General features: G+C 72.3%; 100 protein-coding genes (1 of these 100 only partly in view). 48 read left to right on the forward strand and 52 right to left on the reverse strand.

The features are described 5' to 3' along the window. The 3 genes from MFF61_RS08050 to MFF61_RS08060 form a co-directional block, all read right to left on the reverse strand. Positions 1–982: caspase family protein (locus tag MFF61_RS08050; RefSeq protein ID WP_238234571.1), on the reverse strand; the 982-nt coding region annotated here is incomplete at its 3' end. A gap of 105 nt (positions 983–1,087) precedes the next feature. After that, positions 1,088–1,231, reverse strand: a complete 144-nt coding sequence (locus MFF61_RS08055; protein WP_238234572.1) for a hypothetical protein — start codon at positions 1,229–1,231, stop codon at positions 1,088–1,090. A gap of 111 nt (positions 1,232–1,342) precedes the next feature. Further along, positions 1,343–2,275 carry a DUF4399 domain-containing protein gene (locus tag MFF61_RS08060; RefSeq protein ID WP_238234573.1) on the reverse strand — a complete coding sequence of 311 codons (933 nt, stop codon included), beginning with the start codon at positions 2,273–2,275 and terminating at the stop codon, positions 1,343–1,345. Between the two features lie 239 nt (positions 2,276–2,514). Between MFF61_RS08060 and MFF61_RS08065 the strand changes: the two genes are divergently transcribed. Together MFF61_RS08065 and MFF61_RS08070 are read left to right on the forward strand one after the other, a co-directional pair. Continuing rightward, the gene (locus tag MFF61_RS08065; RefSeq protein WP_238234574.1) at positions 2,515–4,095 is read left to right on the forward strand and encodes an SUMF1/EgtB/PvdO family nonheme iron enzyme; all 1,581 of its coding nucleotides are present in this window, start codon (positions 2,515–2,517) and stop codon (positions 4,093–4,095) included. A 92-nt stretch (positions 4,096–4,187) separates the two neighbouring features. Further along, positions 4,188–5,312, forward strand: coding sequence for a M20 family metallopeptidase (locus MFF61_RS08070; protein WP_238234575.1), 1,125 nt, complete (start codon positions 4,188–4,190; stop codon positions 5,310–5,312). A gap of 81 nt (positions 5,313–5,393) precedes the next feature. Here the strand turns inward: MFF61_RS08070 and secA are convergent, their stop codons facing one another. Continuing rightward, complete coding sequence (gene secA / locus MFF61_RS08075; RefSeq protein WP_238234576.1) at positions 5,394–8,270, reverse strand: preprotein translocase subunit SecA; 2,877 nt, start codon at positions 8,268–8,270, stop codon at positions 5,394–5,396. 248 nt (positions 8,271–8,518) lie between these two features. On the opposite strand from secA, the gene MFF61_RS08080 reads away from it, so the two are divergent. From MFF61_RS08080 to MFF61_RS08100, 5 genes are all read left to right on the forward strand, one after another. After that, positions 8,519–9,745 carry an ABC transporter substrate-binding protein gene (locus MFF61_RS08080; protein WP_238234577.1) on the forward strand — a complete coding sequence of 409 codons (1,227 nt, stop codon included), beginning with the start codon at positions 8,519–8,521 and terminating at the stop codon, positions 9,743–9,745. A gap of 360 nt (positions 9,746–10,105) precedes the next feature. Next, the gene (locus MFF61_RS08085) at positions 10,106–10,657 is read left to right on the forward strand and encodes a SiaB family protein kinase (protein WP_238234578.1); all 552 of its coding nucleotides are present in this window, start codon (positions 10,106–10,108) and stop codon (positions 10,655–10,657) included. Positions 10,658–10,671: 14 nt separating this feature from the next. Then, on the forward strand, positions 10,672–11,061 hold the full coding sequence (locus MFF61_RS08090) for a DUF1987 domain-containing protein (protein WP_238234579.1): 390 nt from the start codon (positions 10,672–10,674) through the stop codon (positions 11,059–11,061). Then, a complete protein-coding gene (locus MFF61_RS08095; RefSeq protein ID WP_238234580.1) occupies positions 11,058–11,888 on the forward strand; it encodes a GGDEF domain-containing protein in 831 nt (276 codons plus the stop codon). Before MFF61_RS08090 ends, MFF61_RS08095 begins: the two co-directional genes overlap by 4 nt. After that, positions 11,885–13,549: a PP2C family protein-serine/threonine phosphatase gene (locus tag MFF61_RS08100; protein WP_238234581.1), complete on the forward strand. Its 1,665-nt coding sequence runs from the start codon at positions 11,885–11,887 to the stop codon at positions 13,547–13,549. Before MFF61_RS08095 ends, MFF61_RS08100 begins: the two co-directional genes overlap by 4 nt. 18 nt (positions 13,550–13,567) lie before the next feature. Here MFF61_RS08100 and MFF61_RS08105 read toward each other — a convergent pair whose 3' ends face one another. Next, entirely contained in the window at positions 13,568–15,232 is a 1,665-nt protein-coding gene (locus MFF61_RS08105) for an alpha-amylase family protein (RefSeq protein ID WP_238234582.1), read from the reverse strand. Between the two features lie 259 nt (positions 15,233–15,491). Between MFF61_RS08105 and urtA the strand changes: the two genes are divergently transcribed. The 5 genes from urtA (at position 15,492) to MFF61_RS08130 (ending at position 21,579) form a co-directional block, all read left to right on the forward strand. Beyond that, positions 15,492–16,778: an urea ABC transporter substrate-binding protein gene (gene urtA, locus MFF61_RS08110; protein WP_238234776.1), complete on the forward strand. Its 1,287-nt coding sequence runs from the start codon at positions 15,492–15,494 to the stop codon at positions 16,776–16,778. A gap of 119 nt (positions 16,779–16,897) precedes the next feature. After that, positions 16,898–18,496 carry an urea ABC transporter permease subunit UrtB gene (gene urtB / locus MFF61_RS08115; protein ID WP_238234583.1) on the forward strand — a complete coding sequence of 533 codons (1,599 nt, stop codon included), beginning with the start codon at positions 16,898–16,900 and terminating at the stop codon, positions 18,494–18,496. A gap of 4 nt (positions 18,497–18,500) precedes the next feature. Then, positions 18,501–19,658, forward strand: a complete 1,158-nt coding sequence (gene urtC / locus MFF61_RS08120; RefSeq protein WP_238234584.1) for an urea ABC transporter permease subunit UrtC — start codon at positions 18,501–18,503, stop codon at positions 19,656–19,658. Next, a complete protein-coding gene (gene urtD / locus MFF61_RS08125; RefSeq protein ID WP_238234585.1) occupies positions 19,655–20,446 on the forward strand; it encodes an urea ABC transporter ATP-binding protein UrtD in 792 nt (263 codons plus the stop codon). The genes urtC and urtD overlap by 4 nt, the downstream gene beginning before the upstream one ends. A gap of 611 nt (positions 20,447–21,057) precedes the next feature. Continuing rightward, a complete protein-coding gene (locus tag MFF61_RS08130; RefSeq protein ID WP_238234586.1) occupies positions 21,058–21,579 on the forward strand; it encodes a Ros/MucR family transcriptional regulator in 522 nt (173 codons plus the stop codon). A gap of 372 nt (positions 21,580–21,951) precedes the next feature. On the opposite strand, the gene MFF61_RS08135 is transcribed toward MFF61_RS08130, so the two are convergent. The 3 genes from MFF61_RS08135 to MFF61_RS08140 all read right to left on the reverse strand — a co-directional run bounded on the left by MFF61_RS08135 (position 21,952) and on the right by MFF61_RS08140 (position 24,280). Then, positions 21,952–22,863 (reverse strand): alpha/beta hydrolase, encoded by a 912-nt coding sequence (locus MFF61_RS08135; RefSeq protein ID WP_238234587.1) that lies wholly within the window; start codon positions 22,861–22,863, stop codon positions 21,952–21,954. Beyond that, positions 22,856–23,326, reverse strand: coding sequence for a DUF6966 domain-containing protein (locus tag MFF61_RS34035; RefSeq protein ID WP_373324654.1), 471 nt, complete (start codon positions 23,324–23,326; stop codon positions 22,856–22,858). Before MFF61_RS34035 ends, MFF61_RS08135 begins: the two co-directional genes overlap by 8 nt. 123 nt (positions 23,327–23,449) lie before the next feature. Further along, complete coding sequence (locus MFF61_RS08140; protein WP_238234588.1) at positions 23,450–24,280, reverse strand: FkbM family methyltransferase; 831 nt, start codon at positions 24,278–24,280, stop codon at positions 23,450–23,452. Positions 24,281–24,554: 274 nt separating this feature from the next. Here MFF61_RS08140 and MFF61_RS08145 point away from each other — a divergent pair, with 274 nt between their 5' ends. Then, entirely contained in the window at positions 24,555–25,211 is a 657-nt protein-coding gene (locus MFF61_RS08145; RefSeq protein WP_238234589.1) for an invasion associated locus B family protein, read from the forward strand. Positions 25,212–25,538: 327 nt separating this feature from the next. Then, positions 25,539–26,801 (forward strand): MFS transporter, encoded by a 1,263-nt coding sequence (locus tag MFF61_RS08150; protein ID WP_238234590.1) that lies wholly within the window; start codon positions 25,539–25,541, stop codon positions 26,799–26,801. A 6-nt stretch (positions 26,802–26,807) separates the two neighbouring features. Here MFF61_RS08150 and eutC read toward each other — a convergent pair whose 3' ends face one another. From eutC to MFF61_RS34040, 4 genes are read right to left on the reverse strand one after another with little or no spacing between them, the layout of a single operon-like run. After that, a complete protein-coding gene (eutC, locus tag MFF61_RS08155) occupies positions 26,808–27,599 on the reverse strand; it encodes an ethanolamine ammonia-lyase subunit EutC (protein WP_238234591.1) in 792 nt (263 codons plus the stop codon). Further along, entirely contained in the window at positions 27,596–28,975 is a 1,380-nt protein-coding gene (locus MFF61_RS08160) for an ethanolamine ammonia-lyase subunit EutB (protein WP_238234592.1), read from the reverse strand. The genes eutC and MFF61_RS08160 overlap by 4 nt, the downstream gene beginning before the upstream one ends. 31 nt (positions 28,976–29,006) lie before the next feature. Beyond that, positions 29,007–29,375 (reverse strand): HigA family addiction module antitoxin, encoded by a 369-nt coding sequence (locus MFF61_RS08165; RefSeq protein WP_373324655.1) that lies wholly within the window; start codon positions 29,373–29,375, stop codon positions 29,007–29,009. Between the two features lie 16 nt (positions 29,376–29,391). Continuing rightward, positions 29,392–29,916, reverse strand: a complete 525-nt coding sequence (locus tag MFF61_RS34040; RefSeq protein ID WP_373324656.1) for a type II toxin-antitoxin system RelE/ParE family toxin — start codon at positions 29,914–29,916, stop codon at positions 29,392–29,394. Between the two features lie 175 nt (positions 29,917–30,091). Between MFF61_RS34040 and MFF61_RS08170 the strand changes: the two genes are divergently transcribed. Continuing rightward, positions 30,092–30,352: a DUF6894 family protein gene (locus tag MFF61_RS08170; RefSeq protein ID WP_238234593.1), complete on the forward strand. Its 261-nt coding sequence runs from the start codon at positions 30,092–30,094 to the stop codon at positions 30,350–30,352. An 80-nt stretch (positions 30,353–30,432) separates the two neighbouring features. Here MFF61_RS08170 and MFF61_RS08175 read toward each other — a convergent pair whose 3' ends face one another. The 3 genes from MFF61_RS08175 to MFF61_RS08185 all read right to left on the reverse strand — a co-directional run bounded on the left by MFF61_RS08175 (position 30,433) and on the right by MFF61_RS08185 (position 32,503). Continuing rightward, positions 30,433–31,293 carry an SDR family oxidoreductase gene (locus MFF61_RS08175; protein WP_238234594.1) on the reverse strand — a complete coding sequence of 287 codons (861 nt, stop codon included), beginning with the start codon at positions 31,291–31,293 and terminating at the stop codon, positions 30,433–30,435. 86 nt (positions 31,294–31,379) lie between these two features. Beyond that, on the reverse strand, positions 31,380–31,637 hold the full coding sequence (locus tag MFF61_RS08180; protein WP_238234595.1) for a hypothetical protein: 258 nt from the start codon (positions 31,635–31,637) through the stop codon (positions 31,380–31,382). A gap of 116 nt (positions 31,638–31,753) precedes the next feature. Further along, positions 31,754–32,503, reverse strand: a complete 750-nt coding sequence (locus tag MFF61_RS08185; protein ID WP_238234596.1) for a restriction endonuclease — start codon at positions 32,501–32,503, stop codon at positions 31,754–31,756. Positions 32,504–32,782: 279 nt separating this feature from the next. On the opposite strand from MFF61_RS08185, the gene MFF61_RS08190 reads away from it, so the two are divergent. Next, positions 32,783–33,565 carry a DUF1194 domain-containing protein gene (locus MFF61_RS08190; RefSeq protein WP_238234597.1) on the forward strand — a complete coding sequence of 261 codons (783 nt, stop codon included), beginning with the start codon at positions 32,783–32,785 and terminating at the stop codon, positions 33,563–33,565. Positions 33,566–33,676: 111 nt separating this feature from the next. On the opposite strand, the gene MFF61_RS08195 is transcribed toward MFF61_RS08190, so the two are convergent. The 3 genes from MFF61_RS08195 to MFF61_RS08205 all read right to left on the reverse strand — a co-directional run bounded on the left by MFF61_RS08195 (position 33,677) and on the right by MFF61_RS08205 (position 35,948). Beyond that, positions 33,677–34,132, reverse strand: coding sequence for a Ros/MucR family transcriptional regulator (locus tag MFF61_RS08195; RefSeq protein ID WP_238234598.1), 456 nt, complete (start codon positions 34,130–34,132; stop codon positions 33,677–33,679). A 469-nt stretch (positions 34,133–34,601) separates the two neighbouring features. Continuing rightward, the gene (locus tag MFF61_RS08200) at positions 34,602–34,742 is read right to left on the reverse strand and encodes a hypothetical protein (RefSeq protein WP_238234599.1); all 141 of its coding nucleotides are present in this window, start codon (positions 34,740–34,742) and stop codon (positions 34,602–34,604) included. Positions 34,743–34,904: 162 nt separating this feature from the next. After that, complete coding sequence (locus tag MFF61_RS08205) at positions 34,905–35,948, reverse strand: adenylate/guanylate cyclase domain-containing protein (RefSeq protein ID WP_238234778.1); 1,044 nt, start codon at positions 35,946–35,948, stop codon at positions 34,905–34,907. 310 nt (positions 35,949–36,258) lie between these two features. Here MFF61_RS08205 and MFF61_RS08210 point away from each other — a divergent pair, with 310 nt between their 5' ends. Further along, the gene (locus MFF61_RS08210; protein WP_238234600.1) at positions 36,259–36,792 is read left to right on the forward strand and encodes a M15 family metallopeptidase; all 534 of its coding nucleotides are present in this window, start codon (positions 36,259–36,261) and stop codon (positions 36,790–36,792) included. A gap of 182 nt (positions 36,793–36,974) precedes the next feature. Further along, on the forward strand, positions 36,975–37,211 hold the full coding sequence (locus tag MFF61_RS08215) for a hypothetical protein (RefSeq protein ID WP_238234601.1): 237 nt from the start codon (positions 36,975–36,977) through the stop codon (positions 37,209–37,211). A 252-nt stretch (positions 37,212–37,463) separates the two neighbouring features. Here MFF61_RS08215 and MFF61_RS08220 read toward each other — a convergent pair whose 3' ends face one another. Together MFF61_RS08220 and MFF61_RS08225 are read right to left on the reverse strand one after the other, a co-directional pair. Next, positions 37,464–38,786, reverse strand: a complete 1,323-nt coding sequence (locus MFF61_RS08220; protein ID WP_238234602.1) for a hemolysin family protein — start codon at positions 38,784–38,786, stop codon at positions 37,464–37,466. Between the two features lie 157 nt (positions 38,787–38,943). Further along, entirely contained in the window at positions 38,944–39,543 is a 600-nt protein-coding gene (locus tag MFF61_RS08225) for a PilZ domain-containing protein (RefSeq protein ID WP_238234603.1), read from the reverse strand. 365 nt (positions 39,544–39,908) lie between these two features. Here MFF61_RS08225 and MFF61_RS08230 point away from each other — a divergent pair, with 365 nt between their 5' ends. Continuing rightward, positions 39,909–41,054 (forward strand): GGDEF domain-containing protein, encoded by a 1,146-nt coding sequence (locus MFF61_RS08230; RefSeq protein ID WP_238234604.1) that lies wholly within the window; start codon positions 39,909–39,911, stop codon positions 41,052–41,054. 4 nt (positions 41,055–41,058) lie between these two features. On the opposite strand, the gene MFF61_RS08235 is transcribed toward MFF61_RS08230, so the two are convergent. The 4 genes from MFF61_RS08235 to ccmI form a co-directional block, all read right to left on the reverse strand. Further along, positions 41,059–41,535 carry a cytochrome c-type biogenesis protein gene (locus MFF61_RS08235; protein WP_238234605.1) on the reverse strand — a complete coding sequence of 159 codons (477 nt, stop codon included), beginning with the start codon at positions 41,533–41,535 and terminating at the stop codon, positions 41,059–41,061. Positions 41,536–41,539: 4 nt separating this feature from the next. Beyond that, entirely contained in the window at positions 41,540–43,528 is a 1,989-nt protein-coding gene (locus tag MFF61_RS08240; protein ID WP_238234606.1) for a heme lyase CcmF/NrfE family subunit, read from the reverse strand. A 106-nt stretch (positions 43,529–43,634) separates the two neighbouring features. Further along, positions 43,635–44,150: a cytochrome c maturation protein CcmE gene (ccmE, locus tag MFF61_RS08245; RefSeq protein WP_238234607.1), complete on the reverse strand. Its 516-nt coding sequence runs from the start codon at positions 44,148–44,150 to the stop codon at positions 43,635–43,637. 154 nt (positions 44,151–44,304) lie between these two features. Then, entirely contained in the window at positions 44,305–45,438 is a 1,134-nt protein-coding gene (ccmI, locus tag MFF61_RS08250) for a c-type cytochrome biogenesis protein CcmI (protein WP_238234608.1), read from the reverse strand. A 318-nt stretch (positions 45,439–45,756) separates the two neighbouring features. Here ccmI and MFF61_RS08255 point away from each other — a divergent pair, with 318 nt between their 5' ends. After that, the gene (locus MFF61_RS08255; RefSeq protein WP_238234609.1) at positions 45,757–47,010 is read left to right on the forward strand and encodes an MFS transporter; all 1,254 of its coding nucleotides are present in this window, start codon (positions 45,757–45,759) and stop codon (positions 47,008–47,010) included. Between the two features lie 243 nt (positions 47,011–47,253). Here the strand turns inward: MFF61_RS08255 and MFF61_RS08260 are convergent, their stop codons facing one another. The 6 genes from MFF61_RS08260 to MFF61_RS08285 form a co-directional block, all read right to left on the reverse strand. Then, a complete protein-coding gene (locus MFF61_RS08260; protein WP_238234610.1) occupies positions 47,254–47,472 on the reverse strand; it encodes a hypothetical protein in 219 nt (72 codons plus the stop codon). A gap of 63 nt (positions 47,473–47,535) precedes the next feature. Next, on the reverse strand, positions 47,536–49,014 hold the full coding sequence (locus MFF61_RS08265) for a sensor histidine kinase (RefSeq protein WP_238234611.1): 1,479 nt from the start codon (positions 49,012–49,014) through the stop codon (positions 47,536–47,538). Beyond that, positions 49,011–49,688 (reverse strand): response regulator transcription factor, encoded by a 678-nt coding sequence (locus tag MFF61_RS08270; RefSeq protein WP_238234612.1) that lies wholly within the window; start codon positions 49,686–49,688, stop codon positions 49,011–49,013. Before MFF61_RS08270 ends, MFF61_RS08265 begins: the two co-directional genes overlap by 4 nt. A 77-nt stretch (positions 49,689–49,765) precedes the next feature. Further along, positions 49,766–50,137, reverse strand: a complete 372-nt coding sequence (locus MFF61_RS08275) for a PepSY domain-containing protein (RefSeq protein ID WP_238234613.1) — start codon at positions 50,135–50,137, stop codon at positions 49,766–49,768. A 203-nt stretch (positions 50,138–50,340) separates the two neighbouring features. Next, positions 50,341–51,528 carry an extracellular catalytic domain type 1 short-chain-length polyhydroxyalkanoate depolymerase gene (locus MFF61_RS08280; protein WP_238234614.1) on the reverse strand — a complete coding sequence of 396 codons (1,188 nt, stop codon included), beginning with the start codon at positions 51,526–51,528 and terminating at the stop codon, positions 50,341–50,343. Positions 51,529–51,623: 95 nt separating this feature from the next. Beyond that, entirely contained in the window at positions 51,624–52,043 is a 420-nt protein-coding gene (locus MFF61_RS08285; protein WP_238234615.1) for a ribbon-helix-helix domain-containing protein, read from the reverse strand. 194 nt (positions 52,044–52,237) lie between these two features. Between MFF61_RS08285 and MFF61_RS08290 the strand changes: the two genes are divergently transcribed. The 5 genes from MFF61_RS08290 to MFF61_RS08310 all read left to right on the forward strand — a co-directional run bounded on the left by MFF61_RS08290 (position 52,238) and on the right by MFF61_RS08310 (position 57,087). Beyond that, positions 52,238–53,911, forward strand: a complete 1,674-nt coding sequence (locus MFF61_RS08290; RefSeq protein WP_238234616.1) for an L-lactate permease — start codon at positions 52,238–52,240, stop codon at positions 53,909–53,911. Between the two features lie 70 nt (positions 53,912–53,981). Then, complete coding sequence (locus MFF61_RS08295) at positions 53,982–54,671, forward strand: glutathione S-transferase family protein (RefSeq protein ID WP_238234617.1); 690 nt, start codon at positions 53,982–53,984, stop codon at positions 54,669–54,671. A 100-nt stretch (positions 54,672–54,771) separates the two neighbouring features. Further along, on the forward strand, positions 54,772–56,268 hold the full coding sequence (locus MFF61_RS08300) for an ATP-binding protein (protein WP_238234618.1): 1,497 nt from the start codon (positions 54,772–54,774) through the stop codon (positions 56,266–56,268). A gap of 221 nt (positions 56,269–56,489) precedes the next feature. Next, the gene (locus MFF61_RS08305; RefSeq protein ID WP_238234619.1) at positions 56,490–56,732 is read left to right on the forward strand and encodes a hypothetical protein; all 243 of its coding nucleotides are present in this window, start codon (positions 56,490–56,492) and stop codon (positions 56,730–56,732) included. Positions 56,733–56,835: 103 nt separating this feature from the next. Beyond that, the gene (locus tag MFF61_RS08310; protein WP_238234620.1) at positions 56,836–57,087 is read left to right on the forward strand and encodes a hypothetical protein; all 252 of its coding nucleotides are present in this window, start codon (positions 56,836–56,838) and stop codon (positions 57,085–57,087) included. Between the two features lie 7 nt (positions 57,088–57,094). Here MFF61_RS08310 and MFF61_RS08315 read toward each other — a convergent pair whose 3' ends face one another. The 7 genes from MFF61_RS08315 to MFF61_RS08345 form a co-directional block, all read right to left on the reverse strand. Beyond that, complete coding sequence (locus MFF61_RS08315) at positions 57,095–58,378, reverse strand: arsenic transporter (RefSeq protein ID WP_238234621.1); 1,284 nt, start codon at positions 58,376–58,378, stop codon at positions 57,095–57,097. A 147-nt stretch (positions 58,379–58,525) separates the two neighbouring features. After that, positions 58,526–59,827 (reverse strand): MFS transporter, encoded by a 1,302-nt coding sequence (locus MFF61_RS08320; protein ID WP_238234622.1) that lies wholly within the window; start codon positions 59,825–59,827, stop codon positions 58,526–58,528. A gap of 127 nt (positions 59,828–59,954) precedes the next feature. After that, positions 59,955–61,010, reverse strand: coding sequence for an ABC transporter ATP-binding protein (locus MFF61_RS08325; RefSeq protein WP_238234623.1), 1,056 nt, complete (start codon positions 61,008–61,010; stop codon positions 59,955–59,957). Positions 61,011–61,038: 28 nt separating this feature from the next. After that, positions 61,039–61,881, reverse strand: coding sequence for a sn-glycerol-3-phosphate ABC transporter permease UgpE (gene ugpE / locus MFF61_RS08330; protein ID WP_238234624.1), 843 nt, complete (start codon positions 61,879–61,881; stop codon positions 61,039–61,041). Between the two features lie 11 nt (positions 61,882–61,892). Continuing rightward, positions 61,893–62,888: an adenosine kinase gene (locus MFF61_RS08335; RefSeq protein WP_238234625.1), complete on the reverse strand. Its 996-nt coding sequence runs from the start codon at positions 62,886–62,888 to the stop codon at positions 61,893–61,895. 82 nt (positions 62,889–62,970) lie between these two features. Continuing rightward, complete coding sequence (locus tag MFF61_RS08340; RefSeq protein WP_238234626.1) at positions 62,971–63,522, reverse strand: Uma2 family endonuclease; 552 nt, start codon at positions 63,520–63,522, stop codon at positions 62,971–62,973. Positions 63,523–63,547: 25 nt separating this feature from the next. Continuing rightward, the gene (locus MFF61_RS08345; protein WP_238234627.1) at positions 63,548–63,874 is read right to left on the reverse strand and encodes a hypothetical protein; all 327 of its coding nucleotides are present in this window, start codon (positions 63,872–63,874) and stop codon (positions 63,548–63,550) included. Between the two features lie 208 nt (positions 63,875–64,082). On the opposite strand from MFF61_RS08345, the gene msrQ reads away from it, so the two are divergent. From msrQ to MFF61_RS08370, 5 genes are all read left to right on the forward strand, one after another. Next, positions 64,083–64,997: a protein-methionine-sulfoxide reductase heme-binding subunit MsrQ gene (gene msrQ / locus MFF61_RS08350; RefSeq protein ID WP_238234628.1), complete on the forward strand. Its 915-nt coding sequence runs from the start codon at positions 64,083–64,085 to the stop codon at positions 64,995–64,997. Between the two features lie 156 nt (positions 64,998–65,153). Further along, a complete protein-coding gene (locus tag MFF61_RS08355) occupies positions 65,154–66,404 on the forward strand; it encodes an acyl-CoA dehydrogenase (RefSeq protein ID WP_238234629.1) in 1,251 nt (416 codons plus the stop codon). Between the two features lie 383 nt (positions 66,405–66,787). Then, positions 66,788–67,798: an efflux RND transporter periplasmic adaptor subunit gene (locus tag MFF61_RS08360; protein ID WP_373324661.1), complete on the forward strand. Its 1,011-nt coding sequence runs from the start codon at positions 66,788–66,790 to the stop codon at positions 67,796–67,798. Position 67,799: 1 nt separating this feature from the next. Further along, positions 67,800–70,973 carry an efflux RND transporter permease subunit gene (locus tag MFF61_RS08365; RefSeq protein ID WP_238234631.1) on the forward strand — a complete coding sequence of 1,058 codons (3,174 nt, stop codon included), beginning with the start codon at positions 67,800–67,802 and terminating at the stop codon, positions 70,971–70,973. A gap of 166 nt (positions 70,974–71,139) precedes the next feature. Further along, positions 71,140–71,322, forward strand: coding sequence for a DUF3606 domain-containing protein (locus tag MFF61_RS08370; RefSeq protein ID WP_238234632.1), 183 nt, complete (start codon positions 71,140–71,142; stop codon positions 71,320–71,322). 109 nt (positions 71,323–71,431) lie between these two features. Here MFF61_RS08370 and MFF61_RS08375 read toward each other — a convergent pair whose 3' ends face one another. After that, the gene (locus MFF61_RS08375; RefSeq protein WP_238234633.1) at positions 71,432–73,555 is read right to left on the reverse strand and encodes a mechanosensitive ion channel family protein; all 2,124 of its coding nucleotides are present in this window, start codon (positions 73,553–73,555) and stop codon (positions 71,432–71,434) included. A 261-nt stretch (positions 73,556–73,816) separates the two neighbouring features. On the opposite strand from MFF61_RS08375, the gene MFF61_RS08380 reads away from it, so the two are divergent. Genes MFF61_RS08380 through MFF61_RS08390 form a run of 3 tightly spaced genes read left to right on the forward strand, consistent with a single transcriptional unit; the run spans position 73,817 to position 75,939 of the window. Beyond that, a complete protein-coding gene (locus MFF61_RS08380) occupies positions 73,817–74,740 on the forward strand; it encodes a sulfite exporter TauE/SafE family protein (RefSeq protein WP_238234779.1) in 924 nt (307 codons plus the stop codon). Continuing rightward, entirely contained in the window at positions 74,740–75,501 is a 762-nt protein-coding gene (locus MFF61_RS08385) for a TIGR02186 family protein (protein WP_238234634.1), read from the forward strand. Before MFF61_RS08380 ends, MFF61_RS08385 begins: the two co-directional genes overlap by 1 nt. Then, positions 75,502–75,939 carry a DUF3429 domain-containing protein gene (locus tag MFF61_RS08390; RefSeq protein WP_238234635.1) on the forward strand — a complete coding sequence of 146 codons (438 nt, stop codon included), beginning with the start codon at positions 75,502–75,504 and terminating at the stop codon, positions 75,937–75,939. Here MFF61_RS08390 and MFF61_RS08395 read toward each other — a convergent pair. Further along, a complete protein-coding gene (locus tag MFF61_RS08395; RefSeq protein ID WP_238234636.1) occupies positions 75,924–76,847 on the reverse strand; it encodes a LysR family transcriptional regulator in 924 nt (307 codons plus the stop codon). The two genes, MFF61_RS08390 and MFF61_RS08395, sit on opposite strands and share 16 nt — an antisense overlap. Positions 76,848–76,964: 117 nt before the next feature. On the opposite strand from MFF61_RS08395, the gene MFF61_RS08400 reads away from it, so the two are divergent. Continuing rightward, positions 76,965–77,894 carry a VOC family protein gene (locus tag MFF61_RS08400; RefSeq protein WP_238234637.1) on the forward strand — a complete coding sequence of 310 codons (930 nt, stop codon included), beginning with the start codon at positions 76,965–76,967 and terminating at the stop codon, positions 77,892–77,894. A 66-nt stretch (positions 77,895–77,960) separates the two neighbouring features. Here the strand turns inward: MFF61_RS08400 and MFF61_RS08405 are convergent, their stop codons facing one another. Then, positions 77,961–80,687 carry an ATP-binding protein gene (locus tag MFF61_RS08405; protein WP_238234638.1) on the reverse strand — a complete coding sequence of 909 codons (2,727 nt, stop codon included), beginning with the start codon at positions 80,685–80,687 and terminating at the stop codon, positions 77,961–77,963. Between the two features lie 162 nt (positions 80,688–80,849). On the opposite strand from MFF61_RS08405, the gene MFF61_RS08410 reads away from it, so the two are divergent. Further along, entirely contained in the window at positions 80,850–81,782 is a 933-nt protein-coding gene (locus MFF61_RS08410; protein ID WP_373324662.1) for a class I SAM-dependent methyltransferase, read from the forward strand. Beyond that, a complete protein-coding gene (locus tag MFF61_RS08415) occupies positions 81,779–82,531 on the forward strand; it encodes a pseudouridine synthase (protein WP_238234639.1) in 753 nt (250 codons plus the stop codon). Before MFF61_RS08410 ends, MFF61_RS08415 begins: the two co-directional genes overlap by 4 nt. Before the next feature lie 105 nt (positions 82,532–82,636). Here MFF61_RS08415 and MFF61_RS08420 read toward each other — a convergent pair whose 3' ends face one another. From MFF61_RS08420 to MFF61_RS08435, 4 genes are all read right to left on the reverse strand, one after another. Next, a complete protein-coding gene (locus MFF61_RS08420; RefSeq protein WP_238234640.1) occupies positions 82,637–84,259 on the reverse strand; it encodes an ABC transporter substrate-binding protein in 1,623 nt (540 codons plus the stop codon). Positions 84,260–84,424: 165 nt separating this feature from the next. Then, positions 84,425–84,682: a hypothetical protein gene (locus tag MFF61_RS08425; protein WP_238234641.1), complete on the reverse strand. Its 258-nt coding sequence runs from the start codon at positions 84,680–84,682 to the stop codon at positions 84,425–84,427. Positions 84,683–84,870: 188 nt separating this feature from the next. Next, positions 84,871–85,116: a hypothetical protein gene (locus MFF61_RS08430; RefSeq protein WP_238234642.1), complete on the reverse strand. Its 246-nt coding sequence runs from the start codon at positions 85,114–85,116 to the stop codon at positions 84,871–84,873. Positions 85,117–85,131: 15 nt separating this feature from the next. Continuing rightward, complete coding sequence (locus tag MFF61_RS08435; RefSeq protein WP_238234643.1) at positions 85,132–86,910, reverse strand: S8 family peptidase; 1,779 nt, start codon at positions 86,908–86,910, stop codon at positions 85,132–85,134. A gap of 551 nt (positions 86,911–87,461) precedes the next feature. Here MFF61_RS08435 and ahcY point away from each other — a divergent pair. The 6 genes from ahcY (at position 87,462) to addB (ending at position 98,084) form a co-directional block, all read left to right on the forward strand. Then, the gene (gene ahcY / locus MFF61_RS08440; protein ID WP_238234644.1) at positions 87,462–88,868 is read left to right on the forward strand and encodes an adenosylhomocysteinase; all 1,407 of its coding nucleotides are present in this window, start codon (positions 87,462–87,464) and stop codon (positions 88,866–88,868) included. Positions 88,869–89,169: 301 nt separating this feature from the next. Further along, positions 89,170–91,827, forward strand: a complete 2,658-nt coding sequence (locus tag MFF61_RS08445) for a sensor histidine kinase (RefSeq protein ID WP_238234645.1) — start codon at positions 89,170–89,172, stop codon at positions 91,825–91,827. Positions 91,828–92,065: 238 nt separating this feature from the next. Then, a complete protein-coding gene (gene tsaE, locus MFF61_RS08450) occupies positions 92,066–93,598 on the forward strand; it encodes a tRNA (adenosine(37)-N6)-threonylcarbamoyltransferase complex ATPase subunit type 1 TsaE (RefSeq protein WP_238234646.1) in 1,533 nt (510 codons plus the stop codon). A 15-nt stretch (positions 93,599–93,613) separates the two neighbouring features. Further along, the gene (locus tag MFF61_RS08455; RefSeq protein ID WP_238234647.1) at positions 93,614–94,360 is read left to right on the forward strand and encodes a nucleotidyltransferase family protein; all 747 of its coding nucleotides are present in this window, start codon (positions 93,614–93,616) and stop codon (positions 94,358–94,360) included. Beyond that, positions 94,357–94,920, forward strand: coding sequence for a GNAT family N-acetyltransferase (locus MFF61_RS08460; RefSeq protein ID WP_238234648.1), 564 nt, complete (start codon positions 94,357–94,359; stop codon positions 94,918–94,920). The genes MFF61_RS08455 and MFF61_RS08460 overlap by 4 nt, the downstream gene beginning before the upstream one ends. Further along, positions 94,917–98,084, forward strand: a complete 3,168-nt coding sequence (gene addB / locus MFF61_RS08465; RefSeq protein ID WP_238234649.1) for a double-strand break repair protein AddB — start codon at positions 94,917–94,919, stop codon at positions 98,082–98,084. The genes MFF61_RS08460 and addB overlap by 4 nt, the downstream gene beginning before the upstream one ends. Before the next feature lie 168 nt (positions 98,085–98,252). On the opposite strand, the gene MFF61_RS08470 is transcribed toward addB, so the two are convergent. Genes MFF61_RS08470 through MFF61_RS08480 form a run of 3 tightly spaced genes read right to left on the reverse strand, consistent with a single transcriptional unit; the run spans position 98,253 to position 101,378 of the window. Beyond that, positions 98,253–99,479, reverse strand: a complete 1,227-nt coding sequence (locus tag MFF61_RS08470; RefSeq protein ID WP_238234650.1) for a putative hexosyltransferase — start codon at positions 99,477–99,479, stop codon at positions 98,253–98,255. 2 nt (positions 99,480–99,481) lie between these two features. Then, entirely contained in the window at positions 99,482–99,922 is a 441-nt protein-coding gene (locus MFF61_RS08475) for a GtrA family protein (RefSeq protein ID WP_238234651.1), read from the reverse strand. 1 nt (position 99,923) lies between these two features. Then, positions 99,924–101,378 (reverse strand): UbiA family prenyltransferase, encoded by a 1,455-nt coding sequence (locus MFF61_RS08480; RefSeq protein ID WP_238234652.1) that lies wholly within the window; start codon positions 101,376–101,378, stop codon positions 99,924–99,926. Positions 101,379–102,142: 764 nt separating this feature from the next. On the opposite strand from MFF61_RS08480, the gene MFF61_RS08485 reads away from it, so the two are divergent. The 3 genes from MFF61_RS08485 (at position 102,143) to trxA (ending at position 107,602) form a co-directional block, all read left to right on the forward strand. After that, positions 102,143–103,522, forward strand: a complete 1,380-nt coding sequence (locus MFF61_RS08485; protein ID WP_238234653.1) for an O-antigen ligase family protein — start codon at positions 102,143–102,145, stop codon at positions 103,520–103,522. 167 nt (positions 103,523–103,689) lie between these two features. Then, a complete protein-coding gene (addA, locus tag MFF61_RS08490) occupies positions 103,690–107,139 on the forward strand; it encodes a double-strand break repair helicase AddA (protein ID WP_238234654.1) in 3,450 nt (1,149 codons plus the stop codon). Between the two features lie 139 nt (positions 107,140–107,278). After that, positions 107,279–107,602: a thioredoxin gene (gene trxA / locus MFF61_RS08495; RefSeq protein WP_238234655.1), complete on the forward strand. Its 324-nt coding sequence runs from the start codon at positions 107,279–107,281 to the stop codon at positions 107,600–107,602. 132 nt (positions 107,603–107,734) lie between these two features. On the opposite strand, the gene MFF61_RS08500 is transcribed toward trxA, so the two are convergent. The 3 genes from MFF61_RS08500 to MFF61_RS08510 all read right to left on the reverse strand — a co-directional run bounded on the left by MFF61_RS08500 (position 107,735) and on the right by MFF61_RS08510 (position 109,699). Then, the gene (locus MFF61_RS08500; protein ID WP_238234656.1) at positions 107,735–108,616 is read right to left on the reverse strand and encodes an outer membrane protein; all 882 of its coding nucleotides are present in this window, start codon (positions 108,614–108,616) and stop codon (positions 107,735–107,737) included. 215 nt (positions 108,617–108,831) lie between these two features. After that, positions 108,832–109,197: a YybH family protein gene (locus MFF61_RS08505; protein ID WP_238234657.1), complete on the reverse strand. Its 366-nt coding sequence runs from the start codon at positions 109,195–109,197 to the stop codon at positions 108,832–108,834. Next, positions 109,190–109,699 carry an OsmC family protein gene (locus MFF61_RS08510; protein WP_238234658.1) on the reverse strand — a complete coding sequence of 170 codons (510 nt, stop codon included), beginning with the start codon at positions 109,697–109,699 and terminating at the stop codon, positions 109,190–109,192. The genes MFF61_RS08505 and MFF61_RS08510 overlap by 8 nt, the downstream gene beginning before the upstream one ends. Positions 109,700–110,088: 389 nt before the next feature. Here MFF61_RS08510 and MFF61_RS08515 point away from each other — a divergent pair, with 389 nt between their 5' ends. The 3 genes from MFF61_RS08515 (at position 110,089) to MFF61_RS08525 (ending at position 111,597) form a co-directional block, all read left to right on the forward strand. Continuing rightward, positions 110,089–110,385, forward strand: coding sequence for a hypothetical protein (locus MFF61_RS08515; protein ID WP_238234659.1), 297 nt, complete (start codon positions 110,089–110,091; stop codon positions 110,383–110,385). Between the two features lie 216 nt (positions 110,386–110,601). Further along, positions 110,602–110,802, forward strand: a complete 201-nt coding sequence (locus MFF61_RS08520) for a hypothetical protein (protein ID WP_238234660.1) — start codon at positions 110,602–110,604, stop codon at positions 110,800–110,802. A gap of 531 nt (positions 110,803–111,333) precedes the next feature. Then, positions 111,334–111,597: a hypothetical protein gene (locus MFF61_RS08525; protein WP_238234661.1), complete on the forward strand. Its 264-nt coding sequence runs from the start codon at positions 111,334–111,336 to the stop codon at positions 111,595–111,597. Positions 111,598–111,717: 120 nt separating this feature from the next. Here MFF61_RS08525 and MFF61_RS08530 read toward each other — a convergent pair whose 3' ends face one another. Continuing rightward, positions 111,718–112,077 (reverse strand): hypothetical protein, encoded by a 360-nt coding sequence (locus tag MFF61_RS08530; RefSeq protein WP_373324663.1) that lies wholly within the window; start codon positions 112,075–112,077, stop codon positions 111,718–111,720. 38 nt (positions 112,078–112,115) lie between these two features. Next, positions 112,116–112,176, reverse strand: partial view of an SDR family oxidoreductase gene (locus tag MFF61_RS08535; protein ID WP_238234663.1) — the 3' portion only. The gene runs 932 nt beyond the window's last position; the window shows 61 of its 993 coding nt (coding positions 933–993); its start codon lies beyond the right edge, outside the window; its stop codon occupies positions 112,116–112,118.

Genomic DNA, 112,176 nt, shown 5'->3' on the forward strand with positions numbered 1-112,176 from the left:
CGGGCGCCTCGCCCCCGGCGCCGACGGTGAGCTTGCTAAGCTGCGCCCGGGCGAGGTCGGCGTAGAACCCGGCCGGATGCGCCGCCAGGAACGAGCCCCAGGCTTCCTTGGTCCCGACCCGCTCGGCGAACTCGTAGTCGCGCCGGGTCTCACGCACGAGCCGGCCCGCCGGGTCGGCCGCATCCTGGCCGCCGGGATCGGGCACCAGGGCTGCGGTCGCGCCGCCGAGCGACCCGTAGACGAACGGCTCCTGCTTGCCGTTCGTCGCGCGCATCACCTCGTCGCGCACCCGCCCGAAGGCCACCCGGATGTCGAGGCCGGGCACGGTCAGGTGCTTCAGGAGGGCCGCCGTGAAGGGGCTGTGCTCGCCGCTGCCGTCCTCCGCCACAGAGCCCGCCCGGGCCGCATAGGCCACCAGGGTGTCGCTCACGGCCGGCTCGACCTTGGCGAGGCCCGCGCCCGCGGCGCGCACGCTCACCGTGCGCTGCATCCGGTTCTGGAACGGGTTGTTGCGGCAGGCATCCAGGATGACGACGCGCAGGCGCCGGGCGGGCTCGATGGCGCGCACCACCCGGTCGAGCGACAGGCCCTCGTCCTCGGCGTCGAAGTCGCTCTTCAGCCGCGCGTCGACCGGGAGGAGGTAGTTGACCCCCGAGACCTCGATGCCGTGGCCGGCGAAATACACGAGCGCGATGTCGGCGTCGCGCGCGGTCTGCATGAAGTCGCGCAGCGCGCGCTTGAGGTCGAGGTTGCCGAGATCCTGGCGCAGCTCGACCGCGTCGAAGCCGGCGCCCCGCAGCATCGCGGCCACCGCCGCGGCATCCCGGCCCGGATTGGCCAGGGTTGGGACCGTCCGGTAGTCGCCGTTGCCGATGACGAGGGCGACGCGCCGCTCGGCTGCGAGCGCCCCCGCGGCGAGCGGGAGGCAGCCCGCCAGCACCAGCAGCCATCCGATTGCCCACCTGGCCAGCCTCACGGCCATCACCCGCCTCCGCCTCGCGCGGCCTCTCCGCACCCGCGGAGGGCACCCGGTCGCACGCCGCGGCCGGAGCAGCCTACACCCGGTGGTCGCGGCGGTCGCTGATCGTCAGCCGAACGCGGCCTTGCGCCGGCCCGCCGCCCCGGGATGCGGGATCACCCGCGCGGGGGTCGGCTGGGGCTCCCTGGGCGTATCCGGAAACCACACCTTCACCTGCGTGCCGGTGCGGGGATCGAAGATCGTGAGGGTCATCGACGCCTCCTCAGGTTCGACCGGGACGATCTCATCTCCGTCGGCGGGGGGATGTGCTCCAAAGCACGCAGGGAATCGGCACGCAGGAGACGAACGCGCATGGGCCGGCCCTCAGCGCCGGGGCGCGCGGGCCGCGCGCGGCGGGCGGCCCGAGGCCGTGACGAACACCCGGATGGGCTTCGAGTAGACCGGCGGGTCGTGCACGACGTGGTGCTCGTCGGCGAACAGGAGCTGCAGCGTGTGCGGCCCGGGCGAGAGCGTGATCCGCGCCTCCGTCTGCCCGGCGCCGAAATGCAGGTGGTTGAAGTCGTTCGGGATCGGCCGGTCGAAGGAGGGCAGGGGGGTGTCGACCAGGATGTGGTGGTGACCCGTATTGGCCTTGGCGATGCCTGCCGGCGCCACGCCCATGTTGATCAGGCCGAAGCGGATGAGCGGGTTGCGCGTGACGGTGGTGCCGTTCGCCGGACTGACGATGTAGACCTTGGCGCCCTTCGGCGAGGGCTGGCGCCGCACCGGCCCGCCCCGCGCGGCCACCGGCGCCTCGCTGTCCCGCACCGTGACCCGGATGCGCTCGGAGGCGATCGGCGGCGCGTGCGGGATGTGCTTGTGGTCCGCGAGCAGCAGTTGCAGCGTGTGCTCGCCCGGCGGCAGGGTCAGCTCCGTCTCGGTCTGCCCGGCGCCGAAATGCAGGTGGTTGAAGTCGTTCGGGATCGGCTCGGAGAGCGGCGGAAGCGGCGTGTCGATCAGGAGATGATGGTGACCGGCATTGTCGCGCTGCACGCCCGCGGGCGCCACGCCCATGCCGCGCAGGCCGAAGCGGATCGTCGACTTGGACGGGATGACGGCGCCGTCCTTCAGGTCCACGAAGTAGACCGCCGCGCCCTGAGGCGCCGAGGACGGTCCGCTGCGGGCCGCGTCCTGAGCCGGCGCGGTCTGGGCTTGGGCGGTCTGGGCTTGGGCGGTCTGGGCTTGGGCGGGTCGGACGTGCAGGGAGAGGGCCACGCAGCAGAGCAGCAGGGCGGATGCGTGCCTGATCGAAGTCATAGGCCTCTCCCCTCGCGACGAGCTCCGGATCCCACCAGATCTTCGATCGTCTCTGAAGCAGAGATCGAAAGTTTTTGTGGTATATAATAGTCTACCACTAATGAATGGTGCGACAGGATGCCGCACTCCGCGTTTTCGCCTGGGAACTTCGCCTGTTCCGTAGTTCGCTGTGTTGCGGGTAGAAGTCGACATCGCGACGTGCCGGGTGCGAACCGAGAATGAGGCAGCACGGACCCGGAATGGCTTGTCGGCTCGCCGCCTGGGCGCTCGCCGTCCTGATCTGCCTCGGCCCGGCCCTGGCGCAGCAGACACGGGCGGTGGTGGTCGATCAGGGGCCGCGCCTCGCGCTGCTCCTCAGCAACTCGGCCTACGCCCCCGGCGGCGCCGATCCGCTCGGCACCAACCGCACCGCCCGTCTGCTCGCGGATGAGCTGGCCCGGCTCGGCTTCGAGACCGACCTCGCGACGAATCTCGGCCGGGCGCAGATGCGCCAGCGCATCGACGCCTTCACGGACCGGATCGGCCGCGGCGCCGCGGTGGTGCTGTTCTTCAACGGCTACGCGATCCGGGCCGGCCAGCAGACCTTCCTCGTGCCGGTGGGAAGCACGATCACCTCGGAGGCGCAGGTGCGCCAGGAGGGCGTGGATCTCGACGGCGTCCTGGGGGAGATCGCGCGCCGCGGTGCCTCCGCCACCATCGCGATCATCGAGGCGGCGCGCCGCAACCCGTTCGAGGAGCGGTTCCGCGCCTTGCCGGAGGGGCTCGCCGCGCCGGAGCTGCGCGACGGGATGCTGGTGATGTTCAGCACGGCCCTCGACCGGCCGCCGGAGGAGGGCGACGACGGCAGCCTGTTCGTGCGCGAGCTGATCCGCCAGATCGCGACGCCGGACCTCAGCGCCGAGCAGGCCTTCGCGCGCACCCGCATGGCAGTGGCCCGGGCCACCGGCGCCAAGCGGGTGCCCTTCGTCTCCTCGTCCCTCCTCGAAGACTTCGTCTTCGCGGCGCCCGGCATCCGCCCGCGGCCCGCGCCCGCGCCCGCGGCACCGCCGCCACCCGCGCCCGCTCCGGCGCCGGTCGCCGAGGCGCCCGCCGGCGGAACGCCGCGGCCCGGCGAGACCTTCCAGGATTGCGGCACCTGCCCCGAACTTGTCGTGGTGCCGCCGGGCGACTTCACGATGGTGGGCGAGGCGGAGTTCGAGAAGCCCGCCCATCGGGTGGCGATCCGGCGGCCCTTCGCCATCGGCCGGCACGAGGTCACCTTCGCGCAGTGGGACGCCTGCGCGGCCGCCGGCGCCTGCAAGGCCGACATCGACGATCACGGCTTCGGCCGCGGCGACCGCCCGGTGATCGACGTGAGCTACGACGAGGTGCAGGCCTTCCTGCGCTGGCTGTCCGCCCAGACGCGCCAGACCTACCGGCTGCCGAGCGAGGCCGAGTGGGAATACGCCGCCCGCGCCGGCTCCACCACGCCGTTCTGGTGGGGGGCCGCGGCCGGGAACGGCCGGGCGAATTGCGAGGATTGCTCGCCCGCCCCGCCGCGCCGCACGCTGCCCGTCGGCTCCTTCCGGCCGAACGGCTTCGGGCTCTACGACACCGCCGGCAACGCCGCGGAATGGGTCGAGGATTGCTGGAACCCGACCTATCGCGGCGCGCCCGCGGACGGCGCGCCCTGGCGCGCGGGCCAGTGCCAGCTGCGGGTCCTGCGCGGCGGCTCCTTCACGGGCCGGGCCGCCGCCGTCCGCTCGGGCGCCCGCTTCCGCTACGACCGCGACATCCGCTACTACGCCAACGGGTTCCGGGTGGTGCGGGACCTGCCCTGAGCGCAGGCGGCCCCTGCGCGGCGCCCCGTTGCGGTGCCGGCGCAAGACGTGGATGGGCGAAGGCGCCTGTCGTCCCTGCCCTGGAGCCCCTTATGCCAAGCCCTTCCGATACCGAGGCCGTCGCCGCCCTCTCGCGCTGGCTTGCGGTGGAGAGCCCGACCACCGATGCGGCGGGCGTGAACCGGATGATGGACCTCGTCGCCGCGGAGGCCGAGGGCGCCGGGATCGCGCAGGAGCGGATCGCCGGCCGGGACGGGCTCGGCGACAGCCTGATCCTGCGGGCGGGGCCGCGGACGGACGCGCCCGCGCTCCTCGTCCTGTCGCATCTCGACACGGTGCATCCCCTCGGCACGCTTGAGCGCGACCTGCCCGTGCGCGTCGAGGACGACCGCCTCTACGGCCCGGGCGTGTACGACATGAAGGGGGGCGCGTGGCTCGCCCTGCAGGCGTTCCTGGCCGCCGCACGGGGCGGGGCGGCGCGCCGGCCGCTCACCTTCCTGTTCACGAGCGACGAGGAGATCGGGTCGCCGACCACCCGCGGGCTGATCGAGGATCTCGGGCGCGGGGCCGCCGCCGTGCTGGTGACCGAGCCCGCGCGCGAGGGCGGCAAGGTCGTGACCGGCCGCAAGGGCGTCGGGCGCTTCGACGTGCACGTGGAGGGACGCCCGGCCCATGCCGGCAGCCGCCACGCGGACGGCCGCAACGCCATCCGGGAGGCGGCCCGCCTGATCCTCGAGGTCGAGGGCATGACGGACTACCCGCGGGGCATCACCACGACGGTGGGGCTGATCGCGGGCGGCACCGCCGAGAACGTGGTGCCGCAGCATTGCCGTTTCAGCGTCGACCTGCGCGTCGTGACCGAGGCGGAGGGGAGCGCCTGTGCGGACCGGATCCTCGGCCTTAAGGGCGCTGCGGACTTCGCCGTCACCGTCACGGGCGGCATGAACCGCCCGCCCTACGGCCGCACGGAGGCGATCGGCCGCCTCTACGCCCGGGCCCGCGCGCTCGCCGCGGCGGAACTCGGCCTCGATCTCGGCGAGGTGCCGCTCACCGGGGGCGGCTCGGACGGCAATTTCACGGCCGCGCTCGGCATCCCGACGCTCGACGGCCTCGGCATCGACGGGGACGGGGCGCATACCCTGCACGAATACGCCCTGATCTCCTCCATCGCGCCCCGCCGCCGGCTGATGCAGCGGCTGCTGGAGACGCTGCCGTAGGACGCTGCCGGCTTCGCCGCACACGACGCGGGGAGCCCTTCTCCCGCACGGGATCCCCGATCCCGCACGGGATCGGGGATGCTACGCCTCCCCGGCGTAGCGGCCGTGGCAGTGCTTGTACTTCTTGCCCGAGCCGCAGGGGCAGGGCTCGTTGCGGCCGACCCGGCCCCAGGTGGCGGCATTGCTCGGGTCGCGCTCCAGCACGGCGCCGTCGGCGCTGAGCCCCTCGGCCGCGAAGCCCAGAGCCCCGCCGCCCCCGCCGAAGCTGCCGCTGCCGTCCGGCAGCGCGAACTCGTTCTCGCCCGTGACCGGGTCGAGGTGCTGGGCGAACATCGGCGGCAGAGTCGGCGCCTCGGGCTCCTGCATCATGATCTCGATGCGCAGCAGCTGGCCCGTCACCTGCTCGCGCAGCGCGCCGATCAGGCCGTTGAACAGCTCGAACGCCTCGGACTTGTACTCGTTGAGCGGGTCGCGCTGGGCGATGCCGCGCCAGCCGATCACCTGCCGCAGGTGGTCGAGGGTGACGAGGTGCTCGCGCCAGAGATGGTCGAGGCTCTGGAGCAGCACCTGCTTCTCCACATAGGCCATCAGCTCGGGCCCGTTGCGCGCGACGCGCTCCGCGTAGGACTCGTCGGCGGCCTTGCGCAGGCGCTCGCGGATCTCCTCGTCGGCGATCCCCTCCTCCTTGGCCCACTCCTCGACGGGCACGTCGAGATTGAGCTGGGTCGTCACGCTCTCGCGCAGGCCGGCGATGTCCCACTGCTCGGGATAGGCGTCCTCGGGAATATGCCGCGCCACGACGTCGTCCACCACCCCGTGGCGCATCTCGTCGACGGTCTCGCGCACGCTCTCCTGGGCCATGAAGTCCCGGCGCTGCTCGAACACCACCTTGCGCTGGTCGTTCATGACGTTGTCGTACTTCAGCACGTTCTTGCGCATGTCGAAGTTGCGCGCTTCGACCTTCTGCTGCGCCTTGGCGATGGCCTTGTTGATCCAGGGATGGATGATCGCCTCGCCCTGCTCCAGCCCGAGCTTCTGCAGCATGCCGTCCATGCGGTCGGAGCCGAAGATCCGCATCAGGTCGTCCTGAAGCGAGAGGTAGAACTTCGAGCGGCCGGGATCGCCCTGGCGGCCCGAGCGGCCGCGCAGCTGGTTGTCGATGCGCCGGCTCTCGTTGCGCTCGGTGCCGACGATGTAGAGGCCGCCCGGGAGCGCGGTCTTGCGGCCCGCCTCGGGGTCCGCCGCCTCGCCGGACGACAGCACCTTGGCGCGGTTCACCTCGATCTCGGCCTTGATCGCCGCGACGCGGGCCTCGCGCTCGGCCCCTTCGGGCATCCCGGCGAGCTCCTGCTCGACGCGCATCTCGACGTTGCCGCCGAGCTTGATGTCGGTGCCGCGGCCGGCCATGTTCGTCGCGATGGTGATGGCGCCGGGCACGCCGGCCTGGGCCACGATGTAGGCTTCCTGCTCGTGGAAGCGGGCGTTCAGCACCGCGAACTTCCGGGTCACCCGGCCTTCGCGCGCCGCCGCGTAGACCTCCTCCATCGCCGAGGCGTTGCTGTAGTCCAGCGGCTTGTAGCCGTGCTTGACGAGCAGCGCCGCGAGGTGCTCGGAGCGCTCGATCGAGCCGGTGCCGACCAGCACCGGCTGGTGGCGGGCATGCGCCTTGTCGATCTCGGTGATGATCGCCGCGTACTTCTCCTCGACGGTGCGGTAGACCTCGTCGTCCTCGTCCACGCGCTCGACCGGCTTGTTGGTCGGGATCTCGACCACGCCGAGGTTGTAGATCTCCTGGAACTCGTCGGCCTCGGTCGAGGCGGTGCCGGTCATGCCGGCGAGCTTCTTGTAGAGGCGGAAGTAGTTCTGGAAGGTGATGGAGGCGAGCGTCTGGTTCTCGGGCTGGATCGTGACCCGCTCCTTGGCCTCCAGCGCCTGGTGCAGCCCCTCCGAGTAGCGCCGGCCCGGCATCATGCGGCCGGTGAACTCGTCGATGATCACCACCTCGTCGTTGCGGACGATGTAGTCCTTGTCGCGCGTGAACAGGGTGTGGGCGCGCAGCGCCTGGTTCACGTGGTGGACGAGGGTGATGTTGTGGGCGTCGTAGAGGTCGCCCTCCTTCAGCACGCCCGCCTCGCGCAGCAGGTCCTCGATGTGCTCGTTGCCGCTCTCGGTGAGCGAGACCGTGCGCTGCTTCTCGTCGAGGTCGTAATCCTCGCGCGCGAGCCGCGGCATCAGGGCGTCGATGGCGACGTAGAGGTCGGAGCGGTCATCGATCGGCCCCGAGATGATCAGGGGCGTGCGCGCCTCGTCGACCAGGATCGAGTCGACCTCGTCCACGATCGCGAAGGCGTGGCCGCGCTGAACCATCTGGTTCAGCTCGTACTTCATGTTGTCGCGCAGGTAGTCGAAGCCGTATTCGTTGTTCGTGCCGTACGTGATGTCGCAGGCATACGCCTCCTTGCGCTCGCCGTCGTCGAGCCCGTGGACGATGACGCCGACCGAGAGGCCGAGGAAGCGGTAGACCCGGCCCATCCACTCCGCGTCGCGCCGCGCGAGATAGTCGTTGACCGTGACGACGTGCACGCCGTTGCCGGCGAGCGCATTGAGGTAGGTGGCGAGCGTGGCGACCAGCGTCTTGCCCTCGCCGGTCTTCATCTCGGCAATGCCGCCCTCGTGCAGCACCATGCCGCCGATGAGCTGCACGTCGAAGTGGCGCTGCCCGAGCACGCGCTTGGCCGCCTCGCGCACGGTGGCGAAGGCCGGGATCAGGATGTCGTCGAGCGACTTGCCGGCGGCGAGGTCCGCCTTGAGCGCGTCGGTGCGGGCGCGCAGGGCCTCGTCGCTGAGCGCCTCCATCTCGGGCTCAAGCGCGTTGATGGCTTGGACCCGGGGCCGGTAGCCCTTCACCCGGCGGTCGTTCGACGACCCGAAAATCTTTTTGGCGATGGCACCGAGCATCGTGAACCTGCGATCGATCGTACAGTCTGGAGTGCGCGCGACGGCGCGCGTTATAGAGCCATATAGGCCCGCGCGCACCAGAATGGCACTGCGGTCCAGCCGGGCGGTCCGTTGACCCAGTGGCATGCTGCGAAAGGCGTACGGAGCACGCCCGGCCGGGCGCTTGATTCGCCTCGCTCCTGCGACATAAGTGCGGACCGATCAAGAGCAGCGGCGGCAGGCGACCGCCCACCGGGGAGTGACACGCGATGAGGAATCTGGCCCGGGCGCTTGCCCGCACGACCGCGCTCGCCGCCGGCCTGCTCGCGGCCCTGCCCGCCGCCCAGGCCCAGTCCGGCGCCTCCGACGGCGTCGTCAAGATCGGCATCCTCAACGACCAGTCGGGCGTCTACGCCGATTTCGGCGGCCGCGGCTCGGTCGAGGCGGCCCGGATGGCGGTGGAGGATTTCGGCGGCAAGGTCCTGGGCGTGCCCGTCCAGGTCGTCGATGCCGACCACCAGAACAAGCCGGACATCGCCTCCAACATCGCCCGGCAATGGTACGACACCGACAAGGTCGACTCGATCATGGAGCTGACCACCTCCTCGGTGGCGCTCGCCGTGCAGGGGCTGTCGCGCGAGAAGAAGAAGATCACCATCGTCGACGGGGCGGCCACCACCGACCTCACCGGCAAGCAATGCACCCCCTACGGCTTCCACTGGGCCTACGACACCCACGCGCTCGCGGTCGGCACCGGCGGCTCGCTCGTCGAGAACGGCGGCGACACGTGGTTCTTCCTCACCGCCGACTACGCCTTCGGCACCGCGCTGCAGAACGACACCAGCAAGTTCGTGCAGGCCAAGGGCGGCAAGGTGCTGGGGGGCGTGCGCCACCCCTTGAGCGCGCAGGACTTCTCGTCGTTCCTGCTCCAGGCGCAGGGCTCGGGCGCCAAGATCATCGGGCTCGCCAATGCGGGCCTCGATACCTCGAACTCGATCAAGCAGGCGGCCGAGTTCGGCATCGTCCAGGGCGGCCAGCGCCTCGCGGCCCTGCTCTTCACCCTGGCCGAGGTGCATGGCATCGGCCTCAAGGCCGCGCAGGGCATCGTGCTGACCGAGGGCTTCTACTGGGACCTCGACGACCAGAACCGCGCCTTCGCCAAGCGCTACATGGCCCGCTTCGGCCGCATGCCGAGCATGATCCAGGCCGGCACCTACTCCTCGGTGACGCACTACCTCAAGGCCGTGCAGGCGGCCGGCACCGACGAGACCGAGGCGGTGGCCAGGAAGATGCGCGAACTGCCGGTGGACGACTTCTTCGGCCGCGGCGGCAAGGTGCAGGCCAACGGCCGCATGGTCCACGAGATGTACCTGTTCCAGGTGAAGTCGCCGGCCGAATCGAAGGGGCCGTGGGACTACTACAAGCACCTCGCCACGATCCCGGGCGACAAGGCGTTCCTGTCGGCCAAGGACAGCGGCTGCCCGCTGACGCAGTGAGGCGGCCGGAAGCCGAGGAGGCTCAGGCCTTCACCTGATCGGCAGCCCCGCCGGACCGCGGATACGCGCGGCCCGGGCCGCGGACACGCGCGCGGCTCGGGCCGCGCATTCGTGTCCGGGGCGGGGGTCGCCGGCCCTGCCCCTCCGGTCCGTGCTTCAGTACTCCGCAAGTGTATTTACTGTGCAGTCTGCCTGAAAATTGGCCCGATGCGACCGCATCGTTGCAGCCGACGGATGTCCTCTCCTGCCTCTGCGGTGGTCCCGTAAGGTTTCGTTGAGATTCGCGGTGGTAGGAGAGACATCGTCTTTCGGCGATGCGGGCCGGCTGCCGGCAAAGGGCTGCCCGGTGAGGAGGCGTCCTTGCTCGCGCACGACTTCCGCTCCTTCCACGAGGCCTCGAAGCGCAACGGCGTGATCCTCTCGTTCGGTGGCGACCTGTCCGACAACGTGATGGTGTCGCTCGGCGAGGTGCTGAAGCTGCGCATGCAGCAGGCGGAGACCGACGCCACCGTGGCCAAGCGGGTGTTCTCGATCTTCGTCGAGCAGGCCCAGAACATCATCCGCTACTCGGCCCGCAAGCTGACCGCCGCGGACATGCCCCCGCCCCGCGTGAGCGCCGGAATGATCGCGGTCGGAGCCGACGGCGGACGCTTCTTCGTCGTCTGCGGCAATGAGGTCAGCCACGCCGAGGTGCCGGCCCTGCGTGCCCGGCTCGACCATCTCGCCGGGCTCTCCGCCGAGGAACTGCGGCGCACCTACCGCGAAAAGCTGCGCCAGCCGCCGGACGAAGGCAGCCTCGGGGGCAGCATCGGCCTGATCGAGATCGCCCGGCGCTCCAGCGCCCCGGTCGAGTACGATTTTCAGGAGATCGGCGACGATCTCAGCCTGTTCTGCCTCAAGGCCTACATCTGAGACGGGGCGCCACGATGGATCGCATCCAACTCCCGCCCACCGACCGCTCGCCCCGGGTCGATTTCGACTTCGCGTCCGGCAGCCTCTCGATGCGCGGCGAATCCTACCCGGAGGACGCCGCCGCCTTCTACGGACCGCTGCTGCAGTCGCTGCGCAGCTTCCTCAGCGCCTCTGACCCGAGGCCGATCGTGTTCGAGGTCGGCCTCGCCTACTTCAACTCGTCGAGCGCCAAGGCGCTGATGAACCTGTTCATGCCGCTGGAGGACGCTGCGGCGGAGGGCCGTCCGGTGACGATCCGCTGGGTCTACGCGGACGGCGACGACACGATCGAGGAGGCCGGCGAGGACTTCGCGGCCGATTTCGATCACGCCCGCTTCGAGATGGTCAGGGAGGCGAGGGCGTGACCGCGCGCAAGGCCAGCGTCACCGAACTGTCGCAGGCCGCCGGAGACGGCTTCAGCCTGTTCGACACCGAGGAGGCGATCCTCGGGCGGACGGAGGTGATGCTGTCGCGCCTCGCCGAGGTCGCCGAGGGGGTGCGGGAACTCGCGGGCGCCTACCGCCGCGGCTATCGCGAGCAGCGGCGGCTCGTGCGCCTGAGCGACCGCATGCAGGGCGACCTGCAGCGCGCCAACACGCGGCTGGGCGAGCAGCAGCGGGAGTTGCAGGCGCTCAACGACGCGCTGTCCGGCGAGATCGAGCAGCGCATCCGGCTGGAGGCCGAGCTGCGCCGCCTCGCCGACACCGACCACCTCACCGGGGCGCTGACGCGCCGCCGCTTCATGGAGATCGGCGAGCGCGAGACCCTGCGCAGCCAGCGCGGCCGCATCCCGGCCTGCTTGCTGATGCTCGACCTCGACCGCTTCAAGATGATCAACGACGGCTTCGGCCACGAGGCCGGCGATGCGGCGCTCGTGGCCTTCGTCGGCATCTGCCGCGGCCACCTGCGCTCGCTCGACGCGATCGGCCGCATGGGGGGCGAGGAATTCGCCATCCTGCTCGCCGACACCGATCGCGCAGGGGGGCTGGCGCTCGCCGAGCGGCTGCGACAGTCGGTCGCCGCCGTGCCGGTCTCCACCGGGCCTGGGCCTCTCTCGATCACGGTCAGCATCGGACTTGCCGCCCTGCGGCCCGAGGACGCCCTCGCCGACCTCCTGCGCCGCGCCGATGCGGCGCTCTACGCGGCCAAGGCCGCGGGCCGCAACTGCGTGCGCGGCGAGGAGGCGGCGTGACCCCCGCCGAGGCGCAGCCCCGCCGCGGCGGCTCCCTGCGCGGCGCCGGGCCGCTGCGCGGCGGCGAGATCCTGGGCAAGCTCGGCTTCACCGAGCCGGCAGGTGCCGAGGCAGTCGAGGGCATCATGCGCCCGGGGGCGCTGCGGGGGGCGGCGCGCGGGCGCAACCTCGACGGCCTCGCCCACACGCTGTTCCTGCGCATCTACCCGGTCATCGCCGCGGTGGTCCTCGCCACGCAGATCGGCATCGCCTGCGTGAACTACGCCGACGAGTTCCGCCTCTACGGCGAGCGCGGCGCGCTCCTCGCCGGGATCACCGCCGCGAACCTCGCCCAGCCGGGCTGGAGTGCGGCGCCGGAGCGGGCCCGCACGGCGCTGCAGGCGCTCGCCCTCGACCCGGCCTTCCGCTACGCCGCCCTGCGCGACGCCGAGGGCCGGCTCGTCGCGAGCGCCGGGGAGGCACCGGGCAAGCGCGCCTTCGACCTGCTGCAGGTCGCCGCCGACCTGGCAGTACCGGGCGAGGAGCGCGCGGGCAGCCTCTCGCTCGTCCTCTCGGCGGAGGCGCTGCGCGGCAACGCCGAGAAGCAGGCGCTGCTCGCGCTCGGCACCAGCCTCGTCCTGATGCTCGCCTTCGTGCTGACCCTGCGCACCACCGTGCGCCGCCACGTGCTCGGGCCCCTCAACCGCCTGCTCGGCGCCATGCGCGAGGTCGAGCACAAGCGCTGGGTGACGGTGGACCTCGGCGGCGACGCCCGGCCGAGCAACGAGATCGACGCGATCTCCTCCGCCTTCAACCGCATGGTGGAGGGCCTGCGCAGCGGCGACGAGGCCAAGCAGCTGCTGCTGGAGCTGGAGGCCGCCCACGCCAAGCTGGAACACGCCAACCGGCAGGTGATCGAGAGCATCGCCTATGCGCGCCGCATCCAGGCCTCGGTGCTGCCGGACCGGGCCGCACTCGCCGGCAGCGGGCTCGACGTCGCGATCCTGTGGGAGCCGCTCCACCTCGTCGGCGGCGATTATTTCTGGCTGGAGGCGATCGACGGGCAGGGCGTGATCGTGGTGGCGGATTGCACCGGGCACGGGGTGCCGGGCGCGTTCCTCACCCTGATCGTGGCCACCGCCCTCGACAGGCTGCTGCACGAGCGCGGCCTGCGCTCGCCCGCCGCGATCCTGGCCGGGCTCGACGCGATGGTGCGCGCGCAGCTGCGCCAGGACGGGCGCGGGGCGGAATCCGACGACGGGCTCGATTGCGGCATCTGCGTCGTCGATCCGGCGAGCCGCACCCTGCGCTTCGCCGGGGCGGGCCTGTCGCTGACGCGGGTCGGCGCGGACGGCATCGAGCGGCTGCGCGGCGGGCGCCGCGGCCTCGGCTACCCGCGCACCGGCCGCGAGGCGCTCCCCGAGACCGACACCGTCGTGACGCTCGCGCCGGGCACGACCTTCTACCTGATGACCGACGGCATCACCGACCAGATGGGCGCCGCCGCGCCCGGCGAGCCCCCGCGCCTGCTCGGCCATCGCGCCGTCGCGGACCGCCTCGCCGCCACGGCGGACCGGCCGCTGCCCGAGCAGGTCGCGGCCCTGGAGGCCGGTCTCGCCGCCTATCGCGGGGCCGAGCCGCGGCGGGACGACATGACCCTCGTCGCCTTCCGGCTTCCCTGACCGGCAGGGGAGGGGGCCTCACAGCTCGCTGCGCCGGAGCAGGTAGTCGAGCCCGCCCACCCGGTACCAGCGGTAGCCGTAGCCCTCCAGCAGCACCCGGTACCGCCCGGCCTCGTCGGCCCGGCTGCGCTCGCCGGTGAGCAGGTCGATGAGCAGCCCGCCATCCTCCCCGATCCCGGTGGCGAAGCCGATCTCCAGCGGCTCGGCGGCGAAGTTGTGCAGGCACAGAACCGCGTTGTTGCGCCAGTCGTAGCGCAGGCCGAGCACGCTCTCGGCGCCGGTCTCGATCACCGCGAAGTCGCCCCAGCCGATCTCCGGCACCTCCTTGCGCATCCGCACGATGCGCTCCAGCCAGTTGAGGAACGAGTTCGGGTCCTGGCGCTGGACCGCGGCGTTGACGTGCGCGTAGCCGTAGGCGCCGGTGCCGATCGGCGGCGCGGTCGGGCGCGCGCTCTTGGTGAACCCGCCCTGCGGCTCGTCCGACCATTGCATCGGCGTGCGGCAGCTCTCGCGCTCGGGCAGCGAGAGGTCGTCGCCCATGCCGATCTCGTCGCCGTAGCGCAGCACCGGGGTGCCCGGCAGGGTGAACATCAGGCTGTAGGCGAGTTCGAGCCGGCGGCGGTCGCCGCCCAGCATCGTCGGCAGGCGGCGGCGGATGCCGCGCCCGTAGATCTGCATCTCGGGAGCCGGCGCGAAGGCGGCGAAGACCGCCTTGCGGTCCTTGGGCGAGAGGCGCCCGAGATCGAGTTCGTCGTGGTTGCGCAGGAACTGCGCCCATTGCGCGGAGGCCGGACGCTCGCGCGTGCGGGCCAGCGCCGCCGCGACCGCCTCCGCCCGCCCGGTGGCGAGCGCCAGGAACACCGCTTGGTTGACCTGGAAGTTGAACATCATGTGCATGCGGTCGGCATCGTCGCCGAAATAGTCGAGATCCTGCTCGGGCAGCACGTTGGCCTCGGCCAGGATGATCGCGTCGCCGCAGCGCCACTGCAGGAACTCGCGGAACCGGCGCAGCATGTCGAACTGCTCCACCGGCTTGCCCGCGGCCTCCGGCCCCTTCCGGGCGATCACGAACGGCACCGCATCCATGCGGAAGCCCGAGACCCCGAGCTGGATCCAGAACCCCATGATCTTCAGGATCTCCGCCATCACCCGCGGGTTGGCGGTGTTGAGATCGGGCTGGAACTCGTAGAAGCGGTGGAAGTAGTAGGCCCGCGCGGTCTTGTCGTAGGTCCAGGTGGTGGTCTGCACGCCGGGAAAGACCATGCCCTCGTCGGCACCGGGCGGCTTCGTCTTCGACCAGACGTACCAGTCGCGGTAGGGCGAGTCCGGGTCGGCGCGCGCGGAGCGGAACCACGGATGCTGGTCGGAGGTGTGATTGACCACGAGGTCGATCAGCACCTTGAGGCCCCGCTGCTTGGCCGCGTGCGTGAAGGCCACGAAATCTCCGAGCGTGCCGTAGCGCGGGTCGACCCCGTAATGGTCCGTGATGTCGTAGCCGTGGTCGCGCTGGGGCGAGGGCTGGAACGGCATCAGCCAGATCGCCGTGACCCCGAGCCCCTGCAGGTAGTCGAGACGCCGCTCCAGCCCCTCGAAGTCCCCGATCCCGTCGCCGTTGGCATCCATGAAGGTGCCCACCGACAGGCAGTAGATCACCGCGTTCTTGTACCAGAGATCGTCGATCATGCGCCCTCGCGCCGCGCCCGCCCGGCCTGGAAGCTAGGGCCGGAGAGCCGGCAGCGTAGCCGCGTGGCCGCTGCCGCCCTTGAATGAGGCTGATTGCCTGCGAAAGAGGCAGGTTTCGGCGGCGGGCGCGCGGGGATGCCCTGGTTTCCATCGCCTGCGCGCGATTTCGGCAAAGCTTCCCTCCGGCGCGCCAACTGGCACATCGCTTGCCGGTGCGTCCGCGACCGCAAGAACAGGTCGGGGAATGGAAATCATGACGATGTCCTGGAAGGCTTGGCTGGCGCGCGCGACGGTCGCGGGCGGCGTGGCGATGGGCGCCCTCGCGGCGACCGCTGTGTCCGCGCAGGAGACGATCAAGGTCGGCATCCTGCACTCCCTGTCGGGCACGATGGCGATCTCCGAGACCACGCTCAAGGACGTCATGCTCATGCTCATCGATGAGCAGAACAAGAAGGGCGGCGTGCTCGGCAAGAAGCTCGAGGCGGTGGTGGTCGATCCGGCCTCCAACTGGCCGCTCTTCGCCGAGAAGGCGCGCGAGCTGATCGCAAAGGACAAGGTCTCGGCGGTGTTCGGCTGCTGGACCAGCGTGTCGCGCAAGTCCGTGCTGCCGGTGTTCAAGGAGCTGAACTCGATCCTGTTCTACCCTGTCCAGTACGAGGGCGAGGAGAGCGAGCGCAACGTGTTCTACACCGGCGCGGCGCCGAACCAGCAGGCGATTCCGGCCGTCGACTACCTGATGAAGGAGGAGAAGGTCGAGCGCTGGGTGCTGGAGGGCACCGACTACGTCTACCCGCGCACGACCAACAAGATCCTCGAAGCCTACCTCAAGGCGAAGGGCGTGAAGCCCGAGGACATCTCGATCAACTACACGCCCTTCGGCCAGTCCGACTGGCAGACCCGGGTCGCGGCGATCAAGAGCTTCGGCTCGGCCGGCAAGAAGACCGCGGTGGTCTCGACCATCAACGGCGACGCCAACGTGCCGTTCTACAAGGAGCTGGCGAACCAGGGCATCAAGGCGACCGACATCCCGGTGGTGGCGTTCTCGGTCGGCGAGGAGGAACTGGCCGGCATCGACACCAAGCCGCTGCTCGGCCACCTCGCGGCCTGGAACTACTTCCAGTCGGTCGACACGCCCGACAACAAGGCGTTCATCGCCAAGTGGAGGGAGTTCACCAAGAACCCGAAGCGGGTGACGAACGACCCGATGGAGGCCCACTACATCGGCTTCAACATGTGGGTGAAGGCGGTCGAGAAGGCCGGCACGGTCGATCCCGACAAGGTCATCGCGGCCCTGCCCGGCACCAAGCAGGCCAACCTGACCGGCGGCACCTCCGAGATGCTGCCCAACCACCACATCACCAAGCCGGTCTTCATCGGCGAGATCAAGGGCGACGGCCAGTTCGACGTGGTGTGGAAGACCGACGGGCTCGTGCCCGGCGACGCGTGGTCGAAGGAACTCGACGGCTCCAAGGACCTCGAGGCCGACTGGGTCAAGCTCAACTGCGGCAACTACAATACCAAGACGAAGAAGTGCGGCGGGGCGTGAGGCGCACCGCTCCCGCATGAGCGGAGGAACCCCCTCTCCCGCACGGGAGAGGGGATCCCGCGCTGCCCGCGCCTCCTCCCGGAGGCGCGGACCTTCACCCCGAACCGGATACCCCCCGGATGCGCCGCTGGCTCACCCTTCTCCTCGCCCTCGCGGCCCTCTGCGCGGCCGGCCTTCAGCCGGCACGGGCCCAGTCTCCGGCCGATGCCGCCTACGCGAAGCTGGCGAGCGACAGCTATTCGGACATCGAGGGGGGCATCGCGGCGCTCGCCCTGAGCGGCGACCCGAAGGCCGGCGCGGTGCTCAAGGCGCTGGCGGACGGCAAGCTGCTCTACCGCCCCGACGACAAGACCCTGGCGATCCAGGGCGCCGCCGGCCTGACGGAGGCCCGCACCGGCGCGGCCCTGCCGGGCGCGGACGGCTTCAAGCCGGTCCGGGTCAACAACCGCGTGCGCCGGGCGATCGATGCCGCGCAGGGCAGCCTCAACCTCGTGGCGCCGAGCCCGGGCCTGCGCCGGGCCGCGGCCGACGCGGTGTTCAAGGCCCGCGACGCCGCCGCGCTTCCGGCCCTCGACGCGGCGCTCGCCCGCGAGACCGATCCGGGCGTGAAGCGCGCGATGGAGGAGGCCCGCGCCGCCGCCCTCCTGGCCAAGTCCGACGCCCCCGAGGCCGCCCGCATCGGCGCGGTCGCGGTGCTGCAGGGGCGCGGCGACGGGGATGCGCTGGCGATCCTGCGCGGCCTCTCCGGCGACGCCTCCCCGGGCGTGCGCGAGGGCGCGGCGCGGGCGATCGCCAGCGTCGAGACCCGGCTCGCCATCGTGGCGAACCTCCAGAACGCCTGGTACGGGATCTCGCTCGGCTCGGTGCTGCTGCTTGCCGCCATCGGGCTCGCCATCACCTTCGGGGTCATGGGCGTCATCAACATGGCGCATGGCGAGATGGTGATGCTCGGCGCCTACACCACCTTCCTGGTGCAGGAGGTGATCCGCCAGCGGATGCCGGGCCTGTTCGACTGGTCGCTGCCGATCGCCATCCCGCTCGCCTTCGTGGTCGCGGGCGGCGTCGGCATCCTGATCGAGCGCGGCATCATCCGCCACCTCTACGGCCGGCCCCTGGAGACGCTGCTCGCCACCTGGGGCGTCAGCCTCATCCTGCAGCAGGCCGTGCGCTCGCTGTTCGGCCCCACCAACCGCGAGGTCGGCGCGCCCTCCTACATGGCGGGCGCCGTGGACGTGTTCGGTCTCTCGATCACCTGGGGCCGGCTCTGGATCGTGCTGTTCGCGCTGGCGGTCTTCGTCGGCCTCAACCTGATCCTCAAGGCCACCTCCTTCGGCCTCAAGACCCGGGCGGTGACGCAGAACCGGCGCATGGCCGCCGCGATGGGCATCCGCACCCCGTGGGTCGACGCCTTCACGTTCGGGCTCGGCTCCGGCATCGCCGGCATCGCCGGGGTGGCGCTCTCCCAGATCGACAACGTCTCGCCGAATCTCGGCCAGAGCTACATCATCGACTCGTTCCTCGTTGTGGTGTTCGGCGGTGTCGGCAATCTCTGGGGCACGCTGGTCGCGGCCCTGACCCTCGGCGTCGCCAACAAGTTCCTCGAACCCTTCGCGGGCGCGGTCCTGGGCAAGATCCTGCTCCTCGTCTTCATCGTGCTGTTCATCCAGAAGCGCCCGCGCGGCCTGTTCGCGCTCAAGGGCCGCGCGGTGGAGGCCTGATCCCATGACGTATGACGGCCTCATCGACCGCAAGGGCTGGATCTTCCTGGGCGTCCTCGCCGCCTTCGCGGTGGCGGTCCCGATCCTGAACCTCCTCACCCCGCCGGATTCCGCCCTGCACGTGCCGACCTATGCGGTCTCGCTGATGGGCAAGTACCTCGCCTACGCCATGCTGGCGCTCAGCCTCGACCTCGTCTGGGGCTATTGCGGCATCCTCTCGCTCGGCCACGGCGCCTTCTTCGCCCTCGGCGGCTATGCCATGGGCATGTACCTGATGCGCCAGATCGGCCCGCGCGGCGTCTACGGCCACCCGGTGCTCCCCGACTTCATGGTCTTCCTGAACTACAAGGAACTGCCCTGGTACTGGCACGGCTTCGACTGGTTTCCCTTCGCGGCCCTGATGGTGCTGCTCGTGCCGGGGCTGCTCGCCTTCGTGTTCGGCTGGCTCGCCTTCCGCTCGCGGGTGACGGGGGTCTACCTCTCGATCATCACCCAGGCGATGACCTTCGCGCTGATGCTCGCCTTCTTCCGCAACGACATGGGGCTGGGCGGCAACAACGGGCTCACCGACTTCAAGGACATCCTGGGCTTCCCGGTGCAGGCGCAGGGCACGCGCGTGACGCTGTTCGTGCTCACCGCCCTGGCGCTGGCGCTGGCCTACCTCGTCGCCCGCGCCATGACGACCTCGGCCTACGGCAAGGTCCTGATCGCCATCCGCGACGCGGAATCGCGCACCCGCTTCCTCGGCTACCGCACCGACCACTTCAAGGTCCTGGCCTTCACGGTCTCGGCGATGATGGCGGGGGTGGCCGGCGCCCTCTACGTGCCGCAGGTCGGCATCATCAACCCCTCCGAGTTCACCCCGGCCAACTCCATCGAGGCGGTGATCTGGGTGGCGGTCGGCGGGCGCGGCACGCTGGTGGGCGCGGCGCTGGGCGGCGTGCTCGTCAACTACGCCAAGACCCTGCTCACCGGGGCGATGCCGGACGCGTGGCTGTTCATGCTCGGGGCGCTCTTCGTCGTGGTCACGCTGTTCCTGCCCCGCGGCATCGTCGGCACGCTGGTCGAGGCGGTCGGCGGCCGGCGCGCCAGGGCGGCCCTGCCGGGGCCGGCCCCCGGCGAGATCGCCCCCAAGCTCGCCGAGGAGGGGCGCGGATCGTGAGCGCCGCCGCCACCGCCGCGCAGGCCCCGGTTCCTCAGGACCGCCGCCTCACCAACGCGCTCCTCTACGTCGACGACATCCGGGTCACGTTCGACGGCTACCGCGCCCTGCGCGGCCTGTCGCTCACCCTGATGCCCGGCGAGATGCGGGCGATCATCGGGCCGAACGGGGCCGGCAAGACCACGATGATGGACTGCATCACCGGCAAGACCCGGCCCGATTCGGGCGAGGTGGTCTTCGACGGCCTGCACGACCTCACCCGGATGGACGAGGCGGCGATCGCGCAGCTCGGCATCGGCCGCAAGTTCCAGAAGCCGACCGTGTTCGAGAGCCATACCGTGGCCGACAACATCCTGCTCGCCCTGAAGGGGCCGCGGGAGGCCGCCGCTTCGCTGTTCGGCTGGCGCAACCGGCGGCATGCCGAGCGCATCGACGCGATCCTGAGCACGACCGGGCTCCTCGCCCACCGGGCGCGCCCCGCCGCCGACCTGTCGCACGGCCAGAAGCAATGGCTGGAGATCGGCATGCTGCTGGCGCAGGATCCCAAGCTCCTCCTTGTGGACGAGCCCGTCGCCGGCATGACCGACGCCGAGACCGAGGCGACGGCGACGCTGCTGCGCGGCATCGCCCGCGATCACGCGGTGATCGTGGTCGAGCACGACATGCATTTCGTGCGCGCGCTCGGCTGCCGCGTCACCTGCCTGCACGAGGGCGCGGTGCTGGCGGAGGGATCGATCGACGCCGTCTCCGCCGATCCGCGGGTGGTCGAGGTCTATCTCGGCCGCTGAGTCGGCGCGCCCCACCGCGACGACCGTGGCGGGGACCCTCGGTCCCGGGACAGACGAGCGCGATCAACGCGAATCCGCGTCGCGGTCGCGGGCGGAGGGAGCCGGACCGGTCATGCCCCCTCCGGCGATCGGTGCCGGGCGCATCGCGTCGACGTCGCAACCAAAACCAACATCCCCCAGAGTGAACCCGGCGCGCCGCGAGGCAGCCCCAGGCGGACAGGCAGGCTGCCCCGCAGGAATCTCCGCCGGCGCGCTCCCTCATCCTTTCGCGTTGCTGGACAACCCGCCCGCAGGCCGGTCAGTATGGTCGCGAGACCGTCGCCTGACCGCTGCCTTTGCTCGTATTCCAGCGTTCCGCCTCGCATGCGGGAGCAAGGATGGTGGAGAGATGTTGGTATGCGCCGGACTGGCGTGACGGAGAGGTGCAAACGTCTGTGGCAAAGTCCAGCGAGGCCGGTTCCGGACGCTGCTGATCGAATCGGGCGGCATGCTGACGCAGCCTCAAGTTGTGAGCATAATCTGCTCGGGCCTGGCTGAACCGCGCAATTGCGGTGATTTACTGACGAATTGCGGGCCCGCCTGCCGTTGACAGTCGCAACCTGTCCTCCATATTGGACTTCGCCGCGCCGAACGAACAGAAACGAAGCGCCATGACGACAGAGTTGACGCAAAAAACAATAGATCTCGTCTCTGTCTATCTTTCACGAAACAGTATATCCGTGGCTGAAGTGCCGGAGCTGATCCGCCTCGTTCATTCCGCGCTGAAGGATGTTGATGCGTCTGAGGCCCCTGCACCGGCGTGGCCGGCGGCGCGGGTGTCGGTCGAGAACACCGTCACGCCCGACTACATCATCAGCCTGGAGGACGGGAAACCCTACAAGACCCTGGGCCGTCACCTGACCAGCCGCGGGCTCACCCCCGATCAGTATCGGGCGAAGTGGGGTCTCGACCCGTCCTATCCGATGATCGCCCCGAACTATGCCGCCAAGCGCGCGAAGATCGCCCGCGGGGCGCTGGTGCGCAGCCGGCTGCGCAAGGAATCCGGCGACGAGGGCGGCGCGGACCCCGACCTGGGGCCGCTCGCGCAGCTCATGAACTGGAAGAAGCCGTCCTCGGGGCCGGGCGACGCGTGAGCCGCGAACAGCCGCCCGCATGACACCAGCCCATGCTCAAGTCTCGTCGCGAGACCAGCGAGACATCTCTGCTCGCCCTTCAGCTTCTGCGATCTCGGCTGCGGCGTAGATACCGGTTGGCGGCAGCGTTGCCCAACCCTCCGCAAGGATGTCTCCCCCGTGCCGGCTGACGTAATGGTACTGCTCGGCGAATGCAAAATTCCCATCATCGCGTTGCAGCAAGACTATGCGGCGGCGTGGGTGGAGCGCCGACGCGTGTCTCACCTCGTCCAGCTGTTTGAAGACGTGCAAGCCTGTGTCTCCGCGGCGATCCACGATGCGGCTCAATCGTATAGGCGGCAAGCTGCCACGGGAGAATGTCGGCTCACCACCTCAGCGGTCCTTCCTCGGCTGTTGCACGAACGCCGCGAGCGTGTCCGTCACACCCGCAGCGAGCGGTCTATCCGGATCCTGGTAGGTTGCGATGTTGGCAGCCCGGTCGTCGGATGCGACCGTCTTCAGGACATGGTTCGCGTCCGGAAGGAGCACCAGCTCGGCGTCGGGGCGCGCATCGCGTAAACGTTCAGCGTCTGCTGGCCCAACTTGGATATCGCGCAGTCCCTGCAGGATCAGCACCGGGCCCGCATAGGCCGCGATCAGCTGGGCGGGATCGAGCGCGACGGCGCTGATCAGGAAGCCTTGGACCTCGGGTCGAAACAGCGGCTGCAAGGCCGGATGGATGTCTTCCGGCGCGACCTGCTGCCCCGCCTCAAGCCGCGCGATGATCGCCTCGGCCCGTTCGCGGATCGGTGCGTTGGCGGGGTTGCTCCCGATCTGCTCGCGGAGCACATCGCCAAGGCTGCGCCCCGGTGCCGAAACCAGCAGCAGCCCGCCGATGTCGGCAGAGCGCTGGGCCGCGACCAGCGCCACCAAGGCACCTTCGCTGTGACCCAGGACCCACACGCACGGAACCCCCATCCGCTGACGGATGGCCGCCGCCCACGTTCGGACGTCGGCGGCATAATCCTCGATGGTGACGGCGTTGGCGTCCGGAATGGCGCGAGCGCTGCCGAACAGGCCTCTCTTGTCGATACGGACGCTCCTGATGCCCCGCGCGGCCAGTCCCTCCGCGATCAGGCGGTAGGAGGATGATCGGACACCGAGCGGGTTGTTGCCGTCGCGGTCGGTCGGTCCTGAGCCGGGGACGATGAGAACGACCGGGCCATCGGAGTTGGCAGGTCCCGCCACCGTGCCTGAGAGCGGCCCGGCCGGACCGGCTGCCTCGATCAGGCCGGGGTCACTCATCGCTGCTGCGTCCGGTCGAGGAACGCTGAGGGACATGAGGCACGCCGGACTTCGGCCTCGGCCTTCGCTGCATCCCGGGGCCCGGTGTCATTTGCCGGGATCGACAGACTGCGTGCCCGCTGTCCACCCGTTCGCGAAGCGCACGGGCCAAGCTGCTCGTTCGCGAGAGCAAGGTTTGAAGCCGATTATTCTCTGTCGTGAGCCAATCACCGTCGCGGTGAAGGATGAGATCGTTGAGCGACCCCATCCCACCCGCGAGCCCGCGGTATCGCTCTACCCCGCGATCGTCGGACATCTCTCCCAATTCCGCACATCGGCCCACTTGCCCCGCCCAATCGGGTGCGCCGTACTTGCGCAACTGCGCTTCGAGTTCGCGCAGTGCATCTGCCAACTCGGCGACCATCGGATGAGGAGACATCATGCCTGCATAACGGTGCTGGGTCGGCTTGCAACCCTCAGCCATCCGTCCTGCGGTCAAGCTGATGGCGTGCAGATCTAAGCATCATTCGCCGAAGTGATCACCGGTTCGGCGACAGAGATTGATGCAAAGACAAGAGCCGAGCAGAGTTGCCCCGCGCAACTCTGGTTAGGCCGTGGCCACGGGCGTCGCCAGCAGGATCTGCCCGGGGCAGGGCTCCTGCGGCGCCAGGGGCTGTGCCCGCCCGTCCGGCTCCACCCGGTGCAGCCGGTAGCCGGTGAGCGCGCGGACGAGGGCGCGGGGATCCGGGGCCGGCGTCCCGGGGCCGCGCGCGGTCTCGATCAGCAGCCAGGGGCGGAACCGCCGCAGGGTTTCGGCCGCCCCGCGCAAGGCCGCGGGTTCTGCCCCCTCCAGGTCGAGCCGCAGGCCGTCGAGGCGCTCCAGCCGGTAATGGGCCGCCACGGCATCGATGGTGGTCAGGTCGACCCGTGCCATCAGCGCCGGAGCGGCCGCGACGAGGGTCCGGTCGAGGTAGCGGCCCGCCGCCGCGTGCACCGCCCGGGTGCCCGGATGGTCGTCCGCCGCGAAGGGGATGCGGCGCACGTGGTCGAGGCCGTTCGCCGCCACGTTGGCGGCGAGCTTGCGCTGGGTGGTCTCCAGCGCCTCGAAGGCGAACACCGCCCCGGCCGGCCCGACGCGTTTGGCCGCCACGAGGGTGATCTCGCCGAAGCGGGCGCCGACGTCGAACACGACGTCGCCGGGCTGGAGCAGCCGGTCGAGGCAGCGCACCACCTCGTGCCGCCGGTAGCCGAACCAGAAGATCTCGTTCGCCGCGTGCTCGGACAGATCGAGGGCGATGCGCAGGTCGCCGTCGAAATCCTCCACCTCCTGCACGCCGTGACCGCGGCCGCGGCGGCGGATGGCCTCGACGATCGGCCGGGCGGCGCGCAGGTGCTGCAGCCGGCGCGTCACCTTCCGGGCCAGATGGATCGCGCGCACGCCCGCCTCTCCCTGTGGCCTAAGTCTCTCGGCCGATCTCCCTTGACGTGACGCGTTCGCGTCCGGTTGGCAGTCCGGTGCGAGTACGTACCGGGCGGCGCGGCGGCCGCGCGGCGGCGGCTGCGGGACGAAGGCGGTCCTCTTTCATTGGTCGAACTCAAAACAGTTTCAAGGACATGATCGGTGCGGGCGTGGCTTTTCATCGGGGCCGGCCAGCTCTAGAGGGACCGGGCACGGACCGGCCGCCGCGGCCGGCGGTCCTCAGGGAGCCCGCATGACGTCTCGCCGATCGCCCGTTCCAGCCGGTCTCGCCCTCGCGCTGGTCCTCGGCCTCGCCGCCCCGCCCGCCCGTGCCCAGGAGGACGCCGCCCCGGCCGAGCCGGCAGCGCCCGCGGCCAAGCCCGCGCCGCGCCGCCCGCCGCCCGCCCGCAAGCCCGCCCCGGCGCCGGCCCCCGAGCCCGCCAAAGCGGCCGCCCCGGCCGGCTGGCCGCCGGGCGCCAGCGCCGTGACCGAGGTCTACGGCGACTGGACGGTCAGCTGCACCCGCGAGGGCGAGGCGCGCCAGTGCCAGCTCTCGCAGGCGCAGGGCGAGGCGCAGACCGGGCGGCGGCGCTTCAGCATCGAACTGCGCCAGCCCCGCGACGGCCGCAGCGAGGGCGTGGTGCTGATGCCGCTCGGCCTGCAGATCGAGCCCGGCATCACCTTCAAGCTCGACGACGCCACCCTCGGCAAGGGGGCGTTCTACACGACCTGCGTGGCGGCGGGCTGCATCGTGCCGATCAGCTTCCCGACGGTCGCCACGGACGCGATGAGGACCGCGGTGGCGCTGCGCGTCACCGGCACGCGCCCGAACGGCGAGGCGGAGACCATCACGGTGCCGCTGGCGGGCTTCGCCGCCGCCCTGGCGCGGATGGGCGTGCTGGCGGGCTGATCCCTGCCGGCCTGCACCGCAGGCATGCGCCGCCTGCCCGATTGGGCGTCAGCACGCGCCGCCGCGGACCGGCCCGCGACGGGCGCCCCGCCCCGCCCGCACAGGGCGAGGCCGGGCCGCCTCCGCCCGGCCTCCCTGGCACGATTGCTGCTAACGGCTACCCGGGCAGGCCGTCACGCGGCCTCCGGGCAAAGACGCCCGTGCCTTGGACAGGGTTGTCCGTTCGATCGGGGATGAGGCAGGCGGCTGCGGCCGGTCCGTGCACCATCCCTCATCCAGCGACGTGACGAAGTCCCCCCGCGGGGGTTCCAGTTCGAGGCTCGATGCATGGCCAGCTTCAAGACCGTGATGCGATCGGGGCATCCCCCGACCCTTTTTGCCGCGTTCCTGTACTTCGATTTCTGCTTCGCGATCTGGGTCCTGAACGGCGCGATGGGCCCGTTCATCACCGAGACCTACGGGCTCACCCCGGCCCAGACCGGCTTCATGATCTCCCTGCCGATCCTGGCCGGCGCCGTCATGCGCTTTCCGCTCGGCGTGCTCGCCCAGTACATCGGCCGCAAGAACGCTGCCATCACCGAGATGGTGCTGATCATGGTGGCGATGGCCTTCGGGTTCTTCTTCATCGACAGCTACGGCGACGTGCTGGCGATGGGCGTGCTGCTCGGCATCGCGGGCGCCTCCTTCGGGGTCGCGCTCTCGCTCGGCTCGGGCTGGTTCCCGCCCCAGCACAAGGGCCTGGCGATGGGCATCGCCGGGGCGGGCAATTCCGGCACGGTGCTCGCCGTGCTGTTCGCGCCGCCGCTCGCCCAGGCCTATGGCTGGCAGACGGTCTACGGCTTCGCCGGCACCGTCATGGCGCTGCCGCTCCTCGTCATGATCGTCTTCGCCAAGGAGCCGCCGGACCGCGAGCACCAGAGCTTCCGCGAGCACATCTCCTGCCTGTTCGAGAAGGACGGCTGGGCCTTCAACCTGATCTACGTCATCACCTTCGGCGGCTTCATCGGCCTGTCGAACTTCCTGCCGACCTTCTTCTACGAGCAGTTCGCCGTGACCAAGGTCGAGGCGGGGCGCCTGACCATGCTGGCGGCGCTGATGGGCTCGGGCATCCGGGTGGTGGGCGGCTACTGCGCCGACCGCATCGGCGGCATCCTGGTGCTCACCGTGGTGCTGCTCGCCGCGGTCGGCTCCTTCCTGCTGCTCACCACCTCGCCGCCGCTTCTCCTCACCACGATCCTGTTCATGGTCTGCTTCGCGGCGCTCGGCGCCGGCAACGGGGCACTGTTCCAGCTGGTGCCCCTTCGCTGGCCGGCCAACACGGCGGTGGCCGGCTCGATGATCGGCGAGGTCGGCGCGCTCGGCGGCGCGATCCTGCCGAACGCCATGGGCCTCTCGAAGCAGTTCACCGGCGGCTTCGCGGCGGGCTTCGTGGGCTACGCGATCTTCACCGCCGTGGTGCTCGGCTGCCTCGCCCTGTGGTCGCGCCGCTGGGTCGGCACCTGGGTCGGCCCGCGCGGCAAGGTGCTCGCCACCGCCGACGACGCGGCGCAGGCCGAATCCGGCCTGATCCCGGGCACGCAGCGCGCCTGAGCCCGGTCACCGCGGCGCGGCGAGCGCCGCGGCCCCCGGCTCGCCCGCGAGCAGCCGGTCGCTCTCGTCCTTCAGCGCCACGCCGGTGAGGCCGCGCGCGAAGGCCTGGGTGAGGAGCCAGTGCAGCTTGAAGGCCGCGAGGTCGGGCGGGAGCCCGGCCTGGCGCACGTTCGAGAGGCAGTTGCGCTCGGCATCGGTGCGGCCCGGGCGGGGATCGAAGGTGAGGTAGATCCCCAGGCTGTCGGGGGAGGAGAGGCCGGGCCGCTCGCCGATCAGCACCGCCACCGCCCTGGCCCGCAGGGCCGCCCCGATCTCGTCGCCGAGCGCCACCCGGGCCTGCTCGGCGATCGCCACCGGCGCCAGCGACCAGCCCGATGCCGCGATCGCGGGCGCAAGCGCCGCGAGCACCGGCACCGCGCCCTCGTGCACGGCCCGGGCCGAGAGGCCGTCCGCGACCACCAGCGCGAGGTCCACGGGCGCGCCGGCCGCATCGCGCAGGCGCTCCCGGCTCGCCTCGTCCAGCCGCCGGCCGAGATCGGGCCGGCGCAGGTAGGTCGCCCGGTCCGGGGCGGCCGAGGCCACCGGGACCGCCGCCCAACCGAGACCGGTCAGGCCGGCCCGCACGCCCTCCCCATCGAGCGCGGCATGGACCGCGTCGCGGGCCTGCGCGTGGGCCAGCGCGAAGCGCAGCACCTCCCGGGTCGGCAGGCCGGAGCCGGCGCGGCCGAGGCCGATGCGGGCCGGGGTGAGGGCAGCCAGGCGCCGCCAGACCTCGTCGGGGTTCCCGTGCGGGCTCATGCGGCAAGCCCCGGCGCGGCCGCGAGCAGCGGCGCCGCCCCGCCGGGCCGGAGCCGGCCCTCGGCATCGGCGAGGCCCATGCGGTCGAGCCACGCGGCGAATTCCGGCGCCCGCTTCAGGCCCAGCACCTCGCGCAGGTAGAGCTGGTCGTGGAAGGACGTCGACTGGTAGTTCAGCATCACGTCGTCGGCCCCCGGCACGCCCATCACGTAGGTCACGCCGGCCGCGCCCAGCAGCGTGAGCAGGGTGTCCATGTCGTCCTGGTCGGCCTCGGCGTGGTTGGTGTAGCAGACGTCGACCCCGAGCGGCACGCCCATCAGCTTGCCGCAGAAATGGTCCTCCAGGCCGGCCCGGATGATCTCCTTGCCGTCGTAGAGGTATTCGGGGCCGATGAAGCCCACCACGCTGTTGACGAGGAGCGGCCGGAAGGCGCGGGCGACCGCGTAGGCGCGCGCCTCCAGCGTCTGCTGGTCGATGCCGTGATGCGCGTTCGCCGATAGGGCCGAGCCCTGGCCGGTCTCGAAATACATCACGTTGTCGCCCAGGCTGCCGCGCCGCAGCGCCAGCGCCGCCTCGTGCGCCTCCTTGAGCAGCGCCAGCGTCACCCCGAAGGAGGCGTTCGCTGCTTGCGTGCCCGCGATCGACTGGAAGACGAGGTCGACCGGCACGCCCCGCTCCATCGCCTCCATGGTGGTGGTGACGTGGGTGAGCACGCAGCCCTGGGTGGGAATCGCGAAGCGGTCGATCATCTCGGCGAGCAGGTGGAGCAGGCCCGTCAGCCCCTGCACCGAATCCGAGACCGGGTTGATGCCGATCACCGCGTCGCCGCAGCCATACGCGAGACCGTCGAGGATCGCCGCCGTGATGCCGGCGGGGTCGTCGCCGGGGTGGTTCGGCTGCAGGCGCACCGCCATCGTGCCGGGCAGCCCGATCGTGTTGCGGAAGCGCGTCACCACCCGGGCCTTGCGGGCGACCAGGATCAGGTCCTGGTTGCGCATGATCTTCGACACGGCGGCGGCGATCTCGGGCGTCACGCCGGGCGCGATCGCCGACAGCGTCGCGCTCTCCGCCGTGAGCAGGAACTCGCGGAAATCCCCCACCGTCAGGTGGGCGATCGCCGCGAAGGCCGCGGTGTCGTGGGTGTCGAGGATCAGCCGGGTGACGTCGTCGTCCTCGTAGGGGATCAGCGGCCGGTTGATGAGGTCGGTGAGCGGCCGGTCGGCGAGGCACCAGCGCGCCGCCACCGATTCCTCGGCCGAGCCCGCCGCGATGCCCGCGAGCCGGTCGCCGGAGCGGATCGGGCTCGCCTTGGCCATCAGCTCCGCCAGATCCGAGAACACCCACGTGCGGGGGCCGACGACGTGCCGGTAGGCCATTCGGGATCTCTCCTGCCTCGACCGCACGACACTACCGCATTCGGCGCGGGACGCGATCCGGTCCGGTGATCCGCACCCCCGAAGGCGGGGCGGCAGGGATGCGGCGGATCTCCTCAAGCTCCCGACGGATCTCGGGCAGCAGCGTCTCGGTCTCGAACCGCGTCTGAAGGTTGAGCCAGAACTGAGACGACACGTTGAACCGGCGTCCGAGCCGCAGGGCCGTGTCGGTGCTGATGCCGATCTCCTCTCGAACGATCCGCTCGATGCGGGTCCGAGGCAGCTCGAGAGCCTTGGCAACAGCCCCGGCGGACAGCCCGAGGGGCTTCATGAACTCCTCACGCAACACCTCGCCAGGATGCAGCGGGGAGAGCGTGTCCACGATCTCCGGCTCGTCGATCACCGCGTTCGTCCTCCGGTCAGTGATGATCGACGATCTCGACACGAGCGGGCCCGTGATCGGTCCACGCAAAGCAGATGCGGACACGGTCGTCGACCCTGATCGCGTGGTGTCCGGCCCGATCGTTCGTCGGCGCACGGAGGGTGTTCCCGGGCGGCCTCTTCACCTCGTCAAGCGGCGTAGCCGCATCGATCACCCCGAGCTTCCGGCGCGCCGCCTTGAAGACGTGCCTGAATCGAGCCAGCCCGCCAAAGCGACCGTGGCCGTTGCAACGCGCTGCCGCAGCCCTAGATCGCAGGGTGCAGGCTCGATCGGATGGCGCCCGGGATGGATGCCCACATCGCAGGGGACGCGGCGCGTGCGACCGGATCGGGCCGGCATCGCCGCATGCAGGATGCCTCGCCGACCGGCGGATCGAACCGGGCCTTGGCCGGGGGCGATGATCGTCCCGGAGACAGCCACGTCTCCGGATCCGGTCGGGTGACGAGGGGTGATCCGCCCCCTTCGCGCGTCTCTCCCCGTGACGGTCCGCGGGATCTCCCATCGACGGGACGCTGGCGCGGCCCGCCTCGTGGCAAAATCCGGGTCTCGACCGCTCCCGGTTCGGAGAGCGCCGCGCCGCTGGAACGCCTCTTGCGTCGTGACCAGTGCACTATCCCATGTGAAGGCGGTCCGCTTCCACTTGGGCTTTCACACCGTGATCAGTGAGGAGGACGCCCGTGCATCGCTACTTCTTCGACCTCGAAGCGGAGGGCTTCGACGCCCGGGACGATGTCGGTGTGGTCCTGGCCGATGACGGTGCCGCCCGCGCCGAGGCCGTGCTGGCGCTGCGCTCCTGCGCCGCCGCGCCGCTGCCCTGCGGCCGGCGCGCCGACCTCGCGCTGCGGGTGCGCGACGAGACCGGCCAGACCGTGATGCGGGTGGTGCTCGGCGCCACGGTGACGCGCGGCGCGGCACCGGCCGGCAGCATGGCGGCCTGAGGGGACGGCCGCCGGCGGGGCGCTCGCCGAGCGCGCCGGCGGCTCAATGGATCCCGCCCGCAGTGCCGGCGGGCAGGCCGTCAGATCAGCGGCTTGCCGCCCGTCACCGCCACGGTGGCGCCCGAGACGTAGCTCGCTTCCTCGGCGGCCAGCATGACGTAGACCGGCGCCAGCTCGCAGGGTTGGGCCGGCCGCTGCATCGGCACCTGCTTGCCGAAATTCTCGACCTTCTCCGGGGGCATCGTCGACGGGATCAGCGGCGTCCAGACCGGACCCGGCGCGACGCAGTTCACGCGGATGCCCTTCTCGGCCAGGAGCTGCGCCAAGCCGCCGGTGAAGTTCTGGATCGCCCCCTTGGTGGTGGCGTAGGCGAGGAGCTGCGGGCTCGGCGTGTCGGCGTTGATCGAGGTCGTGTTGACGATCGCGCTGCCCGGCCGCAGGTGCGGCAGCGCCGCCTTCGTCAGGTAGAACATCGCGTGGATGTTGGTGCGGAAGGTGACGTCCCACTCCTCGTCGCTGATCTCCTCGGGCGACTGGAAGGTGGCCTGATGGGCGGCGTTGTTGACGAGGATGTCGACGCCCCCGAACGCCGCCACCGCCTTCTCGACGATGGCGCGGCAATGGGCCGGGTCCTTGATGTCGCCGGGCACCAGCACGGCCTTGCGCCCGGCCTCCTCGACGAGGCGGCCGGCCTCGCGCGCATCGTCATGCTCGTCGTAGTAGCTGATGAGCACGTCCGCGCCCTCGCGCGCGAAGGCGAGCGCCACCGCCTTGCCGATGCCGCTGTCACCCCCGGTGATGATGGCCTTGCGGCCGGCAAGCCGGCCCGACCCGCGGTAGCTCGTCTCGCCGTAATCGGGCCGCGGATCCATCTCGGCATCCCGGCCCGGCATCGGGATCTGCTTCTGGCGGCTGAAGGGCGGTGTGGGGAAGTCCGGCATGGCGGTGACTCCTGGACGCGCAACAGGGACCGGCCGCGAGCCGCGCCGCGACCGGGAGGATGACTCGATGGGCCGGGCGAGCCGTGTCAGAAGCGGCCGTTGTTCGGCCGGCAGCGCCCGTCCGCGATCTTGAAGTTCGGCGGATCGCACGGGACCATGTCGGCCGGGCACCATTTCTGGCAGACGCGGGGACCGAACCCGTCGGGCCGTTCCGCGTAGACGCCGGGCGGCGCGGCGCGCACGCTGCCGGTCACCTCCGGACCGTCGTCGAAAAACGGATAGGGTTGCGCCAGGGCCGGCGCGGCGAGGAACAGCGGGGCCAGCACGAGGCCGAGCGCGCGCATCGAACGATCTCCCAGGACGTGGCATCCGTGGCGCCGCTCCGGCCCCCGCGGGGCCGGGCGCGACGCCGGACCAACGGTCCCGTGCGGCGCCTGTTCCGCCCCGCGAGGCGCGCGCGTCAGCGCCGCGGCCGCAGGCTGCCGAGGTCGTCGTGGTGGAGCAGCAGCACGCCGGTCGCGCCGGCGAGCTTGCGGGCCGCCGGGGTGAACCCCGCATTCGAGACCACGGCGGCCCGGTCGGCGTTCCAGTAGCTGCGGGCGGCGACCACTTCCTGCACCGCAGCGTTGCCCACCGGCTTCGCGTAGCGCTTGCATTGCACGACGAGGCGCAGGCCGTCCCATTCGGCGATCACATCGGCCCCCTGGTCCCCCGCCGCCCGGGTGGCGCGAGCCTGCCAGCCGGCGCGCTCCAAGAGGGCGGCGCAGAAGCGCTCGTAAGCGATCCCGTCCTCCGGCAGGGCGTCCGCCTCCTCGTGCGCCTCCGCAAGCGAGGCCGCCTCGACCAGCGCCAGGATCTCCTCGCGGCGGGCCTCGGCGAGGTCGCCGTAGCCCTCGGCCTCGAGCCGCGGCCGCAGGGTGCGGGCCACGAAGTAATCGCGCTCGCGCAGCCAGCCGTCGAGGATCAGGTTGTCGTAGGGATCGACGTAGGTCTCCTGCCGCCGCCGCAGAGCGAGCGTCCCGCGGTGCGGTTCCACCAGACGCCGCACCCGCCGCCGGAAGCGGCGCCCGCGCCCGAGCCGGTGCGTCAGCACGGCGGTCACCACCAGGACGGTGACCGCGAGGGCCGGGCGCCCGAGCCACAGGCTCGCCGCCCCGCCCGCCACCACGGGCCAGAACAGCAGATCGGCGATGCTGCGCGGCGCGGCCATGCACTCCTCCTCACGCCGGCACCCTGGCAGCGGGTGCTTGCCCCCGGGCTAACCGGGGGCGGGCCGCACGCGGCGTCCACAGGCGTCTTGCACCGGAGGCCGGCCGGGACGGAGCCTCGGGCGGGGCCGATCAGCGCAAGGGCGGCGCGGTGCTTGCACCCGTGCTGTCACTCGGCCGATGCTCGGCCGGCCGGCCCATGCGCATCCTTCGCCAAAGCGGTCCTCGTTTCGGTGGGACGACGATGCGACACGAAGGAGAGCCGGGCGCGGGAGATCGCGATGAGGCACTGGGTCGCCGCCGTTCTCGCCTGTCTGCTCTGCGTCACGGGCAGCCGTGCCGCCGAGTCGCCGACAGAGGTGGACGTCGCCCTGGTGCTCGCCGTGGACGTCTCGCTGTCGATGACCGCCGACGAGCAGTTCGTCCAGCGCAGCGGCTACGTCGAGGCCTTCCGCTCGGCCGTCGTGCATCAGGCCGTGCGCCAGGGGCTCCTCGGCCGGATCGCCGTCACCTACGTCGAGTGGGCCGGGGTCGGCAACCAGCGCGTGGTGGTGCCCTGGACCCTGATCGCCGGGCGGGAGGACGCCCTCGCCTTCGCGGATCTCCTGTCGCAGAGTCCGCCGCGGCGCTCGACCTGGACCTCGATCGCCAGCGCCATCGACTTCTCGGTCGGCCTGTTCGCCAATAACGGGCTGGAGCCCCTGCGGCGGGTCATCGACGTCTCGGGCGACGGCCCGAACAACCAGGGGCGCCCGGTGACGCGCGCGCGCGACGACGCGGTGGCGCAGGGCATCGTAATCAACGGCCTGCCGCTGATGATCCGCGAGCCGAGCGGTCCCTGGGACATCAAGGACCTCGACCTCTACTACCGGGATTGCGTGATCGGCGGGAGCGGCAGCTTCATGGTGCCGGTGCGCGAGCGCGCGCAATTCGCGGACGCCATCCGCACCAAGATCGTGCGCGAGGTCGCGGGCCACGCCGAGCCGCCGCGGGTGCAGCGCATCCAGACCGGGCCGAGAGCGAACTGCCTCGTCGGGGACCGGCCGAATCCCGAATGGGATTGAAGTCCTGACGGCGAGTCGCGCGTCGCCGAGGTGACGGGCGGGCGAGACGCTTCGCCGGGCCCGAGCATCATCGCGCCCCCGGTGCGGACCGCGAGCGAGGACCGATGCGGGCTATTCGGCTGCCTTGGCGGTCTGTGTCTTGCGCTTCGTCGGGTAGGATTTCCGCCTCTGCTGCCCAAGACCCATGGTCTTGGCCAGCTCGGAGCGGGCCGCCGCATAGTTCGGCGCCACCATCGGGTAGTCCGCCGGCAGGTTCCACCGTGCCCGGTACTGCTCGGGGCTGAGGCCGTAACGCGACCGGAGATGCCGCTTGAGCGATTTGAATTTCTTGCCGTCCTCAAGGCAGATGAGAAATTCCGGGGTGATCGAGCGCTTGATCGGAACGGCAGGCGTGAGTGCGGCCGGCTTCTCCGCGGCCGCGTCCTTCCCCAGGCTGCCCAGGGCCGCATGCACCGAAGCAATCAGTCCGGGCAGTTCCGCCGGCGGGACCGAGTTCCTGCTCACGAAAGCCGACACGATGTCGGCCGCCAACTCGATATAGCCCGTCGAGGCCGTACTCTCACTCATCCTGCCTGCCCTCATTGCGCCGGGAAACCCGAAGACGTCCAGACATTCCAGCCGCAGGTTCCATCCGAATCGAGGCGGATATGTCTTCTGTCAGCACTGATTAATATTGCTTCCGCTCAGTTCGTGCAAGAGGCAAACAAGACTCGCGCGGTTTTCGGATGCAACCGTTAGGTTCGCGCCGTTTTGGTGGCTCTGGGTTGAAATCAATGCCACCGTCGGTCACGCAGGATGCCTTCAGGTTGGGCGCTGTGCGGCTCGAATCGGCGGCCTGGGGGCTTTTGAGGTAAAAAATTACTGGTACTCTGCTCGTTCGCAGAAGGACCGCCAAGCATGCGGGCCACACGTGGCTGCACTATGCGGCAGGGTCAATTGTTTAGGAATATACGCTCATGCGCGGCGCGTGGCCGCGGACCGGGTGTGTGCAACTTGAACGGGCACCACGAAATCGCCGGCGAATCGCGCCGGCGGATCATGCCGCGGCGGTGATGCGACTGTAGGCTGCGATGATCGCATCCGCATCGGCCTCGCTCAGATCCGTCAGGAAGACCGAATCGCCGATGATGAGCGTGCACAGCCCGTCATCGCTCGTCTGCTTGCGGATAGGAGGCATCGCCGGCCCTCGTGCTGGGCATCCTCCACCAAGATGGCCTTCGGTCCGGCGGCGGCAATGGGGAGAGGCCGCGCGGCCGGACGGAATCGTCCCGGTCGGCTCCTCAGGCGAGGAACGGTGGTCGCTCGCGGCCGGTTCCCGGACGCCCGTTCCGGCTGGTTCTCACCCGGCGGCCGGATGTCGGCCGGTCTCGCGCTCCAGCGCGACCACCGACAGCGCCTGATCACGCCCGCGCACGGCGTGCTGGCCGAGGGCGCGGGCCCGGATGCCGTCGGGCAGCCGGGGCAACCGGTCCAGAAGGTCGGCGGAGATCAGCACCGGCGTGTCGAGGGTCCGGCACAGCGTCTCGATCCTGGCGGTCACGTTCACGGCGTCGCCGAAATACGCGATCTTGTGGCGGTCGACGCCGACCTCGGCGGTGACCACCGAACCGCCGTGGAGGGCCGCGCGGATCTCCGGCACCGTGCCGAACTGCTCCCGCCAGGACGCGGCCTCGCGCGCGAGCGCGTCGCGGATGGCGAACACGCAGGCGACGCAGCGCGCGTCCTGCAGCCCGCGGCTCATCGGCCACGTGATCATCGCCATGTCGCCCACGAAATCGTCCGTCGAGCCCTGGCAGCGCCGCACCGGTTCGGCGAGGGCGGCGAACACGGCACCGAGATAGGCCTGGGCCCTGAGGGCGCCGTGGGTCTCGGCGTAGGCGGTTGAACCGACCACGTCGACGAACAGGAAGATGCGCTGTTCCTCGACCGGCTTGTGGTAGCGCCCGATCATCAGGTTGACGAAGACCTCCGCGCCGACGAGGTCGCGCATCCGCACCACGAAGACGAGCAGCGCCGAGACGGCGAGGGCGTAGACGAGAACCCGCAGCGACGGCACGACCGCGACGGCGAAGGGCTCCTGGCTCAGCCCCAGGCTCCAGACCACGAGGCCGCCGAGGCCGTGGCCGAGCGCGATCATCGCCACATAGGCGAGTTCGGCCACCGGCACGTACAGGAAGGTCGGCAGGCGCCGGAAGCGCGACTGGAGGTGCGGCATCAGCACCCCGCGCTCGAGCGTGAGGGCACAGGCCCCGATGCAGAAGCCGTAGATCGCCGCGACGAGCGGAATCCGGTTGTCGAACAGGATGTCGTAGAGCACGCCCGCGCCCGCGCTGAGCGCCAGGATGGCGATCCAGAACCACGCATGCTGCGGGATGACCGTCAGCGGGGCGCTCCAGAACGGCGCCCGCGCGAGCCGGCCCGGATGCGGGTCGGCCGGGGTGCGGTGGAGCGGGGCGGCGCCGGGCAAATGCTGAGCCTCCTGGGCGCGAAGCGCCCGCGATGCCTTGCCGCCGATTGAGGCGCTTTTCGGGGCGAACCGGTGCGGCACCCGCGGGCCGCCCACAGGCATGCGCCAACCGGGTGCGGCGATACCCGAGCGGAAAGGACGGACCGAGGAAAATCTATCTGGAAGTTTCCCCTTGGTCAGTCCAGTATGATCCCTGCCGGACGCCGCCGGTCTCAGGGAGAGCGCAATGTCGACATGGCCGAAGCAGACGCCGTCGCAGATGAATGCCTTCTACGGGAATCCCGACGCGAACGGTGACTTCAAGGCGGATCCGCAATGGGAGAGCGCGAACATCGTCAAGATCGTTCCGCCCTACCAGCTGTATTACCCGCAGCAGAGCGGAAACGTCGTCAAGAAGCGGGCCATGAAATTTTCCAGCTTGCGAGTGCATAAAAAATGTGCGAGCAGCTTGCTGAATATCCTCACTCAGATCGGTAACAACTTCACGCCGGCGCAGATCCACGATTACGAACTTGACCTGTGCGCCGGCGTGCATGTCTTCAAGCTGAAGGCGGGCGGAACAACGCTGTCGACCCATGCCTGGGGCGCGGCGATCGACCTGAGCCACCTCATCAACGGCTGGAAGGTCAAATACGACCCGGATCCGGCGAAGAAGATGATGCCGCCGGGCGTCGTGGCGATCTTCGCGAGCGAAGGCTGGACCTGGGGCGGCAAATGGAAGACGGCCGACGGCATGCACTTCCAGGCGGCCGATCTCTGAGACGGGTTCCGGCTGGTCGCGGCCGGTCATGGGCGCGCGTTCGTCCCGAGTGCAGGCCGCGTCAGCGGAAGGCGGCCCGGGACCCCGGGGGAGATGCGCCGCGCAGCGGATCCTTCTCTCAGGAACCGTTCTCGCTGCGGCCGCGTTTGAGGCGAAACTCACGCTCAAGCCAGGAGCCTTTCATGCGCACCCGCATCCTCACCCTCGCCGCCCTCGCGACTCTCGCCTGCGCGCCCGCGGCCCTCGCCGAGGAGGTGATCATCCGCCGCGACGCGCCGGTCGAGCGTGAGCGCTCCACGGTGATCGAGAAGCGCTCGGTCGACACCACCGGCACGGTGGGCGGCTGCGAGACGAAGACCGTGCGCAAGACCAACGAGTTCGGCGACACCAAGACGGTTCGCAGCGAGCGCTGCGACTGACGCGCAGAGGGGGAGGCGGGCCGCGAGGCCCGCCCGCCGCTCATCCGAGGAGGCGCCCCAGGGCCGTGCCGGCCGACCTCCGCATCTCCTTCGCGGCACGCGTGCCGTCCGCATCCGTCTCCAGCCGGTCGAGCACCGTCGCCGTCGACCGCCGCGATGATGACGTCGCGCAACCGGGCTGCCGGTCGTTCGGCCCGGCATACAGCCGGTCGCCTGCCTGACGGAGGGATCCGCGCGCGGCCGGATCCGGGCTCAGACGTCCATGCGTGCCGCCAGCACCTTGTCGACCCTGCGCCCATCCATGTCGACGACCTCGAAGCGCCAGCCGTGCCGCTGGAAGTGGTCGCCCGACGTCGGGATGCGGCCGAGTTCCGAGATCACGAAGCCCGCCAGGGTGGAGAAGTCGTCGGTATCCGGCCGCTCACCGAGGCCGAGGCGCTCGAAGGCCTCGACCACCGGCATCATCCCGTCGATGAGCAGCGAGCCATCGCTGCGCTCGACCACCAGCGGCTCCTCGTCCTCAGCGTCCGGGATGTCGCCCGCGATCGCCTCCAGGAGGTCGGTCTGGGTGACGATGCCTTCGAGGTCGCCGTACTCGTCCACCACGATGGCCATGCGCACCGGCTTGGCCTTGAAGGTCTCCAGCACGCGCAGGATCGGCATGCCCTCATGGACCACGATCGGTTCGCGGATCAGGGCATTCACGTCGATCGGCATGCCGTCGAGGAGCCGGTTGAGGATGTCCTGCTTGCGCAGCACGCCGACGATCTCGTGAATCTCGCCCCGGCTCGCCACGAGGCCCTCGTGACGGCAGGCCCGGACGGTCTCCAGGATCGCCTCGCGGGAATCCTCGATGTCGATCCAGTCGACCTCGTGGCGCGGGGTCATGATGTCCCGGATCCGGCGCTTGCCGATGTCGAAGATGCGCGACACGGCCTCCTGCTGCGATTCCCGGATCAGGCCCGCCTCCTGGCTCGCCGCGACGAGGAGCGTGAGTTCGGCCGGCGAGTGGAGGCTGCCCTCGCCCGAGCCGGGCTGGAGCCCGCAGGCGCGCAGGATCGCGTTGCCGAGCCCGTTGAGAAACAGGATGGCCGGCCGGAAGACCAGGAGACACACGCGCAGCGGACGCACCACCGCCAGCGCCGTGCGCTCGCTGCGCTGGAGCGCGAGGCTCTTGGGCGCGAGTTCGCCCAGAACGATGTGCAGGGCGGTGATGACCACGAAGGCGACGACCACCGCGATGGCATGCGCGCCGGCTTGCCCCAGCGGCTCGGGCAGCCACGCGAGCAGGGGTTCGATCAGGTGAGCCAGCGCCGGCTCGCCGACCCAGCCGAGGGCGAGGGACGAGATGGTGATGCCGAGCTGCGTCGCCGCCAGATGCGCGTCGAGATGGTCGGTGGCCTGCTGCAGCGTGGCGGCGTTCGCGCGCCGCTCGGCCACCAGTTCCTGAACCCGGCTGCGCCGCACCGCCACGAGGGCGAATTCGGCCGCGACGAAGAACCCGTTCGCGAAGACCAGGAACACGACGGCGAACAAGCCGAGGCCCGTTCCCCAAGGACTGTCGGAGAAAATCACCGCCTCCCGTGGCGCGTCGCGGCGGCAGGCTCGACTGCACCGCGGCTCCTGTCATAGCCCGTCCGGGGCCGGCAGGGCTATCCGCCCCGCGGCATTTCCGCGGCGTCCGCGGCCGGATCGGGCTCGCGTGCGCGGCTCGCCCGCCAGGGGGGGCGGCTCAGAGGACCACCGACTCGTTGAAGGTCTCGGGCCGGAACGGGAGCTTGAAGGCGACCGCGATGCCGCCGTCGAGGTGGCGCACCACCGTGGCGAAGCGCTTGCCGACCGTCACGGTCGCGCCCAGATCGGGCCGTGCGTCGACCGCCAGCGCCGCGCCGGTCATCGACAGGTCGATGAGCCGGCCGGGGAGTTCGTCGCCGTCCGGCAGCCGGACGCGCACCGCGGTCGCGGCCGGAACGATGCGGACGTCGCTGCGCTGCTCGGCCATGCCGCGCGCGCGCGCCACGTACCAGTCGAGGCGCGCGGCGATGCGCGCCCGCCGCTCGGGGCTGACCGTGATGGCGACGCAGAAGCCGGACGGCGTCACGCCGGTGATCACCCCCGAGAGGACGCCGATGTTGTCGAGGTAGATCGTCACGCCATCGCCCGGCAGCCCCTGCACCGCCGTGACGAGTTCGGCGTGATCGGGCGAGAGGGTGCGCGTCTCGCAGGCGTGCTCCTCACCGCCCGGGAGGAGAAAGCGTCCGACGACGCGCAGCGCGGTGGTGCGCGCATCGGGCTGCCGGGTCGATGCGGAACCCTCTCTCAACGCTGGCATCAGGCTCACCCTGCACTCACCCCGAAAGTGCTCGCGGATGCGGGCTCACGCGAGTCCGAGCGGGGCAACTCTGACTCCGCCACGGTTGCCCGGCCCTTAATGCGGTGCGCCGATCCGTCGAATTCGAGACCTTCTGCGTGTGTCCATCCCCCATTCCGCTGCGGAACGGCCGGTGCGCCGGGCGGGTCGCGCCGGCCCGAGCGTGTGATCGGCCTTCCGGCCGATGCGGCCGGGGCCGCGAGAGGTGCTCATCGCTGGCTGACGAGAATTTGTTCACCATCGCGTGGTGTGGTGAGCCGAATCGGCTCGGCACGTTCGGGCTTCCGCGGCATCGCACCCACACGGCCAGATCCAGACCCGCGCCGATGACGCTCGATGCCTCGACCCTGATGGCCGTGACGGTCTTCGTCGCCCTGATCGTCGGGGTCCTGTTCCTGCTGTCGTGGAGCCAGGCGCGGCGCATGCGCGCCCTCGCGATCCTGGGGGCGGCCCACATCCTCGGGGCCGTGGCCTCCGCGCTGCTGTGCGGGCGCGGGATGATCCCCGACCTCCTGTCGATCGCCGCCGCCAACGCGATGATGCTCGGGGCCTACGGGCTGATCTGGTGCGGCGCCCGCAGCTTCGCGGGCCGGGCCACGCCCGCGTCCTGGCTGCTCGCCGGCCCCCTCGTCTGGATCGGCGCCTGCGCGGTGCCGGCCTTCTACGCCTCGATCGACGCTCGGGTGATCCTCGCGTCGAGCCTCGGCGCCTTCTACTGCGGCGCTGCCGCCGCCGAGATCTGGCGCGGGCGCAAGGCCGAGCCCCTGGTCTCCCGCTACCCGGCCGCGCTGCTCCTCGCCAGCGAGGCGCTGCTCTACGCGGTGCGGGTGCCCGCCGCGCTCGCCTTTCCCCTGCCGCGCGGCGTGCCGCCCGCCGCCACGCCGTGGGTGGCGATCCTGTGCTTCGCCGCGCTGCTCTACACGGTGGCGATCGCCTTCCTGTTCATGGCGCTCGCCAAGGAGCGGCTGGAGCGCGAGCAGCGCCTCGCGGCCCAGACCGACCCGCTCACCGGCATCGCCAACCGCCGCGCCTTCGAGGCGCAGGCCGGGATGCTGCTGGCACGGGGAGCAGCCACGCTCCTGCTGTTCGACATCGACCATTTCAAGCGCGTCAACGACACCTACGGCCACGGGATCGGGGACGCGGTGCTGGTCGGCTTCTGCACGGCCACGCGGGCGCTGCTGCCGGCGGATGCGCCGTTCGGCCGCCTCGGCGGCGAGGAATTCGCCTGCCTGCTGCCGGAGCCGGTCGAGGCGGGGCCGCTCGCCCGCACCATCCTGCGGGCGGTGGCCGGGATGCGGGCCGAGAGCGTGGCAGGGCTCGCCGTGACGGTCAGCATCGGCGCCAGCACCGGCACGGCGCTCGACGACCTCCTGGTGCGGGCCGACCGGGCGCTCTACCGCGCCAAGGCTCTCGGGCGCGACCGCGTCGTCTTCGACGGGGCCGCCCCGGTGCGGGAGCGGGCGGCCTGAGCCGTCAGGGCCGGCGGATCAGGTCGGCCACGGCCGCTTCCTCGGCGGGCGACAGGGGGGCGGGCGCGGGCGGGCGGCGGCGGCGCGCCGCGCGCCAGAGGGCGAACCCGCCCAGCAGGAGCGCGAGCGGCGGCGTCAGCCACAACAGCGCCGTGTGCCACGCCAGCACCGGGCGCAGCAGCACGAACTCGCCGTAGCGGCGCACCACGTACTCCACCACCGCCTTGTCGTCGTCGCCCTGGCGCAGGCGCTCGCGCACGATCAGCCGCAGGTCGCGCGCGAGCGGGGCATCGGAATCGTCGATCGACTGGTTCTGGCAGACGAGGCAGCGCAGGCCCGCCGAGATGTCGCGCGCGCGGGCTTCGAGCTTGGGATCGGCCAGCACCTCGCCGGGCTGCACCGCGCGGGCGGCCGGCGGGGCCAGAAGGGCGAGGGTCACGAGGGCGAGGCGGGCGCCCCGCCGGGATGCGGCGCGAGGCATGCCGCTACTCCGCCGGGACGGCTTTGGGCAGGGCGGCGCCCCGCGCGCGGCGGGCGATCGGGGCGCCGACGCGGAAGCGCCGGTCGGTGAGCGAGAGCCCGCCGCCCAGGGCCATCACCACGGCGCCGATCCAGATCAGCAGCACCAGCGGCTTGTAGTAGAGCCGCAGGCCGAGCGACCCGTCCGGCAGGCTCTCGCCCACGCTGGCATAGACCTGGCTCACGCCGACGGTCAGCAGGCTCGCCTCGCTCACCGCCATGTTGCGGGTGCTGTAGAAGCGCCGGCCGGGTTCGAGGCTGCCGATCGCGTGCCGGTCGCGGTCGCGGATCGTCAGCTGCGCCACGGTCTCGGTGTAGTTCGGGCCGGTCCGGGGCACGACGCCGTCGAGCGTCGCCGTGTAGGGGCCGGCGGTCAGGCTGCCGCCCCGCGGCACGGTGGCGAGGGACTCGACGCTCCAGGCCTGGGCGGCGATGCCGATCACCGTGAGACCGACGCCCGCATGCGCCAGCGCCGTGCCCCAGGCCGAGCGCGGCAGGCCGGCGGCCCGGCGCAGCGACAGGCCGAACGAGCGGCCCTTCGCCCGCGCGGCGATCTCCATCGCCGCCCCGAGCACCAGATAGGCTCCGAGCCCGATGCCGAGCGGAGCCGCCACCGGCCCGCCCCAGGTGAAGGCGGCGAGCCCGAGCGCGACCGCGATCGCGACCGCGAAGGCGGCGAGCAGGCGCTGCACGGCCGCGCCGAGGTCGCCCCGCTTCCAGGCGAGCGACTGCCCGAAAGGCACCAGCAGCAGGAGCGGGACGACGAGGGGCACGAAGGTGAGGTTGAAGAACGGCGCGCCGACCGAGATCTTCTCTCCGGTGAGCGATTCCAGCACCAGCGGATACAGGGTGCCGACCAGCACCGTCGCGCAGGCCGCCGAGAGGAAGAGGTTGTTGAGCACCAGCGCGCCCTCGCGCGAGATCGGCGCGAACAGGCCGCCCTGGCGCAGGGTGGGCGCCCGCCACGCGTAGAGCGCCAGCGACCCGCCGATGAACAGGATCAGGATGCCCAGGATGAAGGTGCCCCGGGTGGGATCGGTGGCGAAGGTGTGCACCGAGGTCAGCACCCCCGAGCGCACCAGGAAGGTGCCGAGCAGCGAGAGCGAGAAGGTCAGGATGGCGAGCAGCACGGTCCAGACCTTCAGGGCGTCGCGCTTCTCCATCACCACCGTGGAGTGGACGAGCGCCGTCCCGGCGAGCCAGGGCAGCAGCGAGGCGTTCTCGACCGGATCCCAGAACCACCAGCCGCCCCAGCCGAGTTCGTAATAGGCCCAGTACGAGCCCATCGCGATGCCGACCGTGAGGAAGCACCACGCGCCCAGCGTCCAGGGCCGCACCGCCCGCGCCCAGACGGCGTCGATGCGCCCCTCGATCAGCGCCGCGATGGCGAAGGCGAAGCTGATCGAGAAGCCGACATAGCCGAGGTAGAGGAGCGGCGGGTGGATGGCGAGGCCGGGATCCTGCAGGATCGGGTTGAGGTCGCGCCCCTCGAACGGCGCCGGGTTGAGGCGCGCGAAGGGGTTCGAGGTGATCAGGATGAAGAGCAGGAACACGAAGGTGATGGCGGCCTGCACGCCGAGCGTGTTGGCGCGCAGCGTCGCCGGCACCGCGTCGCGCGCGAGCGCCACGATCGCCCCGAACAGCGCCAGGATCAGGACCCAGAGCAGCATCGAGCCCTCGTGGTTCCCCCAGACGCCCGAGATCTTGTAGATCAGCGGCTTCAGCGCGTGGGAGTTCTCGAACACGTTCTGGACCGAGAAATCCGAGGTGACGTGCGCATAGGTGAGCGCGCCGAACGCGAAGGCGATGCAGACGAAGCTGGCGAGCGCCGCCGGCACGGCGACGCCGCGCAGCACCGGATCGCCGATCCGGGCCGCCCAGAACGGCATCACGGCCTGCGCCAGCGACAGGGCGAGCGCCAGCGCGAGCGCGTAGTGACCAGCCTCGATCAGCAAGAAAGCCGCCTCTCCGGTGTGCCGGGCCGCGAGAGGCCCGCCGCGATCCTAGTCCCCTTCGCGGGCCGCGCCGCGAAGACCTTCCGCCGCACGCCCGTGCGGCGGTTCAGCGCGTCGCCGGGCCTGTGCCGGACGCCGTCCTGGGGGCCGCCTCGCCGGTCTTGCCGGCCTCCTGTCCGCCCTTCCGGCCGCCTTCCTGCCAGTGCCCCTGCGCCTTGAGGGCGTCGGCGACCTCGCGCGGCATGTAGGTTTCGTCGTGCTTGGCCAGCACGGTGTCGGCCCGGAAGACGCCGCCCGGCTCCAGCACGCCCTCGGTGACGACGCCCTGGCCCTCGCGGAAGAGGTCGGGCAGCAGGCCGCGGTAGCGCACCGGCACGGCGGCGGCGGTGTCGGTGATCGTGAAGCTCACCGTCTCGTTCGGCCCGCGCGAGACCGAGCCCTCCTGCACGAGGCCACCGAGACGGAAGCGCACCCCCGGGGCGACCGCGGCCTGGGCGACCTCGCTGGGGGAGCGGAAGAACACGATGGTGCCCCGCATCGCCCACAGCACGAGGCCGAGGGCGACGGCCAGCACGGCACCGCAGACGCCGATCGTGACGAGGCGCCGCCGCTTGCGCGTCATGGCCGTGCCTCCCGGGCGGGCGCGGCCCGTCGCCGGGGCCGCTGCGGCGTCGCGGACATCGGATGCGTCTCCCGGCTCAGGTGCAGATCCGTCCGTTGTGTAGAGCAGAACGGGCCTGCGCGTAAGCGCTGCCGGCCCCGAAGGCCCTGCGACATCAGGGGGATGCCGGCGCGGCAGTCAGTCCCAGGTCGCGGGCCGCCGCGTCCACGGGGGCGGCCTTGTCGGCCAGCGCCGCCCGGGCGCGGCGCAGGGCATCCTCGGCCTTGTCGCGTTCGCCCATCACGCCGTAGGAGCGCACGAGCCGGGCCCATTCGTCGGGCGTGCCGCCCGTCTCGGACAGGCGCTGGTCGAGGCTCGCGATCATGCCGCGGATCGCCGTGCGCTGCTCCTCGCTCAGGGCAGGGGCCGGGACCTGGGCCGGGGCCGGGGCGTTGCCGCCGAGGCGCTGGATGCTGTCGCGCAGGACCGGCATCCAGGGCGCGTCGGGCGGGGAGGCGGCGGCGAGCGCCGTGTAGCGCTCCAGCGCGAGGTCGCGCTTGCCGTCCTGCTCGGCGGCGCGCGCGAGGTAGAAGCGCGGCTTGACCGCCGCGGCGTCGAGGGCGAGCGCCCGCTCGAAGGCGCCGCGGGCCTTGTCCGAGACCACCCCGTCGCCCGCCGCCACCAGCGCCTCGCCGTAATCGGACAGGCGCGGCGCGGTCTCGCCGAGGAGCCGCAGCGCCGTCTCGTAGGCCTTGACCGCGTCGTCGAGGCGCCCGGCGCGCAGGTAGACCGGGGCCAGCACCTCCCAGCCGCGGCCGTCGTTCGGCTCGCGGGCGAGGTGGGTCTCGATCCGCGTCACGGCGGCCGAGAGATCGCCCGCGTCCTTGCGCGCGGCGGCGAGGCGCTGCGCCTGCGGCTGGGCCGGCAGGTCGGGCGAGCCGTAGAGGCCGTAGATCAGCAGCGCCAGCAGCGGCACGGTCGAGAGCGCGAAGGCGGAGGCCGCGCGGCGGTGGCGCAGGGCCGGCTCGCCGACCCGGGGCGTCGCCGCCCCCGCGGTGAGGCGGCTCGCGCGCAGCAGGCGGCGCGCGGCCTCCGCCTTGGCGGCCTCCGCCTCCTGCGGCGCGAGGAGGCCCCGGGCGGCATCCCGCTCGATGTCACGCAGCTGGTCCTCGTAGAACCCGGTCTCGGTGGCGAGCACGGCCTCCGCGCTCCCGTCCGGAGCCGCCGGATGCGGCCGGCGCGACAGCGGCCACAGCAGCGCGAACACCGCCGCCCCGGTCATCAGCGCGAACACAACCCAGATCGCCATCCGCTTCCTCGAAGCATCCTGCGCCGAAGCGCTGACCGGGTCGGCGGCGACGGCGATGCGGAGCCGGAAGGCCAAGCAGCACCGCCCGGAGGCAATGGGGCCCAGGGCTCCCGCATCGTGTCGGCCGCCGGACCCGTGACCCCTTCGGCGAGTGATGCTTAGCGCCCGGGTCCCGGCGACACGATCGCGCGACGTGGCGACACGGTGTCACGCGAGCCGCCGATTCCCGCAGGCCCGGGTTGCGGTTGCTGCATTGCGCAACGATTGCTGCGGTGCAACGTTGGTCCGGCTCCGTGCTCCCGCCTCCCTGGGCCGCCCATGTCCGACACGATCACCGTCTCACCGCCTCCCGGGCGGGAGGAGCCTCCCGGGCGGAAGGACGCCCGCCGCGCCGCTCATCCGGCCCTCGTCCTGTTCGCGCTGGCGATGGGCGGCTTCGCCATCGGCACGACCGAGTTCGCGACGATGAGCCTGCTGCCGGATTTCGCGCCCGATCTCGGCATCGACGCGCCGACCGCCAGCCACGTCATCAGCGCCTACGCGCTCGGCGTCGTCGTGGGGGCGCCGGTGATCGCCGTGCTCGCCGCACGGCTCGCGCGGCGCACGCTGCTCGTCGGCCTGATGCTGCTCTTCGCGCTGGGCAACGGCCTCTCGGCGCTGGCGCCGAACTATCCCGTCATGCTCGCCTTCCGGGTTCTGGCGGGCCTGCCGCACGGGGCGTATTTCGGCGTCGCGGCCCTCGTCGCCGCCTCGCTGGTGCCGCAGGAGCGGCGGGCGCAGGCGGTGGCCCGGGTGCTGGCCGGCCTCACGGTGGCGACCGTGGTGGGCGTGCCCCTCGCCAACGGCATCGGCCAAGCCCTCGGCTGGCGCTGGAGCTTCGGCCTCGTGGCGCTGCTCGCGCTCGCGACGGCGGCCTTGGTCTGGCGCCTCGCGCCAGCCGGTCGCCCGGCCCCGGGCGCGAGCGCGCTCACGGAACTCGGCGCCCTGAAGCGCGGCCAGGTCTGGCTGACGCTCGCGACCGGGGCGGTCGGCTTCGGCGGCCTGTTCGCGGTCTACACCTATCTCGCCTCGACGCTGCTCACCGTCACGCAGGCCGCCCCCGCGACAGTACCGGTGGTCCTCGGCGTGTTCGGCGTCGGGCTCACGATCGGCAACCTCGTCTGCGCCTGGGCGGCCGACCGGGCGCAGATGCCGGCGGCCGGCCTCACCCTGGCCTGGAGCGCGGGCGCGCTCGCGCTCTATCCCTTCGCCGCGGGCAATCTGTGGGCGCTCGGCGGGGTGGTGTTCCTGATCGGCTGCGGCGGCGGGCTCGGCACCATCCTGCAGACCCGGCTGATGGACGTCGCCCAGGACGCCCAGACCCTGGCGGCGGCGCTCAACCACTCGGCCTTCAACACCGCCAACGCGCTCGGCCCCTGGCTCGCCGGCCTCGCCCTGGCGCACGGCCTCGCCCTGCCGGACACGGGCTTCGTCGGCGCCGGCTTGGCGCTCGCGGGCCTCGCCGTCTGGGCGGTCTCGCTCGCCGCCGAGGCCGCGATGCGCCGCGAGGCACGGCCCGCGGCGGCGGAGTAGCCGCGTTCGTCAGGGCAGGGGCCGGCCTGCCGTGTGACGCACGCTGCGGATGATGATCTCCCCGTCGCCGATGCGATCGGTGATCGCGTACGGGTAGGGCAGAGCCACGATGCGCCGGATGCGCTGCTGCCCGTGGCAGGCGCCTCGCGGATGGTGTTGCGCGAGTGAACGCGAGCGCCTCGTCGAGCTGGCGTGCGGCGGGCCGCGTCAGGCGGAGCCTCACAGGCCGTACACCTACAGGCCTCACTTGGCCCAGATGGCCCGCAACTCGTCCTCGGTCGCGCAGTCGCCTCGCGCCTCAGCGGCGTCGGCCTCGTCCTGCTCCGCGTCTTCATCCGGCGTGACGCGATAGATCGGCTGCACCTCGCCGGCATAGGCCAGCACCTGCCGCGCGATCTCGTCCTGCATGTCCGGAGACAGGCTCCGCGCGGTCGCCACCGCCTGATCGAGGAGGTCGGTCAAGGCGCAATCATGCCTTGAACGCGATTGCGGGAAACGGGAGTCCGGACAGGGCGGCCCCGCGCCTCACCGCTGCGCCGCCGGGCTCGCGTCGCCGGGGATCTCCACCACCGCCCGCAGGCCGCCGAGGCTCGCCTCCTCCAGCCGCAGGCGGCCGCGGTAGAGGGTGGCGAGGTCCGAGACGATGGAGAGGCCGAGGCCGGAGCCGGGCTTGGTCTCGTCGAGGCGCTTGCCGCGCTTGAGCACCGCCGTCCGGTCCTCCGGCGGCAGGCCCGGGCCGTCATCCTCCACGGTGACGATCAGGTGGGGATAGTCGCCCTGGCCGATCACCTCGGCGCGGATCGCCACCGTCGCGCTCGCCCATTTGGAGGCGTTGTCGACGAGGTTGCCGATCATCTCCTCGAAATCCTGCCGCTCGCCGCGGAAGCGCAGGCCCGGGGTGATGGCGGTCTCGAAGGTCAGCGCCTTGTCGCGGTAGATCTTGCCGAAGGTGCGGGTCAGCGCCGCGACCACCGGCTCCACGTCCGTGAAGGTGCCGAGCGCGCCCGCGAGCGCCGCCGCCCGGGCGCGGTCGAGGTGGTAGTTCACCTGGTCGCGCATGATCGCGGCCTGCTCGCGCACCTTGAGCGCGAGATCGCTCGACGCGTCGCTCGCCCCCACCTCGTTGACGATGATGCTGAGCGGCGTCTTGAGCGCGTGCGCGAGGTTGCCGACCTGGGTGCGGGCGCGCTCCAGGATCTCGCGGTTGGTCTCGATCAGGAGGTTCACCTCGCCGGCGAGCGGCGCGATGTCCCGCGGGTACTCGCCCGAGATGTGGTCCGCCTCCCCGCGCCGGATGGCGCCGAGCGCCGCCCGCAGCTTGATCAGCGGCGCGAGGCCGAAGCGGATCTGCAGGAAGGCCGCGAGCCCGAGCGAGAGGCCGAGGAGCGCGAAGGTGGTGGTGAGCGCCACGGTGAAGCGGCGCATGTCGGACTCGATCTCGTCCGAGGGGCCGGCCACCCGCACGAGGTAGCGGCCCTCCTCGCCGAGATCCACCGCTCGCTCGATGATGCGCAAGGGGCGCTCGTCCTGGGCGCGGCCGTAGCCCTTGCGCAGCTGCCCGGCCCCGGCCTCGCCGACCGCGCGGTCGGGCGGCGGGAGCGGCACGCCGACGAGGGAGCGCGAGGTGCGCAGGTCGCGCGGCTTGGCGTTCGGGCGGCCGACCTGCCAGTACCAGCCCGAGAGCGGCAGGTCGAAGCGCGGGTCGCCGAGGCTGCCGAAGGCGCGGGCGTCCGGCTCGCCCGGCGTGACGAGGTTGGTGGCCAGGTCGTTGGCGTAGACGATCAGGCGGCTGTCGAAGGCGCGCTCGGTGGTCTCGCGGTAGAGCGTCGAGAGGATCAGCCCGGCCGCGAGCAGGATCAGGGCGCTCGACAGGAGCGAGGAAACCGCGAGGCGGACCGCGATCGAGCGCCGCCGCCAGGGGCGCCACAGGGGAGGAGCGGCGGGCGCGGCCGCCTCCGTCTCCGGGCCGACGCTGCCGGCCACGCCCCGGGCCGGCGCGTTCATGGCGGGGCGGCGCCCGCGCCGGGATCGATCAGGTAGCCGAGGCCGCGCACGGTCTGGATCAGGTCGACGGCGAGCTTCTTGCGCAGGCGCCCGACGAAAACCTCGATGGTGTTCGAGTCGCGGTCGAAGTCCTGGTCGTAGAGGTGCTCGGTGAGTTCCGCCCGCGACACCACCCGGCCGGTATGGTGCATCAGGTACGAGAGCAGGCGGTACTCGTGCGAGGTGAGCTTGACCGGGCTGCCGTCCACGAACACCCGCCCCGAGCGGGTGTCGAGGGTGACCGGGCCGGCGCTGATCTGGCTCGACGCGTGCCCGGCCGCCCGGCGCAGGATGGCGCGCACCCGCGCGAGCAGCTCCTCCATGTGGAAGGGCTTGGTCACGTAGTCGTCGGCGCCCGCATCGAAGCCGTTGACCTTGTCGCTCCAGCGGTCGCGGGCGGTGAGGATCAGGACCGGCGTCTTCACCTGGGCGCGCCGCCACCCCGAGAGCACCGACACCCCGTCCGCCTTCGGCAGGCCCATGTCGAGGATGATGCAGTCGTAGGGCTCGGTCTCGCCCAGGAACGCCCCCTCCTCGCCGTCGAAGGCCTTGTCGACCGCGTAGCCGGCCTGCTCCAGGGCGGTCACCACCTGCCGGTTGAGATCCCGGTCATCCTCGACGACGAGCAGACGCACGGCGAGCCTCGTTCCTCACAAGCCGGCCCGCCGCGGGCGGCGGGCGTTCCGGTCCGGCCCCGGCCCCGGCCGGCGCCTCACCACTGGCCGGCCACCTGGCCGGAGCGGGCATCCACCATCACGTGCACGAACTGCCCGTCCCGGCGCAAGGCCGTCAGCATGTAGACGAGCGTCTCGTCGCGGCGGCAGAGATTGGCCCGCACGATCTCGGCCCGCGGCACGGCCGTGCGCGCCGCCCGGATCGCCGCCACCGGCTCCACCACCCGCTTCTCGGCGACCGCCTCGCGCAGGTCGCCCGGCGACAGGCAGGTCTGGGCCGCCTGCGAGATCCGCACCGACTGGGTCTGGACCGCCGCGGCGGGCTCGGCCGCCTCCTGCGCGAGCGCGTACCAGCCCATCGCGGCGAGGGCGGCGGCTCCGACAGGCAGGATGAGGGCGGCGTGGCGCATGACTCGACCATCGGGCCGGGGCACTGAATGCGGCCTGAATGGCAGGATGACCGGTTTCGCCGCCGCTGCCGCGTCACATCCTCGTGTCCGCGCCGGGGCTTGACGAGCCCGGATGAGCCGGATGGGCCGATCTGAGCCGCCCGCCATCGCCGGCCCTCCCGGCGTGGTGAGGCGGGCGGCCCGTGGCCGCCCCGGAGGCCGCGTCAGCGCCGCGGCTTCGGATGCTCGCGGAAGAACCGCCACATCTCGCGCGCGGCGTCGGGGCCCTGCGGATCGGTGTAGCTCCCCGCCGCCGTGCCGCCCGACCACGCGTGGCCGCTGCCTTCCACCACCCAATGCTCGTGGGCCGGGCGGCCGCGCCCGTCCGCCAGGATGCTGCGCCGCCACGCCCGGCCGCCCGGCGACACGCCGGCCTCCTCGCGCAGGGGCGTGGCCCCGGTCGCCGCGATGATCGCCTCGCCGTTGCGCGGGTGCACGGTGCCGTCCTGGTCGCCGTGGAAGACGATGGTCGGCAGCGGGTCGCGCAGGGGAGCGCCGGCCTCGCCGCCCTGGCGCATGGCGCGCAGGGCCGAGGGCAGGTCGTGCGCGGCCCCGGCGCAGAGCCCTGAATGGATGCCGACCGCGGCGAAGAGGTCCGGATAGGCCGCCGCGAGGTTCGCGGCCGCGGCCCCGCCGGCCGACAGGCCCGCCACGTAGACACGGGAGGCATCCACCGCGTACTCCGCCATCACCGCGCGGGCGATGCCGGCGATGAGGGCGGCCTCGCCCTGGTCGCGGCGCTGGTCGGCGGTGACGAACCAGTTCCAGCAGCGGGCGTGGTTGGCCGCCGCCGTCTGCGCCGGATAGGCGACCAGGAAGGTCTCGGCCTCGCCGACGCCGTTCATGCCGGTGCCGGCGGCGAAATCGTCCGGGTTCTGGGTGCAGCCGTGCAGCATCACCACCAGCGGCACCGGCCGGCCGTCGTAGCCGCTCGGCACGTAGAGCTTGTAGGCGCGCTGCCCCTCGCCATTGGCGAAGCTGAGGTCGAGGAAGCGGCCGGGCTCGCTGTCGGGCCGCGGCCGCGGGGCCGGTTCGGTCACGCCCTCGAACAGGGGGCCGACCTTGCGCCCCACCTCCCGCAAGGCCTCGCGCAGGGTCTCCTGCAGGTCGGCAGGCTTGAAGTCGGCAGGTTTGAACCAGGGCGGTGCGGGGTCGGCCGGCGGCGCGGCCTCGGGCGGGGGAAGGCGCACGGGTCCGGGGCGGGTGCCGGACTCGGCGCGAGTCTCGGCGTGAGTCTCGGGCGCGGATCCGCCCCGCACCGCCCGCTGGATCAGGGCCATCGCCTCGCCGAGGCGGCCCTCGCGAGTGAGGCGGGTGGCTTCGGCCATGCCGGGAAGACGCAGATTGCGCATGAGGGATCTCTCTCCGAAGCGGCCGCCGGGCGGTCGCGGAGGTCACGGGGGCCGGGTGCGGGACCCGGCCGGCATTGTCGGCGGCGGCCGGACCCTCAGCGGATCCGGTCGGCGAGCGCGGCCTTCACGGCCGGGCTCGCGTGGAGCGCGCCCAGCACCTCGACGGAGGCGATGGCGTCGCGCGCGAGGTCGGGCGGGACGTCGGAGGCGATCGTGGCGAGGCCGAGCACCCGGATGTGGAGCGGCTGGCCGGCGTCGCGCGCCGCTTCGAGATCGGCCCGGTCGAAGTGGCGCAGCCCGAGTTCGACCGCCTTGCGGGCGACCGAGCGCCGGGTGGCCTCGTCGTGCCGGTCGATCTGGTTGCGGATCGCCGTGCGGATGAAGTCGGTGCGGTTGGCGTAGAAGCCGTCCCGCACCAGGAGGTCGACATGGCCGAGGTCGACGTAGCCGAGATTGATCGTGATCTTCTCGCTGTCGCCCGGCCGCGGCCGCAACTCGTGAACGCTCCCGCTCATCGCACCATCCCGTCACCATCCGGTCGGATGGAACATGGGGCCTTCTCGCAGGTGCAGCAAGTGCGGTGCAGCAAAAAATCTGCCGCAGGTCGGCTCGCGTTCCGAGTGAGCGGCGCGTTGCCAGCAAGGCTGCGTTGAGTGCGCCGGATCCCTCTGTTAAGCGCCCCGCCTGAGGCAGAACGCAGGAGGCGCCGATGTGGAATCAGGTCTACGACCCGTTCGGGAACGCGTGGCTGTCGACGCTGGCCGCCGCCGTCCCGGTCGTGGCGCTCCTCGGGCTGATCGCCAGCGGCAAGGTCAAGGCGCATATCGCGGCCGTGATCTCGCTCGGGATCGCGCTCCTCGTGGCGACCGTGCTGTTCGGGATGCCCACCGGCCTTGCCCTGCGGGCGACCGCGCTCGGCGTCGCCACCGGGCTGTTTCCGATCGGCTGGATCATCCTCAACGTGATCTTCCTCTACCGGCTGACCGTCGAGAAGGGCTGGTTCGCGACCCTGCAGCAATCGGTGGCCGGCATCACCACGGACCGGCGGCTGCAGCTCCTCCTCGTCGCCTTCGCGTTCGGCGCCTTCTTCGAGGGAGCCGGGGGCTTCGGCACCCCGGTCGCCGTGACGGGGGCGATCCTGATCGGCCTCGGCTTCTCGCCGCTCGCGGCCTCGGGCCTGTCGCTGATCGCCAATACGGCGCCGGTGGCCTACGGGGCGCTCGGCGCGCCGATCCAGGGCCTCGCCTCCGTCACGGGCTACGATCCCTACGTGCTCGGCGCGATGATCGGGCGCCAGCTGCCGTTCTTCTCGATCCTGGTGCCGTTCTGGCTCATCGCCGTCTTCGCGGGCTTCCGCGGCATGATGCAGGTCTGGCCGGCGATCCTGGTCTGCGGCGCCTCCTTCGCGGGCGCCCAGTTCCTGATCTCGAACTACGTCAACCCGTGGATCGTCGACATCGGCGCCTCGCTCATCTCGATGGGCGCGCTCGTGGCCTTCCTGAAGGTCTGGCACCCCGCCCAGGCCTGGACCTCGACCGCCCTGCGCACCCACGACGATTCGATGGCCTACGCCCCCCCGCGCCCGGCCGCTTCCGCGGCGGTCGAGCGCCACGCCTCCCAGCGCGAGATCGTGATGGCCTGGGTGCCGTGGATCATCCTGTCGGTGATCGTGGCGATCTGGGGCACCGGCTGGTTCAAGGCCCTGGTCAACCCGCTCTTCACGTGGCGATACGAAGTGGAGGGGCTGCACAACCTCATCATGAAGGTGCCGCCGGTGGTGGCCCAGCCCCACCCCGAGCCGGCCGTGTTCCTGTTCACCTACATGTCGTTCACCGGCACGGGCGTGCTGTTCGCGGCGATCATCTCAGGTCTCATCATGGGCTTCGGGCCGGTGCGGATGGCGAAGGCCTACATCGAGACGATCTGGGTCCTGCGCACCTCGCTCATCACCATCGCGGCGATGCTGGCGCTCGGCGTGCTCACCCGCTACGCGGGCGTCGACGCGACGCTCGGCCTCGCCTTCGCGGGCACCGGGATCCTCTACCCGTTCTTCGGCACGCTGCTCGGCTGGCTCGGCGTCGCGCTCACAGGCTCGGACACGGCCTCGAACGTGCTGTTCGGCGGGCTGCAGCGGATCACCTCGGAGCAGCTCGGCCTGTCGGGCGTGCTCATGGCCTCGGCGAACTCCTCGGGCGGCGTGATGGGCAAGATGATCGACGCGCAGTCGATCGTGGTCGCCTCCACGGCCACCGGCTATTTCGGCCAGGAGAGCCGGATCCTGCGCTTCGTGTTCTGGCACTCGATCGTGCTGGCCTGCCTCGTCGGCGGGCTCGTGATGCTGCAGGCCTACGTGTATCCGTTCACCGCCATGGTGCTGCACTGACGTCCCGCGCCGCACCGGAGCGCACGGCCCGGGGCCGGCGCGCCCCCGGCCCCCACCTGCGGAACCCGCGATGACCCGACTCCTCTACGAACTCGCCGGCGCCGAGCCGGACCGGCGCTTCTCCCCCTTCTGCTGGCGCATCCGCCTCGCCCTGGAGCACAAGGGCCTGCCCTTCGAGGGGCGGCCATGGCGCTTCACCGAGAGGGAGGCGATCGCCTTCTCGGGGAGCGACAAGGTGCCGGTGCTGGTGGACGGCGCGCGGACCATCGCCGATTCCGCCGTCATCGCCGCCTATCTGGAGGAGACCTATCCGGACGCCCCGAGCCTGTTCGGCGGGCCGCAGGCGCAGGCGCTCGCCCGCTTCATCGGGCATTGGGCCGACGGCGTGCTGCACCCGGCGCTGGTGCCGCTCCTCCTCACCGACATCCACGGCGTCGTCGCCCCGCAGGACCGCGACTATTTCCGGCAATCCCGCGAGGCGCGCTTCGGCAAGGCGCTGGAGGCGGTCTGCCCGGACCCGGAGGCGCAGCTCGTCGCCTTCCGGCGCACCCTCTCGCCCCTGCGCGCGACCCTGCGCGCGCAGCCCTTCCTCGGCGGCGACGGCCCGCTCTACGCCGACCACATCGTGATGGGCGCCTTCCTGTGGGCGCGGAGCGTGAGCGCGCGGCCGCTCCTCGAACCCGACGACCCCGTGGCGGCGTGGCGCGAGCGCATGCTGGCGCGGCTCGGCGAGGGCTCGCGGGGGCTCGTCGCGGCCTGAAGCCCCGCCCCCCGCGACTCCTGTGGACCCGGCCGCCGCCCGCGGATCGCCCCGCCGCCTCCCGTGTTAGACGGACCGACCGGGTGAGCGCGGAGCCGAGATGACGATCAGCGTCGAGATGGGCGTGGCGGCCGGGCAGGGGCCCGCATCGCTGGACCTGGAGGAGCTGCTGGCCACCCGCCTCCTCGTCCAGGGCAATTCGGGATCGGGCAAGTCGCACCTGCTGCGGCGCCTGCTGGAGCAGAGCGCCGCCCACGTGCAGCAGGTGGTGATCGACCCCGAGGGCGATTTCGTCACCCTGGCGGACCGCTACGGCCACGTGGTGGTGGACGGCGCGCACGGCGAAGCCGATCTCCAGCGCATCGCCGCGCGGGTGCGTGCCCACCGGGTCTCGGTGGTGCTGACGCTGGAGAGCCTCGACGTCGAGGCGCAGATGCGCGCCGCCGCGGCGTTCCTGGGCGGCCTGTTCGAGGCCGAGCGCGACCACTGGTACCCGGTGCTGGTGGTGGTGGACGAGGCGCAGCTCTTCGCCCCCGCCGCCGCCGGCGAGGTCTCGGACGAGGCCCGCAAGGCCTCGCTCGGCGCCATGACCAACCTGATGTGCCGCGGCCGCAAGCGGGGGCTCGCGGGCGTCATCGCCACCCAGCGCCTCGCCAAGCTCGCCAAGAACGTCGCCGCCGAGGCGTCGAACTTCCTGATGGGGCGCACCTTCCTCGACATCGACATGGCGCGCGCCGCCGACCTGCTCGGCCTCGACCGGCGCCAGGCCGAGAGTTTTCGCGATCTGGAGCGCGGCCAGTTCGTGGCGCTGGGGCCCGCCCTGTCGAAGCGCCCGCTGCCCCTGCGCATCGGCGCGGTCGAGACCTCGCCGCGCTCCACCAGCCCCAGGCTCGTGCCGCTGCCGGCGCCCGCCGCCGAGGACCTGCGCGACCTGATCCTGACGCCGGCCGCCGACGAGCCGCTGCGGCTGCCCAGCCCCCGCCCGGCGGCGCCGCGGCCCTCTCCCACCGATCTCCTGCAGCAGCTCGCGCAGGCGCGCCCGGCGCCCGAGCCCGCCGAGGAGGCGAGCCCCTTGAGCGAGACCGAGCGGGAGGCCGCCCTCGACACGATCCTGCGCGAGATCGCCGCCGACCCGGATGCCGGCCACCATACCGTGGCGGTGCTCTACCAGGACTTCCTCGTGCGCTGCCGGATGCGCCGGCTCGGCCCGGATCCCCTCGACCTGCCCGCCTTCCGGCGGCGGCTCGCCGCGGCCCGTGCCGGCCTCGACGGGGCCGACGCGCAGGCCGACACGGTCCTCACCGCCTGCGCCGGGCTGCCCGAGGAGGTGCAGGGCCTGTTCCTGCTGCTCGCCCGGGCGGCCCGGGAGGGCGCGCCCTGTCCCTCCGACGACGCGCTCGCCCGCGCCATCGGCTCGCGCTCCCCCGGCCGGGCGCGCCGGCTCCTCGCCTTCGTCGAGAGCCGGGGCGCCGTGGTCTGCCGCACCGATTTCCGCGGCAACCGCATCGTCGCGCTGCCGGCGCTCGGCTGCGAGACCGGACCCGGCGATCCGAAGGCGCAGGGCGCGCCCCTGCCGGGCCTGTTCGCCGCCGAGTGAGCGCCCGGCCGCACTTGGGGAAATAATCGACGGATCAACGCGTTGGCGTTGATCCGGCACGGCTCGTCCGGCGCATCCCCGCAATCCACACAGCCCCGCGCGAGCTTGACCGATCCATCCGTCCGTGGTTTGTTCTTGTTATGTTCTAAACGTGAGTCGGACGGCGATGGCGCAGGGTTCTGGCACCATGCGCCGGCACGGCCACCGGTCCGGCGGCGATCATGATCCCGAACCATGATTCCGAGGCGGATGGCCCGAGGCCGTCCGGCCCGGAGGCGGCGCCCTCGACCGTGGAGGCGATCGCCGCCCTCTACCTGGGGGCCTCGGGCGGCGATGCGGCCGCAGCGCTGCATCGCGTGATCGCCGATGCGCTCGCCGACCTGCGCGAGGCCGAGCGGCAGGAGCGCCGCTGCGAGCGGCTGATCTCCCGCGGCTACGTCCGCGGGGCGCTGCCGCCCCGGTGAGCAGGGCCGCGCGCCGGCGGAGCTGTGTGCGCGGCAGCACGCGAGCAGGTCATCCCGGGGGGTATGTCCCCCTTCCAGACAGCCGAACGACAGGATGGCGACGATGAACGCGAAGGCAGACCTGATCCGGTACGACATCCGCCGCGATCGTCGGGGCTGGACCGTCTACGACGTGCGCACCGGCCTGACGGCCATCATCGACGGCGTGCTGCAGGTCGGTCTGGAGATGGACGAGGCCGACGCGATCGCGGACGCGCTGAGCGCCGACGGGGCCTTGCCCGCTCCGCTGGTCGACCCGGCCTTCCTGCGCCTCGACGGGGCGGAGACCGGCGCGGGCCGATTTCGCCGCCCCTGAGGGAGCCTCAGCCGAGGGCGACGAGGGCGCCGATCGCCAGGACGAGGGCGGGCGGCGTCACCGCCAGCCCGACCTTCAGGAAGCGCCACGCCCCCACCTCCTCGCCCTCGCGCCGCAGCGCCGCGAGCCACAGGATCGTGGCGAGCGAGCCGGTGAGCGAGAGGTTCGGGCCGAGATCGACCCCGATCAGCACCGCCCCGGTCACGGCATCGGGCACCCCGGCGGCCTGGACGGTGCTGCCGGCGATCAGCCCAGCCGGCAGGTTGTTGAGGAGGTTGCAGGCCAGCGCCGTGACGAGTCCTGCGCCCCAGGCCGTGGCGGTGGCGTGGCCGGAGGCGGCGTCGCGCAGCGTCCCGGCCAGGAGCCGGATCAGGCCGGTGCGCTCCAGCGCTTCTACCAGCACGAACAGGCCGGCGACGAGGGGCAGCACGCTCCACGAGACGTGGCGCACCAGATCGCCCGGCCCCTTGCGGGTGGCGAGGAGGATCAGCGCCGCGGTCCCGAGCCCGGCCGCGAGGGTCGGCAGGCCGAGGTCGTGCCCGAGGGCCGAGGCCCCCGCGAGGATCACGGCCGCGACCGCGATGCCGAGGCCGGCCAAGCGCCCGCCCAGCGACAGCCGCGGGCGCTCGACCGCGGCGGCGACGGTCTCGGCCGCCAGCTCGCGGCGGAAGACGAGGCGCAGGCCCAGATAGGTGGCCAGGATGGCCAGGGCCGAGGGCAGGGCGAAGCGGGCGAGCCACGCGCCGAGCGGCGGCAGCTGCGGGCCGAACACGACGAGGTTGGCCGGATTCGAGATCGGCAGCACGAAGGAGGCCGCGTTGGCGATGAACGCGCACACGAACAGGTAGGGCAGCGGATCGCGCACCCGCGCCGCCCGGCAGGCGGCGTAGACCGCGGGCGTCAGGACCACCGCCGTCGCGTCGTTTGACAGGAAGACCGTGACGAGGATGCCGACCGCGTAGACGAGGAGGAACAGGCGGTTCGCCGAGCCGGCGGCGGCGCGCGTGGCGAGCGCGGCGAGCCAGTCGAACAGCCCTTCCTGCCGGGCGAGTTCGGCCAGCACCATCATGCCGATCAGGAACAGGTAGACGTCGGTGCCGCGGGCGATGCCGGCGAGTGCCGCGTCGGGCGTCAGCAGCCCGAGCAGCACCAGGAGGGCCGCGCCCGTCACCGCCCAGACGGCCTCCGGCCAGCGGAACGGCCGGGCGATCACCCCGGCCGTCGCGAGTCCGGCGATGCCCCAGGTGGCGGCGTCGATGGCGGCCGGCGTGGAGGGCAGGAAGGCGGGCATGGCGGCGTCGGGGGTCCTGTCGCTGGGTGGTGGCGCGAGCGGTGAGGGGAGCGCGGGGCGCGAGGCCCGTGCCAGGGTTCCGGCGCTCTATACGGCATCTCCGCGGCGCGCGACCGGCCCGGGATCGGGCGGCACCCCGGCCGGCGCCTATTCCGCCGGCACCCCGACCGGCGCCGCCCCGCCCCGGACGGGTGCGGCGCCGGCGCGGTCCCGCGTCTCCGGCATGGCGACGAGGTAGAGGACGAAGCCGGCCGCCGCGATGGCGGCGAGGGCCAGGAAGGCCGTGGCGTAGCCGGCCCCGACGATCAGCATGCCGGCGAAGGAGGCGGAGAGCGCCGCGCCGAGCCCCTGCGCCGTGGCGATCGCGCCCTGGCTGACGTTGAAGCGCCCGGTGCCGCGGGTGAGGTCGGCGACCACGATCGGAAACAGCGCCCCGTAGATGCCCGCGCCGACGCCGTCGAGGAGCTGCACGCCGACGAGCCAGAACGGGTTGTCGGAGAATGTGTAGAGCACCCCGCGCACGGCCAGGACCCCGAAGGCGGCGAGGAAGATCGGCTTGCGGCCCCAGGCATCCGCCCTGGCGCCGACCACCAGCGCCACCGGCACCATCACGCATTGCGCCGCCACGATGCAGATCGCGATCAGCGAGGTCGCGTAGTCCTTGCCGATCAGGTGGGCGAGCTGCTGCCCGACGGAGGGGAGCATCGCCGCGTTGGCGAAGTGGAACACGGCCGCGAGCAGCGCGAACAGCATCAGGGTGCGGTTCTGGAGCAGCACCGCGAGGCCGGAGGGCTGGGTGTGGTCCTCGGCCCGCTGTCCGTCGAGGCCGCGGGCGAGGTCGTCGTCGATCTCGCGGGCCGGCACCAGCAGCATCGCGCCGATCGACAGCGCCGCCATCAGGCCCATCAGCCAGAACACCACGACCGGGCCGAACAGCGCGGCGAGGCCCGCCGCCAGCCCTGCCGACACCGCATTGCCCGCGTGGTTGAAGCCCTCGTTGCGGCCGATGCGCTTCGAGAACAGGGTCGGCCCGACCACCCCGAGGGTGATGGCCGCGAGGGCGGGCGGGAAGATCGCGCCCGCGATGCCGGCGAGCGACTGGCTCGCCGCCACCGCGGCGAAGCCCGACAGGAATGGCAGCGACAGGCAGGAGAGGGTTACGGCCAGCGCCGCCGCGATGACGATCGCCCGCTTGTTGCGGCTGCGGTCGATCAGGGCGCCCGCGGGGGTCTGGGCCACGAGGCCGGCGAGGCCCGCGATGGTCATCACGAGCCCGGCCGTCGCCTCGTTCCAGCCCTGGTCGGGGCCGCGCACGGCGACCAGATAGATCGCGAGGTACGGACCGAGCCCGTCGCGGACATCCGCGAGGGTGAAGTTCAGGGCGTCGAGGCCCCGCAGGGCGCGGGCGGAGGGCTGGCGCGGGGCGGCGACCGGAACCGGCTGCGGCATCTTCGCTCTCTCTGCGGAAGCGACGGGCCCATCCCGTCCGGTCTGCTGAACGACCGCTACGGCGATCGGTGCCACGATCATCCGGGATTGCGACGCGGTGACGCAGAGTGAGGCGTCGGCCGCAGCGTCAGCCTCCGCCGATGCGCCGGCCGCTGTCGGGATCGAACAGGTGCAGGTCGGCCGGGTCGAGCGCCAGCGACACGCTCGCGCCCTCGGCGGGCTCGGGTCCGGCCGGCACCTGCACCACGAGCGGCGCCCCGGCCAGTTCCCCGTGCAGCAGCCGCGTCGCGCCCAGCTCCTCCGCGAAGGCCGCCCGGAAGGGCAGGCCGTCGGCCGCGAGCCGCAGCGCCTCCGGCCGCAGGCCGATCTCCACCGGGCGTCCGGGGGGAAGGCCGTGACGCGCCGGAAACAGCGCACCGGCGAGCCGGACGCCCTCGGCCGCCGCCTCGCCCGGCAGGATGTTCATGGGCGGCGCGCCCATGAAGGTCGCGACGTAGCGCGTCTCCGGCCGGCGGTAGATCTCCAGCGGCGTGCCGACCTGCTCGATGCGGCCGGCATTCATCACCACGAGCCGGTCGGCCATCGTCATCGCCTCCACCTGGTCGTGGGTGACGTAGACGGTGGTGACGCCGAGCTGCCGCTGCAGGCGGCGGATCTCCACCCGCATCTGCACCCGCAGCTTGGCGTCGAGGTTGGAGAGCGGCTCGTCGAACAGGAACACCTGGGGCTTGCGCACGATCGCCCGCCCCATGGCGACGCGCTGGCGCTGCCCGCCCGAGAGCTGGCGCGGGTAGCGGGTCAGGAGGTCGCCGAGGCCGAGCATCCGCGCCGCCTCGCGCACCCGGGTCTCGATCTCCGCCTTCGGCGTGCCGCGGTTGCGCAGGCCGTAGGCGAGATTGTCGTAGACGCGCATGTGCGGGTAGAGCGCGTAGTTCTGAAACACCATCGCGATGTCGCGCTCGGCCGGCTCGACGTCGTTCACCACCCGCTCGCCGATGCTGATGGCGCCCGCCGTCACCGTCTCCAGGCCGGCGATCATCCGCAGCACCGTGGACTTGCCGCAGCCGGAGGGGCCGACGAGGACGCAGAAGGCGCCGTCCGGCACGTCGAGGCTGACCCCGCGCACGGCCTCGACGCCGCCCGCATAGGTCTTGCCCAACCGGTCGAGGACGAGGCGCGCCATCAGGACATCCGATCGTACGGGAGAGCGGTCACTTCTCGGTCTCGACGAGGCCGCGCACGAAGAGCTTCTGCATCGCCACCACCACGAGGACGGGCGGCAGCATGGCGAGCATGGCGGTCGCCATGACGAGCTGCCACTCGGTGAGCTGGTCGGTGATGGTGGTCATCTTGCGCAGGCCGATCACCACGGTCTGCATGTCGCCCCGCGTGGTGACCAGGATGGGCCAGAGGTACTGGTTCCAGCCGTAGATGAACAGGATGACGAACAGCGCCGCCGTCGTGGTGCGCGAGAGGGGCAGCAGCGTGTCGAAGAAGAACCGCACCGGCCCGGCCCCGTCGATGCGGGAGGCTTCCACGAGTTCGTTCGGCACGGTGAGGAAGAACTGCCGGTAGAGCAGGGTCGCGGTGGCCGAGGCGATCAGCGGCAGGGTCAGGCCCGCATAGGTGTCGAGCAGGCGCAGGTCCGCCGCGACCTTGTAGGTCGGGTAGATGCGCACCTCGACCGGCAGCATCAGGGTGACGAAGATCGCCCAGAAGGCCGCCTGCCGCAGAGGGAAGCGGAAGTAGATCAGCGCGTAGGCCGACAGGAGCGAGATCGCGATCTTGCCCGCCGCGATGGCGAGCGCGGTGACGAGGCTGTTGAGGAGCATCTGCGCGACCGGGGCGCCCGCCATCCCGGATTCCGTGAGGGCCCGGCGGTAGTTCTCCAGCGCGTGGACGCCCGGCCAGAGCGGCATCCGGCCGTTGGCGATGGTCGCGGCGTCGTGCGTCGAGGCGATCAGCGCGAGATAGACCGGGAAGGCCACGATCCCGACCCCGGCCCAGAGGACGAGGTGCGGGATTAGGTTGCCGAAGCGGCGGTTCTCGACCACCGGGCGGCCCGTCAGAGGCCCTGCTGCGCGGCGAGGTCCTTGAGGTCCTGTTGCGGCCGGGCGCCGATGTGCTGGATCACCTCGGCGGCCGCGACCGCGCCGAGGCGCGCGCAATCCGCATGGTCGAGGCCGCGGGCGAGCCCCGCCAGGAAGCCCGCGGCGAACAGGTCGCCCGCGCCGGTGGTGTCCACCACCTCGCGCACCGGCGAGGCCGGCACCGCCCGGGTCTCCCCGCGCGTGACCACGAGGGCGCCCTCCTCGGATCGCGTCACCACGCCGAGAAGCCCCGTCTCCGCCCGCAGGGCCGAGAGCGCCGTCTCGGCATCCGCGGTCTGGTAGAGGCTCTTCAGCTCGTGGATGTTGGCGAACAGGATGTCGAGGCTGCCGTCGCGGATCAGCCCGAGGAACTCGTCGCGGTAGCGGTCGACGCAGAAGGCGTCCGAGAGGGTCAGCGCCACCTGATTGCCGGCGGCATGCGCGACCTGCGCCGCCTTGCGGAAGGCGTCCTTGGCGGCCGGCGGGTCCCACAGGTACCCTTCGAGGTAGACGAAGCGGGCGGCTCCGGCGGTGGCCTCGTCCACGTCCGCCGCGCTCAGGCCCTGGCAGGCGCCCAGATAGGTGTTCATGGTGCGCTCGCCGTCCGGCGTCACCAGGATGAAGCAGCGCGCGGTCGCCGGCCCCTCGGCGGCGGCGGCCACCGGGAAGCGCACGCCGGTGGCCTGAAGGTCGTGGGCGAACAGGCGGCCGAGTTCGTCGTCCCGCACCTTGCCGATGAAGCCGGTCCGGGCGCCGAGCAGCGCCGCGCCCACCGCCGTGTTGGCGCCCGAGCCGCCCGACACGATGGTGGCCGGCCCCATCACCCCGAACAGGTGCTCGGCCCGCGCCTCGTCGATGAGCTGCATCGCGCCCTTGTGCACCGCCTCGCGCACCAGGAAGGCCTCGTCGGTGCGGGCGATGATGTCGACGATCGCGTTGCCGAGGACGAGGAGGTCGAGGGGAGCGGTCATGCGGCGTCTCGCGCGGAAAGTCAGGCGGAAGGTCAGGTCGCGCCTGTCGCATCCGCGACGGACAGGGTCAAGCAGGGGCCGGTCAGGGTTCGGGAAGGAGATCCTCGACCGCGACCGCGAAGCCGGGCGGATCGAGGCGGAGCGTGCCCTCGCGGGCGATCCGGGTCTCGATCGCCTCCGCGCCGCGGCGGTGATGCAGGACGAGCCGCTCCTGCGCGTCGATGACGAGGTCGTGGGCGACGCTCGGAAGGCGGACATAGGCCGCGAGCTTGATGCCGGTGTCGGTGCGCCGCGTGCCGGGCGAGAGGACCTCGACGACGACCACGGGGGCGGGCACCTCGACCGCGTCCGGATCGAGCCGCGGCCCGCAATAGACGAGCGCGTCGGGCTCGAACGCGGTGTGACTGTCGATGCGGACCGTCATGCCGTCCGGCATAGCCCGGCAGGGCACTCCCGCGGCCCGCAGCCCGTGCCGCAAGGCATCGACGACGGCCAGCTTCGCCTCCGCATGCCGCACCCGCTCCGGCGCCATCGCGATCACTTCACCCTTTACGAGTTCGTGCCGGCCCGGCGCGGTCTCGCACCACACCAGGAACTCGTCCACGGTCATGCGCGGCTTGGGCTGTGGGTCCATCGGCGGCCAGCCTATCACGCCGCCGCTACTGCAGGGACTTCATCTCGCAATTCGCGTAGGCCACGCTCGCATCGACGTAGGCCTTGAGCTTGCCCGCATAGGCCTCGGCGCCCGCGCGGTAGGCCGGGAGCTTGGCGTTGTAGGCCTTCACGGCGTCGTTGAAGGTGTAGGCCTCGAAGCCGGGGCAGCCGCCCTTGGCGTCGAGGCAGGCGGGCCGCTCGGGGGGCGTGGGCCGCGCCGGCTTCTCGCTGGCGGCGGGCGGCAGCGGCGGCGTGCAGGCGGCGCGCGCGGCGCCGGAGGCGCCGAACAGGCACAGGGCGAGAGCGGTCCGGACGAGGGTGGTCGGGCGCAAGAACGGGTCTCCTCGGGCTGATCTCCTCGCCGGCGGCGCGGGGCAGGGCGTCTCAACCGGGACTTCACGCCCGAGACGTCATGCCCGAGACTTCACGCCAACGTGTGGGCCGGTCCGCGGCGGGACGGTAACCCAGTCCCTATCTCCGGCGAAGCACCCCGTCATCCCTCGTCGTTCCGCCTCGCCATCCCGTTCCTGGTACCAACCGATGCTCGCCTTTCCCTGGCTCGACCGCGCCGGACGCCTCTCGGGGCTCAAGCTCGCCACCTTCCTGGCCGCGCTCGCGCCCGGGCTGTGGTACGCCGCCGCCTACGGCCTCGACCGGCTCGGGGCCAAGCCCCTGACCGCCTTCCTGCACGCGATGGGCGACTGGACGGTCTACTTCCTGATCCTGTCGCTCGCGGTGACGCCCCTGCGGCGCGTCGCCGACTGGCCGAAGCTGATCCTGGTGCGGCGGATGCTCGGGCTCACCGCGCTCGCCTACGCGCTGATCCACCTCGTCCTCTACGCCGCCGACCAGAAGTTCGACCTCGTGCGGGTCGCCACCGAGATCGCGGTGCGGATCTATCTCGCCATCGGGTTCGTCGCACTCGTCGGCCTCGCGGTGCTGGGCGCCACCTCGACCGACGCGATGATCCGGCGCCTCGGCCGCACCTGGACCCGCCTCCACCGCCTCGTCTACGGCCTCGCCGTGCTCGCCCTCGTCCACTACGTCCTGCAATCGAAGATCGACGTCTCGAAGCCGGTCTTCTGGAGCGGGCTGTTCCTCGCGCTGATGGGCTGGCGGCTGATGCACCACCTGACGGTGCCGACGACGCCGCTCAGCCTGCTGGGCCTCGCGGCGGCCGCGGGCCTCGCGACCGCGGCGCTGGAGGCGGCGTGGTACGCGCTGGCGACGGGGGTGCCGGCCGGCTTGGTGCTCGCCGCCAATCTCGACCTCTCCGCCGGCCTGCGCCCGGCTTGGTGGGTGTTCGGGATCGCGGCCCTGGCCGCGCCGCTGAACCTCGTGCGCGGGAAGCCGGACGGCCGCAGGGGCTCCGCCCCGGCCTGGCGCCCGTCCCTCGCCGCCCTGGCGCCGCTGCGCGCGGGGCGCACCGAGCCGGTCTCCCGTACGGGAGACTAGCGGAGTCCGCGACGACCCCCGCTTCGGCGAAGAAGGCTCGGCCGCGGGGAAGGGGTTCCGTGCGCGCAATGCGAAACGGCGTTTCGCGTCCTGGCGGAGCGGCCTGGACCGCGCTACACCGGGAGGCAGAACCGAACGCCCCCGAGGAGAGGACGCATGAACGCCGCATCCGCCGCAGCCGTCGCGACCCAGACCAACCTCAGCGAAGCCAAGCCCCGCGAGGGCAGCCGCGGCGCCTTCCGGTGGGACGATCCGTTCCTGCTGGAGGATCAGCTCAGCGACGAGGAGCGGCTGATCCGCGACACCGCGCGGGACTTCGCCCAGGAGCGGCTCCTGCCCGGCATCGTCGAGGCCTACGCGGAGGAGAAGACCGACCGCGGCCTGTTCAACGCCATGGGCGAACTCGGCCTGCTCGGCGTCACCCTGCCGGAGGAGTACGGCTGCGCGGGGGCGTCCTACGTCGCCTACGGCCTCGTCGCCCGCGAGGTCGAGCGGGTCGATTCCGGCTACCGCTCGATGATGAGCGTGCAATCCTCGCTGGTGATGTACCCGATCTACGCCTACGGCGACGAGGCGCAGCGCAAGGCCTACCTGCCCAAGCTCGCCTCGGGCGAGTTCGTCGGCTGCTTCGGCCTCACCGAGCCCGATGCAGGCTCGGACCCGGCCGGCATGAAGACCCGCGCCGAGAAGATCGACGGCGGCTACCGCCTCTCGGGCGCAAAGACCTGGATCTCGAACGCCCCGATCGCCGACGTGTTCGTGGTCTGGGCCAAGTCGCCCGCGCACGACAACCAGATCCGCGGCTTCGTCCTGGAGAAGGGGATGAAGGGGCTCTCGGCCCCCAAGATCAAGGGCAAGCTGTCCCTGCGGGCCTCGGTGACCGGCGAGATCGTGATGGACGGCGTCGAGGTGCCGGAGAGCGCGCTCCTGCCCAACGTCTCGGGCCTCAAGGGGCCGTTCGGCTGCCTCAACCGGGCGCGCTACGGCATCTCCTGGGGGGCGATGGGGGCGGCGGAGGATTGCTGGCACCGCGCCCGCCAGTACACCCTCGACCGGACGCAGTTCGGCCGGCCGCTGGCGCAGACCCAGCTCGTGCAGAAGAAGCTCGCCGACATGCAGACCGAGATCGCGCTCGGCCTTCAGGCCTCCCTGCGCGTCGGGCGCCTGTTCGACGAGGGCCGGATCGCCCCCGAGATGATCTCGATCGTGAAGCGCAACAATTGCGGCAAGGCGCTCGACATCGCCCGCATCGCCCGCGACATGCACGGCGGCAACGGCATCATGGGCGAGTACCACGTCATGCGCCACGCCCAGAACCTCGAGACGGTCAACACCTACGAGGGCACCCACGACGTCCACGCCCTGATCCTCGGCCGGGCGCAGACCGGGCTGCAGGCGTTCTTCTGAGCGAAGAATTAGCTTGATGCCGCTCCGGCCGTGGTCATGGCCGGAGGCGGACCGGATCGCGCCGGTGCCGACGCCCATCGGCATCCCTCCCGATCAAGGCGATCACCTGGATGGAGGTGATGCTCGGCGCGACGCTGCCCGATGAGGCGGCCACGCGAGCGGTCATGCGGGCACGGAACCGGGGGTGCGGGTGCCCTACACCACGTAGCGCGAGTGGCATTCCCGCCCCGGACCCGCCGTGGTAAGCCTCACGGACAAGCCGGCCGAACGGCGTTCCGGGGAGGCGCGTGGGACCGGCGATCGTGCCCCGTCGTTCCCGCGTTCAGGCGTCCGCCGTGACTGAGACCCGACCCCGCCGCGTCGTCCGTGCCCTCGCCGTCCCGGTGCTGCTCCTGGGGCTCGCGGGCGCGGGGGCCTGGATCCTCCCCGAGCATTTGCGCGCCGCAGCGCCCGCCGCCGAGAAGGCCGCCCTCCTGCCCAGCCGCGCCGTCGTGGAGGACGGCCGCACGGTCGTGCGCCTCGGCCCCGAGGAGCGCAGGCGCATCGGCGTCGAGACCGTGACCCTGCGGGCCGCCTCCCACCGCGAGGAGCGGCAGGCCTACGGCACGGTGCTGGACCTCGCCCGCGTCACCGAGCTGACCAACGCCTATGCGAGCGCCCGCGCGCAGCTCCAGACCGCGCAGGCCCGCCTGGAGGTCTCGAAGAGCGCGCATCTGCGCGCGCGGGCGCTCGGCGTCTACGCCACTGCCGTGCAGGTCGAGACCACGGAGGGCACCTTCCGCACCGACGAGGCGGCGCTCGCCGCCGCGGAATCGCAGCTGCGCACGCTTGCGGCCACCGCGCAGCAGGAATGGGGGCCGGTGATCGGCCGCGCCATCATCGAGCGCAGCCCCCTGGTCACGCGGCTGATCGAGCGCGAGCGCTTCCTCGTGCAGGTGACGCTGCCCCCCGGCGAGCGCATCGGCAAGCCCGCGCCGATCGCCTACGCGGAGGTGCCGCCCCAGAGCGAGCGCGTGCGCCTCGACTACGTCTCGCCCGCCACCCGCACCGACCAGCGCATCCAGGGCCTCAGCTTCTTCTACACGGTGGCGGGAAATGCGGGCTTCCTGCCCGGCATGAGCACGCTCGCCTTCGTGCCCTCCGGGACGACCGTCCAGGGCACGGCGGTGCCGGAGGATGCGGTGGTGCACTGGCAGGGTGGGGCGTGGTTCTACCGCGCGGTGGGACCGGATTCCTACGCGCGCCACCCCGTGGCGACGGGCGGGCCGATGGCGGACGACACCTTCGTGGTGGCGGGCCTGCCGGAGGAGACCGAGATCGTGCAGCGGGGCGCGCAGGCGCTGCTCTCCGAGGAGATGAAGAGCCAGATCCGCGTCTCGGGCGACGACGACTGAGATGGGACCGCTCCCGACCGGGCCGCAGGCGCTCCTCGTCGGCGTGTCGATCCGCTTCCGCGGCGTGGTGCTGGCGCTCGCCTTCGCGCTCCTCGCCTACGGGCTGATCGCGCTCGGGCAGGCGCGCTACGACGTCTTCCCCGAATTCGCGCCGCCCTCCGTGGTGGTGCAGACCGAGGCCCCGGGCCTCAGCGCCGAGCAGGTCGAGCAGCTCGTCACCCTGCAGGTGGAGGTGGCCCTCAACGGGCTGCCGGGCGTCGAGAGCCTGCGCTCGGCCTCGATCCAGGGTCTCTCGGTCATCACGGTGGTGTTCCGCGCCGGCAGCGACGTCTTCCGCAACCGGCAGCTCGTCACCGAGCGGCTCGCCACCGTGGCGGCACGCCTGCCTCAGGGCGTCGCGCCCCCCACCATGACGGCGCTCACCTCGTCGAGCAGCACGGTGCTGCTCGCCGGGATCACCTCGGACACGCGCTCGCAGCAGGACCTGCGCACGGTCGCGGACTGGACGGTGCGGCTGCGCCTGCTCGCCGTGCCGGGCATCGCCCAAGTCTCGCTCTACGGCGGCGACGTGCGCTCGCTGCAGGTGCAGGTGCGCCCGCGCGACCTGATCCGCTTCAACATCGGGCTCAACGACGTGCTGGCGGCGGCGCGGCGCGCCACGGGCGTGCGCGGGGCGGGCTTCGTCGACACGCCGAACCAGCGCGTCACCCTCCAGACCGAAGGGCAGTCCCTCACGCCCGAGCAGCTCGCCCGCACGGTGCTGGTCAACGAGGGCGGGGCGAGCGTGGTGCTGGGCGACGTCGCCACCGTGGTCGAGGCGCCCGAGCCGCCCATCGGGGCGGCGCTGATCGACGGCCGGCCCGGCGTGCTGTTCATGATCGGCGCGCAGTACGGGGCCAACACCCTGGAGGTCACCCGCCGGGTCGAAGCGGCGCTGGACGAACTGCGCCCGGCCCTGGAGCGCGACGGCATCCGCCTGCATGCCGACCTCTTCCGGCCCGCGAACTTCATCGCGGTCGCCACCGGCAACGTCCTGCAGGCGCTGGCGCTCGGCGGCGCGCTCGTCGTCGTGGTGCTCTACCTCTTCCTGTCCGACTGGCGCACCTGCGTCATCTCCTGCGTGGCGATCCCGCTCTCGCTGCTCGCCGCCGTGCTGGCCCTGATGGCGCTCGGCGAGACCCTCAACACCATGACGCTGGGCGGGCTCGCCATCGCCATCGGCGAGGTGGTGGACGACGCGGTGATCGGGGTCGAGAACGTGATGCGGCGCCTGCGCGAGAACCGGCGCCGGGGCGATCCGGTGGCGGAACCGCGCATCGTGCTCGACGCCATCCTGGAGGTGCGCACCTCGGTCGCCTACGCGACCTTCGCGGTGCTCCTGGTCTTCCTGCCGGTCCTGACCCTCACGGGCGTGGCCGGGCGGCTCTTCGGCCCGCTCGCGCTCGCCTACATCCTGGCGGTCCTGGCCTCGCTCGCCGTCGCGCTGACGGTGACGCCCGCGCTCGCCGCCCTGCTGCTCACCGGCCGGCGCGACGCGCCGACCGCCGAGCCGCCGCTGATGCGCTGGTCGCGCCGGGCCTACGAGCGCGTGCTGCGCGGCATCGAGCGGGCGCCGCTCGTCGTCGGCACGGCGACGCTCGCATTCACCCTCGCGGCAGGCGCGCTCGTACCCTCCTTCGGCAGCACCTTCCTGCCCGATCTCAAGGAGGGGCACCTGATCCTGCACATGGTGGCGGCCCCCGGCACCTCGCTGCAGGAATCCCTGCGCCTGGGCCGCCATCTCACCGCGGCCCTGCGGGAGATCCCGGGCGTGCGGGCGGTGGCCCAGCAGGTCGGGCGGGCGGAGGCCGGACAGGACACCGCCGGCACCCATTACAGCGAGGTCCACATCGACCTCGATCCGGGTCTCGACGGCGAGGGCCAGGAGGCGGTGGAGGCCCGCATCCGCGCGCTGACCGCGGGCTTCTCGGGGGCGGCCTTCTCGCTCAAGACCTTCCTGACCGAGCGCATCGAGGAGACCGTCTCGGGCTTCACCGCGCCCGTCGTCGTCACGGTGTTCGGCCAGGATCTCGTCGCCATCGAGCGGGTGGCGCGGGACGTGGCGCGCGAACTCGGCGAGGTGCGGGGTGCGGCCGACATCCAGCAGCCGGCGCCGCCGGGCCTGCCGCAGATCACCGTCGCGCTGCGCGCCGCAGACCTGCGCCACTGGGGCCTCGACGCCGTCGCGGTGCTCGAGATGGTGCGCACCGCCTACCAGGGCGACGTGGTGGGCCAGTCCTACGAGGGCAACGCGGTCTTCAACGTCATCGTGAACCTCGACGCGGCGGTGCGCGGGCGCCTGTCGAGCCTCGGCGACCTGCCGCTGCGCACCCGCGGCGGCACCTCCGTGCTGCTGCGTCAGGTCGCCGACATCTACGAGGCGCCCGGCCGCTTCCAGGTGCTGCATCAGGGCGCGCGGCGGGTGCAGACCGTCACGGCGAACGTGGTCGGGCGCGACGTCGATTCCTTCGTGGCGCAGGCCCGCCGCAAGATCGCCCGCGAGGTCGCGCTGCCGCCGGGCACCTACGTGACCTTCTCGGGCAGCGCCGAGGAGCAGGCGCGCTCGCGGCGCGACCTCCTAGTGGCCTCGGGATTCGCCGGCGCCGGCATCCTGCTGCTGCTCGGGCTCGTGACAGGCCACTGGCGCAACCTCCTCCTCGTGCTGGCGAACCTGCCCTTCGCGGCCGTCGGCGGCGTGATCGCCGTGGCGCTGACCGGGGCCGTCCTCTCGCTCGGCTCGATGGTCGGCTTCGTGACGCTGTTCGGCATCAGCGTGCGCAACACCATCATGATGGTCTCGCACTTCGAACACCTCGTCGCCGTCGAGGGGCGCCGCTGGGACCTTGCGACGGCGGTGGAGGGCGCGGGCGACCGCCTGGTGCCGATCCTCGCCACCTCGCTCGTCACGGGCCTCGGCCTGCTGCCGCTGGCGCTCGGCTCCGGCGAGCCCGGCCGCGAGATCGAGGGGCCGATGGCGATCGTGATCCTCGGCGGCCTCGTCACCTCGACGATCCTCAACCTGCTGATCCTGCCGACGCTCGCCCTGCGGCTCGGGCAGTTCGTGCCGCCCTCCGAGCCGGACGCGCCGGCCGGCACCGCCGCGCCCCCGTCCCGGTCCCGCTCCCGCATCGGCTGACGCGCCCGCCGCCGGGGGGCTGCCCGGCGCTCATGTCGCAGGCACCGGCCGCCCGCACCGCAGGCCGGAGCCGGGGCCGGCAACCAAAGTGTGAATCTCCGCGTTCATTGATCAATTCGCGCGCGGACCGCGATCCGCCGCACTCTCACCTTGCAGGAGCACCCTCATGACGTCCGGTACGGGCACGTCTGCGCGCCGCCATGTCCGCCACATTGACATCTACTGCCCCAACGACCTCGCGCATTGGAGCCAGCGGCTCGGCATCTCCGATGCGCAGCTGCGCCAGACCGTGAAGCTCGTGGGCACGCGCGCCGCGACGGTGGCCGCCCATCACGGCATCTCGCTCTGAGGCATCGCGCCGGCCTCGCCCGCGCGGTGACGCCGCGCTGCGCGACGACGCCGACGCCCCGTTCGGCCCCGGCTCCGATCCCGGGCGGCTTCGGCGAGGCCGCCCGGGATCAGGGCGTGTCGGTCTCGGCCGCCGCCTCGGCAGCCCTGGCGCGCGAGGCCATCACCGCGTGTGCGGCCGCGCTCGGCGCGCCGTTGCCGCCAGAGACGCTGACGGTCGGGACGGCGAACGGGATGCCCTCGGCCGCGAACGCCTCCTTGATCAGCGCGTAGGCGCGGCGGCGGATCACGAACTGCTCGCCGGGCCGGGTCATCATCTTCAGCCGCACCTGGATCGCGTAGTCGCCGAAGGCCTCGACGCCCTGCATCTTGAGGGTTTCGAGGATGTGCGGGGCGAAATCCGGGTCGGCCGCCAGCGTCCGGCCGACCTCCTTCACGATGCGCTTCACCCGGGCGAGGTCGGTCTCGTAGGGCACGCCGATCGACAGCTTGTCGATCACCCAGTCGCGCGAGTAGTTCGTGATGGTGGAGAGGGCGCCGAACGGCACCGTGTGCAGCGCGCCGCGGTGGTGGCGCAGCTTGATCGAGCGCAGCGAGAACGCCTCCACGGTGCCCTTGATGCGCCCGCTCTCGATGTACTCGCCGACCCGGAACGCGTCGTCGAGCAGGAAGAACATCCCCGAGAGGATGTCCTTGACCAGGGTCTGGGCACCGAAGCCGACGGCGATCCCGACCACGCCCGCCCCCGCGAGCAGCGGCCCGACCTCGACGCCGAGGGTCGCGAGCGCCATGAGGCCGGCCACCGCCATCAGGCCGGCCAGCAGCAGGTTGCGCAGCACCGGCAGCAGCGTGCGCAGGCGCTGGCGGCGGCGCAGCTCCGCCTCGGTGGCGCCCGCCGGCGCGTCGGCCTCGCTCAGGCGCTGATCGATCCAGCCGCGCGCGACCTGCCAGACGAAATCCGCGCCCAGCACCACGATGGCGAGGTCCAGCGCCCCGCGGGCGACCCGCTCGACCGGCGTCCCGCGCGCCGTCAGCGTGGTGAGATCGATGCCGAGGATGCGCGCGATCACCAGCGCGCCCCCGACGACCAGCGCGATGCGCAAGGCCCCCTGGAGCGCGACCACCGCGAGCGGGCGCGCCCCGGCCTCCGGCGCTCCCTCCGCGGCCGGCCGTAGCAGGTGGCCGACGATCCGGCGCAGGCCGCGATGGCCGAGCACCAGCACGAAGGCCGTGACCCCGACGAAGAACGCCGCCGCGGCCCCCGCCAGGGCCGTGAGCCAGAGGCCGACGAGGTAGACGGAGACGAGCCATCCCGCCGCGTCGCGCCGCCCGCGCGCGGCGCGCGGCCCGCCGTCCGGACCGGGCCGGTTCCAGAGCGCGGCGAGCGCCAGGACCAGCGCGACGAGGCCGGCGAGCAGGCCCACGAGGCTGCGCGCGGTCGGGCTTCCGCCGAGCACGGGCACGAGGTCGAAGCTCGCCTTGCCGAACGCGAAGGCGCCGACCACCGCGGCCGACCATGCGCACCAGTAGCGCGCGGCCTCGGTGCCCATCGGCAGCAGCCGGAAGCGCTCGGCGTCGGGCGCCAGCACGACGTCGCCGCCGACCCGGGTGAGCCGCACCGTGAGGAAGACCAGGAGGTAGGCCAGCAGCACCTCCTGGAGGAGCGGCGGCCACGCGAAGACCAGGAAGACCCCGAGGCTCCCGGCCGCGAAGGCCGCCACGAGGCCGATGCCGTAGAGCGCCCGCCATCCGGTCGCGGCGAGACGCTCCTCCACGGTCGCGACGGGCAGGGCCTCCATCCGCCGGCGCAGGTCGCCCGAGAGATGCCGGAAGACCGCCTGGGCGGCGAAGCCCAGCCCCGCGAAGGCGAGGATGAGGCCGGCGGCGGCCGGAAGGCCGCGGTCGCCGGCCTCCGCCATCAGCCGCCCGCGCATCCCCGCGACCTCGCCCGGCAGGCGCGGCACGCCCGCCGCTAGGTCGCGCAGGACGTCGCGCGCCGCGTCGAGATGGCGCCCCCTCATCGGTTCCGGCGCCGCCGGAGGGATGTCCGCCGCACGCGTCCCCTCGCGCTCCAGCCACGCCCGCAGGCCGGGACGTTCGAGGAGGTCGGAGAGGGCGCGCAGATCCTCGGGGCGCGGGTTCTCTGGGATGGGGGCGGGCTGTCCGCCCGCCGGGACGGCGGCGCAGATGAGCGCGAGGACGAGGGCGGCGCGGGGGGCGAACGACCCGGACATGCTGGTGCCGATGCGTGCTGCCGCGCAGCGTGAGCCCGCAGAATACGATCTTATGGCCGGGCGGCAAAGCGCGGCCGTAAGGGCAGGTGCGTGGCCGCGCCGCATGGTCGTGGCAGCGCCACGCGGTCGCGGCAGGGCCACGCTGGATGATCCGCTCCCGGCTGAACAACCGCCGGACGACCGAGGATCCGAGCCGGCCGAGTGGCCGAGTTGCGCCAAGCGGCCTAGATGAGGCGCAGCGACAACCGGATGGTCCTGGCGGTGCAGTTCTATCTTCCGATCGCCGAGATGCCGGTGAGCGTGCTGATGCTCCTCGGGCTCGGGGCGGCGGTGGGCTTCATCTCCGGGGTCTTCGGCATCGGCGGCGGCTTCCTGATGACGCCAGTGCTGATCGTGATGGGGATCCCGCCCGCGGTCGCGGTGGCGACGCAGGGCGCGCCCATCGTCGCCTCCTCCACCACCAGCGTGCTCGCGGCCCTGCGGCGGCGGGCGATCGACCTCAGGCTCGGGCTGGTGCTGGTGGGCGGCGGCCTCGTGGGCTCGGCGCTCGGGGTCTGGTTCTTCGCCGCCCTGCGCCGGGCGGGCCAGCTCGACCTCTTCATCACCCTCGCCTACGTGACGCTGTTCACGGTCGTCGGCGGGCTGATGCTGGTCGAGGTGCTGCGCGGCCTCTGGGCGCGGCGGGGCGGCCGGGCGGCCTCGGTGCGCCTGGGGCGCGAGCACCCGCCCTACATGGGCTGGCCGCTGCGGATGCGCTTTCCCCGCTCGCGCCTCTACGCCAGCGTGATCCCGATCCTCGGGCTCGCCCTGTTCGTGGGCTTCGCGGGCGCGGTGCTCGGCATCGGCGGCGGCTTCATCATGGTGCCGGCGCTCCTCTACCTCCTGCGGGTGCCGACCGGGGTGGTGGTGGGCACCTCGCAGTTTCAGATCCTCTGGACCACCCTCGTCGCCCTGGTGCTGCACGCGGTGCAGAACCAAGCGGTCGACATCGTGCTCGCGGTGATCCTGATCGCCGGGGGCGTCTTCGGCGCACAGTTCGGCGCCCGGGCCGGGCGCAACCTGCGCGCCGACACCTTCCGGCTCCTGCTGGCGGTGCTCGTGCTCGCCGTCGACCTGCGCTTCATCCTCGAACTGACCCTGCGGCCGGCCGAGCCGTTCTCGATCGTCGTCGCGGAGGGGCGGTGATGCGCGCCGGCCTCCTCGGTCTCGCGGGCCTTCTGGCGGCGGGGGCCGCTGAGGCCGAGACGCTGGTGGTCAGCCTGTCGTTCAGCCGGCTCGCCGTCACCTCGACCTATACCGGTTCCTCGCTCGCGGTGTTCGGCGCCATCGAGCGGGACGGGCAGGCGGCGGCGCGCGCGGGCGCCTATGACATCGTGGTGACGATCCGCGGGCCGCGCCAGTCGCTCACGGTGCGCGAGAAACAGGCGCTGGGGCCGCTCTTCGTCAACCGCGACCAGCAAAAATTCGGCGACGTGCCGAGCTTCCTCGCGGTGCTCGCCTCCCGGCCGCTGCCTGAGATCGCCGACCCGGAGACGCGGGCGCGGCTGCGCCTGGGGCTCGGCGCCATCGTGGCCGCGCCCGGCCTGACGCTGGCGCGCGGCGGGGCCGAGGATCCGTTCCGCGACGCGCTCCTGCGCCTGCGCCGGGCGGAGCGGCTCTACGTCGAGAACGAGGCGGGCGTGCGCTTCCTCTCGCCGGCGGTGTTTCGCACCGGTGCGGCGCTGCCCGCCACCGCACCGGTGGGTGCCTACGACGTCGAGGTGACGCTGCTCGCGGGCGGCGTGCCGCTGGCGCGCGAGAGCGCCCGCTTCGACCTCGTCAAGGCGGGGTTCGAGCAGCAGATGGCGAGCTTCGCCCGCGACTGGTCGCTGCCCTACGGGCTCGCCACGGGCGTGCTGGCGCTGCTGTCGGGCTGGCTTGCCAGCGTGATCTTCCGGAGGGATTGAATGGACCGCGATGCTCCCGCCCCTGCCGCCGCTCTCGTGCTGGGTGCCGCGGGCCTGATCCCCTTCGTGGGCCTGAGCCTGCTCGCGATCCTCGGCCGGGCCGACCTGTTCGGGCTGCCGGTGAGGCCGGCGCTGGCGGCCTACGCGGCGATCATCGCCTCCTTTCTCGGCGGCATCCGCTGGGGGCTCGCGGCCCGGGGCGGCGGGGGCGCCGACTACCTGATCGCCGTCCTGCCCTCGCTCCTCGCCTGGGCGGCGCTCGCCGCCCCCGCCCCGTGGGACCTGCGGCTCATCGGCGCCCTGGTGCTGGCCTGGGGCGCCGTGGATCAGGACCTGCCGCGCCGGGGCCTCGCGCCCCGCTGGCTCGGGCGCCTGCGGCTCGCCCTCTCGGGCGTCGCCGGCCTCGCGCTGCTCGCGGCCGGCTATCTCGGGGCCTGATCCGCCCAGGGCGCCCCCGCGAACTGCCGCTCCAGGAAGCCGATCAGGGCCGAGACCCGGGCCGGCCGCAGGGTGCCCGGCGGCATCACGAGGTTGAGGGCGATCGGCGGCGGCGCCCAGTCGGGCATCACCCGCTCCAGCCGCCCGGCCGCGAGATCCTCCCAGATCAGGAAGTCGGGCTGCACCGCGAGCCCGAGCCCGGCCCGCAGGGCCGGCGTCAGCGCGTCCGCGTTGTTGGCACGCAGGCGCCCGGCGGGCGTCACCGCCACGTCGCGGCCCTCGGCATCCGCGAAGTGCCAGCGCTCCGGGTTCGGCAGGTAGGCGTAGCCCAGGCAGGCATGGCCCGCGAGGTCGTGCGGATGGGCCGGGCGGCCGTGCCGGTCAAGATAGGCCGGGGCGGCGACGAGGGAGCGGCGCACCGCGCAGAGCCGGCGCACCTGCAGAGAGGAATCGGCGAGCGCCGCGATGCGCAGGCCGAGGTCGAACCCGCCGCCGACGAGGTCGACCAGCGCGTCGCTCAGGTGCAGGTCGATGGCGACCTCCGGGTGCTCGGCCAGGAAGGCCGGCAGGCGCGGGCTCAGATGCGCGAGGCCGAAGGACATCGGCGCGGCGAGCCGCACGAGGCCGCGGGGCTGGCGGGCGGCGGCCTGCGCGTCGGCCTCCGCCGCCTCGCCCGCCGCGAGGATGCGGCTCGCGCCCTCCAGCGCCGACCGGCCGGCTTCCGTGAGCGCGAGCCGCCGGGAGGTGCGATGCAGCAGGCTCGTGCCGAGCCGGGCTTCGAGCCGGCTCACCGCCTTCGAGACGGTGGCGGTCGAGACGCCGAGATCCGCCGCCGCGCGGGAGAACGAGCCGGCCTGCGCCACGCGGGCGAAGACCGCCCAGGCCTCGAAGTCGGGAAGGACCGCCATTGTGGAGAATTCCGAAACGATGCCTTTCCATCGTTTCCGTTCTCGCGGATGAGGGCAAGGCCTAGATACCGCCTCGACACCGGGACCCGCGACGGTCCCCGCCCCGAGGAGGCAGCCATGACCGCCACCGGCCTTCACCACGTCACCGCGATCTCCGGCCCCGCCCGGCGCAACCTCGACTTCTACACCCGGGTCCTGGGCCTGCGCCTCGTCAAGAAGACCGTGAACTTCGACGATCCGGGCACCTACCACCTCTATTACGGCGACGAGGCGGGGCAGCCCGGCACGATCCTGACCTTCTTCCCGTGGGAGAATGTCGCGCCGGGCCGCGTCGGCCTCGGCGAGACGCAGGAGACGGCCCTGCGCGTGCCGCGCGGCTCCATCGGCTACTGGACCCACCGCCTCGTCGCGGCCGGCGTCCCGCACGAGGCCCCGGCCCAGATCCTCGGCGAGACGGTGCTGCCCTTCCGCGACCCCGACGGCCTGGCGCTCGCCCTCGTCGGGGTGACGGGGGCCGAGGCCGAGCCGGCCTGGACCGGGAGCGATGTCCCGGCCGAGCACGCGATCCGCGGCTTCCACGGCGTCACCCTGCTGCTGTGCGAGGCGGCGCCCACCGCGGCGATCCTCACCGACGTGCTCGGCCTGACGGAGACCGGGCGGGAGGGCATGCTGACCCGGTTCTCCGGCACGGCGCCGCTCGGCGGTCACGTCACCCTGCGGGCGGTGGGCGACTTCCTGCGCGGCCGGCCGGGCGGCGGCTCGGTGCACCACATCGCCTTCCGGGCGGCGGACGACGCCGCGCAGGCCGCGATGGCGGAGCGCCTCGCCGCCGGGCACGGCCTCGCGGTGACCGAGCAGCGCGATCGCAACTACTTCCGGTCGGTGTACTTCCGCGAGCCGGGGGGCGTGCTGTTCGAGATCGCCACCGACGCGCCGGGCTTCGCGGCGGACGAGCCCGCCGGGAGCCTGGGGGAGACGCTCAAGCTGCCGGCCTTCCTGGAGCCGCACCGCCGCGAGATCGAGCGGGTGCTGCCGAAGGTGGCCTGATCCCGCCCGGCTCCCGCCGGACCGGGTGGCGCCGTGACCGGCTCCCGCCGGAGGGGCGCCGCCCGGTCAGCCGGCGGCGCGGGTCGCCATCACGTCCGGCAGCCAGCGCTCGATCGTGGCGTAGAGATCCGTCCACGCGAAGGGCTTGCCGACATGGTCGTTCATGCCCGCGGCGCGGTAGAGCGCGACCTGCTCGGGCAGCACGTTGGCGCTCATCGCGATGATCGGCACGTTGCGGGCCGGATGGTTGAGGGCGCGGATCGCCCGGGTGGCGGCGAGCCCGTCCATGCCCGGCATCTGCACGTCGATCAGCACGAGATCGTAGTCGCCGCCCGGCACCGCCGCCACCGCCGCCTCGCCGCTGTCGACCACGTCGACCGCGTAGCCCGCCCGCTCCAGCACCACGCGGGCGAGTTCGAGGTTGATCGCGAGGTCGTCGGCGAGCAGCAGGCGGGCCGGACGCACGGGGGCGGTGCGGGCGGGCCCCGCCGCGGGCGCCGCCGCGGCCGGCGCCGATTCCCGCGGCAGGTCGACCTCGAACCAGAAGGTCGAGCCCTCGCCCTCGCGGCTCTCGACGCCGATGCGCCCGCCCATCAGCTCGATCAGGCGCTTGGCGATGGCCAGCCCCAGGCCGGTCCCGCCGTAGCGGCGCGCCACCGAACCGTCGGCCTGCGAGAAGGTCTGGAACAGGCGGCCGAGCCGGTCGGCCGGGATGCCGATGCCGGTGTCGCTCACCGCCACCCGCACGCTCTCGGTGCGCCGGCCGGGCCGGGCCGAGACGGTGATGCGGCCTTGCGCGGTGAACTTCGCGGCGTTGCCGAGGAAGTTGAGCAGCACCTGCCGCAGGCGGTTGTCGTCGCCGCGGCGCCAGGGCGCCAGGGCCGGATCGATCTCCACCGCGAGGGCGAGCCCCTTGGCCTCGGCGGTGTGGCGCATCACCGCGACCGCATCCTCGATCAGGCGCGGGAGCGCGAAGGCGACCGGCTCGAGGGTGATCTGACCGGCCTCGATCTTGGCGAAATCGAGCACGTCGTCGACGATGACGCTCAGCGACTGGCTCGCCGCGGACGCGATCTCGGCATAGCGCCGCTGCGTCGGCGAGAGGAGGCGATCCGCCGCCAGGAGGTCGGCGAACCCCTTGATGGCGTTGAGCGGCGTGCGGATCTCGTGGCTCATCATCGCGACGAACTCGGTCTTGGCCCGGCTCGCATTCTCGGCCCGGGCCTGGGCGAGTTCGGCGACGTCGCGGGCAAGCCGCAGCGCCTCGGCCTGCTCGTGCTGGCGCGTCACCTCCCGGGAGACGACGAGGAATCGGTCGGGGCCGCCGGGGTCGGGGAGCGGCGCCACCGCGATGTCCCACCATTTCGGCGTGCCCCGGGCACCCGGGCAGAAGAGCGTGACCTCGGCGGTGCGGCCGGTGCGGGCCTCCTGCATCGCCCCCTCGAACACCGCGCGGCTCTCGGGCGGCAGCAGGGTGTCGAAGCGGCAGCCCATCACCGCCTGCGGCGCGTCGAGTTCGAGCAGGCAGAGGCCGCGGTCGTTGATGAAGGTGAGGTGCCCGTCGCCGTCCAGCACCTTGATGCAGTCGGGGCTGGTGCGCAGGATGTTTTCGAGGAAGCCGCGGCTCTGCGCGAGGTCGCGGGTGCGCGCCGCCACCTCGTCCTCCAGCGTCCGGTTCGCCGCCGCCAGCGCCCGATCGCGCTCCCGCAGCCGGGCAAGGAGGGCGGCGAGCGCGCCCGCGAGGGTGCGCGCCTCCGCGCACCCGCGCGGGCGCAGCGCCGCGTCCGGAACCTCGTCGAGGCCGGTGATGCTCTCGGCCGTGCGGCTGAGCGCGAGGAGCGGCGCGGCGATGCGCCCGGCCGCCCCCCAGCCGACCAGCGCGAACAGCACCGCGAAGGCCCCGCCCCCGGCCGCGATCTCCAGGCTGAGGCGGCGGGCGGGTGCGAAGGCCGTGTCGGCCGGTTCGAGCACCAGCACGGTCCAGCCGAGCCCCGCATAGGCGCCGGCGCCCACGGAGCGGCTCGCCCCGACCAGGAAGCTGCGCCCGTCCGCCCAGGTCTCCCGGCTGTAGCCCTCCATCGCGCCCGCCGGCAGGCGGTCGGGATGGTCCGGCAGCCGCGTGCCGCGCAGGCCCGGCGGGCCGAGCAGCACCGTGCCGTCGCGTCCGAGGACGAGCGCCGTCGCCTGGGGGGCGCGGGCCGCCGCGGCCGCGAGCACGGTCCCGGCCACGTGATCGGCCCAGCTCCAGCTCAGGTGGCCGCCCACCACGCCCACGACCTCGCCCGCTGCGTCGCGCAGGGGGGCCGCGACGTCGACGAAGCGGAGCGGCTCGCCGTTCGCGCCGGGCGGCAGCAGCCCGGCGAGCAGCTTGGCCTCGCGGACATCCCCCGCGTGCGGTCCCTTCAGGGCCTCCCGGAACCACGGCCGTTCGGCGACGCTCCGGCCTTCGAGGAGGCCACCCGTGGCCGCCCGCACGGTCCCGTCGCGGTCGGCGAAGCCGATCCAGGCATAGGTCGGGGCGGCGGCGTGCAGGGCCTTGATCCAGGCGCGCTGCGCCCCGCCCCCCGGCGCCGCTCCGGCGGCCACGCTCGACAGCACCTGCATGTCCGACAGGCGCTCCTGCATCGTCGTGTCGAGCAGGGTGCGGATCTGCCCGGCGAGGCCGGCGACCTCGTCGCCGATGCGCGCCCGCAGGCGCTCGGCGGCGAGGTGCTGGACGGCCAGCGCCCCGGCGAGGGTGAGGGTAAGAGCCAAGCCGGCGAAGGCCGCGGCCAGAAGTGTACGCAGGCGCATGCGGACCCACCGGATCAGGGGCGACGAAGGCCCCGACCTACGATATCTGCGTTAGCACTCTGACAACACTGGCCGGTCGGTCTATGCCCTCGGGCGCCGCGCACCGGCCCCGCGCCGTGAGGAGACCCCACACCCGTGCCATCCGTCGATGCGACGATCGGGATCCGCCCGGGCTCCGCCGCGGCCGGGGCGGCGAGCGCCGTCTACGGCCTGCCGCCCGCCGTGCTCGCCGAGGTGCCGTCCGGCGCGCTCCAGTTCTCCCCCACGATCCCGGGCTCGGCCGCCCTCGAGGATCTCGGCCCCGGCAGCCTCGACTCCCTCGTCCTGCTGGCGCCGCCGGGCACGATCGAGCGGCGGGCCGCCCTGGCGCTCGGCCTTCGGGCGCTCGCCCCCGGCGGGTCCCTGACCGCGCTCGCGCCCAAGGACAGGGGCGGCACGCGGCTGTCGCGCGAACTCGCCGGTTTCGGCTGCGCGGTGGAGGAGGCCGCCAAGCGCCACCACCGCATCTGCCGCACGCGTCGGCCGGCCGCGCCGACGGGGCTGGAGGAGGCGATCGCCGCAGGCGCCCCCCGGATGGTGCCCGAGATTGGCCTGTGGTCGCAGCCCGGCGTGTTCAGCTGGAACCGGATCGATCCGGGCACCGCGCTGCTGCTGGCCCACCTGCCGCCGCTCGCCGGGCGCGGCGGCGATCTCGGCTGCGGCATCGGGGTGATCGCCCGGGCGGTGCTGGCCTCGCCCCGCGTCACGGCGCTGACCCTCGTCGACATCGACCGCCGGGCGGTGGAGGCGGCGCGCCGCAACCTCACCGATCCGCGCGCCCAGGTGGTCTGGGCGGATGCCCGGGTTGAGGGCGCGCTGCCGGAGCGGCTCGACTTCGTGGTCTCGAACCCGCCCTTCCACCACGAGGGGGCCGAGGATCAGGCGCTGGGCCAAACGCTCATCCGGCGTGCGGCCGCGGCGCTGCGGCCGGGGGGCAGCTTCTGGCTCACCGCCAACACGCACCTGCCCTACGAGGCGGTTCTGGCCGAGGCGTTCCGGCAGGTGACGCCGGTCGCCGCCGCGAACGGCTACAAGCTCTACGAGGCCCGCCGGTGAGCGGCACGGTGCGGCTCGACCGCCTGCTCGCCAATCTCGGCTACGGCTCGCGCCGGGAGATCCAGGCGCTGGCCCGCGCGGGCGCGATCCGCCTCGACGGTGCGCCCCTGCGGGAGGCCGACCGGCGCATCGCCGTGACGCGCGACCTCGCCGGCCGGCTCACCGTCGACGGCGAGGCCATGGACCCGCCGCCCGGCCTCGCCCTGATGCTGCACAAGCCGCTCGGGGTCACCTGCTCGCACAAGGAGGCGGGGCCCCTGGTCTACGGGCTGCTGCCGGAGCGCTGGCGCCGCCGCGACCCGCCGCTCTCCACGGTGGGCCGCCTCGACAAGGAAACCTCGGGCCTCCTGCTGCTCACCGACGACGGCGCGCTCCTGCACCGGATCATCTCCCCGAAGGCGAAGGTGGCCAAGCGCTACCAAGTCACGCTGGATCGACCCTTGCGCGGCGACGAGGGCGCGGTCTTCGCCTCCGGCACCCTGATGCTGGAGGGCGAGGAGCGGCCTCTCCTGCCGGTCGCCCTGGAGGTGCACGGCCCGACGAGCGCCGCCGTGACCCTGACGGAGGGCCGCTACCACCAGGTCCGGCGGATGTTCGCGGCGCTGGGCAACCACGTCACGGCGCTCCACCGCGACCGGATCGGCGCCCTCGCCCTGCCGGCCGATCTGGCGCCCGGGCAGTACCGCCTCCTCGGCGAGGCCGACGTGGCGGCCGTGTTCGCCGAGCCGGGGGAGGAGCCGGGCCGGTAGGCGCGCCGTCCCGCACCAACGCTTCGGCCGGCGGCGACGCCCTTGGGCGAGGGCGGAGGCGCGACCATCCGTCCCCGACCTTCGGCACAAGCCCCCGGGCCGGCCTCACGACAGCGTCGTCAGGTCCTGGAACCAGTGCTGGGCCTGGGTGTAGCCCTTCACCTTGGCCGAGAGCGCGTGCGGGTTGGTGTCGTGGACGACCCAGACCTGCACCGCGTCGTCCACGATGATCTCGTGCACGCGGGCCAGCAGCCGGTCCTGCTCGGCGGCGTCGAAGCTCGACGTGATCTTGTCGCAGAGGGCGTCGACCTCGGGGTTGCGGTAGTGGCTCCAGTTCACGCCGGTCGGGGCGATCTGCTTCGAGGCGTAGAAGCGCAGGATGGCGTAGAGCGGATCGGAGGTGACGTAGGCGATGTTGCTGCCGGTCACGCCCTTCAGCGAGGGATCGGCCGCCCCCTGGCGCCACGCCGTGTAGGCCACCTCCAGCTCCACCGGCCGGAACTCCACCGCGATGCCGACCTCGGCCCAGCTCTGCTGCACGAACTCGTTGATCGGCAGCGACAGCATCTGGCCCGAGCCGCCGGTCGGGATGATGAACGTCGTGCGCAGCGGGTTCTGGGGCGAGTAACCCGCCTCCCGCACCAGCTTGCGGGCCGTGTCGACGTCGGTGCCGATCTTGAAGCTCGGCTTGCCGAACCACGGGCTCGACGGCTGCACCTGGCCCACAGCCGGGGTGGCGAGGCCGCCCATCAGCGCTACCACCGCCTCGCGGTCGATGGCGAGGTTGGCGGCCTTGCGCAGGCGCAGGTCGCGCCACGGGCTGCCCTCCAGCATCGACAGGTGGTAGTTCCAGACATGCGGCGTGTCGTTGCCCGTCACCCGCATGCCCGCCGCCTTGAGCCGCGGCACCGCGTCGGGGGCGGGCAGCTCGACGAGGTCGACGGAGCCGCTGAGCAGCGCGTTGGCCCGGGCGAGGTTGTCGGGGATGCAGGTGAGCGTCAGCTTGGCGAGCCGCGGCATCCGCTTCTTGTTCCAGTAGGTCTCGTTCGGCACGAGGTCGAGGCGCACCCGCGGCACGAGCTGGCCCATCCGGTAGGGGCCGGTGCCGGACGGCTCGAAGGCGAACTTGGTCCAGTCGCGCCCCAGCTTCTCGAACTGCGCCGGCGAGGAGATCAGGAACCAGAGCATCTGGTAGGGAAACAGCGCGTCCACCGCCTTGGTGGTGACCTGCACGCTCATCGGCCCGAGCTTGCGCCAGGAGGCGACCGAGGGCAGGCGCGGGCGCACCTGCGCGGCCTGACGCTGGTCGTAATGCGCCGCCTTGTCGTTGAGCACCTTGTCGAAGTTCCAGATCACCGCGTCCGCGTCGAAGGCGGAGCCGTCGTGGAACGTCACGCCCTCGCGCAGGGTGAAGACCCAGTTCCGGCGGTCGGCCGGATCGCTCTCCCAGGCGGTGGCGAGGCCCGGGACGAGCTTGCCCGGCCGGTCGGCCACGTCGAGTTCCCAGGCGACCAGCGGGTCGTAGAGGGTGAGGCCGGTGAACTGGTAGCCCCCCGCGCCCCGGTCCGGCTGGCCGGTGGTGAGCGGCAGGTCGAACATCGAGATGCCGTAGTTCAGGCTGCCGGCGGGTGCGCCCTGCTGCGCGAGCACGGGGCCGGTCGGCCCGAGCGCGGCGAGCGCGGATGCCCCGGCCACGAACTGGCGGCGGGAGAGGGAGAAATGGCTCATCGAGGACCCCGTGTGCGGCGGCCCCCGCGGCCGCCCGATCGTACGGGCCGGCCCAGGCAAATTGTATGCAACATGCCAGCGGAAGAGCTGCGGCGGGGCGCCGCTGCCGGCCGGCCGTGACGGTTCGCCCACCCGGAACCCGAGGTCCTGCCCAGGCGGCCAGCCTCACGGCAGGGCCGGCGTGGGCTGCACATAGGCGGCCTCGACGCCGTCGGCCTTGAGCAGGGCGGCGACGACCGCGTCCTGGCGGTCCGAGGGGACGCCCGACACGATGAAGTACCGGCTCAGGAGAGGATCCGCGACGGTGGGATGCTGGGGCCTCGCGACGCCGCCGTAAGGCGCCAGGGCCGCCTGGAAGGCGGAGGCCGCGCCGCGCCGCGCGCGCTCGGCCGCCTCCGGGCGGAGCAGGACGACGATATCCATGACCGGCTTCCCCCGGAGAGCGCCCGACGCCTGCCTCGCCGCGGCGGGCAGGAGGCCCGCGGCGGCGATCGCGGCGACCAGCAGGGCCGTGACACCACGGCGACGTGTGACCATACAGGAGGACGAGGGGCCGGGGCAGCCGCCGGGCGGCCCCGGCCCGGGGACGGCAGGAAGCGCCGTCCGGACCGTCATCTCCCGCCTTCGATCACGCCGATCAGCCAGTCCGGCGCGCCGCCGCCGTCGAGCCCCTCGCGGCTCGTCGGCATCGGATCGGCCGCGCCCTCGGGGCCCGAAGCGCCGAGCGCCATCAGCAGGGAGACGGGAGCCGCCCCCCCGTTGGCGGCCGGCTCCTCCACGCCCGCACTCCCCGCGGGCGCGGGATGGATCGTCGCCGAGCGGCTCTCCGCCTCCGACATGTCGATCGTGATGCGCATGACCGTGCCCTCCCGCTACCAGCCGAGCACCGCGTACCGGCCCTCGATGTTGACGGGTTCCGGCGTCACGTTGGTGATGGAGATCCAGTAGGTCACGAACTGGTCGTTCGCCCGCTCCACCTGCACGGACCAGCTCACCTGGGGGCCGCCCGGCCGCGGGTTGGTCGGCACCACCGTCCACACGACGTGCCAGTGCGCCGGCCAGTTGAAGGTGAACCAGCGCTGGGTCGCGTTGGCGGGCACGATGCCGGTGAACTGGACGCCGACCCATTCGCCCGTCTGCAGGGCGAGCGGGATCAGCTGGCGCAGGTTGGGGCGGTTGCCGATGCGCTCCGTGCGCGGACGGCCCGGTGCGTCCTGCTGCGGCGATCCCGAGGCCCGCAGGAGCTGGCGCGCCCTCGAGGGCGTCAGCGGAATGCGGCCGGCGGCCCGGAGCACGCCCTGCACGCAGCCGAGGGCGCCGACCACGATGGGCGAGGCGCTGGACGTGCCGCTGAACGTGTCCGTGTACCAGAGATCCTCGCTCGTTCCGCCCTGGAGGTCGCCGTAGCCGGCCGTCGTCACCTCGCGGCCCCAGCCCTGCACGTCGACGGCCGAGCCGTAATTCGAGAAGTCGAGCCGCGACCGGTCGGGCCCCCAGTTGCGGCCGTGCGTTCCGGGCGGCGGCGCGCCGGCGCCGACGAGAACCGCACCGGAATCCCGCAGGTTGCGGTTGAACGGGTTGCGCCAGTCGGCCGGGAAGCCCGCCAGGGCCGTGTTGTAGACCGGATCGTCGAGGTTGTTGTTGCCGTTGCCGGCCGCCTCGACGACGATGATGCCGCGGTTCACGGCGTACCGGATCGCGGCGAAATCCGCCGGCCACCATTCCACCGAGGTCCAGCCCCGGGTGGGATGGCCGTACTGCACCTCCAGCAGGATGATGTCGCCCGGACGCAGCCGGTCGGCCGCGGCCACGATGGCGCCGGGCAGCCCGCCGGCATCGAAGATGGACGAGCCGCGGATGGTGGCCGCCGCGCAGATGCCGGTGACGCCGATGGTGTTCAGGTCGCCGCCGATCTCGCCCGCGACCGCGGTACCATGATTGCGCCAGCCGATGTCGGTCGTCTGCGTGCCGATCACGCCGCCCTGGTTCTGGATCAGGTCCTCGTGCGTGAAGCGCCACGCGCCCTCGCAATCGATGATCTGCACGTTCGTCCCGCGTCCCCCCGCGAGCGTCCAGGCATAGGGCGCATCGATGCCGCCGGGTGCCGGGCCGAGATAGCCCTGGCGCGCGGTGAAGTCGGGCGTGACGGGCGGCGCCGCCTCGGGGCTCGCCGCCATGACGTTGAGGTCGTCGCCCTCCTCGAACGGGACGGCCTCCAGCGTGGCGCCGGCCGCCGGCTGCGGGGCCGGTGTGACGTAGGCTCCGGCCATCGTCGGCAGGCCGGCGAGCTGCTTGGCGAGATCGTCGAGCGCCTCGTCGGGAGCCTCGACCTGATAGTAGAGGTGCAGGTTCGGCATCTCGTCCGGCATCTCGGACGTCGTCTCCGCGGTTCTGCCGGCCGCCAGGCTCGCGACGGAGGCCTGCATGCGCTCCTCGGATTTTCCGAACAGCGGCCGGAGATGGGCGCCCGTCTTCTCCAGTGTTCTGTTGAGGCTCGCGACGTCCATGTCGGCCAGGGACGATACGCTCGCGGTCCCGGCGCGCAGGGCGGCCTCCGGTTTGGCGATCGCGACGAGAACCCGTCTTGATGGGAACCGCGTATTCCTGTTGTCGGCCCGTGGCTTCGGCTGACCGTTGGTCTTCGCAGACATAGCTTCAGCTCCTTGCTCTGAACATGGAACTTTCTGCAAGCACAGCGGAAATGACGAAAATTCGCAGAACGCGTTCGCGACGTCGTCGTTTTTCGAACGTGGGGGCGCTTCAGCGAGGTCCGTCAGCAGTCGGACCGTCTCGTAGCCGGCACAACTCCGATCAAGCCTCGACGTGAAAAAGAAAGCGCTTGGTCGCAGCGCAATCCTCGCCGCAAGATCCGGCGGATCTGATCAAAAATCAGTATCGGTGCTCATAAGAGGCCAAAACGCCCCAACCAGATGAGAAACTAACACGCATCTATTGCAGTCGCAATGGCGAATACTCGTTCCGGTGTATTGCGAAAAATTCAGTTGCTTGGATCGATGGATGGGCCGGCGAGCTTGAGCATGGCGCCGGGCAGCGAGCGGGTATCCCGCCCATGCCCGCCTGCGGGACACCGGCGCGCGGCCGACCACGCGCGGATCGCGCATAAAGACATCTTTATGTCTTGATTGCTTCCTATCGGAGCCCCTGCTATAGCGCCGCCCGGACGGCCGCCAGGGAGCATCACATGCCGAGCACGCAGGACTACATCGTCAAGGACATCGGGCTGGCCGATTTCGGCCGCAAGGAGATCGCGATCGCCGAGACCGAGATGCCCGGCCTGATGGCCGTGCGCGAGGAATACGCCGCGAGCCAGCCCCTCAAGGGCGCCAAGATCGCCGGCTCGCTGCACATGACGATCCAGACCGCGGTGCTGATCGAGACGCTGAAGGCGCTCGGCGCCGACATCCGCTGGGTGTCCTGCAACATCTACTCGACCCAGGACCACGCCGCCGCCGCGATCGCCGCCGCCGGCATCCCGGTCTTCGCCGTGAAGGGCGAGACGCTGACCGAGTACTGGGACTACACCGCCAAGCTGTTCGAGTGGCATGACGGCGGCATGCCGAACATGATCCTCGACGACGGCGGCGACGCCACGATGTTCGTGCATGCCGGCCTGCGCGCCGAGCAGGGCGACACGGCCTTCCTCGACAAGCCGGGCTCCGAGGAAGAGGAGATCTTCTTCGCGCTGATCAAGCGCACGCTCAAGGAGAAGCCGCGCGGCTGGTTCGCGGGCCTCGCCGATTCGATCAAGGGCGTCTCGGAGGAGACCACCACGGGCGTGCACCGCCTCTACCTCCTCGCCAAGGAGGGCAAGCTGCTCTTCCCGGCGATCAACGTGAACGACTCGGTGACGAAGTCGAAGTTCGACAACCTCTACGGGTGCCGCGAGTCCCTGGTCGACGGCATCCGCCGCGGCACCGACGTGATGATGGCCGGCAAGGTCGCGATGGTCGCGGGCTTCGGCGACGTCGGCAAGGGCTCGGCCGCGAGCCTGCGCAACGCGGGCTGCCGCGTGCTGGTCTCGGAGGTCGATCCGATCTGCGCGCTCCAGGCCGCCATGGAGGGCTACGAGGTCACCACGATGGAGGATGCCGCCCCGCGCGCCGACATCTTCGTGACCGCCACCGGCAACAAGGACGTCATCACCCTCGACCACATGCGGGCGATGAAGGACCGGGCCATCGTCTGCAACATCGGCCACTTCGACAACGAGATCCAGGTCGCGGGTCTCAAGAACCTGAAGTGGCAGAACATCAAGCCGCAGGTGGACGAGATCGAGTTCGCGGACGGCCACCGCATCATCCTGCTGTCGGAGGGGCGGCTCGTGAACCTCGGCAACGCCATGGGTCACCCGTCCTTCGTGATGTCGGCCTCCTTCACCAACCAGACGCTCGCTCAGATCGAGCTCTGGACCAATCAGGGCAAGTACGACCGTCAGGTCTACACCCTGCCCAAGGCCCTCGACGAGAAGGTCGCGGCGCTCCACCTCGAGAAGATCGGCGTCAAGCTGACGAAGCTGCGCCCCGATCAGGCCGCCTATATCGGCGTCAGCGAGGCCGGTCCGTTCAAGCCCGACCATTACCGCTACTGAGACCTGATCTGTTCCGGACCTGACCTGGAAGAGCCCGGCCCTTACGGCCGGGCTCTTTCGTGTCCAGATACAATCAAAAGATGTGTTCCGCCTCCGTTCTATCACAGGTGTGGCATTTCTGTGCCCTCGTGCCGTGACGTGGCGGCGTGTGCGGCAGCCGCCGCGATTTCGCTTCCGGCCGGATTCGCTCGCGCGCTAGGATCGGGGCGATTCTGAGGGGGGCTGCGCCGCGCGACGCGGACGGTTCCGGCGGGCCGGCGGCGACCGTGACGGCGCGCCGGCAGCGAGGACGGGACGGGACATGGTGGAAGGACGGACGCTGCGGCGCCGGCCGGGGGCTGGCGCGCTCGCGGGCGCGTGGGCGGCTTCGGCCGTGCTGGCGATGGCGCCGTGCGGCACCGCGGCGGCCTCGCCCGCAGGTGCGGCCAGTGGGGCCTTCGCGCACAACGCGATGGCGCTCGCCCTCCTGATCGGCCTCATCGTCTTTTCCACCATCCTGTCGCTCCTGCACATCCGCGAGCGGGCGCGCTGGATGCGGCGCGAGCGCCGGCTCGCGGCTGACCTCGCTGACCTGCGCGGCGCCCACGACCGGGCCGCGCTCCTTCTCGGCTCGGAGCGCCAGATCATCGTGACCTGGAGCGGGCGCGAGGAGCCGCAGATCGAGGGCGACGTCAGCCTCGCGATGGACGGCAGCCGCTCGGCCTCCGCCCGCCGGGTCCTGGCCTTCGGCACCTGGCTGTCGGCGGCCGACGCCTCCGCCCTCGACGCCGCGGTGGACACCCTGCGCAGCCGCGGCGAGCGCTTCCGGCTCACCGTGCGCACCCTGGGCGGGCGCACCGTCGAGGCGCAGGGCCAGGCGGTGGGCGGCCGCGCGCTGCTGCGCCTGCGCGAGCTGACGGGCGAGCGCCAGGAACTGGTGGAGCTGCGCGCGGGCCTGCAGGAGGCGCGCGCCAGCCTCTCGGCGCTGGCGAGCCTCCTCGACGCGATCCCGCAGCCGGTCTGGCGGCGCGGCCGCGACGGACGGCTCGCCTGGGCCAACGCCGCCTATCTGGCCGCCGTCGAGGCGAGCGACCGCGACGGGGCGGTTCGGGAGGGCACGGAACTCCTCGACCGCGCCGCGCGCGAGGAGGCCGAGCGGCGGCGCGCGGGCGGGCGGGCGGGCGCCTTCCGGGTCTCGGCCGTGATGGCCGGGGCGCGCCGCACCCTCGACGTCACCGAGGTGCCGGTGGAGAGCGGCAGCGTCGGCATCGCGGTCGACGTCTCGGAACTGGAGAGCGTGCGGGCCGATCTGCAGCGGCAGATGGAGGCCAACGTCCGCACCCTCGACCAGCTGCCGACGGCCGTGGCGATCTTCGACGCCCGCCAGCGCCTGCTGTTCCACAACGCGGCCTACCGGCAGCTCTGGGATCTCGACCCCGCCTTCCTCGACGGCCGTCCCCTCGACGGCGAGATCCTCGACGCCCTGCGCAACGCCCGCAAGCTGCCCGAGCAGGCCGATTACCGCTCGTGGAAGACCGGGTTCCTCGCCGCCTACCGGGGCGCCGAGGCGCGCGAGACGTGGTGGCACCTGCCGGACGGCCGCAGCCTGCGCGTCGTCGCGGATCCCAACCCGCAGGGCGGCCTGACCTACCTGTTCGACGACGTGTCGGAGCGGGTGCACCTCGAATCCCAGTACAACGCCCTGATGCGGGCGCAGAGCCAGACCCTCGACACCCTCAAGGAGCCGGTGGCGGTGTTCGGCTCCGACGGCCGGCTCAAATTCGCCAACCGGGCCTTCACGGGCATGTGGCGCATCACCGACGAGGCGCTGGGCGCCCAGCCCCACATCGACGAGATCGTCCCGCTCTGCCTCGCGCTCAGCCTCTCGGAGGAGCCCTGGACCGAGATCCGCGGCGCGGTCACGGGCCTGACGGACGTGCGCCACGGCCTCGCCTGCCGGCTCGAACTCAAGGACGGCACGGTGCTCGATGCCGCCGCCCAGCCGCTGCCGGACGGGGCGACGCTGCTCACCCACATCGACGTCACCGCGAGCGTCAACGTGGAGCGGGCGCTCACCGAGAAGAACGAGGCGCTGGAGCGCACCGCGCGGCTGCGCGACGAGTTCGTGCACCACGTCTCCTACGAGCTGCGCTCGCCGCTCACCAACATCATCGGCTTCACCGAACTGCTCGGCGACGAGACCGTGGGCGCCCTCAACCCGCGCCAGCGCGACTACGCCGACCACATCATGCGCTCGTCCGCGGCGCTCCTCGTCATCATCAACGACATCCTCGACCTCGCCTCGATCGATGCCGGGTCGATGGAGCTGACGCGCGAGCGGGTGGACGTGCAGGCGACGATCGCGGCGGCGGCGCGCGGCGTCGAGGACCGGCTGGCGGAGGCCGCCATCGCCCTCGACCTCGACGTGCCGGCCGACATCGGCGACTTCGTCGCGGACGGCAAGCGCGTCCGCCAGATCCTGTTCAACCTGCTGTCGAACGCGGTCGGCTTCTCGGCTCCCGGCCAGACCGTCACGGTCTCGGCACGCAAGACCGAGCGCGAGATCACCATCCAGGTGGTCGACCGCGGCCGCGGCATCCCGCCGGAGGTCATCACCCGGGTCTTCGACCGCTTCGAGAGCCACACGCTGGGCACCCGCCACCGCGGGGTCGGCCTCGGCCTGTCGATCGTGCGCTCGTTCGTGGAACTGCACGGTGGCCGCATCGAGATCGCCTCGGCGCCCGGGGAGGGGACCTGCGTCACCTGCATCTTCCCGATCGGCGGGACGGAGGCGGTCGCGCCGGCCACCGACGCCGAGAGCCTCCAGGGCCGGCCTGCGCCCGCCCGCGAGCCGCCGGCGGCGGAGCCCCAGATCATCACCCCCGATTTCGCCAAGGCCGCCAAGAGCGCCCGGAGCGCCAAGGCCGATCCGCACGGCGAGGCCGTGGATTATCTGCTGCCGCCGCGCGAAAGCCTGTGAGCCCAAAGCGGCAATCCGGGCCGGTGGTGGAGGGCCGCCCGGTGACGTATCGTCGAGAGGCCGCATCCGGCCGCGAAGGCGGCGGCCCGGCGCGGTGGGAGGCGACCCGCGCCCGCGGGGTCTTTGGGCGTAGCCCGGGGCGTGATTCGGGGCGTGATTCGATTAAGGTTCCTCGTTTATGACACGGTCAGGCCCGGGCGGCCGCTGGATCGAGGATGCCGGAGTGGACCGGGAGGACATGGACGCACGCGCACCCTGGGAGATCGTGCTGCCCGACGAGACCGCGACCGAGGATCTCGGCCGCTTCCTCGCCGAATTGCTGCGCCCGGGTGACCTCGTGGCGCTCTCCGGGGGGCTCGGCGGCGGCAAGACCACGCTTGCCCGCGCGCTGATCCGCGAGATGACGGGCGATCCCGACCTCGAGGTGCCGAGCCCGACCTTCACCCTGCTTCAGCCCTACGAGGGGCGCGGCGGCGTTGCGGTGGTGCATGCCGACCTCTACCGCCTGCGCGGACCCGACGAACTGGTGGAACTCGGCTTCGAGGAGATGATCGAGCGGGCGGTGGCGCTGGTGGAGTGGCCCGACCGGCTGCCGCCCCGCTCCGGCCCGACCCTGGCGGTGGACCTCGCCCTCGCGCCGGAATTCGGCGAGACCGCGCGGCTCGCCCGGCTCATCGGCGGCGGCGGCCTCGGCGAGCGCCTGACGCGGGCGCGGGCCCTGCGCGCGCTCCTCGACCGCAGCGGCTGGGGCGAAGCGGAGCGCAGGCCGATGCAGGGCGATGCGTCGAGCCGCGCCTACGAGCGCCTGACCAACCCGGACGGCACGCAGGCCATCCTGATGATCTCGCCCGCGCGCCCGGACGGCCCGCCGGTGCGCGACGGCAAGTCCTACAGCGCCATCGTCAAGCTCGCCGAGAGCGTGCATGCCTTCGTGGCTATCGACCGGGGGCTGCGGGCCCTGGGCCTGAGCGCGCCCAGGATCCTGGGCGAGGATCTGGAGGCCGGCCTCCTCATCCTCGAGGATCTCGGCACCGAGCCGGTGGCGGATGCCAACGGGCCGCGCCCGGAGCGCTACGCCGAGGCCGTGAAGGTGCTGGCGCGGCTGCACGGCACCGCCCTGCCCGCCGTGCTGCCGATCGCCGAGGGCCAGGACCACGCGCTGCCACCCTACGACCGCGAGGCCCTGCTGTTCGAGGCCGAGCTGCTGCTCGACTGGTACGCCCCGCACATCGCGGGCGCGCCTCTTCCGCCGGCCGCCCGCGACGCCTTCACGGCGGCCTGGAGCGAGGCGCTGGAGGGCATCCTGCCCGAGCGCCCGACCTGGACGCTGCGCGACTACCATTCCCCCAACCTGATCTGGCTGCCCGAGCGCGACGGGCTGGAGCGGATCGGCCTGATCGACTTCCAGGACGCGGTGCTCGGGCACCCGGCCTACGACGTCGCCTCGCTGCTGCAGGACGCGCGCGTGGATGCCACGGCGGAGTTCGAGCTGCGCCAGCTCGGCCTCTATGCCCGCGAGCGGCGCCTGCGCGAGCCGGATTTCGACGTCCAGGACTTCGCGCGCGCCTATGCGGTGCTGGGCGCTCAGCGCGCCACCAAGATCCTCGGCATCTTCGTGCGCCTCGACCGGCGCGACGGCAAGCCGGGCTACCTCGCCCACCTGCCGCGCATCGAGGGCTACCTCACCCGCAACCTCGCCCACCCGGCGCTGGCCGGCGTGCGGTCGTGGTACGAGACCCACCTGCCGCGCCTCGCCCCGGCCTCCGCCTGAGCCCCGACGAGCCTCATGAGCGACCACGTCCCCGACCACGGCATCGCCCGCGCCTTCGTGCTGGCCGCCGGCCTCGGCAAGCGCATGCGCCCGATCACCGCGACGGTGCCCAAGCCCCTGGTGGAGGTGGGCGGCCGCGCGCTGGTGGACCACGCCCTCGACCGCATCGCCGAGGCCGGGATCGGGGAGGTGGTGGTCAACGTCCACTACCTCGCCGACCTGATGGAGGCGCATCTCGTCCGCCGCGCCGGTCCGCCGCGCATCACCATCTCGGACGAGCGCGAGCGGCTGCTGGAGACCGGCGGGGGCGTGCGCAAGGCCCTGCCGCTGCTGGGCGAGGGGCCGTTCCTGATCCTCAACTCGGATTCGTTCTGGCTCGAAGGGCCGCGCCCCAACCTGCAGCGCCTCGTGGCGGCGTGGGACCCGGAGCGGATGGACATGCTGCTGCTGCTGGCCTCCGCGGCGACGAGCCTCGGCTACGAGGGTGCGGGCGACTTCCAGATGGACAAGGACGGGCGGCTCGCCCGCCGGGCCGAGCGCGAGGTGGCCCCCTTCGTCTACGCGGGCGTGGCGATCACCACGCCGGCCTTCTTCGCCGACACCCCCGAGGGGCCGTTCTCGCTCAACCTGCTGTTCGACCGGGCCGCCGCGCGCGGACGCCTGCACGGCCTGCGCCTGGACGGGCAATGGCTGCATGTGGGCACCCCCGAGGGCCTGCGCGACGCGGAGGAGCGGGTGCGCACGAGCGCGGTGCAGCCGTGAGCGAGGCGCGGATCGCGCCGATCGCATCCGCGCATCTCCCGGGCGTGCTCGCCCTGAACCGCGCCCACGAGCGCGAGACCTCGCCGCTCGATGCGACGGCGCTCGACGCGCTGGTGCGCCAAGCCTTTCTGGCCCAAGCCTACCTGGCCCAAGCCGACCTGGGCCAAGCCGTCCTGGCCCAAGCCGTCCTGGCCGAGTCTGCGGTCGCGGGCGAGGCGGTCGCCGCCTTCCTGATCGCCTTCGACCAGGACGCGGACTACGCCAGCCCGAACTTCCTCTGGTTCCGCCGGCGGTTCGCGCGCTTCGTCTATGTCGACCGGGTCGTCGTCGCGCCGGACTGGCGTGGGCGCGGTCTCGCCCGGGGCCTCTACGCCGGTCTCCTGGCGCGTGCCGCCGCGGCGGGCCATGCGCGCCTCGCCTGCGAGGTCAACAGCGACCCGCCCAACCCCGCCTCGGACGCGTTCCATGCCGGCCTCGGCTTCCGCGAGGTCGGCCGCGCGGTGATCCAGGCCGGCGCCAAGGAGGTGCGCTACCTCGTGCGCGAGGGCGTGGCCGGATGAGCCGGGACAGCGTCTTCACCATTCCGCCCGGGGCGCCGTTCCTGCCGACCCTCGCCGAGGCGCTGCTCGACGGCTCGCTCGTCGGCCCGGTCGCGGACGGCCCGCTCGGGCTCGCCGCCGTGACCATCTACCTGCCGACGCAGCGCGCCGCGCGGGCGCTCGCCGCCCATCTCGCCGAGCGTTGCGGGCCGGCGGCGCTGCTGCCGCGCACCGTGCCCCTCGGCGAGGCGCACGAGGCGGAACTCGCGCTCGCGGCGGCCCCGCCGGCCGAGCGCCTTGAGGCGCTGCTGCGCCCTGCCATGCCGGCGCTCGAGCGCCGGCTGATCCTGTCGCGGCTGGTCCAGGCCTGGGCCGCCACGGTGGACCGCCAGCTCCTGCCGATCGGCGAGGAGGTGCCCTTCCGGGTGCCGTCCTCCCCCGCCGATGCGATCGGGCTCGCCGCCGACCTCGAAGGGCTGATGGATGCCCTCACCGTCGAGGGCCTGGGCGTCTCGGCGATCGGCGCGGCGGTGGAGGCCGAGGTCTCGCGCTACTTCTCCCTGACCCTCGATTTCGTGCGCATCGCCGCCGAGCACTGGCCGAGGATCCTGGAGGAACGGGGCGTCGGCGATCCGGTGGCGCGCGGCCGCGCCCTGATGCTGGCGGAGGCCGCGCGGCTCACCCGCGAGCGGCCCGCCGACCCGATCGTCGTGGCGGGCTCCACCGGCTCGGTGCCGGCCACCGCGACGCTGATCGCCGCCATCGCCGGCCTGCCGCGCGGCGCCGTGGTGCTGCCCGGGCTCGACCTCTCCCTCGATGCCGCCGGCTGGGCGGCGATCCATCCGGGCGGGCCCGCCGCGCAAGGACATGCGGCGCAGCCGCAGCCGGCCCAGTCGCACCCGCAGGCGGTGATGCACCGGCTGCTGGGTCCGGACTTCCTGAACCGGACCCGGGCGGAGGTGCGCCCCCTCGGGCGGCGCGGCTCCGCGGCCGAGGCCCGCGCCGCCCTGCTCTCGCAGGCCCTGCGCCCGGCCGAGACCACCGATGCCTGGGCGGATCTCGACCCCGCAGCCCGCGCGGATCTGGCGCGGGCGGGCGGGGCCGGCCTCTTGCTGGTGGAGGCGGCCGACGAGCGGGAGGAGGCGCTCGCCGCCGCGGTCGCCCTGCGCGAGACGCTGGAGACGCCAGGCCGCACCGCCGCGCTGATCACCCCCGACCGGAACCTCGCCCGCCGCGTCGCGGCGGAACTCGGCCGCTGGGGCATCGTGGCGGACGACACCGCCGGGGAATCCCTGGGCTTGAGCCCGGCGGGCCGCCTCGCGCGCCTCGCCGCCGACCTCGCCGCGGACGAGGCCAAGCCCGGGCGGGTGCTGGCGCTCCTCGCCCATCCGCTGGTGCGGCTCGGCCTCGATCGCGCGGCCCTCGTGCGGGCGGCGTGCGCGCTGGAGATCGGCGTGCTGCGCGGGCCGGCCCCCGCCAAGGGCTTGTCGGGGATCGCGCAGGCCCTGCATCTCGCCCGGACCGAGCCGCGCCCGCACGCGCCGCGCGCCGTCCGGCGCCTCACCGAGGCGGATTGGGCCGCGGCCGAGGAGCTGATCGGCCGTCTGGCGGTCGCCTTCCGGGGCTTCGCCCCCGGCGCCGACGACGCCCCCCTCGACCTCGTGCAACTGGCGCAGGCCCACCGCGAGGCCTGCGACCGCCTGCTCGACGGCCCGGACGCGGAGGCCCGAGAGCCCACTGACGAGCCCTCCGACGAGCCCTCGGTGGCGGCCCTCGACCAGCTCTTCGACGACCTCGCGCTCGCCGAGCCCGGCCTGCTCGCCGGGCGCTTCGCCGACTACCCGGCCGTCTTCACCGCGCTCGCCCGCGAGCGGGTGGTGCCCGCGCGCCGGCTCGCAGGCCCGCATCCGCGCCTGCGCATCCTCGGCCTCCTCGAAGCCCGCCTGCTCTCGGCTGACCGGGTGGTGCTGGGCGGGCTCGACGAGGGCGTCTGGCCGCCCAAGGCCGAGACCGACGCCTTCCTCAACCGGCCGATGCGCGCGGCGATCGGCCTGTCGAGCCCGGAGCGGCGGCTCGGCCAGACCGCGCACGATTTCGTGGAGGCGCTCGGCTGCCCCGACGCGGTGATCACCCGCGCGCACAAGCGCGAGGGCGCGCCCACCGTGCCATCGCGCTTCCTGCAGCGGCTGCGCGCCTTCATGGGAGAGGGAGCCTGGGCGACCTGCCGGAGCGGCGGCGAGCGGCTGCGCGCCCATGCGGCCGCCCTCGACCGCGGGCGCGAGCCGGTGCCGCCGCGGCTGCCGCGGCCCGCCCCGAAGCCGGACCCGGCGCTGTTTCCCCGCACGCTCAGCGTCACCGAGATCGAAACCCTGGTGCGCGACCCCTACGGCATCTTCGCCCGCCACGTGCTCGGCCTCGATCCGCTGGAGCCGGTGGCGGTGCAGCCGAGCGCGAGCGACCGCGGCACCATCGTGCACGCGGTGCTCGGCGGCTTCGCTCAGGATTTTCCCACCGCCCTGCCGGCCGACCCGCTCGGGCCGCTGATGCAGCGCGCCCTCGACGCCTTCGCGCGGATCGCCGAGGCCTATCCCGAACTCTACGCCGAGTGGTGGCCCCGCTTCGAGCGGATGGCCGGCGCCTTCCTGGCCTGGGAGGCCGAGCGCCGCCCGGGCCTCGCGCGCGTGCACGCCGAGATCGCCGGGCGCTGGGCGATCCCGGTCGCCCCGGGCGAGATCTTCACGCTGCGCGCCCGCGCCGACCGCATCGAGGCGACGCGCGCCGGCGGCCACGTCGTCATCGACTTCAAGACCGGGCAGGTGCCGAGCCACAAGGAGATCTTCGCCGGCTTCTCGCCCCAGCTCACCCTGGAGGCCGCGATGCTGAAGGCCGGGGCCTTCCGCGAGATCGGCCCGGCGCAGGAGACGCCCGACCTCCTCTACGTGCGGGTGGGCGGGGGCAAGTCGCCCCTCGACCCCATCCCCCTCAAGCCGCCGCGGGGCGATTCCCGCAGCGTCGCCGAGATCGTGGACGAGCACGCGGAGCGCCTGCGCGGCCTCGTCGCCCGCTTCCTCGCCGGCGAGGCCGCCTACCTCTCCCGCCCCTACCCGAAATACGCCAAGGCCTTCTCGGCCTACGACCATCTGGCGCGGGTGAAGGAATGGTCGCTCGTCGGGGGCGAGGCGTAGCGTCCGGGCCCGATCGGCCCGACCCCAACAGGGGCGCCTGCCGAACGCGCTCGGATCCTTCGTGCGTGCCCACGCGGCCGTCCGCCTTGAGCGGGCCCTTCGCTGCACCGGGACCCGGTTCCTGCGGGCCTCTCCGTGTCGTCGCCGCACGACGTCGTCTGAAGCCCGTCACGGTAAGCGGCGTCCATCGCAATGAGCCTCGGTCCGGACGTGAGCATGCCGCGCCGCGCCGACCGCCTGCCGCAGCTGCACGACGAGGATCGCGAAGGCGACGCCCATCGCGATCCCACCAATGAAGCGGCCGTGCAGAAAGCCGATCATGTGGGCGCCATAGGCACCGAGCGAGCCGATCTGGATCAGAACCGCCGCCCCGACCGCCCACCGCTGACGCGATGCCAGCGCCAGCACCACGGACAGGATGTCCGCCAGGAAGAAGTAGCGGTCCTGCATCTTGGGCAGCAGGAACGGCATCGCCATCGCGGAGACCAGGGCGAGGAGGAGCAGGCCTTCGCCCTCCAGACGGACCCGCGCCGCGAGGCCCGCGATGGCAAGGCCTGCCGCCGCGGCGAGCGAGAATCCGACCACGAGCCCGGTCGTGAGGCTCATCAGGTGAAAGTACTGGATGAAAGCCCAGGGATTCGGGGCGTTCATCGACAGCCATTGGTAGGCCTGAGCTTGCTCCAGGTAGATCGTGGCGAGGTCGAGGGCGGGCCGGCCCGCGAGCCAGGCGGGCAGCAGCATGCCCGCATAGACCGCGGCGCAGACGAGCACGGTCTGCCATCCGGCGCGGTTCGCCAGCACCACGTACAGGATGAAGGGACCGAGGAACGCCGCCTGCGCCTTGAAGGCCAGCGCCGCGCCGAAGGCCGCCATCATCAGGGCGAATTGCCCTCGCAGCGCCGCCGTCACCGCGAGCAGGGCGAGCGCAGCCCAGTAGGAATCCACCTGCCCCCAGGCCGCGGCGTTGAGAACGAGGGTGGGCAGCAGAAGCAGGCCCGCCGCCCCCGCAAGGCTGGCCTCGACGGAGAGGAACACCCGCAGGAGCCCGTACGCGCAGGCGACGCACAGGAGGGCGCCCGCGACCGACACGAGCTTGACGATGGCGAAGGGCGAGAGCGTGCCCGCCGCCGTGCTCCCGAGGATGAGAAGGTAGAGATAGGGCGGGTTGTAGTTCGCGTGGCCGTTCGTGCCTTCGAGCGTCACGCGCATCGGCTCGGCCAGCGCGTGGACGGGTCCCTCGGCGATGATGATCTGCGTCCAGGGCACGAACCACGCATCCGCGTCGGCGCTGTGCCAGGGGAGGAGCGCGACGTACAGGGCGGCGGCCGCGCCGAGCGCGAGGACGGCGGCGAGGCTGAGCCGGGTCGGCCGGATCGTTGCGGACGGGCTCGCCATGCTCAGGCCTCCATGGTCTTCGGTGAGGGGTGGGGGGCTCGCGACGCCCGAAAGGTGATGGCGGCGTGCGCGAGGTAGTTGACGACCGCGCCCGCGGCGATGGCCCCGGCGTGGGCGAGGGCCTCCGCGGGCGCCGCGCCTGCGAGCGGGACGAGGAGGCCGCACCCGAGGCTCGCGAGCAGCGTCACGAGCAGCGCCGAGGCCGCGTTCACCGCCAGGAAGTCGCGCAGCTGCGAGGCGGCCGGGCGGTCCGATCCCGTGAAGACGAAGCGGCGGTAGGCCAGGAAGCCGATGCTCATGCCGCAGGCCGCCGCGGCGAGGACCGCGAGCGGGTAGGGCAGGGCCAGCGACAGGGGAAAGCGCAGGAGCCAGTTGAGCGCGGCTGCGCCCCCGCCCGCGATCAGGAAGCGCACGGGCCGCGGAAGGGAGAGGAGCGCTCGCACGTCAGGGGGCCGACCAGGCGAGAACGAAGGCCGAGAGCAGCGCCGCCCCGAGGAGCAGGCTCGGCCGGTCGTTGAGCGCGAAGGCCACCGGATCGTCGTCGAGCTGATGCCGCCCCGCCGCGAGCCAGATGCGGCAGGACCACAGGAACAGGATCACCGGGAACGCCCAGAGCCAGCCGGCATGGCGGTAGAGGTCGTGCGGGAAGATGTCGAAGATGATGTAGAGAACGATGGTCACCGTGCTGGCGATGGCGGTGCCGATGCCGAGCGCGAAGAGCAGAGGGCTGTCCACCGCCTCGTAGCCCCGGTTCGCCACCCGCGCCTCGCCGCGCTCCTTCCAGCGCTCCACTTCGATGAAGCGCTTGGCGAAGCAGAGCGAGCCGAACAGGAACATTGAGAAGACGAGAAGCCACAGCGAGGGCGCGATGGCCGCCGCGACCGTGCCGAGCACGAGGCGCAGGGTGTACAGGCCCGCCAGCACCATCACGTCGACGATCGGCATGCGTTTGAGGGAGAGCGAGTAGGCGACCGTGAGCAGCGTGTAGACGAGGAGCGTCGCCACGACCGCCGGCCCGACGAGGGCTCCCAGGGCGAATCCCACGGCGAGGCCGAGCGGCACCGCACCGGCGGCGACCGCGACCGGCAGGCGTCCGGAGGCGATCGGCCGCTGGCGCTTCGACCAGTGCCGGCGATCGTCGGCGACGTCCAGGAGATCGTTGAGGATGTAGGTCGAGGACGCGATGATGCAGAGCGCCGCGAGGGCGATCAGCACGCGCAGCATGCGGCTCGGGTCGTCGGCGACACCCCCGAGCACGGCGGGCGCCAGGACGAGAAGGTTCTTGGCCCATTGGTGGGGCCTGGCGCATTCGGCCAGCGCCGGCAGCACCGCCGGGGTGAGGAAGGTGATGACCGGCTTGCCGAACTTCGCGGCGCGGCCGGTGATCCGGGTCCCGCCGACGGCGATCACCTCGGCGGCGTGCGACCAGACAGGCTCGTCCGCGCGGCTGTCGCCCGCGTAGGAGAAGCCCTCCGGAAAGGCGTCGGCCAGCCGCTCGGCCTTGCGCTGTCCTTTCAGGTTCACGGTGCCGTCGCTCGCCAGCACACCGTCGAAGGGTCCGTAGTACGCGGCGATCGCGCAGGCGTATTCGGCATCCGCCGCAGTGGCGAGGTAGGTCCTGCGCCCACGCGCCCGTTCGGCCGTCAGGTAGGCGTAGAACTCCTCGTTGACGGGCAGGAGCTTGGGATCGAGCGGGATCCGGCGGGCGAGTTCCTGCTTCAGGTGAGCCCGGCCGCGGGCGAGCCAGCCGAGCATCAGGAACAGGCCGAGCGGCCTCAGCCTCAGGAAGGCGAGCACGCATTCGAACAGGAGGTTCGTGCGCAGCAACGTGCCGTCGAGATCGACGACGAGAGGAGTTCCGACCCCGGAGCGTTCCGGCGGTGCCTGCATTTTGGTCATCCGTTCTCTCGTATTGATCGTATCTGATGCCAATTGGATCTTACCAGAGGGTCGCTCCGACACATTTCGATCTTTGGAGGTAGCCAAATCGCGAATAAACCGCGGGCTTTCTTGCGTATATATCATAAAAAAATACAAAGTTTATCCCTATCCGGCGTAGGCATTTATGACGTAAAGGATATATGGTTATATCTCATGTTGCCATGTATCTGACAGTCTTGGTCAAGAAGACCGACTCGATCGCCGACCACCTGCATTCGCAACCATCCCGGCTCTCGCCTTCCGACCAATAGCCGTTGTCGTGCAGCGGTCTTTCAAACGGTCGGTCGGAAATACTGAACCGGCTAAGCAACCGCGGATTTTTTTGTTTCGAACAAGGGGTTTCGTGCAGGAGCCTGCTGGCGCGCGCAGCGAGGAGCGCAGGTTCGGCTCGGGGCGCTCGGTCGCCACCCGGTCTTCGGCCGTTTCCGGCTCCGCGGCTCCGACATCTCCAAGATCCTGTCCAAGATCCTGCCGGACGACCCCGCGGTCTCGGCCCGGTCCGTCGCGGTGCAGGATCGGGGAGGCCCGTCGGAGGCCAGCACGACGGTCCTGGCGGCGGTTAGCCCGAAGGAGCGTCTGCCCCCATCCAAAGAGGCTTGCCGGTTCGCGGCGGCCCGCTCCTAGGATGGCGGCCGGCGAACCATGAGCCACGCCCGCTCGTCGCCCGGCCCGGTTCCGATCACTGCCCTCGCTGCACCGAAGTCTGGAGATGGCCAGTCCCGATGATCGGCTCCCCCTACGGCGTGACCGCGCAAGCCCCCCTCGCGTCGCCCCATGACACCTACCTGCGCCTGCTGGCCGGGACGCTGGCGGGGTACGCGATCCTGGGCCGGGGATTTGCGGCCGTCGGCGTCCCGCCTCTCTTCATCGGCGAGGCGGTGCTCGCGCTGGGCCTCATCGTCCTGATGCGCACCCGGTGCTGGTTCGCGATGCTGGGAACGCCCGCCAGCGTGCTGCTCGCCGTGCTGATCCTCTGGGGCGTGATCCGAACGGTTCCGTTCATCGGCGTGCACGGGGTCGACGCGCTGCGCGACAGCGTCGTCCTGGTCTACGGCCTGTTCGCCTTCATCGTGGTCGCGATCCTGCTCGAAGAGCCCCGGCGGCTCGCCTGGATCGTCCGCGCCTATGGCGGTCTGGCGTGGGTGTACGGTCTCACCGGAGGCTTGCTGTTCGTCGCGAGCATCACCTCGGCGGAGTTCGTACAGATCCCCAACAGCGAGATCAGACTGCCCTACGTCCGGGCCGGCGAGGCGGCGTCGCATCTCGCCGGCGCTGCCGTGTTCACGCTCGTGGGGCTGCGCGCGTCCACGCCGCTCTGGTGCACGCTGCTGATCGCCAACATGGCCCTGGTCACGCTGAGCCGCGCCGCGATGCTGACCTGCCTCGTGCCGGTCATGCTGGCGGCGGTCCTGAGCGGGCAGCTGCGCCGCTTCCTGCCGGCCGTGCTGCTCGGACTGTCCCTCCTGGCGGCGGCCGCGGCCCTGGATCTGAGAGTGCCGCTGCCCGGCGGGCGCGACCTCGGCGCGGCGCAGATCGTCGAGGGGCTGGAGAGCGTGGTGGGGTCGAGCAGCGCGTCGAATTTCGAGGGCACCAAGCAGTTCCGCCTGAACTGGTGGGCCACGATCCGGAACTACACCTTCCACGGCCCCTATTTCTGGACCGGGAAGGGGTTCGGGGCCAATCTCGCGATGGAGGACGGGTACCAGGGCTCGGAGCCGGGTGAATCGAAGCTCCGCAGCCCGCACAACGGACACATGACCATCCTGGCCCGGGCCGGCGTCCCCGGTCTCGCCCTGTGGCTCGGTCTGCTGGCCGTGTGGTTCGGCATGCTGCTCTACCACGCCGCCGTCGCCTCGCGCCGGCGGCAGGCCCGCTGGGTCAGCCTGTTCCTCTGGCTCACCTGCTACGGCGCCGCGATCCTGATCAACGCATCCTTCGACGTGGCCCTCGAAGGCCCGATGATCGGCATCTGGTTCTGGTCCCTCTTCGGTCTGGGCATCGGCGCGACCATGATCTACCGGGCCGGCCTCGCCTGGGTTCTCGACGATGATCCTCATCGCCAGAGATGGTCCGGGACGAAGGTCAGGCTTCTGCCGTCCTGAAGCGCGGCGGAGGCCGGCGCGCGCCGGCCGACCGTGGCCCGTGCGCCACGCCCGCCCGCAAAGCCTGTGCACAACCCCGCCGCGGCCCTCCGCATCCACTCCCGGCCAAGCCCGCGCAGGCACAGTGACGCCTCACGCGCCGAGGCAGGCACCGGGCGGGAGGCGGGATGGGGATCGAGGGGTTCGTCGTCGACACGCTCACGCAGGCCGCGCAGCGGCGCGCGGCCGATCCGCGGGCCTCGGCCTGGGTGTCGGCCAATGCGGGGGCGGGCAAGACCAAGGTGCTCACCGACCGGGTGGTGCGCCTGCTGCTGCACGGGGCGGCGCCGGCCAAGATCCTCTGCCTCACCTTCACCAAGGCGGCCGCCGCCAACATGGCAATCCGGGTGTTCGAGCGGCTCGGGCGCTGGGTCACCCTCGACGAGGCGGCGCTCGCGGCCGAGCTGACCGCCCTCGAAGGCGAGCGGCCGGATGCCGCCACGCTGCGGCGGGCGCGGCGCCTGTTCGCGCGGGCGGTGGAGACGCCGGGCGGGCTCAAGATCGAGACCCTGCACGCGCTGTGCGAGCGGCTGCTGCACCTCGCCCCCTTCGAGGCCAACGTGCCCGCCCGCTTCGTGGTGCTCGACGAGGCGCAGACCCGCGAGGCGGTGGACCGCACCATCGACAACGTGCTGGCCGACGCGGTGGACGGGGCGCATCCCGATCTCGCCGAGGCGCTGGCCCTCGTGGCGCCGGAGGCGGCGGGCGAGGCGCTGCGGCGAGCCATCATGGAGGCGGTGGGCTGCCGCGCCGTGCTCACCCATCCGGAGGGCGCGCGGGCGCGCATCGCCCGGCTGCACGGCGCGCTCGGCCTCGCCCCCGGCGAGGACGTCGCGGCGGTCGAGGCGCGGATGCTGGCGGGCCGTCCCGACTGGGCCGGCGCCATCGCCGCCCTGCGCGGGACGGCCAAGTCCACCGACGCCAAGCGGGCCGAGGCGCTGGCGCTGGCCGAGGCCGGCGAGGGGCCGCAGCGCCTGCCGCTGCTCCTGGCGGCGTTCTTCAAGGACGAGGGGGAGGGGGAGCCCTACGCCGCCTCGCAGTTCGGCACCAAGGCGGTGCCGGAGGCGGTGCGCCAAGCCCTCCTCGACGAGCAGGCGCGGCTGGCGGGCCTGCGCGAGCGGCTCAAGGCCGCGCGGGCCTTCGCGCGGACGCAGGCCCTGTTCGTGCTCGCCGCCGAGATCTTCCGGCGGGTCGAGGCCCAGAAGGCGCGGCTCGGCGCCCTCGATTTCGACGACCTGATCCACAAGACCCTGGACCTGCTCACCCGGGTCGACTCGGCCTGGGTGCTCTACAAGCTCGACCGAGGCATCGACCACGTGCTGGTGGACGAGGCGCAGGACACCAACCCGCAGCAATGGGAGATCCTGCGCCGCATCACCGAGGATTTCTGCGCCGGGGAGGGGGCGCGGCCCGGGCTGGTGCGCACCCGCTTCGCGGTGGGCGACCCCAAGCAGTCGATCTACAGCTTCCAGGGCGCGGCGCCCGAGCAGTTCGAGGTGACGCGCCGGGCGTGGCGCCGGGCGGCGGAGGGCGCCGGGCTGCCCTTCGCGGATGTCGGGCTCACCCTGTCGTTCCGCTCGGCACGCGGGGTGCTGCGGGGCGTCGACGCGACCTTCGCGCTGCCCGAGCATTACCGCGGCCTCTCCTTCGGCGATGCGGCGCTCGGCACCGTCCACGCCACCGCCCGCACGGGCGCGCCGGGGCAGATCGAGCTGTGGCCCACCGAGACGCCGACCGAGGAGGAGGAGCCGGACGCCTGGACGCAGCCGGTCGATGCCGTGGAGGCCGGGGCGCCCGCCCTCGTCACCGCCCGGCGCGTGGCCCGCGCGGTGCGGTGCTGGACCAGCACCGGCGACGCGGAGGGGCGCGTCTGGCGGCCGGGCGACGTGCTGATCCTAGTGCGCAAGCGCTCCGCCGCCTTCGAGGGGGTGATTCGGGCGCTCAAGGCCGAGGGGGTGCCGGTGGCCGGCCAGGACCGGCTCGACATCGCCGCCCATATCGCGGTGCTCGACCTCGTGGCGGCGGGCCGCGCCGCCCTGCTGCCGGCCGACGACCTGACGCTCGCCACCGCGCTCAAGACCCCGCTCGTCGGCCTGAGCGACGACGACCTCGTGCGCATCGCCGCCGGCCGCGACGCAGCCGAATCCCTCCACGCCGCGCTCCTGCGCCACGCGCAAGCCGGCGATCCGGCGGCGCGGCTGGGAGCGGCGGCCCTGGCCGGCTGGCAGGATCTGGCGCGGCATCACGGGCCGTTCGGCTTCTACGCGGACCTGCTCGGGCCGGGCGGCGGACGGGCGCGGCTGGCGGCGCGGCTCGGCGGCGAGGCCGGCGACGCGATCGACGTCTTCCTCACCGCCGCCGCCCAGGCCGAGCAGGGCGCGGACGCGCCCTCGCTCACCGGCTTCCTCTCCCGCTTCGAGCCGAGCGGCGGCCGCGACGCGGGCGGTCACACGGTCAAGCGCGACCTCGATGCGGCCCGCGACGAGGTGCGGGTGATGACCGTGCACGGCGCCAAGGGCCTGGAGGCGCCGCTCGTGGTGCTGATCGACGGCTGCGAGCCGCTCGGCCGCAACGACCCGCCGCTTCTGCCGGTGCCGGTGGGCGACGGCCCGGTGCCGGTCTGGTCCCCCCGCGGCCAGGATGGCGAGGCCGCGGCCGCGGCCCGGGCCGGGCTGCACGCCCGCGCCCGCGAGGAGCACAACCGCCTTCTCTACGTGGCCCTGACCCGGGCCAAGGACCGGCTCGTGATCGCGCCCTACCGCGGCAGCGACCGCGAGACGCCGGAGGCGTGGTGCGAGATGGTCCGGCGCGGCCTCGTCGAGGCCTTCGGCGGGGTCGAGCGCGCGGAGATGCCCTACGGCCCGGCCGAGACGTGGCGCGAGGGCGCGGCGGTGCCGGCGGCAGCGGTCGCCTCCGTGGCCGTCCCGGCGGCGGCCGCGCCGCCGGACTGGCTCTTCCGCCCGGTGGCGCCCGAAGCCGAGCCGCAGCCGCCGCTGCGCCCCTCGGGACTCGGGGCCGCCGATGCGCCGCGCCGGGCCGAGGCGCGGGCCGGCGATCCGGGGGCGCGCCGCCGCGGCATCCTCGTGCACGCCCTGCTCGAACACCTGCCGGCCATCCGGCCTGCGCTGCGCGCCGGGGCGGCCGAGACCTACCTCGCCGCCCGCGCCCCGGGCCTGCCGCAGGCGGAGCGCGCCGCCATCGGCGCCTCGGTGCTGCGCCTCCTCGGCGATCCGGACCTCGCGGTGCTGTTCGGCCCCGAGGCCCGGGCCGAGGTCTCGCTCGCCGGAACCGTCGTCCTCGACGGCCGGGACTGGCCGGTCCACGGCCGGATCGACCGGCTGGCGGTGACGCCGGAGGCGGTCTGGATCGCCGACTTCAAGACCGGCCGGCCGCCCGCGCCCGAGGCGCCGGTGCCGGCGGGCCACGCCGCGCAGGTGGCGCTCTACGCCGCGCTGCTCGCGCGCATCCATCCCGGGCGCCGGATCGTGCCGCTCCTGGTCTGGACCGCCGGGCCGGTGATTCGCCGCCTCGACGCGGGCGCCTGCGCGGCGGCCCTCGCGGCGATCCGGCCGGCCTGAGGCCGGATGTGCGGCCGCGCACAGGCCCATGCGTCGAGCGCGGCCGTGCGCGCTTGATCGCCATGGGGCGGCTCCCTACGTTGCGGCGACGCGGGATGATGGCCGGGTTCGCCGCGTCCCGGATGGAAAGGGTTGTGCGATGGCAACCGTGAAGGTGACCGACGCGAGCTTCAAGCAGGATGTCCTCGAAGCGTCCGAGCCCGTCGTCGTCGATTTCTGGGCGGAGTGGTGCGGGCCCTGTCGCGCCATCGGCCCGGCGCTGGAAGAGATTTCGAGCGAGATGCAGGGCCGGGTGAAGATCGCCAAGGTCAACGTGGACGAGAATCCCGGCATCGCCTCGGAATACGGCATCCGGTCGATCCCGACGCTCATGATCTTCAAGGACGGCAAGCTGGCGAGCCAGAAGGTGGGCGCCGCTCCCAAGGGCGACCTCTCGCGCTGGATCCAGTCCCAGAGCGCCTGACCGACCCGCACCTCGCCGACGAGAGAGCCCGGCCTCACGGCCGGGCTTTTTTGCTGACTGGGGCGACCCGAAATGCAGAAAGCCCGGCCGTGAGGCCGGGCTTTCCGTTGAGCGACGGATGTCGCGTCGGTCCTACCAGGTGCCGAACTTGTAGTTCAGGCCGGCGCGGACGACGACGAACTCGTCGTTGCGGCGGTTGAGCACCGGCGGCACGGCGATCGAACCGAAGGCCGGGGTCGCGAAGATCACGGCGGCGCCGTTGACCGCGAACGCACCGTTGAGGTTGTTGCGGTCGAGGTTCACGTAGAGGGCTTCCACCTTCACCGTGACGGCGTTGGACTTGAAGAAGTTCAGGAACGAGTCGGTCGGCAGGGCGTACTCGACGCCGCCGCCCGCGGTCCAGCCGGTGCGGAAGTCGTCGTTGTTCGGCAGGCCGAAATTGGTGCCGCCGCCGCCGCCGTAGGCGAAGCCGCCGGTGCCGTAGAACAGCACGCGGTCGAAGGCGTAACCGATGCGGCCGCGAACGGTGCCGAAATAGTCCAGGCCCGAGAGGCCGTTCGGGTTGAAGACGACCGCCGCCGGGTTTCTCGCGGCACCCGCGTTGATCGGCGCGAACGCGAAGTTGTTCCGGTCGCGGCCGAAGTCGACGTACTGCGCGTCGGCCTCGAGGCCGATCACGAAGCCGGCGCCCGGCGTGAACTGGTAGTTGTAGCCGATCTGGCCGCCGCCGACGAAGCCCTCGGTGCTCCGGTCACGGAAGCCGAAGATCCCGCCGTTCACCGCGGCCGGGCCGACGACAACCAGCGGGTTGACCGTCGCGACGAATTGCGGGGTGTTGTTGGTGTCCCGGGCGTCGAAGCCGTAACCGGCGTTGAAACCGGCGTAGAAGCCCGTCCAGGTGAAGACCGGCACCGGCGCGATCACCGGAGGAGCGACGCGGCGCGGCAGATCGGCCGCGGCGGCCGCCCCGGTCAGGGCGGTAGAAACAGCAAACGCACTCAAAAGCTTTTTCATGATGGTCCCCAGCAGGTTCCCCGATCACGGTTAAGCTAGACCATTCCGCACGTCCCGGATGTAGCGTGTGCGCCACAGGATCGTAGGAAAGCCACAATCCTGGCGAGCGCTTGTCGCACGCACAGGCAGTTTGCTCGGGTAGCGTGCAGGTCGCGGGCGTCCCTTCGCCATGGTGCGCGGCACGGCCGGCCCGCGGCGGCCTGCGACGACCGCGCTCACGCGCCGTCCGGGGCGACCTTCAACTGATCGATGGTCCAGACCCAGGTGCCGTCGTCGCCCTGCCGGGCGACCTCGACGGAGAGCGTGCCGCGCCCGGAGCGCGCCATCGTCAGGGCGAGCGGCCCATTGCGGATGACGGGCAGTGGGTCGACGGCCGGGAAGTGGGACCGCTTGCGCAGGAGGCCCTCGTAGAACCGGCGAATCTCCTCGTGGCCGCGGGCCACGATCTCGCCGGCGGCCAGCACGGCATCCGGCGCGTAGAGCGCCACGAGACCGTCCACGTCGCCCGCATTCGCCCGGGCGAGGAACAGGGGGGTGAGGTCCTCGGGCTCCCGGGCGCGGTCACGGTCGGCTTCAGGCATCGCGTCTCTCCTCGGCCGGATGTCCGGCGATACTCCGGTGGGGTTCTATCGTGCCGGGCTCGGCGAGCGAGTAGCCCCTGGTGTCGCGCACCGAGACCCGGACCGGCACGCCGGCCTCCACGCTCTCCGAGACCGTGCAGAACTTCCGGAACTGCGAGAGCACCTTGTCGAGGCGGTCCGCTTCGACCGCTTCGAGATCCAGGACGATCGCGACATCGATCGCCGCGACCCTGAGGCGCCCCGCTTGATTGCGCTCGATGTGGCAACTCGCCTTCGCCTCAAGGCCCGTCGCGGGCTGGCGATACTTCCTGAGTGCGAAGACGAGGCTGCCGCAGAGGCAGTTGGCAACGCAGGCGGCCAGCATCTGCTCGGGGCAGGGCCCGTCCCCCGACCCGATCGGATCCGGCTCGTCGACGAACAGCCGCGGCAGGGTTTCCCCGAAATCGATGAGAAACTGATAGTTCCGCACGTGCTTCAGGGAAATGTCGAGTTGAACGGACATGGCGGGACTCTGAACAAGGCGAAATCGACTCGGGGTTGTGTTCGACCGGTCGTGCGACCGCCCGGGCACACGGTCCGGTGGCGGGGGTGCGGACGTGGCCACCCGATGCTCGTGCCGCGTCCCGCAGGTTGGCATTCCATATGCCAATGAGGCAAGGGTGCCCGATGATGCGCTCAGGTCGCCTGCTGATCGCCCTGATTCGGAGCGCCGCCTCTGGCGGACAGCTGGCTCTGCCCGATGGTGTCCGCCCTGCCTTCGCAAGACACCGGGAATGGGTGTCGGCTTCTGGTGTCACATCACGGATACAGATCCAAAGTATCAGTTGCTGATGACCCGTGCGCGATTTAATAGCGCCATCCAATCAACAGCGTATGGGAGACCGGGGGGGCATGAGGCCGAACACCCAGTGCCAGAATGTTCTTGTCGATACTGGCGGTGTCGACGAGCAGGGATGCTTGCTGTTCGTGGATGAGCGCCTCGTCGCGGTCCTCGTTCGCCTTGAGCGGGACGATGAACTCAAGCCCGAGTTGTGGGGGCGCTGGTTCGTCGAGGCCGGGTTCGGCCCTTGTCAGCAGGCCAACTCCGCCATGACGTTCGCGTCGACCGACGAGGCGATCGCCTGGGCCTGTGAACAGGTCGCGCAAGCCGCCACGCACGCCCCGCCGCTGAATGCGATACGGGGATGAGTCCCCGCTGCGGCGCATCCGAGAGCCTGTGAGTGGGCCGACGCGAGCAGCCGGCCGGCCGTGTCGCGATCGGCCAGACCGGCCTGCACAGCCTTGCTGCGGCTGAGGGGCTAATTCGATCGACATAGCCCTCACGGCGGAGTGTGCTCGCCTCGATCAGATGCTAATTCAAGCAGTAACCATAAGTCACATGGCTCGATACAGATAGGACCGGACATGTGTGTCGGTTCGGGGACGGCCAGGATTGTTGACGAGGCGGCGGAGAGCGGTGCGCTGGAGCGTGTCGATCTCGCCATCGCGGAAGCGCTCTCGACGATCGACGAGATCAGAGCAACCCTTGACGCTGCGACGGCGCAGATCGATCGCGGTCTGGAGATCCTGGCCGACGGCACCCCTCCGATGAGTTGCGGATCCTGAGCGTCTGAACCGGTGCGACAGGTCCGGGACCAACTGGCGCCCTTCGTTCTCGACGTTCCGTCACATCCGGATCGGCAACGGCGAGCGGCCCGTTCTGGGGCGACCGATACGCCTGACATCTCGTGAACGTGGTAACCCGTGCCGGGTTCGTCCCGGCGTGGCGCAGGATGCGGGTCGGGGGACGGGGCCGGTGGTACGCATCTCCCGCCTTGTGCACTGCGGCAACGGTTCCATTCCGCTCCTGCATGGCAGGCCATCCAATCGCGCGCGTTGCATGTTGCGGTGCAACGTGGAAATTTGAACCCATCACGGCGGCGATGGCGTCGCGGCCGTGTAGCCCTCTTGGGCGTTTCCTCCCTAGACTTCGGGCCGCTCCGCAAGAGCGGCCTTTTTTCTGCGCGCGCCCCGGCCCCCGCGACGCCGTGTGCCGGGCAGGGCGCGCACCCGCTTGCCGGTCTTCCGCGTTGAGGCTCGACCGAGGGGCGCGTGCAGCCCGCATGCCGCCACGACACTCTCCGGAGGTATTCCACGATGGCGGCCAGCACCGAGCCCCTGTCCGATCGTGCACTCTCGATCGTCACCTTCGCCGCCTACCACCACCTGATCGGCGGCCAGCCCATCCGCGCGGTGGTGCGGCGGGACGGTGCGGGTCATCGGGCAGACCCGGACGGCGTCAGGGAGGTCGAGGCGCGCGGTCTCGCCACGACGAGCGAGGACGAGATCACCTTCACGCCCGAGGGCGTGGCCGTCGTGGAGGCGGTGGTGGCGGCCATCCGGCAGGCCGCGGGACGCTGAGCGTCATTCCGCCGGTCGCGAACGACCGGTGCCGAAGTGGCACCGGTTCGGCGGCGACCATGATGCAAAACCGAAAGCGACCGCAGAGTCGCTCTGCATGGCGCGCGCCGCGGCTGCCGGTCAGGCGACAGGCTGCCCGACCTCGCCGTAGCCGAGCTGGGCGGCCCGGTGGTTCACGCGGCCGAGCCGCAGGGTGAGGCGTTCGAGCTCGTCGATTGCCGCGAGCAGGCGCCCGCGCGCCGGCTCCGCCCGATCCGGCTCCTCGTGGTGTGCGGCCTCTGCGAAATCGACGGCGGCGATGAGCACGCGGTCGCGGCCATCCTCGAGCCGCGGGTCGCGCTCGACGTGGCCGCGCACGTCCGCGTCCCAGGCCCGCACGACGGCCCAGGGCAGGTCGTCGGGGCCGAGCGGGCCGGGATGATCCCGCACGTGAGCGCGCGCGGCCTCCGCCGCGCGCCCGACCAGATCCGCGAGCCTCATCGTCACGTCGCCTCCCCGTGCTCCCTCGTCGGGCCGCCTCAGGGCAGCCCGCTCCCGCCGGCCGCGCCGTAGACCTGCCCGGTGGCGAAGCTGCCGTCC

Origin of the sequence: Methylobacterium isbiliense, from assembly GCF_022179325.1 — a bacterium.
GTDB lineage: Bacteria > Pseudomonadota > Alphaproteobacteria > Rhizobiales > Beijerinckiaceae > Methylobacterium > Methylobacterium isbiliense.

What these genes read in the sequence shown, in the direction of transcription:
- urtB (WP_238234583.1), top strand. Translation starts at nt 16,898, where the DNA reads ATGCGCCGCTGGCTCACCCTTCTCCTCGCCCTCGCGGCCCTCTGCGCG.
- MFF61_RS08230 (WP_238234604.1), top strand. Translation starts at nt 39,909, where the DNA reads ATGACGCTCGATGCCTCGACCCTGATGGCCGTGACGGTCTTCGTCGCC.
- MFF61_RS08055 (WP_238234572.1), bottom strand. Translation starts at nt 1,231, where the DNA reads ATGACCCTCACGATCTTCGATCCCCGCACCGGCACGCAGGTGAAGGTG.
- MFF61_RS08225 (WP_238234603.1), bottom strand. Translation starts at nt 39,543, where the DNA reads ATGCCAGCGTTGAGAGAGGGTTCCGCATCGACCCGGCAGCCCGATGCG.
- MFF61_RS08175 (WP_238234594.1), bottom strand. Translation starts at nt 31,293, where the DNA reads ATGCCGGACTTCCCCACACCGCCCTTCAGCCGCCAGAAGCAGATCCCG.
- MFF61_RS08375 (WP_238234633.1), bottom strand. Translation starts at nt 73,555, where the DNA reads ATGTCCGGGTCGTTCGCCCCCCGCGCCGCCCTCGTCCTCGCGCTCATC.
- MFF61_RS08395 (WP_238234636.1), bottom strand. Translation starts at nt 76,847, where the DNA reads ATGGCGGTCCTTCCCGACTTCGAGGCCTGGGCGGTCTTCGCCCGCGTG.
- urtC (WP_238234584.1), top strand. Translation starts at nt 18,501, where the DNA reads ATGACGTATGACGGCCTCATCGACCGCAAGGGCTGGATCTTCCTGGGC.
- MFF61_RS08505 (WP_238234657.1), bottom strand. Translation starts at nt 109,197, where the DNA reads ATGCCTGAAGCCGACCGTGACCGCGCCCGGGAGCCCGAGGACCTCACC.
- addB (WP_238234649.1), top strand. Translation starts at nt 94,917, where the DNA reads ATGAGCCGGGACAGCGTCTTCACCATTCCGCCCGGGGCGCCGTTCCTG.
- MFF61_RS08065 (WP_238234574.1), top strand. Translation starts at nt 2,515, where the DNA reads ATGGCTTGTCGGCTCGCCGCCTGGGCGCTCGCCGTCCTGATCTGCCTC.
- msrQ (WP_238234628.1), top strand. Translation starts at nt 64,083, where the DNA reads ATGCTCGCCTTTCCCTGGCTCGACCGCGCCGGACGCCTCTCGGGGCTC.
- MFF61_RS08235 (WP_238234605.1), bottom strand. Translation starts at nt 41,535, where the DNA reads ATGCCTCGCGCCGCATCCCGGCGGGGCGCCCGCCTCGCCCTCGTGACC.
- MFF61_RS08485 (WP_238234653.1), top strand. Translation starts at nt 102,143, where the DNA reads ATGATCGGCTCCCCCTACGGCGTGACCGCGCAAGCCCCCCTCGCGTCG.
- MFF61_RS08145 (WP_238234589.1), top strand. Translation starts at nt 24,555, where the DNA reads ATGACGTCTCGCCGATCGCCCGTTCCAGCCGGTCTCGCCCTCGCGCTG.
- MFF61_RS08425 (WP_238234641.1), bottom strand. Translation starts at nt 84,682, where the DNA reads ATGGATATCGTCGTCCTGCTCCGCCCGGAGGCGGCCGAGCGCGCGCGG.
- MFF61_RS08280 (WP_238234614.1), bottom strand. Translation starts at nt 51,528, where the DNA reads ATGCGCAATCTGCGTCTTCCCGGCATGGCCGAAGCCACCCGCCTCACT.
- MFF61_RS08295 (WP_238234617.1), top strand. Translation starts at nt 53,982, where the DNA reads ATGACCCGACTCCTCTACGAACTCGCCGGCGCCGAGCCGGACCGGCGC.
- trxA (WP_238234655.1), top strand. Translation starts at nt 107,279, where the DNA reads ATGGCAACCGTGAAGGTGACCGACGCGAGCTTCAAGCAGGATGTCCTC.
- MFF61_RS08265 (WP_238234611.1), bottom strand. Translation starts at nt 49,014, where the DNA reads ATGAACGCGCCGGCCCGGGGCGTGGCCGGCAGCGTCGGCCCGGAGACG.
- MFF61_RS08300 (WP_238234618.1), top strand. Translation starts at nt 54,772, where the DNA reads ATGACGATCAGCGTCGAGATGGGCGTGGCGGCCGGGCAGGGGCCCGCA.
- MFF61_RS08180 (WP_238234595.1), bottom strand. Translation starts at nt 31,637, where the DNA reads ATGCGCGCGCTCGGCCTCGTGCTGGCCCCGCTGTTCCTCGCCGCGCCG.
- MFF61_RS08530 (WP_373324663.1), bottom strand. Translation starts at nt 112,077, where the DNA reads ATGAGGCTCGCGGATCTGGTCGGGCGCGCGGCGGAGGCCGCGCGCGCT.
- MFF61_RS08385 (WP_238234634.1), top strand. Translation starts at nt 74,740, where the DNA reads ATGCGCGCCGGCCTCCTCGGTCTCGCGGGCCTTCTGGCGGCGGGGGCC.
- ahcY (WP_238234644.1), top strand. Translation starts at nt 87,462, where the DNA reads ATGCCGAGCACGCAGGACTACATCGTCAAGGACATCGGGCTGGCCGAT.
- MFF61_RS08405 (WP_238234638.1), bottom strand. Translation starts at nt 80,687, where the DNA reads ATGCGCCTGCGTACACTTCTGGCCGCGGCCTTCGCCGGCTTGGCTCTT.
- MFF61_RS08445 (WP_238234645.1), top strand. Translation starts at nt 89,170, where the DNA reads ATGGTGGAAGGACGGACGCTGCGGCGCCGGCCGGGGGCTGGCGCGCTC.
- MFF61_RS08325 (WP_238234623.1), bottom strand. Translation starts at nt 61,010, where the DNA reads ATGGCGCGCCTCGTCCTCGACCGGTTGGGCAAGACCTATGCGGGCGGC.
- MFF61_RS08420 (WP_238234640.1), bottom strand. Translation starts at nt 84,259, where the DNA reads ATGAGCCATTTCTCCCTCTCCCGCCGCCAGTTCGTGGCCGGGGCATCC.
- MFF61_RS08320 (WP_238234622.1), bottom strand. Translation starts at nt 59,827, where the DNA reads ATGCCGCAGCCGGTTCCGGTCGCCGCCCCGCGCCAGCCCTCCGCCCGC.
- MFF61_RS08150 (WP_238234590.1), top strand. Translation starts at nt 25,539, where the DNA reads ATGGCCAGCTTCAAGACCGTGATGCGATCGGGGCATCCCCCGACCCTT.
- MFF61_RS08105 (WP_238234582.1), bottom strand. Translation starts at nt 15,232, where the DNA reads ATGATCGACGATCTCTGGTACAAGAACGCGGTGATCTACTGCCTGTCG.
- MFF61_RS08285 (WP_238234615.1), bottom strand. Translation starts at nt 52,043, where the DNA reads ATGAGCGGGAGCGTTCACGAGTTGCGGCCGCGGCCGGGCGACAGCGAG.
- MFF61_RS34040 (WP_373324656.1), bottom strand. Translation starts at nt 29,916, where the DNA reads ATGGGAGATCCCGCGGACCGTCACGGGGAGAGACGCGCGAAGGGGGCG.
- ccmE (WP_238234607.1), bottom strand. Translation starts at nt 44,150, where the DNA reads ATGACGCGCAAGCGGCGGCGCCTCGTCACGATCGGCGTCTGCGGTGCC.
- MFF61_RS08255 (WP_238234609.1), top strand. Translation starts at nt 45,757, where the DNA reads ATGTCCGACACGATCACCGTCTCACCGCCTCCCGGGCGGGAGGAGCCT.
- tsaE (WP_238234646.1), top strand. Translation starts at nt 92,066, where the DNA reads ATGGACGCACGCGCACCCTGGGAGATCGTGCTGCCCGACGAGACCGCG.
- MFF61_RS08520 (WP_238234660.1), top strand. Translation starts at nt 110,602, where the DNA reads ATGTGTGTCGGTTCGGGGACGGCCAGGATTGTTGACGAGGCGGCGGAG.
- MFF61_RS08400 (WP_238234637.1), top strand. Translation starts at nt 76,965, where the DNA reads ATGACCGCCACCGGCCTTCACCACGTCACCGCGATCTCCGGCCCCGCC.
- MFF61_RS08070 (WP_238234575.1), top strand. Translation starts at nt 4,188, where the DNA reads ATGCCAAGCCCTTCCGATACCGAGGCCGTCGCCGCCCTCTCGCGCTGG.
- MFF61_RS08335 (WP_238234625.1), bottom strand. Translation starts at nt 62,888, where the DNA reads ATGACCGCTCCCCTCGACCTCCTCGTCCTCGGCAACGCGATCGTCGAC.
- urtA (WP_238234776.1), top strand. Translation starts at nt 15,492, where the DNA reads ATGTCCTGGAAGGCTTGGCTGGCGCGCGCGACGGTCGCGGGCGGCGTG.
- MFF61_RS08310 (WP_238234620.1), top strand. Translation starts at nt 56,836, where the DNA reads ATGAACGCGAAGGCAGACCTGATCCGGTACGACATCCGCCGCGATCGT.
- MFF61_RS08185 (WP_238234596.1), bottom strand. Translation starts at nt 32,503, where the DNA reads ATGGCCGCGCCGCGCAGCATCGCCGATCTGCTGTTCTGGCCCGTGGTG.
- eutC (WP_238234591.1), bottom strand. Translation starts at nt 27,599, where the DNA reads ATGAGCCCGCACGGGAACCCCGACGAGGTCTGGCGGCGCCTGGCTGCC.
- MFF61_RS08160 (WP_238234592.1), bottom strand. Translation starts at nt 28,975, where the DNA reads ATGGCCTACCGGCACGTCGTCGGCCCCCGCACGTGGGTGTTCTCGGAT.
- MFF61_RS08200 (WP_238234599.1), bottom strand. Translation starts at nt 34,742, where the DNA reads ATGCCTCCTATCCGCAAGCAGACGAGCGATGACGGGCTGTGCACGCTC.
- MFF61_RS08195 (WP_238234598.1), bottom strand. Translation starts at nt 34,132, where the DNA reads ATGAGTGAGAGTACGGCCTCGACGGGCTATATCGAGTTGGCGGCCGAC.
- MFF61_RS08135 (WP_238234587.1), bottom strand. Translation starts at nt 22,863, where the DNA reads ATGAGTGACCCCGGCCTGATCGAGGCAGCCGGTCCGGCCGGGCCGCTC.
- MFF61_RS08365 (WP_238234631.1), top strand. Translation starts at nt 67,800, where the DNA reads ATGGGACCGCTCCCGACCGGGCCGCAGGCGCTCCTCGTCGGCGTGTCG.
- MFF61_RS08190 (WP_238234597.1), top strand. Translation starts at nt 32,783, where the DNA reads ATGAGGCACTGGGTCGCCGCCGTTCTCGCCTGTCTGCTCTGCGTCACG.
- MFF61_RS08315 (WP_238234621.1), bottom strand. Translation starts at nt 58,378, where the DNA reads ATGCCCGCCTTCCTGCCCTCCACGCCGGCCGCCATCGACGCCGCCACC.
- secA (WP_238234576.1), bottom strand. Translation starts at nt 8,270, where the DNA reads ATGCTCGGTGCCATCGCCAAAAAGATTTTCGGGTCGTCGAACGACCGC.
- MFF61_RS08215 (WP_238234601.1), top strand. Translation starts at nt 36,975, where the DNA reads ATGCGCACCCGCATCCTCACCCTCGCCGCCCTCGCGACTCTCGCCTGC.
- MFF61_RS08480 (WP_238234652.1), bottom strand. Translation starts at nt 101,378, where the DNA reads ATGACCAAAATGCAGGCACCGCCGGAACGCTCCGGGGTCGGAACTCCT.
- MFF61_RS08355 (WP_238234629.1), top strand. Translation starts at nt 65,154, where the DNA reads ATGAACGCCGCATCCGCCGCAGCCGTCGCGACCCAGACCAACCTCAGC.
- MFF61_RS08500 (WP_238234656.1), bottom strand. Translation starts at nt 108,616, where the DNA reads ATGAAAAAGCTTTTGAGTGCGTTTGCTGTTTCTACCGCCCTGACCGGG.
- MFF61_RS08435 (WP_238234643.1), bottom strand. Translation starts at nt 86,910, where the DNA reads ATGTCTGCGAAGACCAACGGTCAGCCGAAGCCACGGGCCGACAACAGG.
- MFF61_RS08290 (WP_238234616.1), top strand. Translation starts at nt 52,238, where the DNA reads ATGTGGAATCAGGTCTACGACCCGTTCGGGAACGCGTGGCTGTCGACG.
- ccmI (WP_238234608.1), bottom strand. Translation starts at nt 45,438, where the DNA reads ATGGCGATCTGGGTTGTGTTCGCGCTGATGACCGGGGCGGCGGTGTTC.
- MFF61_RS08515 (WP_238234659.1), top strand. Translation starts at nt 110,089, where the DNA reads ATGAGGCCGAACACCCAGTGCCAGAATGTTCTTGTCGATACTGGCGGT.
- MFF61_RS34035 (WP_373324654.1), bottom strand. Translation starts at nt 23,326, where the DNA reads ATGGCTGAGGGTTGCAAGCCGACCCAGCACCGTTATGCAGGCATGATG.
- MFF61_RS08390 (WP_238234635.1), top strand. Translation starts at nt 75,502, where the DNA reads ATGGACCGCGATGCTCCCGCCCCTGCCGCCGCTCTCGTGCTGGGTGCC.
- MFF61_RS08370 (WP_238234632.1), top strand. Translation starts at nt 71,140, where the DNA reads ATGACGTCCGGTACGGGCACGTCTGCGCGCCGCCATGTCCGCCACATT.
- MFF61_RS08525 (WP_238234661.1), top strand. Translation starts at nt 111,334, where the DNA reads ATGGCGGCCAGCACCGAGCCCCTGTCCGATCGTGCACTCTCGATCGTC.
- MFF61_RS08275 (WP_238234613.1), bottom strand. Translation starts at nt 50,137, where the DNA reads ATGCGCCACGCCGCCCTCATCCTGCCTGTCGGAGCCGCCGCCCTCGCC.
- MFF61_RS08430 (WP_238234642.1), bottom strand. Translation starts at nt 85,116, where the DNA reads ATGCGCATCACGATCGACATGTCGGAGGCGGAGAGCCGCTCGGCGACG.
- MFF61_RS08470 (WP_238234650.1), bottom strand. Translation starts at nt 99,479, where the DNA reads ATGGCGAGCCCGTCCGCAACGATCCGGCCGACCCGGCTCAGCCTCGCC.
- addA (WP_238234654.1), top strand. Translation starts at nt 103,690, where the DNA reads ATGGGGATCGAGGGGTTCGTCGTCGACACGCTCACGCAGGCCGCGCAG.
- MFF61_RS08340 (WP_238234626.1), bottom strand. Translation starts at nt 63,522, where the DNA reads ATGGACCCACAGCCCAAGCCGCGCATGACCGTGGACGAGTTCCTGGTG.
- MFF61_RS08060 (WP_238234573.1), bottom strand. Translation starts at nt 2,275, where the DNA reads ATGACTTCGATCAGGCACGCATCCGCCCTGCTGCTCTGCTGCGTGGCC.
- MFF61_RS08305 (WP_238234619.1), top strand. Translation starts at nt 56,490, where the DNA reads ATGATCCCGAACCATGATTCCGAGGCGGATGGCCCGAGGCCGTCCGGC.
- MFF61_RS08210 (WP_238234600.1), top strand. Translation starts at nt 36,259, where the DNA reads ATGTCGACATGGCCGAAGCAGACGCCGTCGCAGATGAATGCCTTCTAC.
- MFF61_RS08090 (WP_238234579.1), top strand. Translation starts at nt 10,672, where the DNA reads ATGGATCGCATCCAACTCCCGCCCACCGACCGCTCGCCCCGGGTCGAT.
- MFF61_RS08080 (WP_238234577.1), top strand. Translation starts at nt 8,519, where the DNA reads ATGAGGAATCTGGCCCGGGCGCTTGCCCGCACGACCGCGCTCGCCGCC.
- MFF61_RS08510 (WP_238234658.1), bottom strand. Translation starts at nt 109,699, where the DNA reads ATGTCCGTTCAACTCGACATTTCCCTGAAGCACGTGCGGAACTATCAG.
- MFF61_RS08455 (WP_238234647.1), top strand. Translation starts at nt 93,614, where the DNA reads ATGAGCGACCACGTCCCCGACCACGGCATCGCCCGCGCCTTCGTGCTG.